The sequence below is a fragment of the Mesorhizobium sp. B2-3-6 genome (assembly GCF_006442305.1).
In the GTDB taxonomy this organism is placed as follows: Bacteria; Pseudomonadota; Alphaproteobacteria; order Rhizobiales; family Rhizobiaceae; genus Mesorhizobium.
On the sequence record NZ_VFVW01000002.1, the window covers coordinates 626,107 to 719,317 of the forward strand.

Consider the following 93,211-nt stretch of genomic DNA (forward strand, 5'->3'; position numbering starts at 1 on the left):
TCAGCGACAGAGGCTGCGATGTCTCGGTGATCCTGAGATTCTCGACGCGCAGGATTTCGCCGCCCCTGTCGCCCGTGCGATCTGGGAACAGGTCCTGGAGTTCGCGCCCGACCATCATGGCGATGAGTTCGTCTGCGGTGATCTCGGACACCGTTCTGGTGCCGACCAGTGCGCCGTCCTTCAGCACCGTCACAGTGTCGCACAGCTCGAAGATTTCCTCCATGCGATGCGAAATGTAGACGATTGCCTTTCCCCTATCGCGCAGGCGGCGGATATTGCGGTTGAGCACATCGACATCGGCCGCGTTGAGCGCCGCTGTCGGCTCGTCGAGAATAAGCACGCCGGCGTCGGCCTGGATGCAATGCGCGATCTCGACGAATTGCCGCTCGGCAATGGTCAGGTTGGAAACGAGTTGCGAGGAGTCTAGCGTGAGACCGAGTTCGCCGAGTGCCTTGGCGGTTCGGCTGTTCATCGCGGAATAGTCGATCGAGCCGAACCGGTTCGTCGGCTCCCGGCCGAGAAACATGTTCTCGGCGATCGACAGATTAGGCAGCAGCGAGTGTTCCTGGAAAACGGTCGAGATGCCGGCATCGAGCGCGGCGCGCGGTGACTTCAGATCGAGCTTTTCCCCATTCATGAAGATCCCGCCGGAATCGGGCTGATACACGCCCGCCAGGATCTTCATCAAGGTCGATTTTCCGGCGCCGTTCTCGCCCATCAGGGCGTGAACGCTGCCGGCCTTCAGATCGAGGGAAACGGAGTGGAGCGCCTTGCTTCCCCCGAATGCCTTCGAAATGTGCGACATCTCGATAAGATTGGCCACTAAACCCTCGCTTCACCACTGGAAGGGCCCGCGGGGACGCTTGTCCACTCCCCGCCGGCCACGGCGTGTCACTTCTTGCCGTAATATTCCTTGAGCTTTTCTTCGGGGAGTTCGCTCGGCCACCAGACATTGGCCGTCAGGTCGTCGCGATAGTATTTCGCGGCCTTGTCCTTGTCCCAGCCATCAGGGTTGTAGACATAGCGCTTATAGAGTTGCTTGCCCTCGAGCAGGGCTACAGCGGCGCGCACGCCGGCAGCACCCTGGGCCGGGCTGTATTCCGGAGAGATCGACTTGAATCCATCCGTGATCCACTGGCCGAAATAGCCATTGTTGCCCTCGCCCGAAATCGGCGGGATCGGCGTGCCGAACTGCTTGAAGACATCGACGCAGGCGCGCGTCATGTCGGCGCCGGACGACCAGATGCCGTCGACCTGCGGATTGTTCAGATAGAGCGTCTCGCACAGCTTCTTGGCCTTGTCATACTGCCAGTCGCCATGCTCCTCGGCGATGATCTGCACATGCGTGCCCTTGAGTGATTCCAGTAGCCCGTTGTAGCGGTTGGTGTCTTCCGGGTGGCCGGCAAGGCCGCGCAGGACCCAGATCTTGCCGTTGTCGCCAACGGTCTTCACCAGCCAGTCGCCCATCACCTTGCCGAAGTGCTCGGCTCCACCTTGGATTTCGGTGGTGTAGGCATCGGAATCGATGCGGCCGGTGTGAAGGATGACGGGGATGCCGGCGGCGACCGCCTTGGCGATGCTGGCGTTGGCCGACGTGCTGGTCACCGGCTGAACGATGATCGCGTCGACATGCTGGGCGATCAGATCCTCGATATCGGCTACCTGCTTCTTCTGGTCGAAGCCGGCATCGAGCAGGATGAACTTGGAGATGCGCTTGTCCTTCGCCGCGGCATTTTCCGCCTCATGCGCGACCTGCACGGTCCAGGTGTTGGCGTTGACGCCGAAGTCGCTCATTCCGATGACCCAGGGGGGATCCTTCTTGAATGCGCCGGCCGCGGTCATGCGCGTGTCGTCGGGGCGCGGCGCGACGCCGTCCATCAGCTTGATATCTTCCGCGTGCGCCAGGGACGTTACGGCAAGCGCTGATACAACGAGCATCCCCAGCCCGACGGTTTTCAGCAATCCTAACATTGAACTCCTCCTTGTGGTTGCTCCAGCCGTACGGACGCGCACGGGCCGCGAGACGCTCTCCCCATGCATGCTTGTCGTCGCGAACCGACCTATGCACGCAATTCTCCCGCCCCCGAACACATGTGTGTCGAGGCCCAATTTCGGCTGGACAATGATGACGGTCGAGAACTCCTCCGGGCACTTTAGAAGCATAGTGGGTTTGACCTGTCAATAGTTAGTCATGTTGAATGACTATTCCGTTGCTTGCCTTTCGCCACTCCGCTATTCATGATGAAGAGCGCTCGTCCTGCACCGGCGCGCGGTCAGTCCCGGCGGGAAAATCATGCGATCAGTCTTGTGCTACGGCGACTCCAACACGCACGGCCAGATCCCCGGCAAGGGGCCGCTCGAGCGCTATGGCCCGGCTGAGCGCTGGCCGGGGATACTGCGCGCTCAGCTAGGCCCCGACTGGTATGTCATCGAGGAAGGATTGAGCGGTCGAACCACCGTCCACGACGATCCGATCGAGGGGGCACACAAGAACGGTAGAACCTATCTCCGCCCCTGTCTGCAGAGCCATGCGACGCTCGACCTCGTCATCATCATGCTCGGCACCAATGACCTCAAGATCCGCTTCAACAAACCGCCGTCGGAAGTGGCTATGGGCATCGGCTGCCTTGTCTACGACATCAAGGAACTGGCGCCCGGTCCGGGCGGCACCACACCCGAAATCATGATCGTCGCACCGCCGCCGATGCAGGACGACGTCAAGGAGTGGAAGTCCATCTTCGCCGGCGCACCGGAGAAATCGCGGCTGCTGGCGCTCGAGTTCGAGGTGCTGGCGGATTCGCTCGAACTGCACTTTTTCGATGCTGGCTCGGTGGTGTCCTGCAGCGAAGCGGACGGATTTCACATCGATGCCGAAGCGCACAGACTGCTTGGCATCGCACTCGCCCGCGCGGTCGATGCGATCGGCTGGAGCCGCTCGACATGAGCAACCATACCGCCGCCCGGCAATGCGCTCTTACCGATGGGGCGACCCTTGCCTGACATGAGGTTTGCACCACCCAATCCCTTGCGCATCGCCGATCGTGCGAGCGGGCTGAACGCGTTGAGCGTGCGCAGCTACAACGAGCGTCTGGTGCTGTCGCTGCTGCTTCAGAACGAGGGCATATCGCGGATGGAAATCGGCGAGAAGACCGGTCTGTCGGCGCAGACGGCCTCGGTCATCGTCCGCTCCCTCGAACAGGAAGGGCTGGTCTCGCAGGGCGAGGCGCAGCGCGGCCGTGTCGGGCCCCCCACCATCCCGCTTTCACTCAACCCGGAAGGTGCCTACGCGGTCGGCGTCGGCTTCAGCCGGCGCAGGATCGACATCGCGCTCATCGACTTCATCGGCACCGTGCGCTTCCACACGCAGTTGCCCGCGGATGAAGCCAATCCGTTTCCGCAAAACAACGATTTGCTTGCGACGATCAGGCAAGCCATGACGAGCCTGCCGGTCGAGGCGCGCAGCCGGGTCGCGGGTATCGGGCTGGCCGTTCCCGATGAGGTCGACGCCATGGCTGCAACCGGCAACGGATCGAGCACGTCCCTGAAGGCTTTGCAAAGCGAGATCGAAGAGCAGATCAAGCTGCCGGTCTTCGTCCAGAACGACATCACCGCGGCGGCCGGCGGCGAGAGCATGTTCGGCGTCGCAAAGCCGCTGAACGACTATTTGTTCTTCTATCTCGGAGCTAGGCTGCAGAGCAGGCTCATCCTCAACCACCAGATCTATAAGGGAAACTCCAGTGCCAGCTTCGATCATGGCCTCATGCGCCTGGAAAGCGAACTGGCCATGCGCGGACGTTCGTCCGAAATCATCTGGAGCAGCAGCCCTGAGTGGCCTGATCTTGGAGAGGCCTACACCGAATGGCTGGGGGAATGCTCAAACCGCCTGAAAGCATCGATCTCGGCGCTGACCCAGTTTGTCGAGTTCAGGACGGTCCTCCTGTCCAGCTATGCGCCGCAGAAAATCGCCAAGGCCTTGTGCGCCGATATCGGCCGGGAATTTGCCGCTGTCCAAGCGTTGCCAGCGCGGGTGACCATCAGCCCGAAAGCCGTCGGCGCAGCCAGCCTGCCGTTCAGCTCGCGGTTTATGATTCAATGATCGGAACGCTGATAACAGAAGGGTTGCAAAGCCCCATCTGAGACGTGGATGCACGCGGTTTGAATGTCGGCTAACTCCGGTGCGAGAAGCTGTCCCTCACGCCATCTTCTGTGACCTCGCGCATCAGGAACGGGATGCCGACGACCGTCATCGGCAATTCCGCGCGGAAGCGGATGTGCGTGGGACCTCGTAATGCACGATCTGGCCTGGGGTGATGGCCCGTCACCCTGTCGGAGCACCGCGACGCCGGCGTAGTGGCTTCCCAATTGCCAGAAGGGCAGCGGGAACCGCCCGCGCTCCTCTTCAACGATGCGGAAGCCCGCCTCTCGGATCAAGTGCAGCGGTTGGCGGTTGAGATGACAGCCGCCGGCGATCTGTCCCCACGGCTTGTTCAGCCGCTCCTGCCATCTGCGGCCGCGCGGCCCCTCGGCCTGGCCGTGCTCGATGAAGATCAGCCGGCCCATAGGTTTCAATATGCGGCGGATCTCGGTCAGCGCCGCGTCAGGGTCGGGAATGGTGCAGAAGGCATAGGTGACGACGACCGTGTCGGCGAGGCCGTCGATCAAGGGCAGCCTTTCGCCGCTGGCCCGGATGCAGTCGACGTCGAACGGCAGGGAACGGATCTTCGGTTCGGCCAGGCCAAGCATCGTGCCGTCGGGATCGATGCCGACCAGCCGCTCCACCCTGGCGGCGTCGTAATAGGGAAGGTTCAGGCCGGACCCGAAGCCGACTTCGACGACAATGCCCTGCGCCCGCGGGATCAGGCGCCTTCGCATGCGCGCGAACACGTTTGCCGAACAGCCGGCGTGGACGAGGTAGGGAGCAATGCAGCGTGCGTACCAGGAGAGACAGGATTGGCACATGTCTCAGCCTCCTTTCCCTGCGTTCTTGACGCCGATGGGAACGCCACCCCCGGCAATGGCCTCGGACGTGCAATGCTGGCTGAGAGTATTGACCGGTGACATTTCTCGCTCCAAGGAGTCTCCTGATCGGGCCCGATCGGCCCGCCGTCGTGGGATGGATAGAAGGCCGGCGTCCCCTGAACGTCTCCGCTCGGCCGCGTACGGGTCGATGGAAAGATTGGAGTTCCGACTTCTGGGGTTTCCGGAGTTCCGTCTGAACGGGCAGCCCGTGGAGCTCGCCTTGCGCAAGGCGGCCGCGCTCCTCATCTATGTCGCCGAGGCCGGCGGGCCCGTGGCGCGCGAGGTCGCCGCCACGCTTCTGTGGCCCGAAGCCGACGAAGAAGCCGCACGAGCACGCCTTCGGCGCACACTGCATAAAATTCGCATCGCGTTCGGCACGGAGGTCATCGCCGCCACGGGGGCATCCCTCAGCCTACACTCGGCGCTTTTCGTCGAGCTCGACTCCAAGGTTTTCGAGCATGCCTGCAATGTCGGCCCTCTCGATGAGGCGTCCGACATCTATAAGGGCGACTATCTCGGCGGCTTCTCCCTTCGGGATTGTTCGGAATTCGACGAGTGGGTCTTTTTCAGGCGCGAGGCCTTGCGTAGCCGACTGGTGCAGACGCTGGAGCGTACCATCGAAGCGAAGATCGCCGGCGGCGAACCACGCAGCGCGGTCGTGCATGCGACGCGCCTGGCGGCACTCGACCCCTTGAGCGAAAGTGCGCACCGTCACCTGATCCGCGCCCACCTGGCGGCCGGGGACAGGGCGGCAGCCGAGCGCCAGGCCGAAAGCTGTGTCCGGCTGTTACGAGACGAACTCGGCGTAGCGCCGGACCCGGCCACGCTTGCCCTGGTGCGGGAGCCAACTCAAGATGTCACTTTGGACGTGCCCAGGACGCGCTACGTCGAAGTGGACGGCATCCATCTCGCCTATCAGATCGCCGGCAGCGGACCGACGGACATCGTGCTTGTTCCGGGCTTCATTTCGCATGTCGAGCGTATCTGGGAAGACAGACGCTGCCGCGCCTGGATATCAGCGGTTTCGCGCTTGGGCCGCCTGATCCTGTTCGACCGGCGCGGCATGGGACTTTCCGACCGTGTCGGTGTCCGTGCCACAGTCGAAACGACAGCGCAGGATATTCTGGCAGTCATGAACGCGGCCGGCAGCAGCCGGGCCTTGCTCATCGGCGCCTCGGAAGGCGGGCCGGGTTGTGTCCGTTTCGCCATCGATCATCCGGATCGGCTCATCGGCCTTGTCCTGTGGGGCTCGCTCGCGAAAGGCAGCCGCGCGTCGGACTATCCCTTCGCCTTGACCGCCGCGCAATACGATCTGTGGAAGCAGCGGCTGATCGCCGGCTGGGGCGGCCCGGCGGAAATCGAGACCTTCGCCCCCAGCCTCTCCGGAGACCGCCAGGCGGAGACCTGGTGGGCGGGATTGCTCAGGGCAGCCTCCAGCCCCGGCGCGGTCGCGGGTCTGCTCGAAGCGCTGCGTGATACCGATGTCCGTTCCCTGCTCGCAAAGGTCTCCGTCCCGACGGTTGTCCTGCACCGGTCCGGCGACCGCGCCGTGCGCGTCGAGGCGGGGCGGCTCCTGGCCGCCGGGATCCCGGGCGCGCGGTTCATCGAGGTCGCCGGTGACGACCACTGGTTTTGGGTCGGCGACCAACAGCCGCTGCTCGACAGCATCAGCGCGCTTGCACGAAGCAGCTGATGCGCGATTGCGGCGTCAGCCGCCGTCAGTTCCGCGTGTGGAAATGGCTGTGGGACTGACCGCGAATGGCGAGGCCGGCGCGGATGCCATTTTGGCCATGCTCCGGGACGACGCCGGGCGGCGTCGAGCACGACGTCCGGTGGAAGGCCGGTTTTCGGCCTATTTCGGTGCAGCGGCAGCGGTTCCGCCCGGCGGTATGATCCGCATCATGGATCTCGACACCGTGTCGCCAGGCTTGAACGGGACCGGGACCTTGTTGCTTACCGGCTTCACGCTTTGCAGGAACGCCGCGATCGCCATGGCATCGTCCGCTGTGAGATGCGCAAAAGCAGGCCAGGGCATAATCGGCGCCAGGGTGCGGCCGTCCGGCCGCTGGCCCGTCTGGATCGCAGCGACGATCTGCTCCGGGGTCCAGCTGCCGATGCCGGTCTCCTTGTCGGGTGTGATGTTTCGACCGGGAAAGACACCGACGCCAGGTATCTCAAAGCCCACATCCGAGCCGCCAAGAAAACGCGACATATCGGGTTTGCCGAAGAAGTAGCCGGGCGTGTGGCAGTCGTTGCAGCCGGCGATCGTGACCAGGTACTCGCCACGCGCGACCTGCGCGTCGTCGGCCATGGCGGCGTATGATGGAAGGGCGACGACCGAGGCCGTGAGCAATGCGAGACGAACTGACGCTGGAAACATGGTTTTCTCCCTTGGTTTGTTCTTGGCTTCTCCTATGACCTTTGTCGTGCTCCCGTCGGGGGCTGCCGTTACGCAGCCCGGCCAGCCGATTGCGGCGCACCTGATCCGCTCTACGTTGCGCCTTACGGTTTGCGGCCGATCACGGCGCCGTTCGCGGCGGGAGCATCGAACCAGACCGTCTCGACGTGCCTGAATCCGGCTTCCTCGAGCCACGCCGAATACTCGGCCGGGGTGTAGTTTCGTCCTTCCGTCTCGATCAGCATGTTGAGGCTCATCAGCGCGGCCGGCGCCGGGCCGGTCTTTTCATCATTGACGAGAAGCTCGCTGATGACGACCGCGCCGCCGCTTGGCAAAGCCTCGAAGGATCGGCGCAGCAGGGCGCGGTTCTTCGCCTCGTCCCAATCGTGCATGATCATCGACAGGAGATGCACGTCGTGATCCCCGGGAAGCTGTTCGAAGAAATTGCCGTCCGCGGTCTCGATGCGGTCGGTCAAGCCGGCCTCGGCGATCTTTCCCGCGGCGATCGCGGCGACATGCGGCAAGTCGAACACGGTCGCACGCAGCGCCCCATATTGTTTGCAAAGCTCGATGTCGTACGCGCCCGATCCGCCGCCGATGTCCAGGAGGCGGCGGAAATGACTGAGATCCACGGCTTCGCCGAGCTTGCGCGCGGTCATCGTGGAAAGCGAATGCATCGCCTCCCAGAAAAGCGCCAGCATCGTAGGATCCTCGCCCTCGAACATCGAGGATTGCACTGCCGGATCCCATGTGGTTGGCCGGTTCGTGCGCAGCGCCTCTGCAAGCCTTCCCCAGCCCGCATAGAGTCGCTTGTCGGCCATCTGCACGAAGCCGCCGAAGTAATACGGCTTACCCTTCACGAGATAAGTTTCGCTTAAGGGCGTGTTGCGATAGCGGCCGTCCGTTTTCTCCAGGAGCCCAAGTGCAGCGCAGCCGGTCAACAGCATCTCGGCCGGTCGTTGATGCAGGCCGAGCGCTTCCGCCAAACCGGCAACCGTGGTGGCGGCGCCGCTCGCAAGGCGGCTGAAGAGGTCCAACTCGTGCGCGGCGGCCAGAGTCTTGAAGGCCCAGAAACCGGTCGAAAGCGCCATCAGTGGGACAGCGGAAGGAAGCTCTTGCTTGGTGACGATTGGTCGGTCGGCCGCGCGCAGCCCTGTCTCGCCCGGGATCGAACCGGGCTGGTGGGCAAGCGTTGTCGTGCGCGTAGCAGAGCGCTGATGGTTGGGCATGGCACTCTCCCCAAAATGTTGACGGTTGGTTCGCAGCTTCGAGCCGCGCGGTGGTCTCGACGGCGCGGGTTCGAAAATGCCGCCGATCGAATGGTCCACCAGCAAGCGGCGGCGGCCTTGTGCTCGCAAGGCCGCGCCGATGGCGCGAATAGGGTCAGCCGTGGCGACCGGCGTAGGATCGGCCCCGTGGTCCGGCAGATCGATGGCATGGGCCCGAATGTCCCTCAACAGCCCAGGGGACAAATCCGCGATTTCCCGACCTCTTGAGACGGATAATTGCCAAGTCTTGAGGGCCGCGACTGTGGTTTTCGGCACAGACCAAGGTAGTCGCACGCTCGACGGGTGATGGATTCGAGTCTCCGCTCGAGGCATTTCAGCCTCCCATAGCCAGCCATCCGCTTCTTCCCTTGCCGCCGAAGCAATGGTAAGGAGGCTAGAGGACCGATAGAAGTGCCAATTCATGGATTCTTGGCCAGTCCAATTCCAATTGGCATGACGACACTTGCAAGGCGCTGCCGCTAAGCCGGCAGGACGCAGGAGGACTGGTGGCAGGCTGAATTCCAGTGCCTGCGTCAGACCAATTCCAGTTGCTGAACAATGACCACCTTTCACATAAGCCTGGTCGGGCGCAAGAATCTCAGCGGCGAGATTTATCGTCAGATACGGCGCGCCGTTCTGGATCGACGGCTGCGGCCCGGCGACCCTCTGCCGCCTGGCCGCGAACTGGCGCGGACGCTTGCCGTGTCGCGTGCCACCGTGACCGTGGTTTATGAACGGCTCGCCGCGGAAGGGTTCGTGACATCCCGGCAGGGGTCTGGGACGTTCATCAGCGAATTGGTCGTGCCGGCCGGGCGAGAAAAGACCGGACGCCGATCTACCGGCGTGCTCCAGCCACGCCAGATCTGGGAGGCGATAGCCCCACCACCCGCATTCGAGCCGGTTCGGTTCGACTTTCACGCCGGGTTTTGCGATGCTTCGCTGTTTCCGCACGGGGCGTGGCGGCGGTCGGTGGTTTGGGCGCTGCGTTCGGGCGAAGCGACCGCCGGCACTTACGAGCATCCCGCCGGACATCACGATCTCAGGGTCGCAATCGCCAGGCACATAGGCATCTCCCGAGGGATCGGGGCGGCTGCGGACGACATCATTGTCACAAACGGTACGCAGCAGGCACTGGATGTCCTGGCCCGCGTCCTGCTGGCACCGGGCGATGCAATTGCCATTGAAGATCCGGGCTACGGTCCTCCGAGGCATTTGTTCAAGGCCTTGGGTATTCGTGTGGTCGGTGTACCGGTGGATCGCCAGGGCCTGGTCGTTGATGCGCTACCGCGCGGAGTCCGAGCGGTGTATGTCACGCCGTCTCATCAATTTCCGCTTTCGGTGACGATGACGCTGCCGCGCCGGCAGGCGCTGCTGGCCTGGGCCGAGCGAAATAACACGGCCATCATCGAAGACGACTACGACAGCGAGTTCCGTTTCGGGGGCCGTCCCCTCGAGCCGTTGCAGACGCTCGACGCAAAAGGCCGGGTCATCTACGTCGGCTCCTTCTCGAAGACAATGCTGCCGACGCTTCGGCTGGGCTTCATATTGACGCCGCCATCGCTGCGAGCGGCCGTGCACAAAGCGAAATTCGTCAGCGACTGGCATTCATCGACCCCGGCGCAAGCAGCGCTCGCGCGCTTCATCGATGAGGGCGCCTTTGCGCGTCACATCCGTCGGGTGAACGCAATCTACCGGGAACGGCACCAGATCATCGCGAACGCCATCGCCAATGATTTTGCCGATCATCTCGAACTCATTCCATCGACAACGGGGCTCCATCTCACCGCTCTTGCCCGGAAAATGTCGGCGGACCAGATCGCCGAGGTCGCGCGCCGTGCAGCCGATCGCAGCGTCGCCGTCCAGATCCTGTCACGGTTCGCCGTGAACGCCATACCGCGAGCCGGCATCATGCTGGGGTATGGCGCCATTCCGACGCCCCGCATCGAAGAAGGGTTGCATTTGCTGCGCGCCTGTTTCGACAGTGAACCGTCCTGACCTTCGATTTATCTACGCCACGCGTGGTTGAGCTGGCCTGGGTTTGACCACGGTGGCGAGTACGATGCCGGTGAGGATGAAGGCCGCGCCGACCAGATCGTAATCGTGCAAGCCCTCGCCGAGCAGCAGATAGGCTAACACAGCGACGAACACCGTCTGCAGGTAGAGCAGCATGCTCGCTCGGCTCGCACCGAGCGTTTCCACGCTTTTGTTGTAGAGATAGTACATCAAGGCGCCGCCCGGACCGGCCAGATAGGCGAGCGCGAGAATGCTGTGGACGTCCATGGCGGAGCGTTCGTCGTTGAACAATTCCCACACATGGAACGGCAAGGCGACCAGCGCACCGGCGCCGAGCAGCAGCACGACCATCGGCAGGAGTTCGATGCCGAATTTGGCACGGCGCAAAAGCACGGTGTACAGGCCCCAGCAGAACGCGCTGCCGACGATCCACAGCTCGCCGGCGTTGAACTTGAGTTGCAGCAGCGCCGTCAGGTTCCCGTGGGCAACGATGAAAATCATCCCGGCGAGCGCAACCAGCGCGCCTAGCGACTTCCACAGCCCGAGCGGCTCGCCAAGCACGAAACGGGCGAGCACCATCGTCATGACAGGCGACAGCGCCATGATGATGCCGGCCGTGGTGGCGTCGGTGTCGTTGAGGCCATGGTAGATCATACCTTGGCACAGGGTGAGGCCGATCGCCCCCACCGCGACGACCTCCACGACGCGCGTTCGCAACAGTCCGATCATCGCGTCGTGATGACGGTGCACGATCGGCAGCAGGATGGCGCAGGCAAGCGTCAGCCGCCAGAAGCAGAGGCCCCAGGGTGGCATTTCAGGCGCCACCCATTTGGCCGCGATATAGACGCCAGCCGAAAGCAGCCAGCACAGGACGGCGGCCGGATAGCCGGTCACGGAGGGCACGACCTCGGGTTGCGCGACGTGATGCGCTATCGGCATTGCCTGCATGTCATGCCCTCCCCTTCGATGACGTCGGCCCGATGCGACAATATAGCCTGCGCGGTTGGGTCGTGCATCCGTTTTGAAAGGCGAAAGAAACTGCACTTGGCCGCGGCGCCTGATACAGGCCCCCTGTTCCGATCGTGCGGCGCTCGGTGGCTCGCTCGCGATCCAGGCGCGAGCGTAGCCGGGTTTGGAAATGTGAGCGACAGATAGAACCAGTGCACAATTGCGATAAGATGTTTCACCATTTTCGGTTTTCGAGGTCCAATGTCTGAAGTGGACTGGCTCAGCCATCTCTTGCAAATCATCACCGTTACCGGCCAGCTCGAGGTCCGCTGCGCCTACGGTGCGCCGTGGCGCATTGCCTGGAGCAAGGCTGCCGCAAACGAAATTCCCTACCATGTCATCGTCAGGGGCCGGGCCATTTTGGAGGATCCGGACACGAGAGCAGCAAGGGAGCTGGTGAGTGGAGATATTGTGCTGCTGCCTCACGGCGCGGCGCATGTGCTGCACGACGGCAGCGGGCAAATACCAATCCCTACCCAGCAACGGCGGGGGGCTGCCGGATGGATGCTGAGCGAGAATGATGGCCGGGGCGAGCAGCTGGATCTGCTGTGTGGGCGATTTTTTATCGCACCGCCCCATGATCGGCTGGTCCGCAACTACCTGCCTGCGAATCTGGTGGCGCGGTCCATGGACGGCGATGAAGAAAACGGCATCGGCTCCGCCTCCAGCCAACTGGCCGGCCTGGTGACGCTGATGCGAATGGAGTCCGCCGGTGACAGAGCCGGAGGACGCGCCATTCTCAACGCGCTTTCTTCGGCCCTGTTCACACTGGTACTGCGCGCGGCGAGCCAATCCGGGAAAGCCCCCGAAGGCTTGTTGGCCCTGGCCGGCAATCCACGGCTTGCTCCAGCCATTTCCGCGATGTTCGCCGATACGGCACGGCCTTGGAAACTACCCGATCTGGCCGATTTGTGCGGGATGTCGCGCGCTACGTTCATGCGCCAGTTCCAGGACAAGCTGGGTCGCTCCGCGCTCGATTTGTTGACCGATCTCCGCATGAGCCTGGCCGCCAACGAGTTGAAGAAGCCGGCGATCAGCACCGAGGCCGTGGCCGAGACCGTCGGGTATCAATCCGTTTCGGCGTTCCGGCGTGTTTTCGCCGAAAGGACGGGGATGACGCCGGGGGAGTGGCGGCGACTGGCGCACAAGGGCGAGTAAGACGCGCGGTCCGGAATCGAGAAAGCGCAATTTGATCCTTTCGCGCATCATATTGAGCTAATTCAGCCTCGAAATAATCACTCTTCCCCGTAGATTAGGCTCCGCAATCACTTGATAAGGGAGCCATCCAATGAACTGCCTCGCCACCACCGGACCCGCAACCCGCGTAGGCGCCCAGATCTTCGCGCAAACCGGGAAGAGCGAAAACGCTTTCGCGACGAATGCCGTCATCGAAACGATCCTGAGCCGCAGCGCCGCCAAGTACTACGATCCCGCTGCCACCCTGAGCGACGACCAAATCCGCGACCTGGTGCGTATCGGCACGTCCGCGCCAACCTCCTTCCACCTGCAGAACTGGCGCTTCATCGCCGTACGCTCGCCGGAAGCCAAGGCACGGCTGCGCCCGATCGCCTGGAATCAGCCGGCGATCACCGATGCGGCCGTGACCTTCATCATCATCGGCAGGCTGGCCGATGCCAGCACCGTCCCAGCCTGCCTGGCGCCCGTGGTGGAAGCCGGCATCATGCCGGCGCACCTGGTGCCGGAGTGGGAGATCCCCGCTCGCGGTCTGTATGACGATCAGCCGCAGCGCCAGCGCGACGAGGCGGTACGCTCCGCGACCTTCGGCACCGCGGCGATCATCTACACGGCCCGGTCGCTGGGCATGGGTTCGACACCGATGATCGGTTTCGACGCCGAGGCGGTGCACCGCGAGTTCGGCCTGGCCGAAGACGAAGTGCCGGTCATGCTGCTGACCGTCGGGCCGGAGCGAGCCGGCAACTGGCCGCAGAAGCCGCGCATGCCGGTGGCCGATGTCCTGGACTTTGCATAATCCCCAGCAACTCCAGATCTTACGGAGACAAGGATGGCAAGAACTGCCGCTCTCGCGGAAGGCGCCGCGCCAATGGCTGATTGCGTGAGAGATCGAAGACCTTCCACGCCCGTAAATTACCCCGAACCAACAAATGTCTGAGGAGACAATTCCCATGAAAGCGATCGTAGTGACGGACCAGGCTGCAGGAACGGCCGGGATGAAGGTGGTGCAGCGGCCCGAGCCGCAGGCGGCGATAAACGATGTCGTCGTCGAGATCCATGCGTCGGGGTTCGTCCCGACCGAGCTGACGTGGCCCTCGACCTGGACCGATCGCGTCGATCGCGACCGGACGCCATCGATCCCCGGGCACGAGCTGGCCGGGGTGGTCACCGCCCTGGGCTACGGTACGACGGGACTGTCGGTGGGCCAGCGGGTGTTCGGCCTCGCCGACTGGTATCGCGACGGCACCCTGGCGGAGTATATCGCCATCGAGGCCCGCAACCTCGCGCCATTGCCGGGCGATGTCGACTTCACGGTGGGCGCTAGCCTGCCGATCTCGGGCCTGACCGCGTGGCAGGGACTGTTTCAGCACGGCCGCCTTCAGGCGGGGCAGAGCGTCCTTGCGCATGGCGCGGCCGGCGCCGTCGGGTCGATGGTGACGCAGCTCGCACGAGAGGCCGGCGCCTACGTCATTGGCACCGGACGCTCTGCCGACCGCCAGAAGGCGCTCGACTTCGGCGCAAACGAATTCGTCGACCTCGAGAACGACGCCCTCGAAGACGTGCGCGGCGTCGATCTGGTGTTCGATGTCATCGGCGGCGACATCCAGAAGCGGTCCGCGGCGCTGATCCGAGCCGGAGGCACGATGGTGACTGTCGTCGGCCCGGCCGAGGCGAGGCCCGTGGATGGCCTGGCGGTCGACTTCGTCGTCGAAGCCGATCGTGCCCAGCTGAGCGAGATCGTCCAGCGGGTGCGGGACGGACGGCTGCGGACGAACATCGGCAAAGTCGCGCCCCTCAACGAGGCGATCGCCGCCTTCAACTCGATCGAGCGACGCGCGGGGAAAACGGTCATCCGAGTTCGTCCGTGAGGACTTGGGGGAGAGAGGGCGGTTCCTCTCTCCTCGATTTCGTCCAGACGGGCGGCCCCGGATAGGTTGCGAGCAGCGATATCTCATGTCGGCCCCGCCGGTTTCGGTGTCGCATTCTGTTGGCCCGCCGACCGCCGACCGGCAGACATACCCAGAATGTTGATTTCGAGGCGGGACGAACATGTTCGTCCCGCTATTCGAGATACGGCGCCAGTACATCTTCGATCCATTTCATGAATGCGCGGACGCGGCGCGAGAGATTGCCGCGATGCGCTACGACGAAGGACACGGGAATCGCCCGGCGACGCAAATCGGGCATGATCTCCACCAGCGCTCCACTCTTCAAGTATTGGCCAATCCCCAGAAGCGGCGCTTGAATCAGGCCAAGGCCGGCGACGGCAGCAGCGTCGTAGGTCTGCGCGCTGTTGACGTGTAGCGCGCCTGGCAACTGAAGCGTCGCGTAGCCGTCGCCGTCCGGATATTCCCATCCATGCGGTCTCGCGCCCAGCATCGTCGAAAAATGAATTGTCCGATGTTCCTGGCGCTGGAGGTCGTCCAGCGACCGAGGGACGCCATAGCGCGCCAGATAAGCGGGACTGGCGGCGTTGACCATGCGCAACAGGCCCAACGGGCGGGCAATCAGCGTCTCGTCTCCGATGGGACCAAGTCGCAAGACGCAGTCAAACCCCTCTTGAACCAGATCGACTTGCCGGTCGGTACTCGACACCTCCAGCTCCAACTCGGGGTGAGCCGCCATGAACTCCGGCAAGGCCGGCACGATCGTCGTGCGCGCCACTTCGGTCGGAAGATCGACCCGTAAGCGCCCGCGAAGCGCCACGCGATCGCCGGCGAACATCGAGTGCAGATCATCGACTTCAGCCAGCAGATCGCGGGCACGGGCATGAAACGCGCGCCCGTCCTCCGTCAGGCGCACGCTGCGCGTCGTGCGGTGCAGGAGCCTGGCACCGACGTCTTCTTCCAGCTTCCGGACCGCCGTCGAGGCCCTCCCCTTCTGGATGCCCAGGCTATCGGCCGCGCGGGTGAAGCTGCCCATTTCCGCTACCGTTATGAAAATGAGGACGTGCTCGAGATTCTGCATTTTCGTACCTCTATTGTTTTTTATAAAGAGAACAGTTGGTTCATTTTCTCAGTGTTTATCACACTCAGGAGGCACAGTAAGTTTCGGATATGGGATCTCCCCATCGGAGAACGAGAAGTGTCCGAAACCATGAACCCGCGTCAGGCAGCAGAAACCGTGACCTTGCATCGCGCCCTGTGGGCCGGCCGGATCATGAGCGCGCTTGTCGTTATCGCTCTGGTGGCAGACGGCACCATCCAGCTTCTCGCGCCGGCACAAATCGCGAGCATGTTGCAGGAAACCGGGTTCACGATGGACCTGACCCGTGTCGTGGGGCCGATCATACTCGCCTGCGCCATTCTTTACGCCATTCCGGCCACCGCCGTCCTCGGCGCGATCCTGGTGACGGGCTTTCTGGGCGGTGCCATCTGCGCCCACGTCCGCATTGGTGAGTTGGGATCGCCGCCGGAGATCATTTCCCTGTTTCTGGGCGCGCTGGCGTGGGGCGGCCTCTATCTGCGCGATCCCCGAGTCCGGGCCATTCTACCGCTCATCCATTGAACCAACCGGGGCAGTGCCCTGTCCCTCGACATCAGGAGAAAACACATGTTTCTAGTACTGGGAATCACGGGAAAAGTTGGCGGCGCAACGGCAGAACATCTGTTGGCGCACCGCAAGGATGTACGCGCGCTCGTCCGCAATCGCGAGAAGGCGGCCAACTGGGCGAACAAGGGCGTGGAGCTGGTGGAGGGCGATTGGAATGATCCGGCAGCCATCGAGCAAGCGCTCGGAGGCGTCGAAGGCGCGTTCGTCATGTTGCCCCCTGTCTGGGCGCCCTCGCCCGATTACAAGGAAGCAAAGGGCGTGATTGCAAACTATGTCGAGGCGCTTACCAAGGCAGCGCCGCCGCGCGTGGTTGCGCTTTCGTCGATGGGCGCGAACCGAACCAGCGGGCACGGGGTGATCACGGCCCTGTCGCTTCTGGAGCAAGGTCTTCGCGACCTGAAATCGCCAATCGCATTTGTGCGCGCCGGCGGGTTCTTCGAAAACTTCCTCTACGGCTTGCAGGTCGCGCAGGGCGGAACGCTACCGGTCTACTACAATCCGACAAACCGGACATCGACCATGGTCGCGACGAACGACATCGGCGCGGAGGTCGCAACCCTTTTGACCGGGCCGGCGTGGTCAGGGCAGCGCGTCATCGAGGTTGGTTCGATGGTCACCGCCGATGACGTCGCGGGGCAGTTGGGTGAGGTCCTCAATCGCGACGTGAAAGCCTTTGCAATCCCGCGTGCAGGGTGGGCGGAAGCCTTCGAGCAATTCGGCATCCCCAAGGGCCGCTCCGGACCTGCCGAAGAAATGTTCGAGGCCGTGAACGCGGGATGGATGGACCTCGGCGCCGCGAGTACGGAGCACGTAGCCGGTACGACGTCCGCACGAGATGTGTTCGAGGCTGCACAGAACGCCGCCAAGGCGTAAGTCCGGGAGAGACGGAGACTTCCCGCTTCTGCGTTAGACAACGCGCGGGAAGTGCTCAACTGTGAAAAGAAACGCGAAGCAGCTCGGAAGCGGATGTGGCAGGCGAAAACAAGACATGCCGGTTGGCGCGCTTACGAGCGCCCGAACGTCTATGAATGGCAGGCGCGCTGATCGATCCGCTGCCGGTGCTCTATTATTCTTCCTCGAGCCCCCTCTACGGGGGGGCGGTGAAGGAGTGAGGGCTGAGGTCGGTGCCCTCCAGGCTTGAGGTCGGCGCAAGGCGAATGCGCGTTTGTTGGACGGCTGCTATGCGCCTCTTTCCCGCCATTCAGCAAACTTCAAACGTTCCCGAAAGTGGTCGTTTTCGTCTGCGTTCATGGCGGCAGAGATGTGAGCCGGATCCGAGCGGATCATCGATCTTCATTGCCTTCCCGATTGGCGCTTGGTTTGAGTGGCACGGGAAGACGCTATCTCGCAAGACCCTGAATGCCGGAACTCCGAGCCGAGATAGGTAAGTCGACAGCCAATTGACGTAAATATCTTGCCCTGCGACTCTAGAAACGACTGAGCATGTTCTCTGATGGCGTATTCGCCGTTCTCATCACCGTGCTGGTGCTGGAGTTGAGACCACCCGGTCAGCCGACTTTCGTTGCATTGCTATCCCTGTGGCGACGTGGCTGAGTTACGCCGTGAGTTACATCTTAATCGCCATCGTCTGGGCCAATCACCACTACCTCATGCGCTACGCTCGCGAGACGACACCGCACCTCATGTGGTTCAATTTCGCGCATTTGTTTTCGATCTCACTGCTCCGCTATCCACTGCTTGGATGGCGGTGAGCGAACTCGAGCCGCAGCCCGTAGCCTTTTACGCAGCCGCCTTCTCTCTGGTGAATGCAACCTACATCGGGCTAATCTGGGAGCTGCTCGATCGGCGAAGCAGCGTCAAGATTTCGCCCAAAGTACGCAGGCTCATGCGCGTCCGATCCTTTACGACCTTGGCCCTCTTCGGCGTGGCTGCAATGATTGCGCTGAAGTACCCCCTTGCGGGCTTGGGTCTCTGCATCTGCTGTCTGCTCGGCTATTTGAATCCCGAACCGCCAATGGCTGAAACGCGGCGAAACTGACAAAAGTAGGCCTAACTCCGCAGCGTTTTTGCGATTTCACAGCGCTGCTCGCGCATCACACATCAGGGTGTCCCCGTTCCTGCAGCACCCAAGTGTTGCCATCTGGATCCGAGAAGCCCGCGAAGCTGGCATAGTCTCGGTGGTTGGGGTCGAAACCTGGGGCGAACGCCCCACCCCAGCCGTCGATCGGAGCCTTGTGCTTGAGTTCGCTGACTTCCACTCCGCGTTCGAGCAACCGGCTTCGCGCAGTCTCAATATCCGTAACGACAAGATAGATGTTGCGAAGCGACCCTGCGGGCGCGTCCGTAACGCCTTTGCCGAATTGTATTGAGCAGTGGGAGCCAGGCGGCGTGAGCTGGACCACACGGAAGGTGGTGTTCGGCGCATAGTCGACATCGAGCGCAAAGCCGACCCGGTCCACATAAAACCGGAGCGCACGATCGATATCGCTTATCGGCAGTGTGACAACCTCAAGCGATAATGTTCCGAACGCGGCTGTGCCAGACTTCATAGTCCGTCCCCTTCGATTAGCTTACAAATCGATGACTAGATCACGGGTCGGTTGCGAGCAGCAAATGAGAAGGTTGCCGTCGGCCGGCCTTTCAAGCGGTTCAGGCTCATAGGCGATCGCGCCTGATATCAACCCACTTTCGCAGTTGTGACAAACACCGGTTCGGCATGACCACCGGGAGGGAACGTCACAGGCCTCTGCCAGCTCCAGAATGCTCCGGTACACTGAAGGGTTCCAATGGGCGGCTACACCACTTCGAGCGAAGGAGACCAGCGGACCGGCATCGGTGTCGCCTTCCGGCAGATGTGGCGCGCGCCGCTCGCTGGCAACAACACCGGGGTTCAGCGGCTCGCTCCCGTTGAAGATCTCGATACGAACGCGATCCGGGGCGACGCCCGATGCAGCTAGCGCCTCTTTCATGTCTGCCATGAAGTCGACAGGTCCGCAGAGATAGACGTCGGCGTCCTGCGGGATACTGACACTATTGAAGACCAATGATGATAGGTGGCCGGTTGCATCAAAATCGACGCCGAGTCTGTCGACCGGGTCTGGCCTGCTATAGCAGACATAACTGCGACCATGGGGGAGACTGGCCATCAGACGGCGGACTTCGGCTGCAAAAGGATGGTGCCGTCTGTCGCGAGCCGCGTATAGCCAGAGGACCTGCCGCGTGTCCCGGGCTGCCGCCAGCGCGTATAGTATTGCCAGAAGAGGTGTCGCGCCGATGCCTGCGCTGAGCAGTACCACGGGACTCTGCCCAGGCTGCAATGTAAAGCTTCCGCGCGGCGAGCTTACGTCGACAAGATCGCCTATCCGCACATGATCCCGCAGAAAAAGGCCGGCCGTCCCGTGCGGTTCGATCTTGACGCTGATTCTGTAGCGCTCTTCCGAGAGTGGGCCCGAGAGCGAGTAGCTGCGAAATAGCGCAGCACTGGAACGGGTCGGGCGAAGGCGCAGCACGATATATTGACCAGGTAGAGCGGGCGGGAGCGGCTTTCCATCGGGATGCCGCATCGACAGAGAGACGACGTCCACGGACTCCTGCTCTAGATCAGCCACCGCGAGCGGCTGAAATCCGGGAGCAGCAGGGTGTAACGCGGCTGGCGGAGCGAGCCCGGCATTGCCGCTCTCTACGCCGGTCGATTGGCTGCGCAGCAAAGCCTCAAAAGAACCCCGCCATCCTGGCGAAAGCGCTTTGATCCGCGCCGCGCGCTCCAATTCGACGCGGGGATGTTCCGGTGAATAAAGCAGTGCATTCAGCTCAGCGACGGTTACCCGTTCATTCGCTTCGCCCACCTTGAGGATTTCGTCGCCCGCTCCTACCTCGCCTTCTTGCAGAACTCGGAAGTAGAATCCTGGCCGGCCGCTGGAAGTCAGCAATGCCGGCATTCGGGGCTCGTCCATGCGGATGCCAACCCGGTAGCATGTGACGCGAGGTTGAGTGACCTCGAAAAGCGCGCCTCCAATACGAAATCGATCTCCGATGCAAACTGCATCGTCTGGCAAGCCCTCGACCGTGAAGTTTTCGCCGAACTGACCATAGACGAAGTCGGTCCTGTTCAGGTGCTTCTGCCAGTAGCGATATGATGCGATTTGATAGACGAAGACGGCCCGCTGCTCGCCCCCGTGCCCGGCGAGGTCGCCCTGACCGTCACCGTCCAAATTCAATCGGCCAACGCGACAACGTCCGGCTACCGGGTTTTTGAAAATGCCGGTGTATACGGTGCGGTCATTCCAAGAGATGTTGCGCGGAAGCCCCACGTTCACGGACAATAGTCGCGCCATGCTCCGCTCCGTTTAATCGCGACCGGTAGCTAGCCGCCGGCAATCATTTCGGGGCCTCCACCAGGTGCCCGCTCCAACTCGGCCACATCGAGATTTCGATCAGGACCGTGAGGGACGACCGTCTGGCCAGGCTCGAGATGAAGCTGAACGTCGTCGAGGAAGACCGAAACTATGTCCGGCTCAAACGACACAAGGTTGGCAATGCGGCGGACTTCGGGATAGGCGTCGGTGTAGGACCATGCCGCCTGACGAGCGTCGCCAATAGAATAATAGCTGCAGAGCCCTTTGTAGGGACAGAACGTCTGAAGCTTTACCGCTGTGAGGGAGGACTCGTAGATGTCATCACGAGGGACATACCAGCGTGGAGCGAACCCGGATTCGTACAGGCCCAATGGATGCCTGGTATCCGCAACGACGCGGTCGTTGTAGCGGACCACGAGGTGACGAGAACTCTGTCGAATATCTATGCGATGGTATGGGTCGGCAGCATGACCCAGGATTCGTTCGTCTTCTTCATAGAAGGCATCCATGGCGCGCCATGCGAACGCCAATCGTCCCTGGAGTTCTGTTGCATGGGCAGGGAGGTTCGTGTGTTGCCACGCTCCTCTGGCCGCCACGTGTTGCTCGCCTACCCGGACAGTGTACCATGAAGTAGACCCAAGATCAGGATGTTGGGTGATCTGCTCTGTCCGCTCCAACACATGTGCTGAAATGTCGGACTCCGGAAAATAAGCTACCGGGTAGCGGGCGGGTTCAAACAGTAGGAGAACGTCGTCGCTTTCGGCAACCCAAACCCCGCCAAACAATACGCGCATGCGCCGGCGCAGCCGTTCCACATATAACATTCTCTTGGGCAACGCTTCGGGGACGAGAAACCGACCGATGGCTCCCGTCGAGAGAGGACCTTGTTGCCAAGACAGTCCCACTGCTCAGTTCCCGATATCGCGGCAGAGCCGCAAATAGCTATTTGCAACGTAAGTCCGAGAAATTGGTTCCACCACCGATCGCAAACTTCCAGAGCGGCTCGCGCGCTCGGAAATTCGCACCCACTTCGCGGAAGACGGCTAGGCGACTGCAAGCCGGCTGAGGGACGGCCGTTCGCACGCTATATGGGTCGATCAAATCGGCGCGGCGCAGCAGCAATCGGCCATTCAACCACCCCAGCGATTGTCCACTTTGGCAGGCGCATTGCCTATAACCTGCCAGTCCGCTTTCGGCCCCGAAATGCGACATTCACACTCGTCTCGGCAACCGCACCTTCCCGCCCCGCGCTCCCCTCACGCGGTCTTCTGCGTCACCAGCCCCAGTTCCTCGACCATCGCCTGGCGCATCAGGAATTTCTGCGGCTTGCCGGTCACCGTCATCGGCAATTCGGCGCGGAAGCGGATGTGGCGCGGAACCTTGTAATGCGCGATCTGGCCGGCGCAGAAGGCCTTGATCTCCTGCTCGGTGGCGATCTGGCCGGGCTTGAGCACAATCCAGGCGCAGAGCTCCTCGCCGTATTTGGCGTCGGGAATGCCGAACACCTGCACCTCCCTGATCTTGGGGTGCCGGTAGAGGAACTCCTCGACCTCGCGCGGATAGACGTTCTCGCCGCCGCGGATGACCATGTCCTTGACCCGGCCGACGATGTTGCAATAGCCCTCGGCATCGATCGTGGCGAGGTCGCCCGTATGCATCCAGCCGTCGGCATCGATCGCCTCGCGGGTCTTGTCCTCGTCGTCCCAATAGCCCTTCATCACGGAATAGCCGCGTGTGCAGAGTTCGCCCGGCGCACCGACGGCAACGGTTGCGCCATCGGCATCGACGGCCTTGACCTCGACATGGGGATGAACGCGCCCGACAGTCGAGACGCGTTTTTCCAAGGGGTCGTCGACGCTGCTCTGGAAGGAGACCGGGCTGGTCTCGGTCATGCCGTAGGCGATGGTCACTTCGGACATATGCATCAGCGACACCACCTTCTTCATCACCTCGATCGGGCATGGCGAGCCGGCCATGATGCCGGTGCGCAGGCTGGACAGGTCGAAGGCGGCGAAATCGGGATGGTCGAGCAGGCCGACGAACATGGTCGGCACGCCGTAGAGGCCGGTGCAGCGTTCCTGCGCCACGGCGTTCAGTGTCGCGCCGGCATCGAAGCCCTCGCCGGGAAAGACCATGGTCGCGCCCTTGGTGACGCAGCCCATCGTGCCCATCGACATGCCAAAGCAATGGTAGAGCGGCACGGGAATGCAGAGCCGGTCGTCCACCGTCAACTTGATCGCCGAGGTGACGAAATTGCCGTTGTTGACGATGTTCAGGTGGGTCAGCGTCGCGCCCTTGGGTGCGCCCGTGGTGCCGCTGGTGAACTGGATGTTGATGGCGTCGTCCGGCTTCAGCCCCTCGGAGATGCGGTCGAGGCTGTCATGCTCGTCGCGCCCCGCCATCGCCAGCACATCGGCGAAATTGAACATGCCGGGCGAGTTCTCCTCGCCCATGCGGATGACGATCCGGAGCGCGGGCAGTTTCTGTGCCCTGAGCTTGCCGGGTGTCGCCATCGCGATCTCCGGCGCCAGCGTCTCGATCATGCCGAGATAATCCGAGGTCTTGAAGCTGGCCGCGGTGACCAGAGCCTTGCAGCCGACCTTGTTCAGCGCATAGTCCAGCTCGGTGAGCCGGTAGGCGGGGTTAATGTTGACCAGGATCAGGCCGATGCGGGCGGTGGCGAATTGCGTCACCAGCCATTCCCAGCGGTTGGGTGACCAGATGCCGACGCGATCGCCCTTTTCGAGCCCCAGCGCCAGGAAACCGGCGGCCAGCGCATCCACCGTGTCGGAAAGCTCGCTCCAGGTGAAGCGCTTATCCTGGCCGACGAAGACGGCGGCATCGAGCGTGCCGTATTTGCCGGCCGTGTCGGAGAACAGTGCGGGAATGGTCTTGTCGAGCAGCGGCACGCCACGCTCGCCCGAGACATGCGCCCTGCCGTCGACGGGCGCGACAAAGACGCTGCCGGCGTACGCGCCGCGTCCGCGCAGATTGGTGGCGTTCTTCAGCTCGTCGAGATTGACCGGCATCGCTCTCTCCTCCCAGGACATCCGAGCCTATCAGCCTGCCGCGATGGTGGAAATCCCGCCGAAGGTAGGGCCAAGGCTTCGAAGACGGGCCGCACCGCCTTCCACGGTCATAAGAATGGCAGGGTCGTGAGAATGGCGCAGAAACGAAAAACCCGCCTCGAAGGGCGGGGGCACAAATCATCACCATAGCGATATTTGTAGCATAGTGGCCGGCACAAAGCAAGAACAAAATTGTCCGCCGCTAGGCACGACGATCGCCGAGGCATGCTGGACAGGCTATCCCTTCACCGAGGCCATGCTGGCCGCTATGTCGCGCAGCATCGCCTCGTCGGCCGTGGAACGCGTCTTTCGCGACGCGACGAGACACGCTTGCGACCGCAGCACGACGCCGTCGGCCAGCACCTTGAGATGGTTGGCGCGCAGCGTCGAGCCGGTGGTGGTGATGTCGACGATGACATCGGCAAGGCCGGCCGCCGGCGCGCCTTCGGTGGCGCCCAGGCTCTCGACGATGCGATAGACCTGGATGCCGTGCTTCTGCGAGAAGAATTGCTGGGTCAGCCGCCAGTATTTGGTGGCGATCCTGAGCCGCCTTCCGTGACGCTGGCGGAAATCGGCGGCGACATCATCGAGGTCGGCCATGGTCTCGACGTCGAGCCAGATGTCGGGCACGGCCACCACGACATCGGCATGGCCGAAGCCGAGACGGGCGACGATTTCGGCGCGCGCCTCCCAGTCGGCGAGGTTCTCGCGCACGAGGTCCTCGCCGGTGATGCCGAGATCGACGGCACCTTGCCCGATCTCGCCCGATATTTCGGAGGCGGACAGAAAAACGACCTCGACATTGTCCATGCCTTCGACGCGGGCGTGATATTTGCGCTCGTCACCGGGCAGGCTGATGGCGAGGCCGGCTTTCGCCAGCACCTCCAGCGCCTGCTCCTTCAACCGGCCCTTGGACGGGATCGCCAGCGTGATCATGGCGCGCGCTCCCGCAATGCCTCGATGCGGTCGAGCCAGACCGAGAAGCCGACGCCGGGGATCGGCGTCTTGGCGCCGAGCAGCGTCAGCAGCCGGTCGTAGCGGCCGCCGCCGGCCAGCGGCCTTTCACCATCTTGCGCCGCGATCTCGAAGACGAGGCCGGTGTAATAATCGAGCGGGCGGCCGAAGGCCGCGTCATAGCGGATCTTTTGCGCCGGCAGGCCATTCGCCTCGACGGCCTTGGCGCGCGCCGCGAACTTTTCCAGCGCGGCTCCCAGCGAAAGCCCGGCGGCACCGGCAAAACTCTCGAGCGCCTGGGCCGCGCCATCGAGCGGCACGTCGATCGCCAGAAAGGTCTTCAGCGCCGCGAAGGCTTCGTTGGACAGCCGCACGCTGCGCAGTTCTGCCTTTTCGATCAGCCGCCGCGCGATATCGGCCGGCGCGCGTCCGGCCGAAGCCGACAGGCCGGCCTGTTCCATGCCGCCGGCTATATGCGCGGAGAGACCGTCCAGATCGCCGTCGAGCACGAGTGCCGCGACCGGGCCGGAGAGCTGGCTGTTGCGCGGCGGATTGGCGAGATCGGCAAGGGCTGCCTCCAGCATCGTCGCCGAGCCGAAGGCGCGGGCGAGCCGCATGCGCCAGCCGCGCGGCAGGCCGAGAGCCGCCAGCACCGCCTCGAAGATGGCCTGGTCGCCGAGCGTGATCGCCAGCGGCTGGCCCGGCAGCGCCAGCGACAGCAGTGCATGCGCGTCGGCCACCGAACGGGCATCGGCAGCGGCCGTGTCGCGGTCGCCGAGATCCTCGATGCCGGCCTGGAAGAACTCGTTGCCGCCTTCGCGGCGCTGGCGGAACACTTCGCCCAGATAGGAGTAGCGACGCGGCGTACCGGCCTGGCTGGCGATATGATCGAGGCAGACGGGAATGGTGAATTCCGGCCGTAGGCAGAGCGTCTGCCCGGTCTCGCTCTCGGTCAGGAAAATGCGGCGGCGCAAATCCTCGCCGGCCATGTCGAGGAAGGGATCGGCCGGCTGCAGCACGGCGACCTCCACCGCATGCGTGTCGCGGGTCGCGAACAGGCCGGCGATGTCGGCCGCGATGGCGGGATAGCGGGAGGTCACAGAGCGCATGGGCGCGAGGCACCCCCCTCTGTCCTGCCGGACATCTCCCCCGCAAGGGGGGAGATCGGCAGCTTCGAGCGCAGCGCCTTTTCTGCCACGACGGAGATTGGCGAAAGCATACGCGACATCCAATCTCCCCCCTTGCGGGGGAGATGGCCGGCAGGCCAGAGGGGGGTGCTCAAGCGCCACCCTTCGCGCGGTCGGCTGCCTGCGCCGCCAGGATCTTCTTCACCTGCGCCACCAGCTCGCTTTCCGCCACCGTGACCTGTGCCGGGCGGGCGGCGCGCCATTCGGCATTATCCGTGATCTCGGCCGACAGGCGCGCGCCTTCGATCAGGTCCTTGATCTGCAATTCGCCCTTGGCGCGCTCGTCGCCGCCCTGGATGATCGCGACCGGACAGCCGCGACGGTCGGCATATTTGAGCTGCGCCTTCATGCCTGCGCCGCCGAGATACATTTCCGAGCGGATGCCTGCGGCGCGCAGTTCGCTGACCATCTTCTGGTAGCGGCCGAGGCTTTCGGTGTCCCTGTCCATGACCAGCACGACGACCGGCGCAATCACGTCGGTGCTGTCGAGCTTGCCGAGGTTCTTCAGCGCCGTCATCAGCCTGGAAACGCCGATGGAAAAACCGGTCGCCGGCACCGGCTCGCCGCGGAAGCGCGACACCAGCCCGTCATAGCGCCCGCCGCCGCCGACCGAACCGAAGCGCACGATCTGGCCATCCTCGTTGGGAATCTCGGCCAGGAGCTCGGCCTCGAAGACCGGGCCGGTGTAATATTCGAGACCACGCACGACGGAGCGGTCCATGGCGACGCGATCTTCGCCGTATCCCGCCGCCCTGACCAGGGCCTCGATGGTCGCGAGTTCGCCAACGCCCTCCTGGTAGACGGCGTTCGCACCGACGCTGGCATCCTGGCCGGCCTGCGCGTTTCGCGCCGTCGCCAGAAGAACCGCCTCGGCTTGCGTATCATTCAGCCCGGCGCCTTTGGCGAAGTCGCCCTCGCCTTCCTTGCCGCCGTCCCAGCGCCCTGGTCCCAAGAGAAGCCGCACGCCTTCCGGCCCGAGCTTGTCGAGCTTGTCGATCGCCCGCAGCACGGTCAGCCGACGACTCGTATTCCCTTCACCTCCGAGGCCGATCGCCTCGAGCACGCCGTCCAGCACCTTGCGGTTGTTGACGCGGATGACGTAGTCGCCGCGCTTGATACCGAGCGCTTCCATCACATCGGCCATCATCATCGCCATCTCGGCGTCGGCCGCGACGCCCGGCGTGCCGATCGTGTCGGCGTCGAACTGCATGAACTGGCGGAAGCGGCCGGGACCGGGCTTCTCGTTGCGGAACACCCAGCCGGAACGGTAGCTGCGATAGGGTTTTGGCAGGCGCTCGAAATTCTCGGCGACGAAACGCGCCGTCGGCGCGGTCAGGTCGTAGCGCAGCGACAGCCACTGGTCGTCGTCGTCCTGGAAGGAGAACACGCCTTCGTTCGGCCGGTCCTGGTCGGGCAGGAATTTTCCGAGCGCATCGGTGTATTCGATCAGGGGCTGGTCGGCGGGCTCGAAACCGTAGAGTTCGTAGACCGAGCGGATCGTCGCCATCATCTTCTCGACGGCGCGGATATCTTCGGCGCTGCGGTCGGCAAAACCGCGCGGCAGCCGCGCTTTCGTCTTTTCCGATTTGTCGGCCATGGATTCGCCCGGTGTTTCGTGTTGCTGAAAACTCAACAGCGTTGCGATTTTCGCAACGGGCGTGTCCTAACCGAACAGGTCCTACCGGGCAAGGCCGGCGGCAGGCGCTGTCTCCATGCATGCGAGAAGGCACGCGGGCGTTCGCCGAAACAAAAACGCACCGAAAATGAAACAATCCCGCCATCGGCGCGGCATCGTGCCGACATAATCGAGGCCGATACAGCGCACCGCAATGGAGGGGTTCGGGACATGATGAGCGCGGTGGAATTTCACGACAACAGGGATGCGGGCGACATGCCGGCACGCCTGCGCGCCGCAGATGTCCATGCTCCCAGCATGATCGGCCAGCCGGCCGGACCGTTCGAGGTACACGCCGATACCGGACCTTCCCTGCGCGACGCATTGGTGACCGGCCTGCTGGTGATCTATCCAACCGTCGCCACCGTGGTCGCGATCGTCGCCGGCCTGTTCCTGGGTAGTGCCAACGGCGCCTGAGGCTATTTCGGCCGTTTGAAAGCCTTCCGCTCCTTCTCGACCTCCTTGCGGCACACACACCCCTGGAGATGATCGTTGACCAGACCCATCGCCTGCATGAAGGCGTAGACCGTGGTCGGGCCGACGAAGGTCCAGCCGCGCTTCTTCAGATCCTTGGAAATGCGGATCGAGACCGCCGTGGTCGGATTGGCGCGCAGATGGGCGAGGTCGACGACCTGCGGCCGTTCCTCCCTGCCGGGTTCGAACTTCCAGAACCAGGCAGCGAGCGAGCCGAATTCATCGGCCATTTCGCGGGCGCGTTTGGCGTTGTTGATGGTCGAGACGATCTTGCCGCGATGGCGGATGATGCCGGCATCGCCGAGCAGGCGCTCGACGTCCTTGTCGGTGAAGGCGGCGACCTTGTCGAAATCGAATCCGGCGAAAGCGGCGCGAAAATTCTCGCGCTTGCGCAGGATGGTCAGCCAGGACAGGCCCGACTGGAAGCCTTCGAGACAGATCTTCTCGAACAGCCGGCGGTCGTCCGCCACCGGGCGGCCCCATTCATGGTCATGATAATGCAGGTAGTCGGGCAGATTGCCGTGCCAGAAGCAGCGCGCGACACCGTCGGGTCCGGCGAGAAGGCCGGTTTTTTCCTTGTCCATGGCGAGAATTCCATTCGTTAACGCGCTGGTTGCGCTGCTTTACCTTGGCTTTACCAGATTCCTGAACGCGGCGGTAACCACACCGAAAGGTTTACCGACAGTTCCGCATTTTACACATTCCGATTCATGTTTCGGTTGCTGTTCCCGCGCCAATGATCGCTGAACCGGGAGGTCGTTTCCACCCGGTTTGTCAGACGATCAAGGTGCTTTCCCGATGAAGAGAGTTTTGTTTCCCGTGCTCGGCGCCGTGGCTGCGTTTGCCGCAGGCGTCACACCTTCCACGGCCGGAGACCGCTATGCCGACAGACCGCCGGTGATGGTGAGCCCCGACCTTTCGGCCCCCTGGGTGCTGCAGCTTGGCCAAGCGCCGGGGATCGTGCGGCAGAACCGGCAGGTCGCGCAGCAGCCGCGCCCGCGTTATGCGCAGCCCGACCGCGTGCAGACGGCAGCCGTGCCGGCCCCGGCCAAGCGCATGGTCGCGCGCCCGCAGATCAATCCGATCTACCTGCCGCAGGAAGTCGCCTATGACGGCTCCCAGAAGCCGGGCACCATCGTCATCGATACGACCCAGAACTTCCTCTATCTGGTCGAAAAGAACGGCAAGGCGCGGCGCTATGGCGTCGGCACCGGCAAGCCGGGCTTCGAATGGTCGGGCACGCACAAGATCACCAACAAGCGGGTCTGGCCGGACTGGCGCCCGCCGGCCGCGATGATCAAGCGCGAGGCCGCCAAGGGGCGCTACCTGCCAACCTACCTGGCCGGCGGCATGGAGAACCCGCTCGGTGCGCGCGCGCTCTATCTCGGCAGTACGGAATATCGCATCCACGGCACCAACCAGCCCTGGACCATCGGCGGCGCCGTGTCGTCGGGCTGCATCCGCATGCGCAACGAGGATGTCGTCGACCTTTATGAACGGGTCGATGTCGGAACCACTGTCGAGGTGATATAATAGTTGCTGCGAATCACCCGATCCGGAAGCGCAGCGCTTCCCGGGATCGGAAGGAATAACGGGGGACGGGCCGTATGGGGATGCGGCCGGTCAGAAAGGGCGGCACGGGAAACCGTGCTGCCCTTTCCGTTTCGGACGAAGCACTGCCGCGCCCGCACGTCGCGCAAAAGGCATGACGGTTCGCATTCGTGCTGCCATTGCCGCTGTTCTTTTGCTATGGCAAGGCAACGCTTACGCCAGAAGAGTCCGATCATGTCACTGTCCGACGACAGCCGCTATCTCAAGGGCGGCCCGGTTGCCCGGCGCATCATCGCCGCCGTGCGCGAGGATGCGGCGATCGCAAGGGCCGAAGGGTTCCCGCCCAAACTGGTGTCGATCACCGTCGGCGATACGGCGGCGGTGGATGTCTATGTACGAAACCAGCGCGCCAAGGCAGAGCTGGCGGACATCGATTTCGACGAACGGCGCTTTCCCGCCACCATCACCGCGGGCGAACTGGAAGCGGCGATCCACGGCCTGAACGCCGATCCGCGCGTTACCGGCATCATCATCCAGCGGCCGGTGCCGGCACATATCCCGATCAGGACGTTGCAGGCGGCGGTGCATCCGCTGAAGGACGTCGAAGGCATGCATCCGGCCTCGATCGGCAACATCGTCTACAACCAGCTCGATCTGGCGCCCTGCACGGCGGCCGCCTCGGTCGAGTTGCTCAAGGAAACCGGCCTCGACCTCAAGGGCCTGGAAGTGGTGATGGTCGGCCACTCCGAGATCGTCGGCAAGCCGATCGCCTTCCTCTTGATGAGCGAAGGCGCGACGGTCACGGTCTGCCACCACATGACGCGCTCGGTCGCCGCGCACGCGCGCCGCGCCGATGCGCTGTTCGTCGCCGTCGGCAAGCCGCGCCTGATCAAGGCCGACATGGTAAAGCCGGGTGCGGCCGTCATCGACATCGGCATCAATTCCGAGACGCTGCCGGACGGTTCCACCCGTATCGTCGGCGACGTCGACACCGACAGCGTGAAGGACGTGGCCTCCTGGATCACTCCGGTGCCGGGCGGCGTCGGTCCGATCACCGTTGCGATCCTGCTGCGCAACACGATGGTGGCGCTCAGCCGCCAGCGCGCGCTCTACGAGGCGACCTACGGCACGATCGACAGGCTGGCGGCCGAATAACGCCGGGGCGGCCCCTACTCAGCGGCGATCAGGCCGGGTTCGGCGACACCTTCCGGCCTCGGCCCGCCATAGGCCCAGTCGAGCAGCTTGATCGTATGCACCACCGGCAGCTTCGCGGCGGATGCGATCTGCGTTATGCAGCCGATATTGCCGGTGGCGACGACCGAAGCGCCGGTAGCCTCGATGTTTTTCACCTTGCGGTCGCGCAGCCCGGCCGAAATCTCCGGCTGCAGGATGTTGTATGTGCCGGCCGAACCGCAGCACAAATGCCCTTCGCGCGGCTCGCGCACGATGAAACCGGCTTTGGCCAGCAATTCCCTAGGCTGGCGGGTGATCTTCTGGCCGTGCTGCATCGAACAGGCCGAATGATAGGCGACGACCGTGCCCGGCTTGCGCACCGGTTCGGGCAGGTCGATGGCGGTCAGGTATTCGGTAATGTCCTTGGCCAGCGCGGAGACACGTGCAGCCTTTTCGGCGTAGGCCGGATCAAGCCGCAGCATGAAACCGTAATCCTTGATGGTCGTGCCGCAGCCCGACGCGGTGATGATGATGGCATCGATCCCGCCTTGTTCAATCGCGCGGGTCCAGGCATCAACATTTTGCCTTGCAGAAGCAAGGGCGGCTTGCTCGCGGCCCATGTGATGGACGAGCGCGCCGCAACAGCCCTCGCCCGGCGGCACCACGACCTCGACGCCAAGCCGCGTCAGCAGTGAAATGGTCGTGTCGTTGATGGCGGGATCGAGCACCGATTGCGCGCAACCGGTGAGGATGGCGACGCGGCCCCTCTTCGCCCCCTGCCCGGTATGGGTGCCCGGCGAAGCCATCGGCGATGCTCCCGGGATCGATTCCGGCGCGAGCTTGAGCATTGCGCCAAGCGGCTTCAATGCCGGGATCTTCTCGAACAGGCCGATGAACGGCTTGCCCAGTTTCGCCAATTTGAGCGCGGCGCGAAAACGCGGGGGATAGGGCAGGACGAAGGCCAGCATGGCGCGGGTCAGGCGATCGAGCAGCGGCCGCCTATAGGTCTGCTGGATATGGGCGCGGGCATGGTCGACCAGATGCATGTAGTTGACGCCAGACGGGCAGGTGGTCATGCAGGCGAGGCAGGACAGGCAGCGATCGATATGGGTGACGATCTCTTTGTCGGCCGGGCGGCCGTTTTCCAGCATGTCCTTGATCAGGTAGATGCGCCCGCGCGGTGAATCGAGCTCGTTGCCCAGCGTCACATAGGTTGGACAGGTGGCGGTGCAGAAGCCGCAATGCACGCATTTGCGCAGAATCTTTTCCGACTCGGCGACATGCGGGTCGGCAAGCTGTGCGGGCGAGAAATTGGTCTGCATCTCTTGATGTCCTAGGCCATGCGGCCGGGATTGAGGATGTTCTTGGGGTCGAATTCGTGCTTCAGCCGCTGGCTGAGCGCTGCCAGTGAGGGAGCCTGCGGCTCGAACACCGGCAGGGCGGCGCGGTGCGAAGGAGCCGCGCGCACCAATGTCGCATGGCCGCCGCCATGTTTTCTCAGAAGTCCGCGCAGCAGCGTCGCTTCCGGGTCACCCTCCTCCATGCGCAGCCACACCAGTCCGCCCTGCCAATCATAGAAGGCGCTGACGGCAGCCTGCATGCGCAGCGTGAAAACCATCTGGTGCGCCTGGGCAGGCGCCATCGATACGCGCCAGACCGGTTTGTCGCTGTTGTCCGCGAAAGGCCTGCAATCGCGCACGTCACGCCACAGGGCAGCCGACGCTTCGCTGGAAATCTCTTCGAGTGGTCCGGCATTTCCGAGCAACGTCTTCAGCGCGGCGATGCGATAGACGACGGAGGGGCCAAAACCTTCCACCCGCAGCAGCGTGGCCGCATCGTTGCCGAGCACGCCTGCGGCAACCCGTGCGGCAATCCGCTCCGGCAGGTGCGCGGCGCTCGATACTTCCGCGCTGGAGCCGAGCGCCAGCGCCATCGCCGCGGCGGCCGCATCGTCGAGCAGGCCGCGGACAGCGAGCGTGACCTCGGTCTCGGCCGATGGCAGCACCTTGAAGGTGACGTCGGTGAACACCGCCAGCGTGCCCCAGCTGTTGGCCATCAGCTTGGACAAATCGTACCCGGTGACATTCTTGACCACGCGGCCGCCGGATTTGAATGCCTCGCCGCGGCCGGACACCACGTTGATGCCCAGGATATGGTCGCGCGCCGCCCCCGCCTTCAGCCGGCGCGGGCCGGAGAGGTTCGCTGCAAGCGCACCACCAAGCGTGCCCTTGCCCGGCTCGCCGCCGAGCAGCGGGCCGTAATCCATCGGCTCGAAAGCGAGTTGCTGGCCGTTTTGCGCCAGCAGCGTCTCGATTTCGGCCAGCGGCGTGCCGGCCTTTGCCGACAGCACCAGTTCGGCTGGTTCATAGAGCGTGACCCCGGCGAGCCTCGACAGGTCGAGCGTGTGCTCGGTCTGCAGCGGACGGCCGATGCCGCGCTTGGAGCCGTGACCGAGGATTTCGAGCGGCGAGCCTTCCGCCGCCGCCCAGGCGACGGTGGAGAGAACTTCGGAAGGGGTGATGGGAGTGAAGGTGGTCATGGCGCCGATGCGCAATATGCGGGAATGCCGCGTTCCTTCGCGCCCCCCTCTGTCCTGCCGGACAACTCCCCCTCAAGGGGGGAGATTGGATGCCGCGCCGGGTTTCGCCAATCTCCAGCGTTGGCGGAAGGGCGAAGCGACGAAGCTGCCAATCTCCCCCCGTGAGGGGGAGATGTCCGGCAGGACAGAGGGGGGCGTTCAGGCGCTGACATAACCCTCAAAACCTCGGAATGTCCGGAAACGCTAACTCTCCGCGATGCACATGCATGCGCCCCAGCTCCGCGCAGCGGCGCAGCTGCGGGAACACCTTTCCCGGGTTGAGCAGATGATTGGGATCGAAGGCGCATTTGACGCGCATCTGCTGGTCGAGGTCGATCCCGTTAAACATTTCCGGCATCAGGTCGCGTTTCTCGACGCCCACCCCATGCTCGCCGGTCAAGACGCCGCCGACCTTGACGCACAGCCGCAATATGTCGGCGCCGAAACTCTCGGCCTTGTCGAGTTCGCCCGGCACGTTGGCGTCATAGAGGATCAGCGGATGCAAATTGCCGTCGCCGGCATGGAAGACATTGGCGACGCCGAGCCCGTATTTTTCGGAGAGCTCGCGCATGCCGGCCAGCACGCGCGGCAGTTCCTTGCGCGGGATGGTGCCGTCCATGCAATAATAGTCGGGCGAGATACGGCCGACCGCGGGGAAGGCTGCCTTGCGCCCTGCCCAGAAGCTCAGCCGCTCCTGCTCCGACTGCGAAATGCGGCAGGTGGTCGAACCGTTGCGGATGGCGATCGCCTCGACCGCGGTGATGAGATGATCGACCTCGACGCCCGGCCCGTCGAGCTCGACGATCAGCAGCGCCTCGACATCCAGGGGATATCCGGCATGGACGAAATCCTCCGCCGCGTGGATCGCCGGGCGGTCCATCATCTCCATGCCGCCCGGAATGATGCCGGCGCCGATGATGTCGGCGACGCATTGGCCACCCTGCTCGCTGGTCGGGAAGCCGATCAGCAGCGCACGTGCCGTCTCCGGCTTCTTCAAAATGCGCACGGTGACTTCGGTGACGACGCCCAGCAGGCCTTCGGAGCCGGTCATGACGCCGAGCAGGTCGTAGCCCTCCGCGTCCAGATGCCTGCCGCCGAGCCGCACCACCTCGCCGCTCATCAGCACCATCTCGATGCCGAGCACATTGTTGGCGGTCAGGCCGTATTTGAGGCAGTGCACGCCGCCGGAATTTTCGGCGACATTGCCGCCGATCGAGCAGGCGATCTGGGAAGATGGGTCGGGGGCGTAGTAAAAACCCTCCTGCTCGACGGCGGTGGTGATGCCGAGATTGGTGACGCCCGGCTGGGCGACGACGATGCGATTGGGGAAATCGATCTCGATAATGCGGTTGAAGCGGCTCATGACCAGGAGCACCGCGTCCTCCAGCGGCAGCGCGCCGCCCGACAGCGAGGTGCCGGAGCCGCGCGGCACGACGCGGATGTTGCGGTCATTGCAGTATTTCAGCACGCGCGAAACCTGTGCCACCGTTTCGGGAAGCACCACGACCAATGGCAATTGCCGGTAGGCGGTCAGGCCATCGCTTTCGAAGGCGCGCATTTCGTTGGCCGCGTCGACCACACCCTCGCCCGGCACGATAATGCGCATGTCGGCGACGATCTCGCCGCGCCGGCGCATCGTGGCGTCGTCTGGCTTGGGCATGGCAAGGCCGGACATCGGCAGCCTCATCTCGCGTGACTGGTCAAAATCTTTTACCAGTGAAGGGCGTCGGTTGCAAACCCCGCTTTGACCGAGAGCGGACACGGACGCAACGGACGCCTTCCGTAGCGGCAATCTGCCGCTGGCGCGCTTTACCCTGTGGGAAGTAAAGGCGCGCCTACTCGCCCGGATGTTTCGTCGGCTCGGAATGCATGCGCCGCACCCGCCGCACGCCCCACCAGACCAGCAGGATGGCGAGCGGCACACACGCCGCCGTGACCACTTCGGGCGCGAAGGCATGGCCGAAGATCGAGGCGCCCTTGGCGACATAGCCGACGAGGCCGACGACATAGTAGGAAACGGCCGCGACCGACAGGCCTTCGACGGTCTGCTGCAGGCGCAGTTGCAACCGGGCGCGATTGTTCATCGAGGCGAGCAGGTCGCGGTTCTGCTTCTCGACCTCGACATCGACCCAGGTGCGCAGCAGCGTGGTGGCGCGCGTCAGCTTGCGCGACAGATTGGCCTGACGCTCCTCGACCGAACGGCAGGTGCGCATGGCAGGCGCCATGCGCCGCCGCAGGAACCCCGCCCAGGTGTCATATCCCTGTACGGCCTCTTCCTCCAGCGCTTCCAGCCTTTCGCCGACGATGCCGTCATAGGCACGGCTGGCCCCGAACCGGTAGAGGCTCGACGCCGCGTCAGCTTCCAACTCAGCCGCGAGTTCGGTCAGGTCGGCAAGCAATTTCTGGCTGTCGCGGGTCTCGGCGAGTTTCATCTCCAGCGTGATCTGGGCCAGCCTGTCCTCGATACGGCGGGCGCGGCCGGACAAGGCCAGCGCCAGCGGCAGGCCGAGCATGGCCAGCGTGCGATAGGTCTCGATGTCGATCAGCCGCTGCGACAAGGCGCCGGTGCTGGCCGGCGTCAGGCCGCGGTCAAGGATCAGCATACGGGTCAGGCCGTCGCCATCCTGGCGGAAATCGGTGACGATTGCAGCATTGCCGCGTTCGACCAGCGAATAGCAGAGGCTGGTCGGATCGAAGCCGGCGATCGACCGCTCGCCCGCCTGCGTCCATTTGCGGATCTCGAGCCGGATGCCTGAAATAACGGTTCCGGGTGGAGAAAATCCGTTGCCGAACGGCGAATCCTCCTGGCCCTTGCCGCCTTCGGCAAGCGGCCCTTCCCACAGATAGGTGGAGAATTCGGTATGCCGCTCCCAGCGCAACGAGCCCTGGCCCCATCTCATGGCGTGATGGCGGGCCTGACGGTCGGGCGCGGCTATGCCGAGCCGGCGCGACAACTCGGAAAGCACCGAATGATCGACGCCGGCGCCACCCTCGGTCATGAAGGCGAGCTGGATCAGCACACGCGGCTTCTCGATCAGCGGGTGCGGACGGGCATGGACTTCGCCCAGCGCGCCGGGCCGTCCCTCATGCGCCGGAAATCCGAGCACGCTGCCCTTGGCGCGCGGCTGAAATTCGAGATTGGACGGGTCGTGCGACACGGCTTGTTCCCCGGGTTTCTTTGAACCCTCTTGCAGTTGCGTCCTCTAGAGCCAATAGGCTCCTGACGCAAACAGCAAAGTTTAGCCGAAGAGGATAGGGGCGCGAGCGGGGAAGCCGACACGCTTCGGCCAATTGGATAAATAATTTGACCAGTTGGCGACGCTGGCTTTATCTTGCGCGACACCGGTTCAACACTCCCAGGCATGCCGTTGAGCGACATTTTTTCCAGGATCGAGCACTCGCGAACCGCCGACGAGGTGGTGCAGCAGATCGAAAGCCTCGTCCTCGAAGGCGTGCTGCGCACCGGCGACCGGCTGCCTGGCGAGCGCGAGCTGGCACGCCAGTTCGATGTGTCCCGGCCGATCCTGCGCGACGCGCTGAAGGCGCTCGAGGGACGCGGCCTTTTGACGACGCGGCCGGGCGGCGGCACATATGTCGCCGACATCATCGGCCAGCTGTTCACCAAGCCGGTGGCGGACCTGATCTCGACGCACCGCAAGGCGGTGGCCGATTACCTGGAGTATCGCCGCGAGGTGGAGGGGATCGCCGCCGAATATGCGGCGCGGCGCGCCACGCCGGAGGACCTGGCCCTGCTCGACCGCATCATGGCACGCATGGACGAAGCGCACCGCACCGGGGATTTCGACGACGAAGCCGAGATCGACGTCGAATTCCATCATGCGATCTGCGAATGCGCGCACAACATCCTGCTCCTGCATACGCTGCGCTCCTGCTACAGGCTGCTGTCGGAAGGCGTGTTCCAGAACCGGTTGCTGGTGTTCACGGTGCCCGGCGCGCGCGATGCGCTGCTGGCCCAGCACCGGGCGATCCACATCGCGGTCAAGGCCGGCGACCCGGCCGGCGCGCGGCAGGCGGCGATGGACCACATGATCTATGTCGAGCGGTCGATGGCGCAAGCCGAGCGCAGCGGCGACTGGCAGCGCGTATCGCGGCTCAGGCTCAGGCAACGCTCTGAAGCCGGCGATGCCGAACCGGCGCGCAAACGCTCCTGAACGATATCGATCAAGCGGGGACACGATGAGCGACATTCTCACCATTGCCGACCTCAAGGACCTGGCGCGACGGCGCGTGCCCAGGATGTTCTTCGAGTATGCCGATTCCGGCGCATGGACCGAGAGCACCTACCGGGCCAACGAGGAGGACTTCCAGAAGATCAAGTTCCGCCAGCGCGTGCTGGTCGACATGAGCAACCGCTCACTGGAATCGACCATGATCGGCGAGAAGGTGGCCATGCCGGTGGCGCTGGCCCCAACCGGCCTGACCGGCATGCAGCATGCCGACGGCGAGATGCTGGCGGCGCAGGCGGCCGAGGAATTCGGCGTGCCGTTCACGCTGTCGACGATGAGCATCTGCTCGATCGAGGATGTCGCGTCGGTGACGAAGAAGCCGTTCTGGTTCCAGCTTTACGTGCTGCGCGATAAGGACTTCGTGCTTGACCTGATCGACCGGGCAAAAGCGGCGAAATGCTCGGCGTTGGTGCTGACGCTCGACCTGCAGATCCTCGGCCAACGGCACAAGGATGTCCGCAACGGACTTTCGGCGCCGCCCAAGATGACGCTGGCCAACATGGCCAACATCGCGGTCCGTCCGCGCTGGTGGATGGGCATGGCCGGCACGAAGCGCCGCACGTTCCGCAACATCGTCGGCCACGCCAAGGGCGTCGGCGACGTGGCTTCGCTGGCGTCATGGACGACGGAGCAGTTCGACCCGCATCTGTCGTGGAAGGATGTCGCCTGGATCAAGGAACGCTGGGGCGGCAAGCTGATCCTGAAAGGCATTCTCGACAAGGAAGACGCGTTGATGGCCGCTGAAACGGGCGCCGATGCGATCGTGGTTTCCAACCATGGGGGGCGTCAGTTGGACGGCGCATCCTCGTCGATCATGGCGCTGGAGGAAATCGCGGACGCGGTCGGCGACAGGATCGAGGTGCACATGGATGGCGGCATCCGCTCCGGCCAGGACGTGCTGAAGGCACTGTGCCTCGGCGCCAGGGGCACCTATATCGGCCGGCCGTTTCTCTACGGCCTGGGCGCGCTCGGCAAGGAAGGCGTTACCAAGGCGCTGGAAATCATCCGTAAGGAGATGGACATCACACTGGCGCTGTGCGGAAAACGTCTGGTGACCGACATGGGCAAGGACCAGATCCGGCGCTAGCCAGGTCGGCGACGGCCTGATCACGGAGACAGCGATACGTTGGCAGAACCCGACATTCATTTCCTGGACGCGCGCGGACCGGACGGCATGCGGCTCTACGCAATCGGCGATGTCCATGGCCGGCTCGATTTGCTGGCCGCCATGCATCAGCGGATCGAGAGCGAGCTCGAATGGAAGCCGGCTCGCGACTGGCGCGTCATCCACCTCGGCGACTATGTCGACCGTGGGCCGGACTCCAAGGACGTCGTCGATTTCCTGATCAAGGCGCGCAAACGCGATCCGCGAAACGTGATGCTCGCCGGCAATCACGATCTCGGCTTTCTCGATTTTCTCGATACCCCTGACCCGGACGGGCTTTTCATGCGCTATGGCGGCGTCCAGACGGCGCTATCCTACGGTGTGCCCCTCGCTGCCGACGCCGGCTGGTTCGGCAGGATGGAGACGATGAGACGGGGACATCAGGCTCTGCTCGAAGCCGTACCGCAACGCCATATCGACTTCCTGCGTTCGCTACCCTTCTCAATCAGCTTCGGCGACTTCTTTTTCTGCCATGCCGGCATCAGGCCAGGCGTTGCCCTGGAGAACCAAAATCCGCAGGATCTGATCTGGATCCGCGACGTTTTCCACGATCACGCCGGCCTTTTCCCGAAGATCGTGGTGCACGGCCACACGCCCGTTCCCGAGGCGGAAGTCATGGCCAACCGCGTCAATGTCGATACGCTCGCCTGGCAATCAGGCATGCTGAGCGCGCTCGTTGTCGAGGGCGCCGACAAACGCATTCTGACAATGACAATAAGGGAAGCTTGAGTGGCGCGCGTCGCGGAAACGACGCGAACGGTCCGGCTATTCAGCGCAGCGAAGCGGTGACGCCGTAGCCGTCGACGGCGTTGTGGTTGTTGGCGGCATCGGCCGCATAGATGCCGAGACCGCAAATCACGATGGCGGACATCATGGCAAAGGACAGAAGCGCTGCTTTCACGGACGTCATCTCTTGTTGAGCTTCCTGCATCTGTGCACGAGGCGGTTACCAATGCGTTGAAACCGAAAATACGTCTCAAAGTTTCGACGATTTCGCGCTTCTAGGCACGTTCTGTATCGGCGGTGTGTCGCACGGGCCACACAATGGTCCGTCGCGGTTGCACCGGTGATGCAGAGCGCGCGCCTTCTAGGATGGCGGGCGTACACAAGCCAAGGACGAAACCGGTTTTCCCCAGGCGGATTCACCGCCGCGTGCCAATTATGCCACGCCCTGGTCCGCAGAGATGATGCTCAGATCGTCGCCACCCATGCGCGGGCGATGGCAAGGCCGGCAGCATCGGCATCCGGTCCGTTACGGGCCATTTCGCCCTCGAGCTTGCCGGCCCAGTCGGGGTGGCGCGCTGCAATGATCGGCGCGAAAGAGGTGCTCCAGTCCTTCACCAGCGGCCGATCGGCCTCGAAATGGAACTGGAAGCCGTAGACGGCGCGGCCGACGCGGAACGCCTGGTTCTCGGCGACATCATTGCCGGCGAGCCGCACGGCGTCTTCAGGCAGCACGAAGGTGTCGTCGTGCCACTGGAAGATCGGGAACTTTTCCGGAAGCTCGGCCAGCACCGGATCGGCCTTGGCGTCCGGCGTCAGCGACACGCCGCGCCAGCCGAATTCGTTGGCGCCGCCGATGCGGTTCTCGCCGCCGAAGGCGCGGGCAACCAGCTGGCTGCCGAGGCAGATGCCGAGCACCGCGCGGTCCTGGCCGGCGAAATCGCTGATAAGTTCGAGCAGCGCCGGAAAATAGGGATATTCATCGTCGGCCAGCGCGTTCTGGCCGCCGCCGAGCACCACCATGGCGTCGTGGCCGTTCGCATCATCCGGCAGCGGATCGCCCTTGTAAGGAAGGCGGATGTCGAGATCGGCACCGGCTTCCGCAAGTGCCGCGCCGACCTGGCCGAGGCCGGTGTTGTCGTAGTTCTGGACCACCAGCACCCGCATCGCAAAACCCTGCTGACGTGAAAACGATGCGACGAGCGATATCATGGCGCCGGCATTTCAGCCAAGATGCGGGCGCGCGGAGAAAACTATGCCACTGCAAAACCGGGTCGATCCGTTCGGCGCTATCCACGCCGTGCCCGAGCGCGGCCTGTTCATGGGCAATCGCGGCATCATCCACGATCCCGAGACCAGGACGCTGTTGAAAAAACGCTGGGCGCTTCACGCCTGGATCATCTGCGTCTGCGACTTCGGCGACGTGCGGCGCGAGCCGATGGGCCGCAACCGGCGACGTGATGATCTATCGGGACCCAAGGCGGGCTGGACGGAACTGTTCTTCCTCGACGAGGTGACGGCGCTGGCGGCGGGCCATCGGCCCTGCTTCTTCTGCCGGCGCGAACGGGCCAGGGATTTTGTGGGTCGCTTCGGCGAAGCCTTCGGCATAACGGAGCCGCGCGCGCCGCAGGTCGACAAGCGGCTGCACAAGGAGCGGCTGGCCGCGGGCGGCAAGCCGCCGGTGGTGGCGGCTGACGAGCTTGCAGGCCTGCCCGACGGCACGATGGTCGAGGGTGGAGGCAATGCCTACGCCTTGCGTCGCGGCAAGGCGCTGCGCTGGTCGTTCGCAGGATATTGCGGAGCGCAGGATTTCAACGACCTCGCTCATCGGCCGCTACGGCTGCTGACGCCGCCGACCACGATCGGGGTGCTGAGGCGAGGCTACGAACCCGTCTGGCATCCTTCCGCCAAGGCTTGACGCCAACCGCCGGCTCGCCCATTCCTCGGCCATGCGCGCCAATTACAAGATGCAACGCCTGTTCGTGCCCGACGATCTCGGGCCGGAGATCGAGTTCGACGCCGGCCACCAGCAGAGCCATTATCTTCTGCATGTGCTGCGGCTTGGCGAGGGCGCCGAGGTCCTGTTGTTCAACGGCCGCGACGGCGAATGGTCGGCGGCCATCGCGGCCAGGTCCAAGAAGGCGGTGAAGCTGAGGGTGCTGGCGCGGCAACGGCCGCAGCCGCCGCTGCCCGATCTCGTCTACTGCTTCGCACCGCTGAAGCAAGGCCGGCTCGACTATCTGGTGCAAAAGGCGGTCGAAATGGGTGCCGGCGTGCTGCAGCCGGTCATCACCCAGCACACGCAAGTGGCCAAACCCTCCATCGACCGGTTGCGCGCCAATGTCGTCGAGGCGGCCGAGCAGTGCGGCATACTTGCGGTGCCGCAGGTGCGGGAAGCGGAAAAGTTCGAACGCCTGCTGACCGGCTGGGACAAGGAGCGGCGGCTGATCTTCTGCGACGAGGACGCTTCGACCAACAATCCCCTGCCCACGCTGCAAGCGTTGAGCGAAAGGAAGCTCGGCCTGCTGGTCGGGCCGGAAGGCGGATTTTCCGACGAAGAGCGCAAGCTGTTGCGCGCTCTGCCTTTCGTTACCGCCATTCCGCTCGGCCCGCGCATCCTGCGCGCCGACACGGCCGCCGTGGCCGCACTGGCGGTGATGCAGGCCACAATCGGCGATTGGTGAGGGTTTCTTCCTTCTCACACAAGGGAGACGGGAAGAGCCGCATCGTTCAATTCCTGTTGACCTCTGGCTCAGGATTTTTCGCTTGATCGGCTACTGACATTTCGTCCATCTAGCGCCGGCGGTCGTCCGGCCGCCCTGCAGTGCCGCGCGTCGACGCGCAAAGGCCGCTGTAGTACTTTGATTTAGGCGCATATCCCGAAAATCGAGGTCGATTTCGGGATCATAGCGCCGCAGGGGCTTGATGATGGCGCGCGACACAACCGATTTCCGGCCGATCGAAGGCATGGACGAACTCGTCGCGCATCTGGCCGAGGGCAACAAGCCGCGGGACAAGTGGCGCATCGGCACCGAGCACGAGAAATTCCCGTTCTACGTCGACGGCAACGGGCCCGTGCCCTATGGCGGCGAGCGCGGCATACGCGCCATCCTCGAAGGCATGCAGTCAAAGCTCGGCTGGGACCCCATCATCGATGACGGCCGCATCATCGGCCTGGTCGAGCCGACCGGCCAGGGCGCGATTTCGCTGGAGCCCGGCGGCCAGTTCGAACTCTCCGGCGCGCCGCTGGAGACGATCCACCAGACCTGCCGCGAGGGCAATGCCCACCTGGCGCAGGTGCGCGAGATCGCCGAGCCGATGGGCATCCGCTTCCTTGGCCTTGGCGGCAGCCCGAAATGGTCGCTGGCCGAGACGCCGAAAATGCCGAAGTCGCGCTACGAGATCATGACGCGCTACATGCCCAAGGTCGGCACCAAGGGCCTCGACATGATGTACCGCACCTGCACGATCCAGGTTAATCTCGACTTCGAGAGCGAGGTGGACATGCGGCGCAAGATGCAGGTGTCGCTGAAGCTGCAGCCGCTGTCGACGGCGCTGTTCGCCAATTCGCCCTTCACGGAAAGCCGGCCGAACGGCTTGCAGAGCTGGCGCGGCGACATCTGGCGCGACACCGACAACCAACGCTCGGGCCTGCTCGAATTCTGCTTCTCGCCCGATTTCGGTTTTGCCGACTATGTCGAATGGGCACTCGACGTGCCGATGTATTTCGTCATCCGCGACGGCCAGTACCACGACATGACGCACGTCACCTTCCGTCAGTTCATGGCCGGGGCCGTCCGCAATGAAATCCCGGACGGATTGCCGACGATGGGCGACTGGGCTAACCATCTGTCGACGCTCTTCCCCGACGTGCGGCTGAAGCGCTTTCTCGAGATGCGCGGCGCCGATGGCGGGCCGTGGCGGCGCATCTGCGCCCTTCCGGCCTTCTGGGTCGGGCTGCTTTATGACGAGGCAGCGCTCGATGCGGCGGAGGCGCTGACCTCGAGCTGGACCTACGGGGAAGTGCTGGCGATGCGCAACGCCGTGCCCGAACAAGGCATTTCGGCGCCGTTCCGCAACGCCACGTTGCGCGACATCGCTCGCGACGTGCTCACCATCTCGCGCATGGGGCTGAAGAACCGCGGCAAGAAGAACCGCGACGGCTATGACGAGACCTCGTTCCTCAACACGCTCGACGAGGTCGTGGCGCGCGGCACCACCAGCGCCGAGGAGATGCTGTCGGCCTACCACACGCGCTGGGGCGGCTCGATCGAGCCGGTGTTCATGGAATACGCCTATTAACCCTCGGCTTCGAGGCGGCCAGGCTCCTGCAAAAGCCGCTTCAATCGGCGGTGGAAACGAATTAGGCTTCTCCGGCGAGGATTTCCGGAGGAGAGACCAATGCCTTCCTTGTTCGACATGCTGGCACAAGCCCAGAACGGCAGCGGCATGCAGGCGCTTGCCCAACAATACGGGCTCTCGATGCAGCAGACGCAATCTGCGGTGGAGGCGTTGCTGCCTGCCTTTTCGCAAGGACTGAGGCGCAACACCGCCGATCCCTATGGGCTCGGCGCCTTCATGACGGCGATGGCGAGCGGCCAGCACGCCAAGTATTTCGAGGACGCGACCCGGGCCTTCTCGCCGCAAGGCATCAATGAGGGCAACGGCATTCTGGGGCATCTGTTCGGCTCGAAGGATCTGTCGCGCGCGGTTGCCGGCCAGGCGGCGCAAGCGACCGGTATCAGCCAGCAGGTGCTGCAACAGATGCTGCCGGCCCTGGCCTCGATGATGATGGGCGGGCTGTTCAAGCAGACCACCAATCAGTTGGCCGGGGGGCAGATGCAGGCGGCCAGCGGCTTCGGCGCCGCCGGCAGCAATCCGCTGGGCGAGATCATCGAGCAGATGATGCGCCAAGGCGGCGGCCTGGGCGGCGCCCAGGCGCCGGCGCCGCAGCCGAGCCCGCCATCGCAAGACCCGATGGACAACCCGCTTGGCAAGGTGCTGCAGGACATGTTCGGCGGCGGCGTGCCACAGCCGCAAAGCCGATCCCAGCCGCAACCGCAGCAGACACAGAACCCCTTTGGCGACAATCCGCTCGGCAAGGTGCTGCAGGACATGTTCGGCGGTGGCGCGCAGCCGCCGCAAGACCAGCCTCAGCCGCAGCAGACCCAGAGCCCCTATGGCGACAGTCCGCTGGGCAAGATCTTCGAGGAGATGCTGCGGCAAGGCGGGGTATCCGGCGGCGGGCAGCCGGCGCCGCAGCCCCAAGCTCGGCGGCAGCCCCAGGCGCCGCAGCCGCAGGCCAATCCGAGCGGCAGGCCGACGAACTCGTTCGACGATCTGTTCGGCAAGATGTTCGAGACCGGAGCGCAGCAGCGCGACGACTACCAGAAAGGCATGGAGTCGATTTTCGACCAGTTCAAGCGCGGCATGGATCGGCGGTAGCCGTCGCCCAGGTTTTGGCTTTTGCCTAGCGCAAAAAGAAAGCCCGGTCCTTGGGAGGACCGGGCAGCGTGCAGGCAGGCCGGCGGGGGACCGGCAGGGAGTGGGAAGCCTGCATGAACCTTGGTCGCGCTGACTGATGAAAAGGTTCAGCGGGACCGAAATTCAACCGATCAGGCCACCCTGCGGGCGATGTCCTCGATGGTTTCGACGCGATCGCTGGCGATTTCGCGCAGCATCGCCGTCGGATCGCGGCCAAACGGCACGTCGATGGCGACGTGCAGGTCGGCGCGCGTCAGGCCGATATCGGCAAGCTCGGCGTCCGACATCTCGCCGAGGCGATAGAAGGCACGGCGGTTTTTCCAGGCCTGGTAGACATTGGAGACCGCATTGATCGCGCGCGTCGCAACGGCCGGACGCGTGGTGATGCGCGAGGTCTCGGTGGCGAAATCAAACGTAACCATGTCGGTCTCCTTCAGACTCGAACGGGCAAAACCAGGCGATCGGCGCTGGCGACAGCGGCCGTTCCGGCTTCGATTCACATGCCTTCATGTGGACATCAGTAATTTGCCATTGCTCGATTGATTAATCCAACGAATGTTTCTAATCTTAAGCATCAACACTAGTGATGGATCATGCCGATGAAAGCGCCGCTCGATCTCGATCAGTTGCAGACCTTCATCTCGATCGCCGACACTGGCAGTTTCACCCGGGCGGCCGAAGAGGTGCACCGCACCCAGTCGGCGGTGTCGATGCAGATGCGCCGGCTAGAGGAGCGGATCGGCAAGCCGCTGTTCGAAAAGGAAGGGCGCAGCAACAGACTGACGGAGGAAGGCGACAAGCTGCTTTCCTACGCAAGACGGCTGCTCTATCTCAACCGCGAAACGCTGGCCGCCTTCGACGACCGGCGGCTCGAAGGCACGATCCGGATCGGTACGCCGGACGACTACGCCGACCGTTTCCTGCCCGAGATCATGGCGCGCTTCACGCGTTCCAATCCACGCGTCGAACTGACCGTCGTCTGCGAACCGACGCCGGGGCTGGTCGAACACATCAAGCGCGGCAATCTCGACCTGGCGTTGGTGACGCATAACGACGTGCGGGGCCAGTCCGAGGTGGTGCGGCGCGAACCGCTGCTGTGGGTCACCTCGGCCAACCACGCCACGCACGAGCAGGAGACGCTGCCTATGGCCTTTGGCCGGCCAAACTGTATCTGGCGACGCGCCGCCGTCGACGTGCTTGACCAGCAGAACCGCGACTATCGTATCCTGTTCACCAGCTTTTCCGCAACGGTCATCACCGCCGCGGTGTTGTCGGGCCTGGCGATCTCAGTGCTGCCGGAATGCGCGCTCAGGCCCGGCATGCGGGTGCTGGGCGAGGCCGACGGCTTCGGCGCCCTGCCCGACTGCCGTATCGGCATCATGCGCGGCCAAACCTCGCGGCCGGAGATCGTCGATGCACTGGCCCGGCACATTTCCGAAAGCCTGGACAACATCTCGGTGCCGCTTGGCGAAGAGGCGGGAACGTTCGATTTCGCGGCACTCGCCTTCAGCAAGATGCGGCGAACCAAGCCGAACCAGATCCTGCCGGGCTGGTAAGCGATCAGACGCACCTGAACGCCGACCTGAAAACAGCCAGCTTGACGCCGGCGCGCAACCACCCCCCAATCGGCCGATGAGCGAAGCAGCATCCGAATCACGCAGCAACGCCACCGAATATACGGTGAGCGAAATATCAGGCGCCCTGAAGCGCACGGTCGAGGATGCCTTCGGCAATGTGCGGGTGCGCGGTGAAATCTCGGGTTATCGCGGGCCGCACTCCTCCGGCCATGCCTATTTCACGCTGAAGGACGACCGCGCGCGGCTCGACGCCGTGGTGTGGAAGGGCACGATGGGCCGGCTGAAATTCCGCCCCGAAGAAGGAATGGAGGTGATCGCCACCGGCAGGCTCACCACCTATCCCGGCAAATCCAACTACCAGATCGTCATCGACAATCTGGAACCGGCGGGCGCCGGAGCCTTGATGGCGCTGCTGGAGGAGCGCAAGCGCCGGCTGCAGGCCGAAGGACTGTTCGAGGGGGGCCGCAAGCGGTTGCTGCCCTTCATGCCGCGCGTCATCGGCGTCGTCACCTCGCCGACGGGTGCCGTCATCCGCGACATCATCCACCGGATCAAGGATCGTTTTCCGCTGCATGTGCTCGTCTGGCCGGTGCGGGTGCAAGGCGAAACCGCGGGCGCCGAGGTGACCGCCGCAGTCGCCGGTTTCAACGCGCTGGCACGGGATGGCACTATCGAGCGCCCGGACCTGCTGATCGTGGCGCGGGGCGGCGGCAGCCTCGAGGACTTGTGGGGCTTCAACGACGAGGCCCTGGCCCGTGCCGTCGCCGCCTCCGCCATTCCGGTGATCTCGGCCGTCGGCCACGAAACCGACTGGACGCTGATCGACCTCGTCGCGGATGTGAGGGCGCCGACGCCGACGGGGGCGGCCGAAATCGCCGTTCCGGTGAAGGCTGACCTCGAAGCGACGCTCGCCAGTCTCGGCGCGCGGCTCAAGGCTGCGGTTTCGCGCAATTTCGAGCGCAAGCGCCAGTCCGTGCGCGGGGCAGCGCGTGCGCTGCCCTCGCCCGATCAGTTGCTGGCGCTGCCACGTCGTCGCCTCGACGAGGCGGCGAGCCGGCTCGGGCGCGGCCTCATGGTTTCGACCGAACGCAAGCGGGGACGCTTCCTCGCCCTGAAACTGACGCCGGCAATGCTGTCGCAGCGAATTGCCGAGGCGCGGCGGACCAACGAGCGCAATCTCCTGCGGGCACAGGGTGCGTTGCGCGCGCTGACGAGGGCCCGGCGCGCGGAACTCAATCGCGCCGCCGATCAGTTGCCGAAATGCGCCCGGGCGTCGCTGCAGCGGCTCCGGCAGCAATTGGCGGCGCTGCAGGGCCGCATCACCATAGAGCCCACGGCGCGGCGGCAGCGGACCCAAAGGGATTTCCTGACCGCGCTGACGCGGCGCAGCACGCATGCGGCATCGCTGAGGCTGGAGCGGCTGCGCAGTCGCGTCGCCCAGGCCGACCGCTTGCTGGCGACGCTGTCGCACAAGGCGGTGCTGGCACGCGGCTTCGCCCTGGTGAAGGATGCCGACGGCGCCGTCGTCAAGCGTGCGGCGGAATTGACGGCGGGGATGGCGCTGTCCCTGGAGTTCGCCGACGGCACGGCGGATGCGGTCGCGACCAGCGGCTCGGCGCGGCCACGACCGGCCGCCAAAACCGCGACCAAGGCCAAGGAGCCCGGCAGCCAGGGCTCCCTATTCTGAACCGTGACATGACAGACAATCCGCATCATCACAAAACGCCCTCCGGCAAGCCGCGCGCGCGAAGCTTCGGCATCGGCTTCGACGGCACGCCCGGCCCGTTCAACGCGATCACCGACGTGGCTGGAGTGTCGGTCGGCTATTCCACGCTGATTTCAGGCGACGGCCCGCTCGTCGTGGGCCAGGGACCGGTGCGCACCGGCGTGACCGCGATCCTGCCCAGGCCGCGGGCCGACCTTGCCACACCGGTCTTCGCCGGCATCTTCAGCCAGAACGGCAATGGCGAACTGACCGGCTCGCATATCGTCGAGGAGACCGGCGCCTTCAACTTCCCCATCACCGTCACCAACACGCATTCCTGCGGCGTTTCGCGCGACGGTACGCTGCGCTGGATGAGCAAGGTGCTGCCAGCCGCACTCGACAGCGGCTGGGGACTGCCGGTGGCAGCGGAAACCTATGACGGCTTCCTCAACGACATCAACGGCCACCACGTGACATCAGGGCATGTTGCCGAGGCGCTCGACGGTGCCGCCAGCGGACCGATCGAGGAAGGCAGCGTCGGCGGCGGCACCGGCATGATCGCCTTCGGCTTCAAGGCCGGTTCGGGCACCGCGTCGCGCATCACCGAATGGCAAGGGCGTGCCTATACTGTCGGCGCCTTCGTGCAGGCGAATTTCGGCAAGCGGCGCAATTTCACGCTTCGAGGCCTGCGCGCCGGGCCGGAGCTCGTCGAACCCGCGATCCGCGAAGGCACGCCACGTGCCGAAAAAGGCTCGATCATCGCCGTTATTGCCACCGACGCACCGTTCCTGCCGCATCAGATGAAGCGGCTGGCCCGCCGTGTGCCGCTCGGCGTCGCCATGACCGGCGGCTTCGGCTATCACAGTTCCGGCGACATCTTCCTCGCCTTCTCTACCGCCAATCCCGACGCGGCCCTGGCGCCGCCGGGCCGGATCGCTCGCGCCGAGTTCATCCCCGACAGCGACATCGATCCGTTCTTCGATGCCGTGGTCCAGGGCGTCGAGGAAGCCGTCCTCAATGCGATGGTCGCCAACGAGGACATGACCGGCCGCGACGGCAATTTCGTGCCGGCGCTGCCGAAGGCGTGGCTGAAGGAGAAATTCGGCTGAGACAAATACGCGGACCGAATGGTCCGCGTATTCATACAGGATTGCTCCTGAATTATTCCGCAGCCTTGCTCGCGGCCTGCTGGTGCTCGTCGGCCTCGGCCGCTTCCTCGAGCCGGGAGGCGATGAGTTCCTGGATATCGCCGACTTCTTCCTGGATATCCTCCAGCGGTATGCCGACCTCGGCCGCCTTGGCAGCGCATTCCCTGGCCAGCGTCTCGGCCTGCTTCTCGATCCTGGCGTGGGACTGGCAATGGACTTTTTCGCCAATCCATCCCTGCAAGAATTCGATGGCGTGCTCACTCATATTGCTTTTCCCTGGCGGCGAAGCCGGTTGGTAATCATAAACGTCGGCATCCGGTGAAGGATGCATGTCCCCATTCCAGCCGAGTCGCCACCGGACGGCAAGCCGATGTCGTCCAAGGTCCACAGAGCCAAAGGAAATAGAGGATTGAAGAACATTTTCTGTTTCTGGGGGGCGGGTATCGTTTGGCGGGAATCCTGTCCCGCCTCGAGAGGCTGCTTCTACTTGCTTCTTACGGTTTTCAGGTCCGTTTGCATCTCAATGGCTGTCACAACAGCTGCCCGATGACGTTGCCGTTTCCAGGCACAAGCCATCGAAGCCGCCGCTATATAGTGACATCCCCATGCAATGTCGACTCTCTCCGCCGCCTTGCATGGAAGCCCCGCGAAAGCCGCATAGGTCACCGTGCCGATCAGAAGGTCTCGACCCAGGGCCTGAGCTCGAGTTCCCAGGTCCAGGCGCTGCGGTTCTGGCGATGGATGCCGAGATAGGCCTCGGCGATCGCGTCCGGCGATAGCCGTCGATCCTGCGGGTCGGGAGCCTCTCCCGGCACGGTCGAGGCAATGGCACCATCGATGACGAAATGCGCGACATGGATGTTCTTGGGGGCCAGTTCGCGAGCCATGGATTGCGCCAGTCCACGCAAGCCGAATTTGGGCATCGCGAAACCGGCCGAGCCGGCGAATCCCTTGGCGCTTGCCGTCGCGCCGGTGAAGAAGATCGAGCCCGAGCCTTGCAAAAGCAGCCGGTTGGCTGCTTGCTGGCCAACCAGGAAGCCGCCATAGGCCCCCACCAGCAAGGCCTGCCTGACAGCCTCTGGATCGAGTTCGGCTATCGGGCCACGGGCGCGTCCGCTGGCATTGAAGACCACGAGCGACAGCGGGCCGGCCTTGTCAGCGACCTCGAACAGGCGCTGCACCGACGCGGCATCGGAGACATCAGTTGCCACGGCTTGGGCGCCGGTCTGCGCCAGCAACGGGTCGAGCTTCTCGACGTTGCGGGCGGCCAGCACGACACGAAAACCTTCCCTTGCGAGAAGGCGCGCAAGCGAGGCGCTCAATCCGGATCCCGCTCCGGCAATGACGGCGACATTGGATGTCATGAGCATCTCTCTTTCGCGGTGGTGACTGGATTGGACAGGGTTGCGCCTTCCCAAGTGGAACGCAAGAGAAAGCATTTCCAAGAAAATGGGGTGTCGTCGTGGCGCGCTCCCAGGCCGCAAAAACTGTTCCCGGCAAAGAAAAATGGCCGGGCGCGAAGACGGCCCGGCCAGAAAGAAGGTCATAACCTTCAGAGGGGAACACCGTTCGGAGGAATGGGAGGAAACCTCGAACGATAATTTTATCTTGAGCCCATTTTCGCGCGCTGACGACGAATAGAATTCTAAAATTTTGCCGCCCTACAAAAATTTCTGCCTGCCGAATGGCTCAGCCTGCCCGGGTCTCGGGCTCAAACAGATCGGCATAATGACGCCGCGCAACGTCGGGATGGGAGCGCAGCCTGCTCTTCAGCACATTGGTTCCGACATCGCGAAACAGCGGATTGTCGGGATCGCTGGCCGGCCCGCGCGCCTGCGCCGCCAGTTCCTCGGGAAGCTCGAGCAGCGGTATCGTGGCATCGAGCTTGGCGCTGAAGAAGAACGGCACCGAGATGCGTTCGACGCCGGCGGGCGGCGTCACGACGCGATGCACGGTGGCTCTCAAATAGCCGTTCGAGGCGAGCTCCAGCAGCTCGCCGATGTTGACGACGAGCGTTCCGGGAATCGGATCCACGTCCACCCAGCTTCCGTCATAGTCTACCTGCAGGCCCTTGTTGTCGTCCTGGAGCAGCAGCGTCAGGAAGCCGCCATCCTTATGCGCGCCGACGCCCTGGTCGCCGCCGGTCGCTTCGCGGCCGGGGTAGCGCACGATCTTCATGCGATGATTGGGTTCGCCGCCATAGATCGGATCGAAAGCGTCCTCGGCCTGGTCGAGCGACAGCGCGAAGGCCTTGAGCAGACGAATGGCCACGGCCGTCGCCTTCGCCTGCCAGGCCAGCAGCGCCGGCTTCAGCTCCGGCAACGCCGACGGCCACTGGTTCGGCCCCTGCAGCCGCGTCCAGGCAGGAATTCCCGGGCCTTGCGCGATGGGCGGGCGCTCGACGCCGATGTCGAGCTGCTCGCGCCAGTCGGCCTTGCCCTTGGTCAGTTCGCCGCCAGCGCGGGTATAACCGCGGAACTGCGAGGAATTGACCATCTCTATCGACAGCTTGTCGGCTTCCGGCAAGGCAAAGAAACGCCGCGAAGCGGCGAGCGTCTCGCTGATGTCGGCCCATGGGATGCCGTGGCCCGCCAAATAGAAAAAACCGATATCGCGCGAGGCGGAGCGCAGATCCGCCAGAAACGTCCGGCGCTCCGATGCGCCTTGTTCGAGACGGCTCAGATCGAGCACGGGCACTATTCTGGGCATGTCAGCTCCTTTTCGGGTTCTTTCCGGGTGCTGCTTGAAAACTTCGCCCGGAAACCCGGGCCCGTGGATGTGCTGCTCCTTTTCCAGCGGCCGAAGCCGCCATCGATGCCCCAAATCTCACGGAGTTCAGTGCGCCGGGAAAGGAACGATCGGCTTTTCGATGCCGCCGGGACGAACAATTTTTCTATTTGGGCGGGCAGCCTGACGATGAGCGCGATCATTGCGCGAAACAGCGGCGTGTCATTTCAGGCACAGCGCGAAGCTGTCATTGGCCCTTGAACGGCCGCGCGGGAGGCGCGTAACATCGTGGCACTTGAATTTGAATCTGTTTCATTCGTCCGGGCTAAAGTCCGGATCGGTTTGGATAGGTCCTTGAACACGCAAGCAATCGGCAGCGCGGCGGGGCGCGGCAAATCGTTTGCCCATGTGGCGCAAGCCTCCTGGGGCAAGGGCCCTGGCACCTTGCTACGTATCATGCGCATGACGCTGCGCCACCCTTGGCAGGTCGCCATCACCATCGTCTCGACCTTCATCGCCGCGACGCTGCAGCTTTTCATTCCGCGCCTGCTGGGACACGCCATCGACCAGGCGCAGGGCGTGGTGGCTGCCGGTGCAAATACCGGGCCGAGCCGGCGCTGTGGAATACGGCGCTGACGCTGCTCGTCGTCAGCATCCTGCGCGGCCAAGGCTGAGCGCTCCTACGGTCAGTTCCGTTCGATGGGGCGGGAAGGGTTCCGGCTGTTCCGGATCACCCTGGCATGAAACAGTCGGTTCCTGACGCATCAGCATCCCGATCCGCAAGGCAGTGAAACTGGGCGAGGACAAACCCACGCTTGTTGCGGCGGAGCAATCCTCTTTGTCTCGGTCCTCAAACGATCAGATCGTCAATTCTGATCGGCAAGTCGCGGATCCGCTTGCCGGTCGCGTGGTAGACAGCGCTGGCGACGGCAGCGGCGGTGCCGACATTGCCGAGTTCGCCCAGGCCCTTCACACCAGCCGGATTGACCTCATGGTCGATCTCCGGAACCAGTATGACGTCAAGGTCCCTGACATCGGCATTCACCGGGACCAGATAATCCTGCAGGTCGCGGTTCACATAGCGGGCATAGCGGGTATCGATCTCGGTCGCCTCATGCAGGGCCTGGCCAATGCCCCAGATCATGCCTCCCATCAGCTGGCTGCGCGCGGTGCGCGTGTTCATGATGCGCCCGGCGGCGAACGCCCCGACGATGCGCGGCACACGGATTTCGCGCGTGTAGCTGTTGATGTGCACCTCCACGAATTCGGCCCCGAACGCATATTTCACCGAATCCGCGTCGGACTCGCCGCCGTGGAATTCCGACTGGCCGGCATAGAGCTTCTTGAGCGCTTCGGGGGTCGAGCCCTTCGGCGCGAATTCGGCATATTCCTCGATGGCGCCTACCTGCATGGCCTTGAATATATCGGCGGTGCTTGCCGACGCCCCGCCCTTGGTGAGGATCCGTCCCCCGTGGAGGTCCAGTTCCTCATTGTGCGAGCCTGCAAGAGGGCCACCCTCCGCGACCGCTGCGGCGAACAATTTCGTGCGCACAGCATCACACGCCTTGAGCACGGCCGAACAGACGCTGGCAGTGGAAATCGAACCTCCCGATACCGGCGCCGGCGGCAAGGCACTGTCGCCCATCTCGACGGCGACCTTGCCGATGTCGACACCGAGACGTTCCGCCGCCATCTGGCCGGCAACGGTTCGCACACCTGTGCCGATTTCATGCGAGCCGCACTGCACGCGCACGTCTCCTTCGGCGGTCAGGCGCACGCGGGCCGCGCATGGCGCGGCAGCGGTCGGGTAGACTGCCGTCGCACAGCCCATGCCGACGAGCCAGTCGCCGTCGCGCATCGAGCCGACTTTCGCATCCCGTCTCGTCCAGCCGAAGGCATCAGCGGCCTGATCGTAGCATTTCATTAGCGACCGGCTGGAGAACGGCTTGCCGCCGATCGGCTCCTTCTGGGGCTCGTTGATCCGGCGAAATTCGATCGGGTCCATGCCGAGTGCGACGGCCATTTCGTCCATGGCGCTCTCGAGGGCATAGACGTAGGGCGTCTCGGGCGGCGAGCGCATATAACCGGGCGTGTTGCGATCCGCCTGCACCAGCGAGACATGCGTCAGCACCGAGCCATAAGCATACATGCGACCGGTGGCCGAAGTCCCGCCGACGACATAGGAATCGGGTCTCGAGGTCACCTCCCAGCCTTCATGGCCGAAAGCAGTGATGCGGCCGTCCTTGCCGGCGCCGATGCGGATGCGGTGCCGGGTTTCGGCCCGATAGGTCTGGGTGCCGAACGCCTGCATGCGGCTGACCACACAGCGCACCGGCCGGCCAAGCCGCCTGGCGGCCACAGCCACGATGGCCGTTCGCGCCGTCATCGGCCCCTTCGAGCCGAATGCGCCGCCTACGTTAGGGCAGACGATGCGCACATTCGCTGGGTCGAGCCTCAATTGCCGCGCCAACTCGACTTTCCAGCCGGTCACGTTCTGGGAGGGCTCGTAAACGGTGAGTTGGTCGCCTTGCCAAACAGCGGTGGTCGAGAACAGCTCTATCGGGTTGTGATGCTGGGTCGGCGTCGAATACCGCGCATCGATCTTCATCGGGGCCGATTCATACGCGGCATCGAAATCGCCGGCCTTGACGTCCTCCTTAAACAACGGGCTTTTGCCGGCGGCGTCGATGGTCTTTGTCCCCGGCATGTCGAAACTGGCGGTCGGCTTTTCCTCGGCATAGTCCGCGCGGATCCTTTGCGCCGCCTCCTCGGCTGCTTCGAAGGTCTCGGCGACCACCAGCGCAATGATCTGACCGTCATGGAAGATCGCCTTGTCATGCAGCGGCCCGATAGAACTCGCGCCGGTATTTCCGAATTTCGGCGTCTCGACCTTGTCGAGGTCGCCATAGGTGACGATGTCGAGGACGCCGGGCACCGAGCGCGCGTCATCCAGGTAAAGCCTGGCGACCTTGCCCTTGGCGATGCTGCTCGTCGCGAGCACGGCGTGCGCAATGTTGGCGGCCGGGAGATCCGCCGCGTATTCGGCCTGGCCGGTCACTTTCAGCCGCGCATCGATACGCGGCAGCGGCTGTCCCATGTTTTCCTTCGGCTGTGGAGCGGCGACGTTCATGATCACACCTTCATGTCACGGGTTTCGAGCAGCCCCCTGATCAAGGTTCGCTTGCCGAGTTCTATCTTGAATGCGTTGTGCCGACGCGGCTGGGCCTCGGCGAACGCGGCTTCGGCGGCCTCGGCCGCCGCTGCCTCGTCGAGCACCTTGCCGCGCAGGATCTCCTCCGCCGCTCTTGCCCGCCAGGGTACGGTCGCCACGCCGCCAAGCGCGATGCGCGCCTCGTTCACGGTCTCGCCGTCGAGGTCGAGGGCGACCGCGGCCGATGCAAGGGCAAACGCATAGGATTGCCGATCGCGGATCTTGAGATAGCGCGAACGCCTGGTCCATGCGCCGGCGGGCACCTCTATGGCGGTGACGATCTCGTCGGGTGCCAGGTCGGTCTCGATGTGAGGGCTGTCCTCGGGCAGGCGATGCAGGCTGGCAAACGGAATCTTTCGCCGCCCGTTGTGGCCTTGGACATGAACCGTGGCGTCAAGCGCGATCAGGGCCTGGGCAAAGTCACCGTGATAGGTCGCGATGCAGTTCTCACTGGTCCCCAGCACGGCATGCTGGCGGTTGAACCCGTCCATCGCGGCGCAGCCCGAGCCTGGCTCGCGCTTGTTGCATGGCCATGAGGTTTCGCGGAAATATTCGCAGCGGGTGCGCTGCAGGATGTTGCCGGCAAGACTTGCCATGTTGCGCAGCTGGCCGCTTGCCGCCAGTTGCAGGCTCTCCGCGATCACCGGATACCGACGCTTGATCTCGGCATTCTCGGCCGCGTCGCCCATCCGCACAAGAGCGCCAAGGCGCAGACCCTCACCACCGGTCTCGATCCGCCGCAATGCCGGTTCGGAGAGACCGTTCAAATCGAGCAAGCGTTCCGGCCGGGCGACGCCGAGTTTCATATAGTCGGCGAGATTGGTGCCACCGGCAATGAACTGCGCGGGGGCTTGCGTCGGCGGATGCCTGGTGGCCGAGCGCGAGGCGACGGCGACCGCCGCGGAGAGGCTGGCGGGCCTCTCATAGACGAAAGGATGCATCTCAGGCCCTCCTGATCTGGTCGCGGGCCTGGACGATTGCCGCGACGATGTTCGGGTATGCCGCGCATCGGCAAAGGTTGCCGCTCATATATTCGCGAATGTCGTCCTCTGAACCGGCATGTCCTTCGTGGACGCAGCCGATCGCGGACATGATCTGGCCGGGCGTGCAATAGCCGCACTGGAACGCATCGTGATCGATGAAGGCCTGCTGCATCGGATGCAGGCCGCCATCCGTCGACGCCAACCCTTCGACGGTGGTTACCGCCTTGCCCTCGTTCATCACCGCGAAGCTGAGGCAGGAGAGCACGCGATGGCCATCGACCAGCACCGTACAGGCACCGCATTGGCCATGATCGCAACCTTTCTTCGTGCCCGTCAGGCCGACATGGTCGCGCAAGGCGTCGAGCAGGCTGGTTCGGCTGTCGAGCGCCAGATTGTATGGCTGCTTGTTGATGGTCAGTGTTGTCATGACAGGCTCGGTTGGCTTGGCGGCAGCAGCCGGAGGCTCCTCGGACCTGGCTGTCGAGGCCAGAAGCGGAGTCACCGCAGCCGCGGAGACGGTCGCGGTCATAAAGCTTCGTCTGCTGAGACTGGAGGAGTTTGGGGGAACATGCTCGGACATCGCTGGCTCCGTCGCTCGCTATGTCGCGACCAAACCCCTCATCGGGGCCATTGTTCCGGGCCATCCGCGATAAAACGCACAAGGAAGACGGCTCGCAAGGCAAGCCGCCCGATTTGGATGCAAGGATATGACGGGTCCGTTCGAGACCGTGCCCGTCCTACCCTGGCGAATTTGCAGGCGCGCGGCCGATCCCCTAACAAGGCGCGCGGGCCCTCACTGCTGGCGGGCAATTCCGAGAATATCAAGCGCCTGCGCGGCAGAAGCAATCGGGCGCCCCGTGCGGCCAGCGGCTTCGACGATTGCCGCGACCCGTTCGGCATTGTCGCGGGCGAGGCTGCCATCGGCGTGCCAGAGAGAGTTCTCGAAGCCGACCCGCACGTGCCCTCCCGCCGCGATCGCCGCCGCCAGCGCCAAGGTCTCGCCCCGTCCGAAGGCGCAGACCGACCATACGGCGCCTTCAAGACCATGCGCATCGAGCCCTTCAAGGAAGACATCGAGGTCTTCGGGCCGGCTTTCCTGATCGGCGGCATAGCGTCCAAGGACGAACAGCAGCCGGGGGCTTGTGGGCTCCGCCAGAATGCCTCGCCGCCGCAGATCGATGAAACGGTCGAGATCGGCCCGATCATAGAGAATGTGCTGGACCGCGATGCCTTCCCGACCGGCCCACGCGAAGAAGCGGGCCGGCTCCGCCTCGCCATCGCTGATTATCTCACGCAAGCCGATCGAGACGGAAACCGGATGAAGCGCCCGAACAAGGTCCATCTGTTCGCGTGGCGAATAGAGCCCGATCGCTTCAGTCGTGATCTGGATCGCCATGACGCCCTGCGTCCGCTCCCGGATCGCCGCGATGGCATCCCGGTAAAGCGCGGCGTCAAGCGTGTGCCGGCCTGAAGCATCGCGGACATGCACATGGATGGCGGCGGCGCCGGCAGCGAGACACTGCCTCGCCGTTTCGGCAAGTTCGTCGGCGGTCATCGGCAGAGCCGGATGATCGGCCTTCGTTCTGCGCGCTCCGTTCGGCGCAACCATGATCAGCAACGGCTTCAATTTCATCTCCGGGCCCAATTGGCTCTCCCGCAACGTGGTTTTCCATGCTTCATTTCACCGACTCGCACAGGTAGGACAGCATGAACGCCACCGCCCAAGGGATTTCCGCCTTCGCCACCGCCGCCGAACTCAGCCGCGCGCTCGCCGATGGCAACACATCCTCGACCGAGATCGTCCGGCGCGCGCTGGATCGTGTCGACGTTCATGACAATTCGCTGCATGCGTTCGTCCGGCTGTTTCCTGAGGCTGCGCTCCAGGCCGCCGGCGAAGCCGACGAGCGTCGCAGTCGCGGCGTCTCGAAAGGGCCGCTGGACGGTATCCCTTTCGCGGCCAAGGACCTGCTTGACGTCGAAGGCTATCCGACCCTGGCAGGCTCGAAAGCGCTTGCGGGCGAACTCGCAACCGCCACGGCAACGGCAATCGAACGCCTTGTCGCGGCCGGGATGATCCTGCTGGGCAAGGTGCACACCGTGGAATTTGCTTTTGGCAGTTGGGGGACCAACCCGGTCGCCGGCACGCCCCTGAACCCGCGTGACAGCGCCATCCCGCGCGCGCCGGGCGGATCGTCGAGCGGTTCGGGCGTGGCCGTCGCCGCCGGACTGGTGCCGGTCGCGCTCGGCACCGACACTACGGGCTCCATCCGCAATCCGTCCGCCATGTGCGGAATCGTGGGCCTGAAGACGTCCTTCGGCCTTATCGGGCGCGGCGGCTTGCTGCCGCTTGCCATGTCCTTCGACAGCATCGGTCCCATGACCCGGTCGGTGGAGGATGCAGCCCTTCTGCTGGCCGCGCTCGAGGGTCCCGATCCCGGCGATCCGGCCACCTTTGGCGTGGCGCCGACCTCGCCGCTCGACGGGCTCGAGCGGAGCATATCGGGCCTTCGCCTGCGCATCCCCTCGGCCGTGGACCTTGCCGGCGTAGACCCCGGCATCCTGGTCCGCTTCGACTCCACCGTCGCTGAACTGGAGGCGCTCGGTGCCAATGTCGATCGGATGCCGATGCCGCAATCTTACGACACCTACAAGGCCTTGGCCGGCGACATCATGGCCGTCGAAGCCTGGCATCATCTCGGCCGTTACGTGGAACCCGCGGACAGCGGCGTCGGCACGGCGATCCGCATGCGGGTTCTCAAGGGCAGGGAAATCGGCCTCGCCGCTTATCACGAGTTGATTGCAAGGCGCCGAGCCGCGCAGATCGAGTTTCATCGCGATCTCGAAGGCGCCGATGCGTTCCTGACGCCAACGGCGCCGATTACCGCGCCGCCATTGGCCGACATCGATGAGACAACGACGCCGCTTGGGACGTTTACCCGCATGGTGAACCTCCTCGACATGGCAGCGCTCAGCGTCCCCATCGGTCTCGTCAATGGTCTGCCCGCAGGATTGCAGATCGCGGTTCGCCGCTTCCAGGATCCGCTGGCGCTGAGGATCGGGCGGGCGCTCGAGATTCGGCGCGACAGCCTGTTCGAACAGCCGCCGGGCTACGCCACGCCGTAAGCTGCCCGTTCATTCACCGCTCGCATACAGCCAACGTGCGACAAGAGCGTCGGTGTCGGCACCGAAATCCGCGCGCGCGCCTTCGGAAAAAACCGTGCCGTTCTTGACCACATAGACGTAGTCGGTGATGGCAAGCGCGGCGCGAATATCCTGGTCGACCAGCAGCACGGCCTTGCCGAGTTCGCGGGCAAGATCGCGGACGATGTCGTAGATCGTCTCGCTGGTCTGCGGATCGACGCCGGCGGTCGGTTCGTCGATCAGGTAGACCGACGGATCGGCCATCAGGCTGCGTGCGATCTCGACCTGTCGCTGCTGGCCTCCCGAGAGCTGGCCGGCAGGCTGCGTGCGTTTCTCCCGAACGACGGGAAACCGCTCATAGACATGTTCCAGTTTCTCGGTCAGCACCGTCTTCTTCGGCCTGGCATGCCAGAGACCGAGTTTCAGGTTCGATTCGACCGAGAGATGAGGAAAGAGGCTCGGCCGCTGCGGCAGGTAGGCCAGGCCAAGGCCCAGCATCCGGAAGGGCGGGTTTCCGGTGATGTCCACGTCTCGCAGAAGCACCCGGCCAGCACTCGGTTTCAGAAAGCCGAACAACGCCTTGAGAAGCGTCGACTTGCCCGTGCCGTTCGGGCCGACCACACAGGAAATGCTGCCAGACCAGGCTCTGACCGAAACGTCGCGCAATATGTCGATGTCGCGCGTATAGCCGGCGACAAGGTTCTCGCAGGCGATCAGCGGCGGGGTCGATGGCAGGGAAGCGGTTTCCATCATCGTGCTTCCCGATGCGTTGCGCGGGATCCCGTATAGGCGTGCACGACCTCGGGATTGCGCAGCACCTCGGCGACCGCGCCGTCGGCGATCTTGCGCCCTCGCGCCATCACCATGACGCGCGTTACGACCGACTGGATAGCCTCGAGGTTGTGATCGACAACGACGATGGTGTGACCGTCGCGATTGAGGCTCCTTATGTGCTCGATGATCTCCTCCAGCAGGCGCGGGTGGACGCCGGCGAAGGGCTCGTCCAGAAGCAGCAATCTCGGTTTGAGCATCAGCGCCCGGCCGAGTTCCAGCAGCTTCTGCTGGCCGCCGGAAAGCGCTCTTGCATAACTGTCGGCGAGATGGTCGAGCCTCAGGAAAGCAAGGACCCCACGGGCGCGCTCCTCTGCCGCGGCGCGCCGCTCAGCCGGGTCGGAAAGTGCCGGCACGATCAGGTTTTCCAGCACGGTCATGCGGCGGAACAGGCGGGGAACCTGAAAAGTACGGGCAACACCGCGGCGCGCGAAAAGATTAGCCGGCGAGCGCGCCATGTCGATGCCCTCGACGAGGATGGCACCGCCGTCGGGTTTGAGCGCGCCCGTCACCATGTTGATGGTGGTCGTCTTTCCCGAGCCGTTGGGACCGATCAACCCGACAATTTCGCCGCGGGCCAGGGCAAAGGATAAGCCTTCGACGGCATGGATGCCGCCGAAATGCTTGGCAAGACCACTGACCGAGAAAAAAGCGGTGTCCTTCTCAACCGGCATGGGGTTCCTCGGTGGTAGCAGTTGGAACAGGCGCTTGTTCCCGTGGCCGCGCGCGGAAGCGCGCCCAGTTTTCGACCATCGGATACAGGCCGTTCTGCGCGAAGCGTTGCACCAGGATAAGCGCCAGACCCATCAGCACGAAACGCCATTCGCCGTAGGACCGCAGCGTCTCGGAAAGCAGGAAGACGACGACTGCGCCGACCACGGCGCCGGGCAGGCTTTCGATGCCGCCGATCACCGCCATCGCGATGACCAGACCCATCTCCGGCAGGATAGCCATGTTGGGCGTCAGGATGCCGATGAAATGGCCGTAATAAATGCCGGCTATCGCCGCGATCACGCTGGTTACCACGAAGACGAGGATCTTGTAGCGCGTGGTATCCACCCCGCTGGCGCGCGCGGCGCCCTCGTCTTCCCGGATGGCACGTAGAAAAAGACCGACGCGGGTCGCCAACAAGGCATTCATTCCCAATACCGCCAGGACGACGAGCGCAAGGCCGAGATAGTAATAAGGCAGGTCCGATCGACCGGAAAAGAGGCCGGGCACCGGCAAGCCCAGCATGCCGCGTGTGATGTCTTCCTCCGCGACCAGCACGAGGCGGAAGATTTCCGAAATGGCAAGCGTGAAGAGGGCCAGATAAGGCCCGGAAAGCCTCAGGACGAGCGCGCCGATCAGGGCGCCCGCCACAATGGCAAGAGCGATGGCGGCAAGAATGGCAAGCGGCAGGGGCATGCCGATCTGGCCAACGAACAAGGCCGAGGCATATCCGCCCAGCGCGGCAAAAGCCACATGGGCGAAGGAGAACTGACCCGCGAAACCGGCAAGCAGCGCCCAACTCGCGGCAAGCAGTGCATAGTACCAGGCGATGGCGCCGACGTGGGTCCAGTATGGTCCGACGCCGAGCGGCACCAGCAACGCCACCACGAGCAGAATCGCCTGGGCCGATTGCGAGAATGTTGGACGGACCATTGCCGTGATCCTATTCCAGCCGCAGATGCGAGCGGCCGAACAGGCCGGTCGGCCTGAAGAGCAATGCAATGACGAGCAGCAGCGCTCCGAACGCCTGCGTATAGGCAAGCGCGCGATTGGGGTCCGGCAGATAGCCGACACCCAGCCCTTGCACCAGGCCGAGCAGGATGCCGCCGGTAATGCTTCCGCCGACGGAACCCATGCCGCCGAGCACGATGATGATGAAGGCCTGCACGGCCGGCAACTCACCCATCGACGGCGACAGGGCGAAGATCGGCGCGATCAACGCCCCTGCCCCGCCGGCAAGCGCCGAGCCGATGCCGAAGGCGATGGTGTACATGCGGCGTGGATCGATACCGATGACCGCGGCGGACTCGCGGCTCTGGCTCACCGCATCGAGTGCCTGGCCAAGCGAGGTGCGCTTCAGGAAAAGCGTCAGACCGACAAGCAGGACGACGGCAGCGACCGCAGCGATCAGCCGGTCGTAAGGCAGGATCAACGGACCGAGGATCAGCGCTCCCGTCATGAAGGACGGCGGCGCCTTGGCGAAGGGGCCGAAGACGACAAGGCCGAGATTGGTGATCAGAATGGTGAGGCCGAAGGTGACGATAATGGCGTATTCGTCCTTGCGCTCGACCTTGTCGGTATACATCGGCGCTATGACGAGCCTCTCGAAGAGCACGCCGAAGATGAACAGGGCCACCATCGCGCCGGCGACACCGACAAGCGGCGGCGCATGGAACCAGGCGATGATGTAGTAGGACGCATAGCCGCCCAGCATATAGAGCGATCCATGGCCGAAATTGACGACCTTCAACACCGAGAAGACCAAAGTGAGCCCCGCCGCCGTCAGCGCGAAAATGAGGCCGATGACCAGGCCGTTGACGGCCAGGAGGAGGAAATAGCTCATGGGTTCACATCACCTTGTTGTCGGCCGCCTGTCCAGCGAAGCGGCCGCCGGCGGCCATGGAGCCGCCGGCGTGCCGTTCATTTGCCGGGCATGACCTTGTCGGTGGTGGCCCACTTCTTCGGATAGACGATCGCAGCATCCTCCGGCGCCTGGTTCACGGCCGTGTATTGGATGATCGTGAACGGCACGTCGACGAACTGATGGAAAGCCCAGTCGGGAGATTTGGTGGTCGGGAAGGTGTAGGTGGCGTTCACCCCTTCATATTTGATCTCTTCCAGTGCCTTCACGATCGCCGCGCGGTCAGCCGAGCCTGCCTTCTTGATCGCTTCGACGACGACACCGAACGTGTCATAGGCCTCCATGGCCACGCCGGTCGGTGCCCTATTGTAGCGTTCGGTGAACGCCTTCACGAATGCTTTGGCCTTGTCGTTCCATTGCGACTTGGGCTGCGCGACGTTGACGATGAGAAGATTGTTGGCGCATTCGCCGTCGACTTCCCACACTTCCTTCTGCAGCAGACCCGAGGAGCCGATGAGGGCCGTTTCGGCAGTCGGTGCGAGGCCGAGCTGGCAGGCCTGCTTGACGAGTTGATACTGCGCCTGTCCGGCGATCACCATCTGGATCGCATCGGGCCTCGGGCTCTGATTCATCAGCCGCAGCAGCGCGGGCGTGAAATCCTGCTGATTGAGGTCGATCGTCGCCAGCGTATAGGGGACGTTCTTGGCCTTCAGCTCATCGGCGATGACCTTGGCCCCGCCCTGGCCGAAGTCCGTGTTTTCGGCGATGATGGCGATGTTCTTGAAACCTTGCTCGACCGTCCAGTCGGCTGCCTTAACGTAAACGAGCGAGTTGGCCGGAGCGAGACGATAGACTTCCGGATACTGCTTGGCCGTGATGGCATCCGCCCATACGTCTGTACCGACCCAGGCGACGCCGTATTTGTGCGCCTCCTCGATTTCTGCGAGGGCGACCGAAGAATGGAATTCGCCGAAGATCGCGGCGACGTTGTCCTTGGTGATGAGTCGAACCGCTGCCGCGCTGCCGTCGGCCGGCTGCCCTTTGGTGTCCTCGTAACTCACCTTCAGCTGACGGCCGAGCACGCCGCCGGCCTTGTTGACCTCGTCAACACCGAGCTGCACCGCCCATTGCATTTCCTGGCCGCCGGAATAGTTGCCGGGCGGCGACAGCGGCCCCACCCAGCCTAGCGCGATTGGATCCTCGGCCAGAGCCGGTGCGGCTGCGAACGGCAAGGAAGCCAGCGCGAGTGCCGCCAGCGCTCCCAAATGACTGGATATGGTCTGTTTCATGCGAATTTCCCCTGTTCTTGTTTTCTGATTGAATGAAACACTACGCTCATTTCTGGCAGATTGAAATATTCATTGCAGCTCGTCAACGGCCGGCGTAAATTCGCGCCATGTTGGAACCCGCCTTCCGCTCGCGCCTGCTCGAGAGTTTCGAGACGATGCCGCGCCAGCTTCGCGCGGCGGCGCAATGGGTGCTCGACAATCCGCGTGACGTTGCCCTCCTGTCGATGCGCGTCCAGGCGCAGCGCGCCGGGGTGACCCCGGCATCGATGACGCGGCTTGCCCAGCGCATGGGCTTCGACGGCTACGATAGCCTGCGCGACCTCTACGCCGAGCAACTTCGCCGCGGCGACAAGGAGTTCTTGGGCAAGGCCGAAGCATTGATGGCGCGGCGCAAGCGCGGAGGAGACGGCGCGCTGGCCTTCGAGCTGGCCGAAACGCTCGAGCGCCATATGGCGAAGCTTTGCGATCCGGCGACGCTGGAGGCGGTGACCCGGGCAGCCTCGGTGCTGGCAGGCGCCAAGCGCATCTATGCGCTGGGCTATCGGTCGAGCTACCCCGTCGCCTGCCATTTCGCCTACGTCTATGGCCTCGCCGGCGGCGCGGTGCGTCTGCTTGACGGCGTCGGCGGAACCGGACCTGATCCTTTGTGGGAAGCGGGAGCGGGCGACGTGCTTTTGGCGATCAGCGTCAAGCCCTATACGCGCGCCGCCGTCGAACTCGTCGATTATGCACGCAGCCGCGCGCTCGAAATCGTGGCGATTACCGACAGCGTGGTCTCGCCGCTCGTCAACCGGGCGGGCGCCGTCATCATCGTGCCGACCGAGAGCCCGTCCTTTTTCCACACGATGGCACCGGCCTTTGCCATCGCCGAAACGCTGGCCGCGATCCTGGCGGCCGCCGCCGGCGATCGCGCGCTGGCCGCCATGCGCGACGTCGAACGTCAGTTCGACACCCTTTCCACCCATATCTACGAAACCAGGCAACGGTCATGACGCATATCCTCCATCGCCAGATCCACCACGATTATCCCGTTGCCGTCGGCGGCGATGGCGTCACCGTCATCGACAGCAAGGGACGCCGCTATATCGACGCCTCGGGCGGCGCGGCCGTCTCATGCCTTGGCCATCAGCATCCGGCTGTTCTTGCCGCGATGCATGCCGAACTCGACCGGCTCGCCTATGCGCATAGCAGTTTCTTCACCACCCGGCCGGCGGAGGAACTGGCGGACGAACTTGCCGCTCACGCGCCGGGCGATCTTCATCACGTCTATTTCGTCTCCGGCGGATCGGAAGGCATCGAGACCGCCCTGAAGATGGCGCGGCAATATTTCGTCGAGCGCGGCGAGCCGCAGCGCCGCCGCTTCGTGGCCCGTCAGCAGAGCTATCACGGCAATACGCTGGGCGCGCTTTCGGTGGGAGGCAACGCCTGGCGCAAGGCGCCGTTCGAGCCCATGCTGATCGAAAACCATCATATCGAACCATGCTATGCCTATCGGCATCAGCGGCCGGATGAAGGCAGCGAGGCCTACGGCCTGCGGGCCGCCGATGCGCTTGAAACGAAGCTGCAGGAACTCGGGCCGGAAACGGTCATTGCTTTTGTCGCAGAGACCGTGGTTGGAGCGACTCTCGGCGCCGTGCCACCCGCACCCGGTTATTTCAGGCGCATCCGCGAGATTTGCGATCGCCACGGCGTGCTGCTCATCCTCGACGAAGTCATGTGCGGCATGGGTCGCACCGGAACACTGCATGCCTGCGAGCAGGAGGGCGTCGCTCCCGACATCATGGTGGTCGCCAAAGGACTCGGCGGCGGCTACGCCCCGCTCGGCGCGGTGCTGGCGTCCGAGCGGATATTCGATGCCTTTTCGCAAGGCAGCGACTTCCAGCACGGTCACACCTATATCGGCCATCCGCTCGCCTGTGGGGCCGGCCTCGCCGTCCAGCGGGTTATCGAGCGTGATGGTCTGCTTGCCAATGTCGCGGCGCGAGGCACCACGCTCGAACGGCGGCTGCGTGAGCGCTTCGGCAACCATCACCATGTCGGGGACATTCGCGGGCGCGGCCTTTTCCAGGGCATCGAGCTCGTCGCGGATCGCTCGGCCAAGGCCCCGTTCGATCCACGCCTGAAGGTCCATGCCCGGATAAAATCTGAAGCGATGCAACGGGGGTTGATGGTTTATCCGATGGGCGGCACCGTCGATGGGCGGGCTGGCGATCACGTCCTGCTTGCACCGCCATTCATCGTCGACGACGGCACGGTCGATATTATCGTCGACCGTTTGGGCGACGCCGTCGATGCCGCGATCGGCAGCATTGCGATCTAGCGCATGAGACGCTCACCGACCGGACTCTGGTCCAATCGGCATCAGCCCCGACCTGGCCTCACAGTGCCGCGCCAGACCATCGGCGCGTGGCAGGTCAGGCGACTGCCGGCGCCTGCTTCCTCGCGCGAACCGGCGGCCAGTCGCACGGCGTGCGTGGCGATCTCCTCAATCGGCGGCGCAAAGGTCGTCAGCCGGTAGGAAGCCCAGTCAGCCTGCTCGATGTCGTCGAAGCCGGCGACGCAGAGATCGCGCGGGACGTCGACGCCGAACTCGTGGCGCGCCGCGTCCAGAAAACCGCAGGCGATCAGGTCGGTCACGCAGAATGCCGCATCCGGTCGCTGCCGGCCCGAAAGCAGGCGCCTTGCGCCTTCTGCCCCGGTCGCATAACCCGTGCGGCCCTCGCGCCACTGGATCACCTCCAGTCCTTCCTTGCGCGCTGCGGCAAGAAAGGCCGTCTCGCGCGCCACCAGACTGGGCGTGCCGGCTGCCGACGTCACCAGGGCAGGCCTGGTGCAACCGGCACGAAGAAAGGCGTGAAGTGCCGCCTCGGCGGCGGCGGCGTTGTCCACGCCGATGTTATGCGGTCCGTCGAACCGGTCGTCGCGATTGATCAGGATCAGGCGCTGCCCGTTCTCGAGGCAGGTTCGGATCAGCTCCTGCGGCGGCGTGCCGGACAGCACGATCGTCGCATCGGCACGGTAGTTCAGCGTGTTGCGCAGCGCCTGGTCGACATGGTGGCTGGGGCCCGACGTGTTGAATACCATGGCCACTTTGCCGGCATCCCTCAAATGCTGTGTCAGCGCCCGCAGGATACGAGCCTGATAGGGCGTGTCGCCATCGGCGACGACAAGGCAGACGATGCCCGTCGATGCCCGCATCAGGCCGCGCGCCAGATGGTTGACGTGATAGCCGAGCTGCTCGGCCGCCAGCAGCACCCGCTCCCGGGTTTCTTCCGAAACGCTGGCGCCGGGCGTAAAGGTGCGCGACACGGCCGAGCGCGAAACGCCGGCAAGCTCCGCGACCTGCTGGGCACTGGAAAAGCCAATACGGCCTCTTGGCGTCGTCATGCACACTCCCACTGGCGTTCGCCGATTCGTTGCACGCACGTGCAGCATAGCGCAAGCCAGTCACAGGTGTCACCGCCGGCCTTGACACACATGCGTAAATGAAACAGCTTTGCACAGCCGTGCATGAAGCCGGCGCCGGAGGCTACCTTGTCCATTTCTTCGCGGACCGCATCGAAGCTGCCATCGCCTGGACGGACAGCATGAACAGCGTGGCGGTGCGGCCGAAACCGAGCCGGATGTCCGAAGCCGAACTCGACAGGCGCGCCGATGTTTGCCGGCAACTGCTCTTGTCATCGGGAAACATGGCGATGCAGGGCTACAGCCAAATCGACGCCGCGCAGCCTGTGGAGATGAAGGGCCCGCAGGATTTCCTGACCGAGACCGACGGGAAGGTCGAGCATCACATCCGCACGACGTTGGCCGCGGCCTTTCCCGAGGACGGGTTTTTGGGCGAGGAAACCGGTGGCAGCGGCGGCTCTGATCGCATGTGGGTCGTCGACCCGATCGACGGTACGGCGAATTTCATGCGCGGCATTCCGCATTTCTGCGTTTCGATCGCCTTCGTCCAGGACGGCCGCAGCGAGATCGGCGGCATCGCCAATCCGGCCATCGGGGAGGTCTATTTTGCCCGCCGCGGGCACGGTGCGACGCGCAACGGCGCGGCGATCCATGTTTCGCGCACCCAGGCCTTCGACCGCGCCTCCGTGGAGTTCGGCTGGTCGCCGCGGATTCCCAACCGCGACTATCTGGACAAGGTGGCCCTGGTCTGGTCGCTGGGCGCCAATGTGCGCCGCTCCGGTTCGGGGGCGCTCGGCCTTGCCTATGTGGCCGACGGCCGCTCGGATGCCTATGCCGAGCTTCATATCAATGCATGGGACTGCCTGGCCGGATTGCTGCTGGTCGAGGAAGCCGGCGGGCGCGTCAACCGCTTTCTCGACGGCGACGGCATGGCGAAGGGCAATCCGGTGCTTGCTGCGGCGCCGGGTGTGGCGGCGAGATTGTCCCAGGTGATCGGAGTGCCGCTCGACGACGAATAACCAATTCCAGAGAGCATGAAAGGGAGGAATTATCGATGAAAGGTCCATTTGATCGCAGGCAAGGCAGGACGTGGCTTGGCCTTGCGGTGCTGGCCATTTTCGGTCTGGCCGGCGGCGCCCATGCGGCGGATCGCAACCTCGTGATGTATTGCGGCGTCGACGAAGCCTGGTGCCGGGCCATGGCCACGACCTACCAGAAGGAAACCGGCGTCAGCGTCGACATGACCCGCATGAGCGCCGGCGAGATCTATGCGCGCCTGCGGGCCGAGAAGGACAATCCGCAAGCCGACATCTGGTGGGGCGGCACCGGCGACCCGCATCTTCAGGCGGCGGAAGAAGGTCTCACCCAGGAATACAAGTCGCCGCAGCTGGCGAACCTGCGCGACTGGGCTTTGAGGCAGGCTGAACGCGCCAAGAACCGCACCGTCGGCATCTATCTCGGCGCGCTTGGCTACGGCTACAACGAGGAAGACCTGAAACAGCGCGGCCTGACGGCGCCGGCCTGCTGGGCGGATCTGGTCAAGCCCGATTTCCAGGGCGAGATCGAGATGGCCGACCCCAATTCCTCGGGTACCGCCTGGACGATGCTGGCGACAATCGTGCAACTGATGGGCGAGGACAAGGCTTTCGACTATCTCAAGCAGCTCAACAAGAACATCGCCGAATACACCAAGGCGGGCGCCGCACCCGCGCTCGCCGTGGGCAAGGGCGAGACGCTGGTCGGCATTTCCTTCCAGCACGACGTCATCAACGCCGCCAAGCAGAACCCGGCCGTCAAGGTGGTCTCGCCCTGTGAAGGCACCGGTTTCGAGATCGGGTCGATGAGCATTGTTGCCGGGGCCAAGCACATCGACGAGGCGCGGAAATTCTACGACTGGGCGCTGACGCCAGACGCGCAGAAACTGGCGGCTCCGAACGGCAGCTACCAGATCCCGTCGAACACCGGCACCCCGGTGCCGCCCGAGGCGCCGGACCTCAGCAAGATCAAGCTGATCGACTACGACTTCGCCAAATACGGATCGTCAGCGGAGCGCAAGCGGCTGTTGAAGAAGTTCACCGATGAGGTCCGCAACGGCGGCTGATCTGGTCCGTACGGCCGATCCGCCGGCTGCCTGCGGGGCAGCCGGCGCAACCCCGACCATACCGAAGGAAGATGTCGAATGGCACGGGCTTCGCCCTATCCCATGGCCAATGACCTCCCGGGGCGCAGTGCCGCCGGATGGCTGGCGCTGGCATGGGCGAGCTTCATTGTGCTGCCATGGTACAAAGTCGAAGGCGGCTTGCTTTCCTTTGACTGGCTGGCGCGTCCGGCGGAGGCGGCACCAGCCATCCTGCTGTCGCTGAACGGCCGGCTGTGGCTGCTTCCCTTAATCCTGCCACTTCTTCTGGCAAGCTGGCTCGTCGCGCGCCGGAACCTCCCCGCCCTGGCGGTGGCGGGCGCAGCCGGCCTCGCCTGGCTAGCGGTCGAGGGTTTTTCCATCATCCATTCGGGTTGGGGATTTGCCTGGCTCGGGCATCTCGCCAGTACGCCGGGACCGGTGCAGCCGGGGCTCGGCTGGGGTGCGGTGCTGTACGCGCTGGCGATGCTGATGTTCATCGCCGAGGCGCTGGCCGCGCGTGGCTGGTGCAAGGGCGACCGTTTTGTCGTCGGCTCGCTGCTGATCGTGATCGCTTCGCTGATCCTGTTCGTGGCTTATCCGCTGTTGTCGATCCTCGCTTCCGCCATCGAGGACAATGACGGCAATATCGTGCCGGCTCTGTTTGCCGAAAAGCTGTTCAGTGCCAACATCTGGAGCCTGCGCTGCCTCTACGGCGACGGTTCCTGCGGCGTGGCGTGGAATACGGTGGCGATCGCGGTGCTGGTCGGATTCTTCTGCACGGCGCTAGGCCTGGCGCTGGCGCTGATTGCGTTGCGCACCAGGCTGCCTGCCAAATGGCTGCTGCGCGGCCTCTCCATCCTGCCGATCATCACGCCCCCTTTCGTCATCGGCCTGGCGCTGATCCTGTTGTTCGGCCGGGCCGGCATCGTCACCAATCTTTTGTCCGAACATCTCGGTATTCCGCGCAGCCGCTGGATCTACGGCATGGCCGGCATCACCATCGCGCAAGTGCTGGCCTTCACGCCGATCGCTTTCCTGGTCCTGGCCGGCGTGCTGCAGGGCGTCAGCCCGAGCATGGAGGAGGCCTCGCAGACCTTGCGCGCCAGCCGTTGGCGCACTTTCAGCACAATCACCTGGCCGCTGATCCGCCCGGGGCTGGCCAGCGCCTTCCTGATCTCGTTCATCGAGAGCATGGCCGACTTTGCCAACCCGCTGGTGCTGGGCGGCAACTTCAACGTGCTGTCGACGGACATCTTCTTTGCGGTGGTGGGCGCTGCGCATGATCAAGGCCGTGCGGCGGTGCTGGCGATCGTGCTTCTGGGATTCACGCTCGCCGCTTTCGTCATCCAGCGCCGCTGGATCGGCAGCCGCAGCTACGTCACCGTCGCGGGCAAGGGCGATGGCGGTGTGCCGGCCACGCTGCCCAAGGGCTTGCGCATCGGCTGCTACGCCGCCGTCGTTCCCTGGCTGCTTCTGACCGTCGTGGTCTATGGCATCATCCTGGGCGGCGGCTTCGTGCAATCGATCGGCCGCGACAACACGCCGACGCTCGAATATTTCCTCACCGCTTTCTCCGTCGAGAAAGGCGTCAATGGCTGGTTCCTGAGCGGGTCGGCCTGGCCGTCGCTGCTGATGACCATCGGCCTTGCGCTGGTGGCGATGCCGTTCACCGCCGCGCTCGGCATCCTGACCGCCTATCTGCTCGACCGGCAGCATTTCGCCGGGCGCACGATGTTCGAATTCCTCGCCATGATGAGCTTTGCCATTCCCGGCACGGTCGTCGGCGTCAGCTATATCCTCGCCTTCAACGTGCCGCCGGTGCAACTGACCGGCACCGGACTGATCATCGTCATCTCGTTCATCTTCCGCAACATGCCGGTTGCGATCCGTGCGGGCCTCGCCAATCTTGGGCAGATCGACAAGAGCCTGGACGAGGCATCGCTGACACTGGGGGCGCGTTCCTTCGCCACCTTGCGGCGGGTGATCCTGCCGATCCTGAAGCCGGCTATCGTGACCGCGATGATCTACAGTTTCGTGCGTGCGGTCACAGCGGTCAGCGCCGTCATCTTCCTGGCGACCGGCCGCTTCAATCTCGCCACCGTCTATATTGTCGGGCGAGCCGATGTCGGCGAATACGGGATCGCCATCGTCTATTCGGCGGTGCTGATCGTCGTCATGATGATCATTCTGATCGGCATCCAGCTGCTGGTCGGGGAACGCCGGCTCGGCCGGCGCCGGGCCGAAGCGCAAGCCGTCGTGGCACCAATCTGATCGGGAGATGCGTATGGATCAAACGGCGAAGAACGCTGCCCCCGGCGTGGTCGACAGACCGGCAGTGCGCTTCGAGGGCGTCACCAAGAAATACGGCGCCGTCACTGCCGTCGACAATGTCAGCTTCGACATCGCACCGGCCAGCCTGGTGACGCTGCTTGGACCCTCCGGCTGCGGCAAGACGACGACGCTCAGGCTGATTGCCGGGCTGGAGCACGCAAGCCACGGGCGCATCGTAATCGACGGCAAGGACGTCACCTTGCTGTCAGCCGCAGAGCGCGACGTCAGCATGGTCTTCCAGTCCTATGCGCTGTTCCCGCACATGAACGTCATGGAAAATGTCGGCTACGGCCTGCGGGCGACGGGGCTCGGCAAGGTTGAGGCCGCAGGGCGCGCCGCCGAGAAGCTGGCACAGGTCGGCCTGTCCGGCTACGAGAAGCGCCAGCCGAGCGAACTTTCGGGCGGCCAGCAGCAGCGCGTGGCCGTGGCGCGCGCCATCGTGCTGGAGCCGAAGGTGCTTTTGTTCGACGAGCCGCTGTCCAATCTCGATGCCAAGCTGCGCCGGCGCGTGCGCGATGAGATCCGCGGTCTTCAGCAGGACCTCGCGCTGACCGTGGTCTATGTGACGCATGACCAGGAGGAGGCGCTGGCCGTGTCCGATCGCATCATCGTCATGAACGCTGCCCGCGTCGCCCAGGACGGAACCCCGCGCGACCTCTACAACGAACCCAGGAACTCTTTCATCGCCGATTTTATGGGCGACGCCAACCTGCTCGATGTCGAGGTTCTCGCCAGCAATGGGACGAATGCCGAGGTAAAGGTCGGGCCGCTGCGGCTCGACATGCGGCATCGCGGCATCGCGGCGGGGCCGGCGGTGCTGGCCGTCCGGCCGAATGCCGTGCGCCTCGTCGCCGGCCAGCCGGCAGCCGGCGGGATGAGAGGGCGCGTGGTCAAGAGTTCTTATCTCGGCGACCACATGGAATACCGCGTCGCGATAAACGATCCGGCGGTCGAGCTGTTTGCGACGTCGCCGGTCGTCACACCCGCCCTGCCGGAAGGCAGCGTCGTCGCGGTCGATTTCGATCCGGCAAAGATCGTGCTGATAGCGCGCGACAAGTCCTAGCCAGCAGCGGACACCGCTACCGGTGCGCCTGATACGAAAATAGTGGTTCTCGACGTTCCATGTCGATGTTACGAATCTCTGTGCATTCCGAATGTGCGCTTGTGACCATGTGTCCGGGCACTTTGGAACTGTGGCGAGCACAGGACGTATTCTTCACGCGGGACCAGACGGTACACTCGAAGCCGTCACAGGGCCGCAATGGGCGTTTTCGACAGTGGCCACAAGGGAGGAAATACCAGTGAAAGCATCCTATCTCATCTCAGCCGCGCTGCTTGTGGGTACCGCGATGCCAGCGGCGGCAGCCGAAATTTCCGACGGCAAGGTCAAGATCGGCATCCTCAACGACCAGTCGGGTGTCTATGCCGATTTCGGCGGCAAATGGTCCGTCGAGGCGGCCAAGATGGCTGTCGAGGATTTCGGCGGCAAGGTCCAGAATGCGCCTATCGAGGTCATCAGCGCCGACCACCAGAACAAGCCGGACATCGCCTCCAACATAGCGCGCCAGTGGTACGACACCGAGCAGGTCGATGCCATAATGGAACTGACCACCTCCTCGGTGGCGCTCGCCGTGCAGGGACTTTCCAAGGAAAAGAAGAAGATCGACATCGTCACCGGCGCGGCTGCGACCGACCTGACCGGTAAGCAGTGCTCGCCCTATGGTTTCCATTGGGCCTACGACACCCATTCCCAGGCCGTCGGCACAGGCGGTGCCCTGGTGCAGCAAGGCGGCGACAGCTGGTATTTCATCACCGTCGACTACGCCTTCGGCTATTCGCTCGAGGAGCAGACCGCCAAGCTCGTCAAGGATCGCGGCGGCAAGGTGCTTGGTGAAGTGCGCTATCCGCTCGGCTCGACCGACTACTCATCCTTCCTGCTGCAGGCGCAATCCTCCGGCGCCAAAATCGTTGGCCTTGCCAATGCCGGTCTCGACACTTCCAACTCGATCAAGCAGGCGGCCGAATTCGGCATCGTCGCTGGCGGCCAGCGGCTCGCGGCACTTCTGTTCACGCTGGCCGAAGTGCATGGCCTTGGCTTGCAGGCGGCCCAGGGCGTCGTGCTGACCGAAGGCTTTTACTGGGATCGCGACGACAAGAGCCGCGAGTTCGCCAACCGCTTCTTCAAACGCACCGGCAGGATGCCGAACATGATCCAGGCCGGGACGTATTCGGCGGTGTCGCAGTATCTCAAGGCCATCGACAAGGCCGGCACCGACGAAACCGAAGCGGTGGCCAAGGAAATGCATTCGATGCCGGTCAATGACGTCTTTACCGCCAACGGCAAGGTGCAGGCCGACGGCTCCATGGTGCACGACATGTACCTCTATCAGGTCAAGAAGCCCGAGGAGAGCAAGAAGGATTGGGACTACTACACCTATCTTGCAACCATTCCGGGCGACCAGGCCTTCATGAAGGCCACGGATAGCGGCTGCCCGCTCGTCAGCAAGTGACGACGGCAACCGCCGCGGCCGTCAGGCCTGACGGCGATGGAGCCGTGCCGCGGGTGGTGCTTTCCGCCCGCGGCCTCAGGCGCGACTTCGCCGGGTTCGTTGCGGTGAAGGATGTCGATCTCGACGTTCATCACGGCAGGATTCACGCCTTGATCGGACCCAACGGCGCCGGCAAGACCACGATCTTCAATCTTTTGACCAAGTTCCTGCAGCCGACCAGCGGCACGATTGAACTGCTCGGCACCGACATAACCCGGACACCGCCGGCCAAGGTGGCGCGGATGGGCCTCGTGCGCTCGTTCCAGATATCGGCGATCTTTCCGCATCTGAGCGTGCTCGACAATGTGCGCGTCGCGCTGCAGCGGCCAGGCGGGCTGGGTTTCCAGTTCTGGCGCCCGCTTTCGGCGCTCGACCAACTGACGCCGCGGGCGCGCGAGCTTCTCGGCACGGTCGGCCTCGACGACGCGGCGCACCGGCTCGCCGGCGATCTCTCCTATGGCCGCAAGCGCGTGCTCGAGATCGCCACCACGCTGGCGCTCGATCCAAAGGTGCTGCTGCTCGACGAGCCGATGGCCGGCATGGGGCACGAGGATGTCAGCATGATCTCCGGGATCATCCGCGCCTTGGCCCGCGATCGGGCCGTGCTCATGGTGGAGCACAATCTGACCGTCGTTGCCGATCTTTGCGACTGGATCACCGTGATGCAGCGCGGCAAGGTGCTCGCCGCGGGCGACTATCCGACGGTCAGCCAGGATGAACGCGTCCGGATAGCCTATATGGGAACCGAGCATGAGTGAGCCGCTGCTTGCCGTGCGCGATCTCCATGCCTGGTACGGCGAGGGCCACGCGCTGCACGGCGTCGACCTCGATGTGTTCCGCGGCGAAACTGTGACGCTGCTTGGCCGCAACGGCGTCGGCAAGACCACGACGCTGCGCGCCATCATGGGGCTGATCCGCAAGCGCACCGGCAGTGTCGTCTTCAACAGCAACGACTTGATCGGCCTGCCCTTGCACCGTGTCGCCCACCAAGGCATCGGTTTCGTTCCCGAGGAGCGCGGCATTTTCGCCACGCTGACAGTCGACGAGAACCTGATCCTGCCGCCGGTGGTGGCCAAGGGCGGCATGAGCGTCGAGGAGATCTTCGAGCTCTTTCCCAACCTGAAGGAGCGCCGCAACAGCCCGGGCACCAGGCTATCCGGCGGCGAGCAGCAGATGCTGGCGATCGCCCGCATCCTGAGGACGGGTGTCCGGATGCTGCTCCTCGACGAGCCGACCGAAGGCCTGGCGCCGGTCATCGTCCAGCGCATCGGCGAATTGCTTGCGACGTTGAAAAAGCGCGGCATGACGATCCTGCTCGTGGAGCAGAATTTCCGTTTCGCCGCCCGCATTGCCGACCGCTTCTACCTGATGGAGCACGGCAAGGTGCTGAGCGGGTTTCCGGTCGGCGAACTGGCCGCCCACGACGCTCAACTTCACGAGGTGCTCGGAGTATGATCGCGCCATGACGATGATCTTCGGCATCCCCATCCAGGCCTTTCTCGGGCAGTTGCTGGTCGGGCTGATCAACGGTTCCTTCTATGCGATGCTGAGCCTTGGCCTCGCCGTCATCTTCGGCCTGCTGCGCATCATCAATTTCGCCCACGGCGCGCTCTACATGCTGGGCGCCTTCATCGGTTATCTGCTGCTTGTCCATCTCGGCATCGGCTATTGGCCGGCGCTGATCCTGGTGCCGCTCGCCGTCGGGCTGTTCGGCATTGCGGTCGAGCGTGCAGCGCTCTCGCGGCTCTACCAGCTCGACCCTCTCTACGGCCTGCTCTTCACTTTCGGCCTGGCCTTGGTCATCGAGGGCGTCTTCCGTTATTATTACGGCGTCTCGGGAAATCCCTATGCGGTGCCGGCGCTACTTGCGGGCGGCACCAATCTCGGCTTCATGTTCCTGCCCAACTATCGCGGCTGGGTGGTGCTGGCATCGCTTCTCGTCTGCCTGGGCACATGGCTTTTGATCGAGAAGACCAGGCTTGGCTCCTATCTGCGCGCCGCGACCGAAAATCCAGAACTGGTCCAGGCTTTCGGCGTCAACGTGCCACTGCTTTTGACACTCACCTATGGACTGGGTGCGGCACTTGCCGGTCTTGCCGGGATCCTAGCGGCTCCCGTCTACCAGGTCAGTCCGCTGATGGGGTCGGATCTGATCATCGTCGTCTTCGCCGTCGTCGTGGTCGGCGGCATGGGCTCGATCCTGGGCGCCATCGTCACCGGCTACATGCTCGGCCTCGCCGAGGGCCTAACCAAGGTGTTCTATCCCGAGGCGTCGAACCTTGTCGTCTTCGTCATCATGGCGATCGTGCTTCTACTGCGGCCGGCCGGCCTGTTCGGAAGGGACGCCTGAGATGAGCGAGCTGACGCTTCACGAAAAGCGCGCCGCGGCCTCCGTGCGGCTGGAACGCGCGCTGGTGGCGCTGGCGGTATTGGCGCTCATCGCCGCGCCGTTCTTCGTCTACCCGTTCTTCCTTATGAAGATGCTGTGCTTTGCGCTGTTTGCCTGCGCCTTCAACCTGTTGCTCGGCTACACCGGCCTGTTGTCCTTCGGCCACGCGACCTTCTTCGGTGGCGCCGCCTATTTCTGCGCGCATGCCGTCAAGGTATGGGGCTGGCCGCCAGAGGCAGGCATTCTGCTGGGTACCGCCGGCGCGGGCCTGCTCGGGCTGGTCATGGGCTTCTTCGCTATCCGCCGGCAAGGCATCTATTTCGCCATGATCACGCTGGCGCTGGCGCAGATGTTCTTCTTCTTCTGCGTGCAGGCACCGTTCACGCAAGGCGAGGACGGCATCCAGGGCGTTCCGCGCGGCAACCTCTTCGGCATCATCGATTTGAACGCCACGGTCAACATGTACTATGTCGTGCTGGCCATCTTCCTGATCGGCGTCTTCGCCATTTGGCGGATCGTCAACTCGCCCTTCGGCATGATCCTGCGCTCGATCCGCGAGAACGAGAACCGCGCCATCTCGCTCGGCTATTCCGTCGCCAGGTATAAGCTCGCCGCTTTCGTCATGTCGGCCGCACTTGCGGGGCTTGCCGGCGCGGTCAAGGCAATCGTGTTCCAGTTCGCGACGCTCACCGACGTGACATGGCAGATGTCGGGCGAGGTGATCCTGATGTCGCTGCTTGGCGGCATCGGTACCATGGTCGGGCCGGTCGTCGGCGCCGGCTTCGTCGTCGGCCTTGAAAACACACTCGCCACCTCAGGCTTTCCGGTGACCATCGCCACCGGCCTGATATTCATGGTCTGCGTGCTCGTCTTCCGGCGCGGCATCGTCGGCGAATTCCATGCGCGGTTGCCCAGGCCGGCGGACGGTGCAAGTGGTTGATATTCATCCCGTGGCCGATCTCCCTGCTGTCTCCAGCCATGTGGTGGGCAGTCCAGTGAGCAACCGGGAATGCAGCCTGGATGTTTATCGAAGCGCCTGCTTTACAGGCAGGTTTGGTAGCGCTACCGTCTCCGTATCGCGTGACCACATGAAGGTTGGAGGGCCGTCGCCGGGAGAGGTCAGCGGTTCCTTCGAAGAGACGTCGCGGGAATCGTTCGGGAGGAGGATCGATGGCGTCTGTCGCGATTAGCGAGGTTCACAAATCATTCGGGACCGTCGAGGTTCTGCACGGCGTCAGCGTGAACATCGACGATGGCGAATTCGTCACGCTGGTCGGGCCGTCGGGTTGCGGGAAATCAACCCTGCTCAGGATGATCGCGGGCCTGGAAAAGATTTCGCGGGGCGAGATTGCGATTGGCGAACGTGTCGTCAACAACGTTGCGCCGAAGGAACGCGACGTCGCTATGGTCTTCCAGAACTATGCGCTCTACCCGCATATGACCGTCGCCGAGAACATGGCATTCTCGCTCATGCTCAAGGGCGTTTCGAAGGCTGAGAGCGGCGCCGGTGTTCAGCGCGCTGCGGAAATTCTGGGGCTGGTGCCGCTGTTGGCGCGCTATCCCCGCCAGCTTTCCGGCGGACAGCGCCAGCGGGTTGCCATGGGGCGGGCGATCGTGCGCGATCCGGCGGTTTTCCTGTTCGACGAACCGCTGTCCAATCTTGACGCCAAGCTCAGGGTGCAGATGCGCGCCGAGATCAAGGAACTGCACCAGCGCCTGAAAACCACGACGGTCTATGTTACCCACGACCAGATCGAAGCCATGACCATGGCGGACAAGATCGTGGTCATGCATGACGGCATCGTCGAGCAGATCGGGCCGCCGCTGGAACTCTACGACAGGCCGGACAATCTCTTCGTCGCCAGTTTCATCGGCTCGCCCGCCATGAATTTGCTGCGGGGCGAAATCGCGACGAACGGGTCGCCGTCCTTTCGGGGCGCGGGCGGAATTTCCGTGCCGTTGGACGCAGCATCGTCCGTCAAAGGCGGCGAGCCGGTGGTGCTGGGCATACGGCCCGAGCATTTGCGGCTGTCCGATCAGGGCATTGCGGTCACCATCGCGGTGATCGAGCCGACCGGGTCGGAGGTACAGCTCATCGGCCGGACAGCCGGCGGTGAAGAGATCGTGGCCAACTTTCGGGAACGTCATTCCTTCACGCCGGGCGAAACCATCCGGCTCACCGCCGAACCCGGGCTCATTCATCTCTTCCACGGCGAAACCGGGCAGCGGCTTCAAACGCGCAGCAAGCTGTAGAGACCAAAGGGCAAGAGAAACAAACAGGAGGAACGAGCATGAAATTCACCAGACGTGACGTGATCCGCACGACGGCCGGCGCTGCTGCCGGCGTTTTGGGAAGCCGCTTCGCCGGCTCCCCGGCATTCGCCCAGGAGGGGCTGAAGTACAAGCCGGAGGACGGTGCGAAGCTCAGGCTGCTGCGCTGGTCGCCTTTCGTGCAGGGCGACGAGGACCAGTGGCTGAAAAACACCAAGCGGTTCACCGAAGCGACGGGCGTGGAGGTACGTGTCGACAAGGAAAGCTGGGAAGACATTCGCCCCAAGGCAGCGGTCGCCGCCAATGTCGGTTCAGGTCCGGATCTGATGTTCGTCTGGTTCGACGACCCGCATCAGTATCCCGACAAGCTGCACGACGTGACGGAACTGGGCGAGTATCTGGGCTCGAAATACGGCGGCTGGCACGACGGACCAAAGCAATATGCGACCCGGGAAGGCAAATTCATCGGCCTGCCGCTCGCCACCATCGGAAATGCCATCGTCTATCGGGAAAGCTGGGTGAAAGAGGCCGGCTTTTCGGAGTTCCCCAAGGACACGAAAGGCTTCCTCGAACTTTGCAAGGCCCTGCAGGCGAAGGGGCATCCGGCCGGCTTCACGCACGGCCATGGTGTCGGCGACGGCAACAACTACGCGCACTGGCTGCTGTGGAGCCATGGCGGCCAGATGGTCGACGAGAGCGGCAAGGTGACGATCAACAGCCCCGAGACCCTCAAGGCGATCGAATACGCGCAGGAACTCTACAAGACTTTTATTCCAGGCACCGAAAGCTGGCTCGACGTCAACAACAATCGCGCCTTCCTGGCCGGCGAACTCAGTGTGATCGCCAATGGCATTTCCGCCTACAACACGGCCAAGATCAACAAGGACAATGATCCGAAGCTGGCGGAAATGGCCAAAGACATACGCACCACCAACCTGCCGATCGGTCCTGTCGGCAAATCCGTCGAACTGTTCCAGGTGACCACAGCCGTCATCTTCGACTACACGCCCTACCCCAACGCGGCCAAAGCCTATCTGCAATTCATGTTCGAGGACCCGCAAATGCCAGATTGGATCACCTCCTCGGCGGGCTACTGCTGCCAGACGCTCAAGGCGTTCGACAACAATCCGGTGTGGACAGCCGATCCGAACAATGCCGCTTACGCCAAGGCTTCGGCGACGCTGCGGCCCAACGGCTATGCCGGGCCGCTCGGCTATGCCTCGGCGGCGACCATGGCCGACTATGTCCTGGTCGACATGTTCGCCAAGGCCGTCACGGGGCAGGCCACGCCCCAGGAGGCAATGGAAGAGGCGGAGAAGCGCGCAAACCGGTATTATCGCGTTTGATCCATGCCAGCTGAGCCTGGCGGCTCTGCCCCGCGCTATCCGACCCTCCGGAAGCGCAGGGCGGCCGCCAGGCCGATCAACGAGACCCTTGCAGGGAGCCCGCCCCATGGCCGTGCCGTCCGTCGCCGCTCAGCCGCGTTCCTCGATGCTGTCGCGCCTGGCCGAGAGCAGGAACGCGCTTGGCTTCGGCTTCATGCTGCCGGCGGCGGCATTGCTGCTTGTCTTCCTGACCTATCCGCTTGGGCTCGGCGTCTGGCTCGGCTTCACCGATGCCCGCATCGGCCGTCCCGGCATCTTCATCGGCATCGAGAACTATGAATATCTGTGGAGCGACGCCGTCTTCTGGCTCTCCGTCTTCAACACCCTGCTCTACACCGTCAGCGCCTCGATCCTGAAATTCGCGCTCGGCCTCTGGCTGGCGCTCATCCTCAACCAGAACCTTCCCTTCAAATCGTTCTTCCGCGCGATTGTCCTGTTGCCGTGGGTGGTGCCGACGGTGCTGTCGGCCATCGCCTTCTGGTGGATTTACGATTCGCAGTTCTCGATCCTGTCCTGGGCACTCCAGCAGATGGGGCTGATCGACCATCGCATCAATTTCCTCGGCGATCCGGAGAACGCGCGTGCTTCGGTGATCGCGGCCAATGTCTGGCGCGGCATCCCTTTCGTAGCCATCACGCTGCTTGCCGGCTTGCAGACAATCCCCCAATCGCTTTACGAGGCCGCCACGCTCGACGGCGCCAGCCGCTGGCAATTGTTTCGCCATGTGACGCTGCCGCTGCTCACCCCCATCATCGCGATCACGATGACGTTCTCGGTGCTGTTCACCTTCACGGATTTCCAGCTGATCTATGTGCTGACCCGCGGCGGACCGGTAAATGCCACCCATCTGATGGCGACGCTGTCGTTCCAGCGCGGCATTTCGGGCGGCCAGCTCGGCGAGGGCGCCGCGATCGCGGTCGCCATGATCCCATTCCTCCTTGCCGCGATCCTGTTCAGTTATTTCGGCTTGCAGCGCCGCAAATGGCAGCAGGGGGGCGGAGACTGACATGGCTGCCACCAGGAAGACAAAACAGCCGCAGCTCGACGAAGGCGGCATGGGCTATTTGCAGAGCGTGCCGCGCCGTGTGGTGACGGTCTATCTCCCCCTGCTCGTGTTCGTCATCGTGCTCTTGTTCCCGTTCTACTGGATGACGATCACAGCGGTTAAGCCCAATGTCGAAATGACCGACTATGCCAATTTCAACCCGCTCTGGGTCGTGCATCCGACATTGGAGCACATCCGCTATCTTCTCTTCGAGACGTCCTATCCGGGCTGGCTGCTCAACACGATCATCATTTCGACCGCCGCCACTTTCCTGTCGCTGGTGGCGTCGGTTTTCGCGGCCTATGCGATCGAGCGGCTGCGGTTCTCCGGGGCACGGCAGGTCGGCCTCGCGGTGTTCCTCGCCTATCTCGTGCCGCCCTCGATACTGTTCATCCCCTTGTCGGTGATGGTGTTCAACCTCGGGCTTTACGACACACCCTTCGCGCTCATCCTCACCTACCCGACCTTCCTGATCCCCTTCTGCACCTGGCTGCTGATGGGTTACTTCCGCTCCATCCCGTTCGAACTGGAAGAATGTGCGCTCATAGACGGGGCAAGCCGCTGGCAGATCCTGAGCAAGATCGTGCTGCCCCTGTCGGTGCCAGGCCTGATCTCGGCGGGCATATTCGCATTCACCCTGTCATGGAACGAGTTCATCTATGCCTTGACGTTCATCCAGTCGTCCGAAAACAAGACCGTGCCGGTCGGGGTGCTCACCGAACTCGTCCGCTCCGACGTCTATGAGTGGGGTGCCCTGATGGCGGGCGCGCTGATCGGATCCCTGCCGGTCGTCGTGCTTTATTCGTTCTTCGTCGAGCACTATGTCTCCTCGATGACCGGCGCGGTGAAGGAATAGCGCCGCCCCGATGCCGCGGGCGCTTTTCCTGGAATGCCCTAGCCCAGGCTTTTGCCGTAGCGGGCAAAGCTTTCGGCCAGGACGGTCGTGCTCGCACCGGCCCGTTCGGGCCGTTTGTAGATGCCGCCTTCGACGCGGATCGGCTCCTCGAAGTGATCCTTGATCCAGGGGATGTATTCGAGGATCGTCGATGCAGGATGCCAGTAGCTCAGATGCACATGCACCTGGCTCATCTCCCCTGCATGCGGAACGACGGGAAGCCGATGCGCCAGTGCCAGGTCCGCGACCTGGATGTATTCGGTTATTCCTCCGAGCCGCGTGACGTCCGGCTGGACGTAGGCGACGGCTCCTGCATCGACAAAGGAGCGGAACGCGTCGATCGTGTAGAGCTGCTCGCCGAGCGCGATCGGGATCGATGTATTGCGCGCGAGCGTGGCGTGGCTGGCGACATCGTCATACCAGAGCGGCTCCTCGAACCAGTAGATATCGAGGTCGCGCGCCAGCGCGCAGAACCGCTGGCAGGTCGGAAGATCCCACTTGCCGTTGCCGTCGATTGCGATCCGGATCCTTGGTCCGACACGTTTGCGCACAGCCGCCAGGCGCTCGACGTCGACATTTGGGTCGTCATGGCCGACCTTGATCTTGATGCGTGTGAATCCATCCTCCTCGACGGCTTTCGCGGAGCCGCGCAGCAACGTGTCCAGATCGAACGAAATCCAGCCGATATCGGTATTGTAGGCCTCCAGGGCATCGGTGCGCGCGCCGCCGAGATAACTCCACAGCGGCAGGCCCGCCCGTTTCGCCTTCATATCCCACAACGCGATATCGATTGCGGCCAGCGCCAGATGCGTGATGCCGGCCCGACCGACCCATTGAAGCGAAGGATGGCGCGCAAGCCTGGTCCATAGACGCTGATGATCCGAGGCGTCTTCGCCTACCAGAAGCGGCGCGTAACACTCGCCGATGCAGGACGTTATCAGCCGGTCGGCGGCCAGATGGGCATGCGTGCCGGTGAAGCCATAACCTTCCAGCCCGTCCGTGGTGACGATCTTCGTACCTACGACACCCCAATGGGTGATGCTGTGGGTCGAGTCCGAAATGGAGTCCGAGGTGAGTGGAAGATGGAGAATAAACGGGCGGACGGAGGCGATTTTCATCTATGACCCTTGGCGGATATGAATTTGTCAATGAAGGAGCTGCGAGAGGAATTCGCGTGCACGCTGATGCTTCGGGGCTGCGAAGAACTCCTTCGGCGTGGCCTCCTCGAGTATCCGGCCCTTGTCCATGAAGACGACCCGATCGGCCACCTGGCTGGCGAAACCCATTTCGTGCGTCACGCAGATCATCGTCATGCCTTCGGATGCCAGCGAGACCATGGTGTCTAGCACTTCCTTGACCATTTCCGGATCGAGAGCCGAGGTCGGTTCATCGAAGAGCATGATCTTGGGCTGCATGCAGAGCGCGCGGGCGATCGCGACGCGCTGCTGCTGGCCGCCGGAAAGCTGGGACGGATACTTGTCCGCCTGATCTGCGATCCGTACCTTGTGCAACATCTCCAGCGCTCTCTCCGAAGCGTCCTTGCGGGATTTTCCGAGCACGCGGACGGGCGCCAGCGTACAGTTCTCGATCACCTTGAGATGCGGGAAGAGGTTGAACTGCTGGAACACCATGCCGATGTCCCGGCGCGGAACCATACGTCCGTGGGACTTCTCGACCAGCGGTTTGCCGTCGATTTCCACCGAGCCTTGCTGCAGGTCTTCCAAGCCGTTGATGCAGCGGATCAAGGTCGACTTGCCTGAGCCCGACGGCCCGCAGACGACAATCTTTTCGCCCTTCGCCACCTCAAGGCTGACGTGATCGAGCGCCTGAAACCCGCCGAACATCTTCACCGCGTCGCGCAGTTTCACAAAGGCGCTGCCGTTGGCGTCCATGAATTCCTCCTTGTTGCGAGGTTGACTTGTAACCCGAAAGATCGAAATCAGAAAATAAAAAATTTTCTATTTTTAATTTTTCTGTTGCACCGAGCCGGAACCTGACCGATGCTTGGGCCATGAGCATGATCAAGACAACATTGGCCGAGCAGGCCTACCAGGAGCTGCGGTCGCGGATCGTCGGCGGCAGGCTGGCAGGCGGGCAACGCCTGTTGCCAAACGAATTGGCGGCGGAACTGGGCATCAGTCCCACGCCTGTCAAGGAAGCCTGCCTGCGGCTGGAGGCGGACGGGCTTCTCGTCAATTCCTCGCGGCGCGGCATGGTGGTCCGCAGCTTCAACGAGGAAGCCGTCGAGGAATTATACGCGGCCAGGACACTGCTCGAGAAAGGGGCCGTGGAAGCAGCCTTCGACGCAGGACGGCTCGATGAGGCGCTGCGGGTGAAGCTCCAGGACAGCCTCGAAAACCACAGGCGCTTCGCCAAAGGGTCGTCGCTCGACGATCTGGCGAAGGCGCTCTCCCATGACCGGGCCTTCCACAGTTCGCTCGTCGGCGCCGCGGGGATACCGATGATCTCCGAGGTCCACTCCCGCATTGTCGGCCAGACGCATACGGTCTTCGTCTCGATTCCAGGCGATTACAGCCGCTCGGTCGAGGAGCACCAAAATATTCTCGATGCCATCATCGCCGGCAAGAAGAGCCAGATCCTCGCGGCGCTGCAGCGACATCTCGAGAGAAGCCGGCAGAACACCTTGCGCCAGGTGAAAGTCCTTGCGCGAGCGATCGAACCGAACCTTGTTTAAAGACCGGGGACGAGTGTGGAGTACCTAGATTTTTCCGGGACATTCGCGCGCGGCGACCTGTTCGTGCACGCCGCCATGCTGACCGTCGGCCTGTCGGCCGCCGCGCTGGTTCTGGGCATGTGCGTCGGCATCGTCGGCGCCCTGATGAGACTTTCGAGCTCGAAAGTCCTCTCCTCAATCGCGGCCGCCTATGTGGAGATCATCCGCAACACGCCGTTTCTGGTGCAGATCTACATCGTCTATTTCGGCCTGCCCTCGGTCGGCATCCGCATTTCCGAAGTGACGGCGGCCATCCTCTCCCTGACGCTCTACGCGGGCGCCTATATCACCGAGATCGTCCGTGCCGGCATCCAGACGATCGGCAAGGGACAGCGGGAGGCGGCGCACACGCTTGGCATGTCACCGTATCTCACCTTCCGCTATGTCGTTCTGCTGCCGGCGATTTCAGCGATCTTCCCGGCACTGACCAGCCAGTTCATCCTGATCATGCTGGCGTCCAGCGTCGTTTCCGTCATCTCCGTCCCGGAACTGACCGGCGTCGCCAATGATGTGCAGGGCCTGACCTTCCGAAGCCTGGAAGCCTATCTCGTGGTCGCGGCCATCTACCTTGTCCTGACGGCTGTATTCAAAGGCGTCTTCGCACTGATTGACCGTGCCCTCTTCTCCTTCCGCTTTGCAGGGCGATGACGATGTTCCAGACATTCAACCTCCATCATGTCGGGTTTCTGCTGCAATGTGCGACGTGGACGGTCGTCCTCTCGGGAATTGCGCTTGCAGGCGGCGCCATCGGCGGATCGATTATCGCCCTCATGCGCCTCTCCCGCTTCGCCTGGATGCGCTGGATCGCACAGGCCTATATCTATGTCATCCAGGGAACGCCCCTGCTCGTCATTCTCTTCATCGCCTATTTCGGCGTCGCCAATCTCGGCTATGACCTTCCGGCGATCTACGCGGCCGGCCTTGGATTTACGCTCTACAGCAGCGCGTTCCTCGGCGAGATCTGGCGCGGGTCGATCCAGTCGATCAACAAGGGGCAATGGGAAGCGTCGTTCGTGCTGGCGCTTGGCTGGCGGCACACGATGACCGACGTCATCATCCCGCAGGCGCTTCGCGTCGCCATTCCTCCGACGGTCGGCTTCTCCGTTCAGGTCGTCAAGAACACCGCGCTTGCTTCGGTCGTCGGCTTTATCGAACTGACGAGAGCAGGACAGATCGTCTCCAGCGCCACGTTCCAGCCGCTGCCCGTCTATCTGACGGTCGCGGCCATCTACTTCGGCATCTGCTCCATACTGTCCCATGCCAGCCGCCGCCTGGAGCGCCGCCTGCAGCAGGCAGCCAACTGAAGATCCGGTTCATCACACCAGGGAGGAAAGTATCATGCTATTGAAGAGACTTGCTGTCGGGCTCGCCGCCATGCTGGCGATGATATTGCCCGCGAAGGCCGAGAGCACGCTGGACGCCATCGTACAGCGCGGCACCATCAATGTCGGCGTCGGCCTTGGAACGCCGCCTTATGGCCTGATGGACAGCAGCATGCAGCCCGACGGCTATGACGTGTCCGTGGCAAAGGCAATCGCCCGCGATCTCGGCGTCAAGGTCAACATCGTCGACACGACGGCAGCCAACCGCATCCCGAACCTGACTTCGGGCAAGCTCGACATCGTGATCTATTCGTTCTCGATCACGGCCGAGCGCGCCAAGGCCATCGCGTTCACCAACACGTACTATGTCGACCAGCAGGTCTATGTCGGTCCCGCCGACCAGCCGATCACCAAGATCGAGGATCTGGCCGGCAGGAAGATCGGCGTGACGCGGGCCAGCACGAACGACATCGTCATGACCAAAAAGGCCGTCGAAGGCGCACAGATCCAGCGCTATGACGATGACGCGTCGACATCCCAGGCGCTGTTCGCAGGTCAGGTCGAAGGCATCGTGACCAGCGGCGCGCTTGCCCGCGCCGTCGAGGAGCACGACCCGAACCTCAAGAAGCAGTTCGTCGTGGCGCAGGCGCCGATGGGCATAGGCCTGCGCCGCAACGACCCGGACTTCCTGCACTGGCTGAACACGGAGCTCTTCATGCTCCAGTCTACAGGTGAGCTGCAGGCCCTGCAGAAAAAATGGATGGGTGTCGAAGTCGACCTGCCCCGCTTCTGAGAATGACTGGATCCGGGACTTCCCCGGATCCACACATGCCGCTGCGATCGTTTTATCGAAGGTTTTTCCATGAAAATCACGGATGTGAAGGTGCGCTGCTGCCAGCGCAAACCAGGCGATTTTGCCGCCAGCGCGTTTCGAACCGGGGATTTCGCGAAGTTCGAATTTCTCACCGTCACCATGGCGACGGATACCGGGCTCGAGGCAACCGCCTTCGGGTTCGCCGGTCGTTCGGCGGCGGGCGCCGGCAGGCTGATTGCCGACACGCTGCGTCCGTTCTTCATCGGCCGTGACCCGCTCGACCGGGAAAAGGCATGGCACGATTTCCGGGTGGCCGACCGCTGGTGGGGCCACTTGCCGATCTATGCCTACGGACCATTCGACACCTGCCTCTGGCTGCTGTCGGCCACCGCCGCCGGGCAGCCTCTCTACAAATATCTCGGCGCCTTCCGCGAACGCGTGCCGGTCTATGGCAGCTCGATGATCCTGTCGGGGCCGCAGGACTATGTGAAAGAGGCGCTGCGCGCCAAAGCCGAAGGGTTGCGGGCCTACAAGCTCCATACACCGGGACTCGACCTCGACTACGACATCGACGTCCATCGCCAGGTCCGCGCCGCCGTCGGGCCGGATTTCACGCTGATGTCGGACCCGGTCTCGATGTTCAATCTCGAGCAGTCGATCCGCTTCGGCCGCGAGCTGGAAAGGCTCGACTTCTACTGGCTGGAAGAGCCTTTATACGACGAGGACGTGCATTCGCTGCGGGAGCTCGCCCGCACCCTCGAAATCCCGCTCGTCGGGACAGAAGTCCTTGCGAAGCACCCTTACAGCATCGCCGAATGCATCTCGACGCGTGTCGTCGATCGCGTCCGGGCAGACGTTTCCTGGACGGGCGGCGTCACGGGCGTCATGAAGACGGCCCGCCTCGCCGAAGCCTTCGGCGTCAATTGCGAGATCCATACCGCCATCTTCCACCCGATGGAGATCGTCAACCTGCATTGCGCCGCGGCGATCAAGAACTGCGACTTCTTCGAAGTGCTCTATCCAATGGAGAACTTCGCCTTCGGCCTCAAGCAGCCGCTGCCGATCAAGGACGGCTACGCCGCGCCGCCGTCAGCCCCCGGCCTCGGGGTCGAGATCGACTGGGATGCCATCGACAACAGCACGATCTGTGAGGCCTGAGCGCCATGATGAAAGCTGTCTGCCTCGAGGAACCCGGCAAGATCTCGCTGGTCGAATTGCCCGAACCAAAACCGGGCCCGGGCGAAGTCGCGGTGCGGATGGAGTATGTGGGGTATTGCGGTTCCGACCTGACGTCGTTTCGCGGCCTCAATCCGCTGATCTCCTACCCGCGCGTCCTGGGCCATGAAATCTCCGGCACCATCTCGGCGCTCGGCGACGGCGTCAGCGCGCTTGCGGTCGGCCAGTCCGTGACTATTCTTCCCTATTTCAATTGCGGCAGGTGCCATGCCTGCCGCCTTGGCAGGCCGAACGCCTGCAAGGACAACCGGACGATGGGCGTCCAGCGCGAGGGCGCGATGGCCTCGATCATCGTCGTTCCCGCGGGCAAGATCATTCCGGTCGAGGGCATGCGCCAGCGGGACCTCGCGCTGATCGAGCCGCTTGCCGTCGGCTTCCATGCCGTCCGCCGCTCCGAGCTTTCGGCTGGAGAAACCGTCGTCATCCTTGGCTGCGGCGTCATTGGGCTCGGCGCCTTGCTCGGCGCTGTCAGGCGGGGCTCACGCGTGATCGCAGTGGACCTTAGCGCCGACAAACTCGCCGTTGCCAAGGTGCTCGGCGCCACTGACACCATCGATGCGTCGCGCGAAGATGTCCTGGCGCATGTCCTGGAACTGACCAGTGGGGACGGTCCGCAGGTCGTCATCGAGGCGGTCGGCGCGGATGCGACCTTTCGGCAGGCGATCGATCTCGTGGCGTCCTGCGGCCGGGTCGTCTATGTCGGCTACGCCAAGAACAAGATCGCTTACGACACCAAGTTCTTCCTGCTCAAGGAGATGGATATCCGCGGGTCGCGCGGCTCCGAGATCGCCGATTTCCACGATGTTATCGGCTATCTGAAGCAACATCGGGACGCCGGCGACCGCATCGTCTCACGCGTCGTGCCAATCGAGGAAGCCGGTGCGGCCATGCAAGCCTGGGACAAGAACCCCGGAGGCTTCACCAAGATCGTCGTCCGGATCGAAGCGAAGGAAGACGCATGAGCATCAACGATATCTTCGGGCTGGAGGGGCAGCATGCGGTGGTGACCGGCGGCGGAAGCGGCCTCGGCCTTGCGATCGCCACCTGTTTCGTCGAAGCCGGCGCCAAGGTGACGATCGTCGGCACCAACGCCACGAAGCTCGCTTCCGCCTGCGAGACGCTGGGGCCTTCCGCCACGAGCCATGTCTTCGACGTGACCGACACTGCCGGTGCCACGGGTTTCGCCAGCGACGTGGCAAAAAAATCCGGACGCGTCTCGATCCTCGTCAACAATGCCGGCAACACGGTCAAGAAGCCGCTCGGCGAGATGAGCGTAGAGGCCTTCAATTCGGTGCTGAACGTCCATGTCGGCGGCGCCTTCGCCCTCTCGCGCGCCTTCCTGCCGCAGGTGACGGACGCAAAGGGCAGCATCCTTTTCACCGCCTCGATGAGCTCCTTCCTCGGCATTCCCAACGTGATTGGCTATTCGGCGGCGAAATCCGCCTATGTCGGCATGGTGAGGGCGCTGGCGACCGAACTTGCGCCTAGCGGGGTACGCGTCAACGGTGTGGCACCAGGCTGGATCGACACCGCGCTTCTACGCCAGGCCACCGCAGCCGATCCGGAAAGGGCGCGCAAGATCAACAGCCGCATTCCCATGGGTCGTTTCGGCGAGGGCGCCGATATCGGCTGGGCCATGACCTACCTCGCCTCACGCGCCTCAGCCTATGTGACCGGCCATATACTGGTGGTCGACGGCGGCGCGCTGCACGGCTTCTGACCACTATAGTTTTTCGAGGGAGAAAACAGATGACGACCGATACTGACAAGGCGATCTTCGAAGTCATCCGCAAGGAACTCTTCACGGCCGTCGTCGGCGACGTGCTTGATGTAATGGGTCACCGCCGGCAGTTCCTGCCGGCCGGGATCGCGCCGTTGCAGCCGGAGATGAAAGTCATCGGCCGCGCGATGCCGGTGCTGGAGGCGGACGTGTTTTCCGGCGGTTCGCCGGATGCGCACGGTCCGCTCGCGAACAAACCGTTCGGCCTCATGATGGAAGCGCTGGACAGCCTGACGGAGAACGATGTCTATATCGCCAGCGGCTCCTCCTTCCGCTACGCGCTGTGGGGCGGGCTGATGTCCACCAGGGCCCAGAAGCTGAAGGCTGCCGGCGCCGTCCTCAACGGCTATATCCGCGACTCCTGGGAAATCGAAGAGCTCGGCTTTTCGGTCTTCTCGCGCGGCATCTATGCCCAGGACCAGGGCCCGCGAGGGAAGGTGATCGACCATGGCTGCCCAATCGAGATCGAAGGCATCCTGGTATCGCCCGGCGACCTGATCTTCGGCGACCGCGAGGGCGTGCTTGTGATCCCGCGCGAGGCGGAAAAGGAAGCGATCGAGCGCGCGCTCGAGAAGGTCAGCACAGAGAACAAGGTCGCAACCGCGATCCGCGACGGCATGAGCGCCTGCGAAGCCTTCCGTACCTTCGGCGTCATGTGAGCCGACGATGGACGATCCTCGTCTGCTCCTGCTCTGCGATCACGACAATGTGCTGGTCGCCTGCCGGCGCATCGAAGCCGGTGAGACCATCATCGTCGGCGGCGAGCCGCGCATTCTGGTCAAGGCCGTGGAGCTCGGCCACAAGCTGGCGCGGCTGCCGATCGCCCCGGGGATGAAGGTCATCAAATACGGCGTCCCGATCGGCTCGGCGACGCGGTCGATCGGACCCGGCGAGCACGTCCATATTCACAATCTGAAGAGCGACTACACCAAAACGCACGTAATAGCGGAGACCGGATCATGACCGGCGAACAGTCCACCATCCTCGGCTATCTCAGGCCGGACGGTCGCAAGGGCATCCGCAACATTGTGGTCGTGGCCTATCTGGTAGAGTGCGCGCATCATGTCGGTCGCGAAATTGTCTCCCATTTCCGCGGCAGGGACGTGCATCTGATCGGCTTTCCAGGCTGCTTTCCCAATCCCTATGCGCAGCGGATGATGGAGCGTCTGTGTACGCATCCCAATGTCGCCGCGGTACTGCTGCTGTCACTGGGATGCGAAAGCTTCAACAAATTCTCGCTCGCCCGCACCGTCGAGGCAAGCGGACGGCCGGTGGCCACGCTGACGATCCAGGAAAACGGCGGTACTTTGTCGACGATTTCCGACGGCATCGAATGGGTCGGGCAACGCCTGCAAGAGCTGGGCGCGGTCGCGAGAGTGCCAATGGATGCGAGTGAACTTATCGTCGGCACGATCTGCGGCGGGTCGGACGGCACCAGCGGCATGACCGGCAACCCCGCCGCCGGCCTTGCCTTCGATCGGCTGGTCCGTGCGGGAGCAGCCTGTATTTTCGAGGAGACCGGCGAGCTGATCGGCTGCGAAGAGATCATGGCGAGCCGTGCCGTGACGCCTGAACTCGGCGTCGAGCTGCGCGCCTCCGTGGCAAAGGCAGCGCAATACTACGCGACGCTAGGCTATGGCAGTTTCGCTCCGGGCAATGCCGAGGGCGGCCTATCCACCATCGAGGAGAAATCGATGGGTGCCTATGCCAAATCGGGCTCGTCGCCGATTTCGGGCCTCATCAAGCCGGGCGACATTCCCCCTGGCGGCGGACTCTACCTGATGGATGTCGTGCCGGACGGGGACGTGCGTTTTGGCTTCCCCAACATCTCGGACAATGCCGAGATCGTGGAGCTCATCGCTTCCGGTTGTCACCTCACGCTCTTCGTCACCGGCCGCGGTTCGGTCTCGGGGTCGGCGGTCGCACCGGTCATAAAGATCTGCGCCAATCCCGAAACATACCGTCGCCTGTCGGGCGACATGGACGTCGATGCCGGACGTATCCTCGAAGGGGCCGCCACCTTGTCGGATGTCGGCGACGAAATCTTCAATCTGGTTCTTGCCGTCGCCAATGGCCATGCGACGAAATCCGAACAACTCGGGCACCGCGAATTCATCCTGACCTACAAGACTTTCGAACCGATCGGTCCCGCATGTCTGCCGGGCGCACAGCCAAAGGCTGGTCACCGAAGCTGAAGCTGCCGGCGTTTGCCGCATGCTTGCGAGCGTAGCTTGCGTCTGTGCTGAAGCTGCGCGATCCCCTTGACCCTGAGTAAGAGCAAATGCATGGCGGGCCGAACAATCTGGCGACAAGCTCACTCGTTTTGTTTGAAGCGCGGCACGCCGAAACGGATTCATGCGAGCCGCTTAGGTCTTGTTTTGCATGTCGCTACACTTGAACCGAGGTTGCTTGGGCAACGTGCATTGGAAACGAGGTGCGCAAAAAAGGGTCGCGGCAAACCAGCATTGGGCTGGCGGCTCGCAACCGCCTCACCCCCATGCGGACAATTCAAATCAGCGGGCCTGCGTAAGCCATACGCCGCTTCCTGATATCTGGGGGAAGCGTCTTCTCGTTTTGGCGAGGGTTCTGTTCCGCCGGCGCGAATGAGCTGCCTGCCTGGTCCGAAAAAAACAGCTTCCAGCGGCCCGGGCGGAACGCTACCCGGCTCTTCTGCGCCGCGGGATGGTCGACGGGCAGCTCGATCT

88 protein-coding genes and 2 pseudogenes (1 of these 90 cut by a window edge) are annotated in these 93,211 nt (G+C 63.7%); 52 read left to right on the plus strand and 38 right to left on the minus strand.

The genetic code is table 11. The features are described 5' to 3' along the window. Positions 1–823 carry the 5' portion of a sugar ABC transporter ATP-binding protein gene (locus FJ953_RS08680; protein WP_140623948.1) on the minus strand. Its footprint begins 689 nt before the window's first position, so only the first 823 of its 1,512 coding nucleotides appear in the window; it begins with the start codon at positions 821–823; its stop codon lies beyond the left edge, outside the window. Between the two features lie 68 nt (positions 824–891). Then, positions 892–1,971, minus strand: a complete 1,080-nt coding sequence (locus FJ953_RS08685; RefSeq protein ID WP_140498345.1) for a substrate-binding domain-containing protein — start codon at positions 1,969–1,971, stop codon at positions 892–894. A gap of 322 nt (positions 1,972–2,293) precedes the next feature. Between FJ953_RS08685 and FJ953_RS08690 the strand changes: the two genes are divergently transcribed. Together FJ953_RS08690 and FJ953_RS08695 are read left to right on the plus strand one after the other, a co-directional pair. Beyond that, complete coding sequence (locus tag FJ953_RS08690) at positions 2,294–2,944, plus strand: SGNH/GDSL hydrolase family protein (protein WP_140498346.1); 651 nt, start codon at positions 2,294–2,296, stop codon at positions 2,942–2,944. Positions 2,945–3,025: 81 nt separating this feature from the next. Continuing rightward, positions 3,026–4,096, plus strand: a complete 1,071-nt coding sequence (locus FJ953_RS08695; RefSeq protein ID WP_224646902.1) for an ROK family transcriptional regulator — start codon at positions 3,026–3,028, stop codon at positions 4,094–4,096. Here the strand turns inward: FJ953_RS08695 and FJ953_RS08700 are convergent. Beyond that, positions 4,090–4,884 carry a class I SAM-dependent methyltransferase gene (locus FJ953_RS08700; RefSeq protein WP_224655864.1) on the minus strand — a complete coding sequence of 265 codons (795 nt, stop codon included), beginning with the start codon at positions 4,882–4,884 and terminating at the stop codon, positions 4,090–4,092. The two genes, FJ953_RS08695 and FJ953_RS08700, sit on opposite strands and share 7 nt — an antisense overlap. A 283-nt stretch (positions 4,885–5,167) precedes the next feature. Between FJ953_RS08700 and FJ953_RS08705 the strand changes: the two genes are divergently transcribed. Beyond that, positions 5,168–6,712, plus strand: a complete 1,545-nt coding sequence (locus tag FJ953_RS08705; RefSeq protein WP_140623950.1) for an alpha/beta hydrolase — start codon at positions 5,168–5,170, stop codon at positions 6,710–6,712. 159 nt (positions 6,713–6,871) lie between these two features. Here the strand turns inward: FJ953_RS08705 and FJ953_RS08710 are convergent, their stop codons facing one another. Together FJ953_RS08710 and FJ953_RS30805 are read right to left on the minus strand one after the other, a co-directional pair. Next, positions 6,872–7,330 (minus strand): cytochrome c, encoded by a 459-nt coding sequence (locus FJ953_RS08710; RefSeq protein WP_224619145.1) that lies wholly within the window; start codon positions 7,328–7,330, stop codon positions 6,872–6,874. 191 nt (positions 7,331–7,521) lie between these two features. Next, complete coding sequence (locus tag FJ953_RS30805; protein ID WP_246674752.1) at positions 7,522–9,258, minus strand: acetylserotonin O-methyltransferase; 1,737 nt, start codon at positions 9,256–9,258, stop codon at positions 7,522–7,524. On the opposite strand from FJ953_RS30805, the gene FJ953_RS08720 reads away from it, so the two are divergent. Continuing rightward, complete coding sequence (locus tag FJ953_RS08720; RefSeq protein ID WP_140623952.1) at positions 9,244–10,680, plus strand: PLP-dependent aminotransferase family protein; 1,437 nt, start codon at positions 9,244–9,246, stop codon at positions 10,678–10,680. The genes FJ953_RS30805 and FJ953_RS08720 overlap by 15 nt on opposite strands. Positions 10,681–10,692: 12 nt before the next feature. Here the strand turns inward: FJ953_RS08720 and FJ953_RS08725 are convergent, their stop codons facing one another. Then, the gene (locus FJ953_RS08725) at positions 10,693–11,646 is read right to left on the minus strand and encodes an EamA family transporter (RefSeq protein WP_140623954.1); all 954 of its coding nucleotides are present in this window, start codon (positions 11,644–11,646) and stop codon (positions 10,693–10,695) included. Positions 11,647–11,907: 261 nt separating this feature from the next. Between FJ953_RS08725 and FJ953_RS08730 the strand changes: the two genes are divergently transcribed. The 3 genes from FJ953_RS08730 to FJ953_RS08740 all read left to right on the plus strand — a co-directional run bounded on the left by FJ953_RS08730 (position 11,908) and on the right by FJ953_RS08740 (position 14,768). Further along, complete coding sequence (locus FJ953_RS08730) at positions 11,908–12,864, plus strand: AraC family transcriptional regulator (RefSeq protein WP_140623956.1); 957 nt, start codon at positions 11,908–11,910, stop codon at positions 12,862–12,864. Between the two features lie 130 nt (positions 12,865–12,994). Then, positions 12,995–13,696, plus strand: coding sequence for a nitroreductase family protein (locus tag FJ953_RS08735; protein WP_246674753.1), 702 nt, complete (start codon positions 12,995–12,997; stop codon positions 13,694–13,696). Positions 13,697–13,850: 154 nt separating this feature from the next. Further along, positions 13,851–14,768: an NADP-dependent oxidoreductase gene (locus FJ953_RS08740; protein WP_140623958.1), complete on the plus strand. Its 918-nt coding sequence runs from the start codon at positions 13,851–13,853 to the stop codon at positions 14,766–14,768. 193 nt (positions 14,769–14,961) lie between these two features. Here the strand turns inward: FJ953_RS08740 and FJ953_RS08745 are convergent, their stop codons facing one another. Then, the gene (locus tag FJ953_RS08745) at positions 14,962–15,867 is read right to left on the minus strand and encodes a LysR family transcriptional regulator (RefSeq protein WP_140623960.1); all 906 of its coding nucleotides are present in this window, start codon (positions 15,865–15,867) and stop codon (positions 14,962–14,964) included. A 117-nt stretch (positions 15,868–15,984) separates the two neighbouring features. On the opposite strand from FJ953_RS08745, the gene FJ953_RS08750 reads away from it, so the two are divergent. The 4 genes and pseudogenes from FJ953_RS08750 to FJ953_RS30815 all read left to right on the plus strand — a co-directional run bounded on the left by FJ953_RS08750 (position 15,985) and on the right by FJ953_RS30815 (position 18,451). Beyond that, positions 15,985–16,407: a DoxX family protein gene (locus FJ953_RS08750; RefSeq protein WP_140623962.1), complete on the plus strand. Its 423-nt coding sequence runs from the start codon at positions 15,985–15,987 to the stop codon at positions 16,405–16,407. Positions 16,408–16,452: 45 nt separating this feature from the next. After that, complete coding sequence (locus FJ953_RS08755) at positions 16,453–17,325, plus strand: NmrA family NAD(P)-binding protein (protein WP_140623964.1); 873 nt, start codon at positions 16,453–16,455, stop codon at positions 17,323–17,325. A gap of 570 nt (positions 17,326–17,895) precedes the next feature. Then, positions 17,896–18,164: pseudogene (locus FJ953_RS30810) on the plus strand (TMEM175 family protein). Further along, positions 18,161–18,451: a hypothetical protein gene (locus FJ953_RS30815; RefSeq protein WP_224684699.1), complete on the plus strand. Its 291-nt coding sequence runs from the start codon at positions 18,161–18,163 to the stop codon at positions 18,449–18,451. The pseudogene FJ953_RS30810 and the gene FJ953_RS30815 overlap by 4 nt, the downstream one beginning before the upstream one ends. A 55-nt stretch (positions 18,452–18,506) precedes the next feature. On the opposite strand, the gene FJ953_RS08765 is transcribed toward FJ953_RS30815, so the two are convergent. The 7 genes from FJ953_RS08765 to hisS form a co-directional block, all read right to left on the minus strand. Beyond that, positions 18,507–18,962, minus strand: coding sequence for a VOC family protein (locus FJ953_RS08765; RefSeq protein WP_140623965.1), 456 nt, complete (start codon positions 18,960–18,962; stop codon positions 18,507–18,509). Between the two features lie 21 nt (positions 18,963–18,983). After that, complete coding sequence (locus tag FJ953_RS08770; RefSeq protein ID WP_140498357.1) at positions 18,984–20,747, minus strand: MOSC and FAD-binding oxidoreductase domain-containing protein; 1,764 nt, start codon at positions 20,745–20,747, stop codon at positions 18,984–18,986. Between the two features lie 29 nt (positions 20,748–20,776). Further along, a complete protein-coding gene (locus tag FJ953_RS08775; protein WP_246672715.1) occupies positions 20,777–21,592 on the minus strand; it encodes a DUF427 domain-containing protein in 816 nt (271 codons plus the stop codon). A 432-nt stretch (positions 21,593–22,024) separates the two neighbouring features. Next, the gene (locus tag FJ953_RS08780) at positions 22,025–23,797 is read right to left on the minus strand and encodes an AMP-binding protein (RefSeq protein WP_140623969.1); all 1,773 of its coding nucleotides are present in this window, start codon (positions 23,795–23,797) and stop codon (positions 22,025–22,027) included. Positions 23,798–24,073: 276 nt separating this feature from the next. Next, positions 24,074–24,772 carry an ATP phosphoribosyltransferase gene (gene hisG, locus FJ953_RS08785; protein ID WP_140560410.1) on the minus strand — a complete coding sequence of 233 codons (699 nt, stop codon included), beginning with the start codon at positions 24,770–24,772 and terminating at the stop codon, positions 24,074–24,076. Then, positions 24,769–25,890, minus strand: a complete 1,122-nt coding sequence (locus tag FJ953_RS08790; protein WP_140560501.1) for an ATP phosphoribosyltransferase regulatory subunit — start codon at positions 25,888–25,890, stop codon at positions 24,769–24,771. The genes hisG and FJ953_RS08790 overlap by 4 nt, the downstream gene beginning before the upstream one ends. Before the next feature lie 178 nt (positions 25,891–26,068). Further along, positions 26,069–27,574 carry a histidine--tRNA ligase gene (gene hisS / locus FJ953_RS08795; RefSeq protein ID WP_140560409.1) on the minus strand — a complete coding sequence of 502 codons (1,506 nt, stop codon included), beginning with the start codon at positions 27,572–27,574 and terminating at the stop codon, positions 26,069–26,071. Positions 27,575–27,823: 249 nt separating this feature from the next. Here hisS and FJ953_RS08800 point away from each other — a divergent pair, with 249 nt between their 5' ends. Further along, positions 27,824–28,069 carry a hypothetical protein gene (locus FJ953_RS08800; protein WP_140560408.1) on the plus strand — a complete coding sequence of 82 codons (246 nt, stop codon included), beginning with the start codon at positions 27,824–27,826 and terminating at the stop codon, positions 28,067–28,069. Between the two features lie 2 nt (positions 28,070–28,071). Here FJ953_RS08800 and FJ953_RS08805 read toward each other — a convergent pair whose 3' ends face one another. Beyond that, positions 28,072–28,710, minus strand: a complete 639-nt coding sequence (locus FJ953_RS08805; RefSeq protein WP_140560407.1) for a DNA-3-methyladenine glycosylase I — start codon at positions 28,708–28,710, stop codon at positions 28,072–28,074. Positions 28,711–28,924: 214 nt separating this feature from the next. Between FJ953_RS08805 and FJ953_RS08810 the strand changes: the two genes are divergently transcribed. Further along, positions 28,925–29,659 (plus strand): L,D-transpeptidase, encoded by a 735-nt coding sequence (locus FJ953_RS08810; RefSeq protein WP_140560406.1) that lies wholly within the window; start codon positions 28,925–28,927, stop codon positions 29,657–29,659. Positions 29,660–29,911: 252 nt separating this feature from the next. Next, positions 29,912–30,832 carry a bifunctional 5,10-methylenetetrahydrofolate dehydrogenase/5,10-methenyltetrahydrofolate cyclohydrolase gene (locus FJ953_RS08815; RefSeq protein ID WP_140498366.1) on the plus strand — a complete coding sequence of 307 codons (921 nt, stop codon included), beginning with the start codon at positions 29,912–29,914 and terminating at the stop codon, positions 30,830–30,832. Between the two features lie 14 nt (positions 30,833–30,846). Here FJ953_RS08815 and glcF read toward each other — a convergent pair whose 3' ends face one another. From glcF to FJ953_RS08840, 4 genes are all read right to left on the minus strand, one after another. Beyond that, complete coding sequence (gene glcF, locus FJ953_RS08820; RefSeq protein WP_140623971.1) at positions 30,847–32,172, minus strand: glycolate oxidase subunit GlcF; 1,326 nt, start codon at positions 32,170–32,172, stop codon at positions 30,847–30,849. Positions 32,173–32,183: 11 nt separating this feature from the next. After that, the gene (gene glcE, locus FJ953_RS08825) at positions 32,184–33,389 is read right to left on the minus strand and encodes a glycolate oxidase subunit GlcE (RefSeq protein ID WP_140623973.1); all 1,206 of its coding nucleotides are present in this window, start codon (positions 33,387–33,389) and stop codon (positions 32,184–32,186) included. 217 nt (positions 33,390–33,606) lie between these two features. Further along, positions 33,607–35,103 (minus strand): FAD-linked oxidase C-terminal domain-containing protein, encoded by a 1,497-nt coding sequence (locus FJ953_RS08835; protein WP_140623975.1) that lies wholly within the window; start codon positions 35,101–35,103, stop codon positions 33,607–33,609. Positions 35,104–35,263: 160 nt separating this feature from the next. After that, positions 35,264–36,586, minus strand: coding sequence for a DUF3422 family protein (locus tag FJ953_RS08840; protein WP_140581214.1), 1,323 nt, complete (start codon positions 36,584–36,586; stop codon positions 35,264–35,266). Positions 36,587–36,796: 210 nt separating this feature from the next. On the opposite strand from FJ953_RS08840, the gene FJ953_RS08845 reads away from it, so the two are divergent. The 3 genes from FJ953_RS08845 to FJ953_RS08855 are packed head-to-tail and all read left to right on the plus strand — an operon-like array spanning position 36,797 to position 39,569. Beyond that, entirely contained in the window at positions 36,797–37,600 is an 804-nt protein-coding gene (locus FJ953_RS08845) for an FCD domain-containing protein (RefSeq protein WP_140515030.1), read from the plus strand. A 25-nt stretch (positions 37,601–37,625) separates the two neighbouring features. Next, positions 37,626–38,762, plus strand: a complete 1,137-nt coding sequence (locus FJ953_RS08850) for an alpha-hydroxy acid oxidase (RefSeq protein WP_140623977.1) — start codon at positions 37,626–37,628, stop codon at positions 38,760–38,762. A gap of 39 nt (positions 38,763–38,801) precedes the next feature. After that, entirely contained in the window at positions 38,802–39,569 is a 768-nt protein-coding gene (locus FJ953_RS08855) for a metallophosphoesterase family protein (RefSeq protein ID WP_140623979.1), read from the plus strand. Between the two features lie 40 nt (positions 39,570–39,609). Here FJ953_RS08855 and FJ953_RS08860 read toward each other — a convergent pair whose 3' ends face one another. Both FJ953_RS08860 and FJ953_RS08865 read right to left on the minus strand, forming a co-directional pair. Then, positions 39,610–39,750 (minus strand): hypothetical protein, encoded by a 141-nt coding sequence (locus FJ953_RS08860; protein WP_181165325.1) that lies wholly within the window; start codon positions 39,748–39,750, stop codon positions 39,610–39,612. Between the two features lie 281 nt (positions 39,751–40,031). Then, on the minus strand, positions 40,032–40,730 hold the full coding sequence (locus tag FJ953_RS08865; RefSeq protein WP_140624050.1) for a type 1 glutamine amidotransferase: 699 nt from the start codon (positions 40,728–40,730) through the stop codon (positions 40,032–40,034). 88 nt (positions 40,731–40,818) lie between these two features. Between FJ953_RS08865 and FJ953_RS08870 the strand changes: the two genes are divergently transcribed. From FJ953_RS08870 to FJ953_RS08885, 4 genes are all read left to right on the plus strand, one after another. Then, on the plus strand, positions 40,819–41,481 hold the full coding sequence (locus FJ953_RS08870) for a hypothetical protein (RefSeq protein ID WP_140515026.1): 663 nt from the start codon (positions 40,819–40,821) through the stop codon (positions 41,479–41,481). A 31-nt stretch (positions 41,482–41,512) separates the two neighbouring features. Next, on the plus strand, positions 41,513–42,247 hold the full coding sequence (locus FJ953_RS08875; protein WP_140623981.1) for a 16S rRNA (uracil(1498)-N(3))-methyltransferase: 735 nt from the start codon (positions 41,513–41,515) through the stop codon (positions 42,245–42,247). 244 nt (positions 42,248–42,491) lie between these two features. After that, positions 42,492–43,865 carry a glutamate--cysteine ligase gene (locus FJ953_RS08880; protein ID WP_140515023.1) on the plus strand — a complete coding sequence of 458 codons (1,374 nt, stop codon included), beginning with the start codon at positions 42,492–42,494 and terminating at the stop codon, positions 43,863–43,865. A gap of 99 nt (positions 43,866–43,964) precedes the next feature. After that, positions 43,965–45,008 (plus strand): DUF937 domain-containing protein, encoded by a 1,044-nt coding sequence (locus FJ953_RS08885; RefSeq protein ID WP_140623982.1) that lies wholly within the window; start codon positions 43,965–43,967, stop codon positions 45,006–45,008. A gap of 170 nt (positions 45,009–45,178) precedes the next feature. Here the strand turns inward: FJ953_RS08885 and FJ953_RS08890 are convergent, their stop codons facing one another. After that, on the minus strand, positions 45,179–45,469 hold the full coding sequence (locus FJ953_RS08890; RefSeq protein ID WP_140498379.1) for a DUF1127 domain-containing protein: 291 nt from the start codon (positions 45,467–45,469) through the stop codon (positions 45,179–45,181). Between the two features lie 177 nt (positions 45,470–45,646). Here FJ953_RS08890 and FJ953_RS08895 point away from each other — a divergent pair, with 177 nt between their 5' ends. From FJ953_RS08895 to FJ953_RS08905, 3 genes are all read left to right on the plus strand, one after another. Continuing rightward, positions 45,647–46,603, plus strand: a complete 957-nt coding sequence (locus FJ953_RS08895; RefSeq protein ID WP_140498380.1) for a LysR substrate-binding domain-containing protein — start codon at positions 45,647–45,649, stop codon at positions 46,601–46,603. A 76-nt stretch (positions 46,604–46,679) separates the two neighbouring features. Then, positions 46,680–48,311 (plus strand): exodeoxyribonuclease VII large subunit, encoded by a 1,632-nt coding sequence (gene xseA, locus FJ953_RS08900; protein ID WP_140524804.1) that lies wholly within the window; start codon positions 46,680–46,682, stop codon positions 48,309–48,311. An 8-nt stretch (positions 48,312–48,319) separates the two neighbouring features. Then, on the plus strand, positions 48,320–49,438 hold the full coding sequence (locus tag FJ953_RS08905) for a P1 family peptidase (protein WP_140558658.1): 1,119 nt from the start codon (positions 48,320–48,322) through the stop codon (positions 49,436–49,438). 52 nt (positions 49,439–49,490) lie between these two features. Here FJ953_RS08905 and FJ953_RS08910 read toward each other — a convergent pair whose 3' ends face one another. The 3 genes from FJ953_RS08910 to FJ953_RS08920 all read right to left on the minus strand — a co-directional run bounded on the left by FJ953_RS08910 (position 49,491) and on the right by FJ953_RS08920 (position 52,186). After that, the gene (locus tag FJ953_RS08910) at positions 49,491–49,742 is read right to left on the minus strand and encodes a DUF768 domain-containing protein (protein ID WP_140498383.1); all 252 of its coding nucleotides are present in this window, start codon (positions 49,740–49,742) and stop codon (positions 49,491–49,493) included. 409 nt (positions 49,743–50,151) lie between these two features. Further along, complete coding sequence (locus FJ953_RS08915) at positions 50,152–50,841, minus strand: SDR family NAD(P)-dependent oxidoreductase (RefSeq protein WP_140623984.1); 690 nt, start codon at positions 50,839–50,841, stop codon at positions 50,152–50,154. A gap of 325 nt (positions 50,842–51,166) precedes the next feature. Next, positions 51,167–52,186, minus strand: a complete 1,020-nt coding sequence (locus tag FJ953_RS08920) for an isopenicillin N synthase family oxygenase (RefSeq protein ID WP_140515014.1) — start codon at positions 52,184–52,186, stop codon at positions 51,167–51,169. A 63-nt stretch (positions 52,187–52,249) separates the two neighbouring features. Between FJ953_RS08920 and FJ953_RS08925 the strand changes: the two genes are divergently transcribed. Next, positions 52,250–52,465 carry a hypothetical protein gene (locus FJ953_RS08925; RefSeq protein ID WP_140498386.1) on the plus strand — a complete coding sequence of 72 codons (216 nt, stop codon included), beginning with the start codon at positions 52,250–52,252 and terminating at the stop codon, positions 52,463–52,465. 93 nt (positions 52,466–52,558) lie between these two features. Further along, positions 52,559–52,840 (plus strand): hypothetical protein, encoded by a 282-nt coding sequence (locus FJ953_RS08930; protein WP_224619155.1) that lies wholly within the window; start codon positions 52,559–52,561, stop codon positions 52,838–52,840. 214 nt (positions 52,841–53,054) lie between these two features. On the opposite strand, the gene FJ953_RS08935 is transcribed toward FJ953_RS08930, so the two are convergent. The 4 genes from FJ953_RS08935 to FJ953_RS08950 form a co-directional block, all read right to left on the minus strand. Beyond that, positions 53,055–55,334, minus strand: a complete 2,280-nt coding sequence (locus FJ953_RS08935) for a xanthine dehydrogenase family protein molybdopterin-binding subunit (protein ID WP_140558655.1) — start codon at positions 55,332–55,334, stop codon at positions 53,055–53,057. 2 nt (positions 55,335–55,336) lie between these two features. Then, positions 55,337–56,356, minus strand: coding sequence for a xanthine dehydrogenase family protein subunit M (locus FJ953_RS08940; protein ID WP_140623986.1), 1,020 nt, complete (start codon positions 56,354–56,356; stop codon positions 55,337–55,339). A 1-nt stretch (position 56,357) separates the two neighbouring features. After that, a complete protein-coding gene (locus FJ953_RS08945; protein ID WP_140524809.1) occupies positions 56,358–56,978 on the minus strand; it encodes a (2Fe-2S)-binding protein in 621 nt (206 codons plus the stop codon). 213 nt (positions 56,979–57,191) lie between these two features. Further along, positions 57,192–58,025: a 3-keto-5-aminohexanoate cleavage protein gene (locus FJ953_RS08950; protein ID WP_246674756.1), complete on the minus strand. Its 834-nt coding sequence runs from the start codon at positions 58,023–58,025 to the stop codon at positions 57,192–57,194. An 80-nt stretch (positions 58,026–58,105) separates the two neighbouring features. Here FJ953_RS08950 and FJ953_RS08955 point away from each other — a divergent pair, with 80 nt between their 5' ends. Continuing rightward, positions 58,106–59,521 carry an amidase gene (locus FJ953_RS08955; protein WP_140623990.1) on the plus strand — a complete coding sequence of 472 codons (1,416 nt, stop codon included), beginning with the start codon at positions 58,106–58,108 and terminating at the stop codon, positions 59,519–59,521. 9 nt (positions 59,522–59,530) lie between these two features. Here FJ953_RS08955 and FJ953_RS08960 read toward each other — a convergent pair whose 3' ends face one another. From FJ953_RS08960 to FJ953_RS08980, 5 genes are all read right to left on the minus strand, one after another. After that, positions 59,531–60,289: an ABC transporter ATP-binding protein gene (locus tag FJ953_RS08960; protein WP_181168460.1), complete on the minus strand. Its 759-nt coding sequence runs from the start codon at positions 60,287–60,289 to the stop codon at positions 59,531–59,533. After that, positions 60,289–61,044, minus strand: coding sequence for an ATP-binding cassette domain-containing protein (locus FJ953_RS08965; protein ID WP_140498393.1), 756 nt, complete (start codon positions 61,042–61,044; stop codon positions 60,289–60,291). The genes FJ953_RS08960 and FJ953_RS08965 overlap by 1 nt, the downstream gene beginning before the upstream one ends. After that, the gene (locus tag FJ953_RS08970) at positions 61,034–62,014 is read right to left on the minus strand and encodes a branched-chain amino acid ABC transporter permease (protein WP_140623994.1); all 981 of its coding nucleotides are present in this window, start codon (positions 62,012–62,014) and stop codon (positions 61,034–61,036) included. The genes FJ953_RS08965 and FJ953_RS08970 overlap by 11 nt, the downstream gene beginning before the upstream one ends. A 10-nt stretch (positions 62,015–62,024) precedes the next feature. Continuing rightward, the gene (locus tag FJ953_RS08975; protein WP_140524813.1) at positions 62,025–62,924 is read right to left on the minus strand and encodes a branched-chain amino acid ABC transporter permease; all 900 of its coding nucleotides are present in this window, start codon (positions 62,922–62,924) and stop codon (positions 62,025–62,027) included. Between the two features lie 77 nt (positions 62,925–63,001). After that, the gene (locus FJ953_RS08980) at positions 63,002–64,231 is read right to left on the minus strand and encodes an ABC transporter substrate-binding protein (RefSeq protein ID WP_140498396.1); all 1,230 of its coding nucleotides are present in this window, start codon (positions 64,229–64,231) and stop codon (positions 63,002–63,004) included. 107 nt (positions 64,232–64,338) lie between these two features. Between FJ953_RS08980 and FJ953_RS08985 the strand changes: the two genes are divergently transcribed. Beyond that, entirely contained in the window at positions 64,339–65,223 is an 885-nt protein-coding gene (locus FJ953_RS08985) for a MurR/RpiR family transcriptional regulator (protein WP_140498397.1), read from the plus strand. Further along, entirely contained in the window at positions 65,220–66,551 is a 1,332-nt protein-coding gene (locus FJ953_RS08990; RefSeq protein WP_140498398.1) for an aspartate aminotransferase family protein, read from the plus strand. Before FJ953_RS08985 ends, FJ953_RS08990 begins: the two co-directional genes overlap by 4 nt. Positions 66,552–66,592: 41 nt before the next feature. Here the strand turns inward: FJ953_RS08990 and FJ953_RS08995 are convergent, their stop codons facing one another. Then, positions 66,593–67,618, minus strand: coding sequence for a substrate-binding domain-containing protein (locus FJ953_RS08995; protein WP_140498399.1), 1,026 nt, complete (start codon positions 67,616–67,618; stop codon positions 66,593–66,595). A 236-nt stretch (positions 67,619–67,854) separates the two neighbouring features. Between FJ953_RS08995 and FJ953_RS09000 the strand changes: the two genes are divergently transcribed. From FJ953_RS09000 to FJ953_RS09060, 13 genes are all read left to right on the plus strand, one after another. Continuing rightward, positions 67,855–68,655 carry an inositol monophosphatase family protein gene (locus FJ953_RS09000; RefSeq protein ID WP_181168461.1) on the plus strand — a complete coding sequence of 267 codons (801 nt, stop codon included), beginning with the start codon at positions 67,855–67,857 and terminating at the stop codon, positions 68,653–68,655. A gap of 35 nt (positions 68,656–68,690) precedes the next feature. Next, entirely contained in the window at positions 68,691–69,737 is a 1,047-nt protein-coding gene (locus tag FJ953_RS09005) for an ABC transporter substrate-binding protein (protein ID WP_140498400.1), read from the plus strand. 78 nt (positions 69,738–69,815) lie between these two features. Beyond that, a complete protein-coding gene (locus FJ953_RS09010) occupies positions 69,816–72,026 on the plus strand; it encodes an iron ABC transporter permease (protein WP_224646887.1) in 2,211 nt (736 codons plus the stop codon). Between the two features lie 13 nt (positions 72,027–72,039). Then, a complete protein-coding gene (locus FJ953_RS09015) occupies positions 72,040–73,149 on the plus strand; it encodes an ABC transporter ATP-binding protein (RefSeq protein WP_140498401.1) in 1,110 nt (369 codons plus the stop codon). A gap of 238 nt (positions 73,150–73,387) precedes the next feature. Beyond that, the gene (locus FJ953_RS09020) at positions 73,388–74,596 is read left to right on the plus strand and encodes an ABC transporter substrate-binding protein (RefSeq protein ID WP_140514995.1); all 1,209 of its coding nucleotides are present in this window, start codon (positions 73,388–73,390) and stop codon (positions 74,594–74,596) included. Next, complete coding sequence (locus tag FJ953_RS09025) at positions 74,593–75,393, plus strand: ABC transporter ATP-binding protein (RefSeq protein WP_181167435.1); 801 nt, start codon at positions 74,593–74,595, stop codon at positions 75,391–75,393. Before FJ953_RS09020 ends, FJ953_RS09025 begins: the two co-directional genes overlap by 4 nt. After that, positions 75,386–76,090 carry an ABC transporter ATP-binding protein gene (locus FJ953_RS09030; RefSeq protein WP_140498404.1) on the plus strand — a complete coding sequence of 235 codons (705 nt, stop codon included), beginning with the start codon at positions 75,386–75,388 and terminating at the stop codon, positions 76,088–76,090. Before FJ953_RS09025 ends, FJ953_RS09030 begins: the two co-directional genes overlap by 8 nt. Before the next feature lie 7 nt (positions 76,091–76,097). Next, positions 76,098–76,985 (plus strand): branched-chain amino acid ABC transporter permease, encoded by an 888-nt coding sequence (locus FJ953_RS09035; RefSeq protein WP_140514993.1) that lies wholly within the window; start codon positions 76,098–76,100, stop codon positions 76,983–76,985. A 1-nt stretch (position 76,986) separates the two neighbouring features. Continuing rightward, on the plus strand, positions 76,987–77,964 hold the full coding sequence (locus tag FJ953_RS09040; RefSeq protein ID WP_140623995.1) for a branched-chain amino acid ABC transporter permease: 978 nt from the start codon (positions 76,987–76,989) through the stop codon (positions 77,962–77,964). 230 nt (positions 77,965–78,194) lie between these two features. Further along, positions 78,195–79,277 carry a sn-glycerol-3-phosphate ABC transporter ATP-binding protein UgpC gene (ugpC, locus tag FJ953_RS09045; RefSeq protein WP_140524817.1) on the plus strand — a complete coding sequence of 361 codons (1,083 nt, stop codon included), beginning with the start codon at positions 78,195–78,197 and terminating at the stop codon, positions 79,275–79,277. A gap of 38 nt (positions 79,278–79,315) precedes the next feature. Continuing rightward, positions 79,316–80,641 carry an ABC transporter substrate-binding protein gene (locus FJ953_RS09050; protein ID WP_140498408.1) on the plus strand — a complete coding sequence of 442 codons (1,326 nt, stop codon included), beginning with the start codon at positions 79,316–79,318 and terminating at the stop codon, positions 80,639–80,641. Positions 80,642–80,747: 106 nt separating this feature from the next. After that, positions 80,748–81,686 (plus strand): sugar ABC transporter permease, encoded by a 939-nt coding sequence (locus FJ953_RS09055; RefSeq protein WP_140498409.1) that lies wholly within the window; start codon positions 80,748–80,750, stop codon positions 81,684–81,686. Between the two features lies 1 nt (position 81,687). Then, positions 81,688–82,581: a carbohydrate ABC transporter permease gene (locus FJ953_RS09060; RefSeq protein ID WP_140498410.1), complete on the plus strand. Its 894-nt coding sequence runs from the start codon at positions 81,688–81,690 to the stop codon at positions 82,579–82,581. Positions 82,582–82,619: 38 nt separating this feature from the next. Here FJ953_RS09060 and FJ953_RS09065 read toward each other — a convergent pair whose 3' ends face one another. Beyond that, complete coding sequence (locus FJ953_RS09065; protein WP_140498411.1) at positions 82,620–83,738, minus strand: mandelate racemase/muconate lactonizing enzyme family protein; 1,119 nt, start codon at positions 83,736–83,738, stop codon at positions 82,620–82,622. Positions 83,739–83,765: 27 nt separating this feature from the next. Then, complete coding sequence (locus tag FJ953_RS09070) at positions 83,766–84,512, minus strand: amino acid ABC transporter ATP-binding protein (protein WP_140498412.1); 747 nt, start codon at positions 84,510–84,512, stop codon at positions 83,766–83,768. A gap of 119 nt (positions 84,513–84,631) precedes the next feature. Between FJ953_RS09070 and FJ953_RS09075 the strand changes: the two genes are divergently transcribed. The 10 genes from FJ953_RS09075 (at position 84,632) to FJ953_RS09120 (ending at position 92,701) form a co-directional block, all read left to right on the plus strand. Further along, positions 84,632–85,315 carry a GntR family transcriptional regulator gene (locus FJ953_RS09075; protein ID WP_140498413.1) on the plus strand — a complete coding sequence of 228 codons (684 nt, stop codon included), beginning with the start codon at positions 84,632–84,634 and terminating at the stop codon, positions 85,313–85,315. A gap of 15 nt (positions 85,316–85,330) precedes the next feature. Continuing rightward, positions 85,331–86,002, plus strand: a complete 672-nt coding sequence (locus tag FJ953_RS09080; protein ID WP_140623997.1) for an amino acid ABC transporter permease — start codon at positions 85,331–85,333, stop codon at positions 86,000–86,002. Between the two features lie 2 nt (positions 86,003–86,004). Beyond that, positions 86,005–86,658: an amino acid ABC transporter permease gene (locus FJ953_RS09085; RefSeq protein ID WP_140623999.1), complete on the plus strand. Its 654-nt coding sequence runs from the start codon at positions 86,005–86,007 to the stop codon at positions 86,656–86,658. Positions 86,659–86,692: 34 nt separating this feature from the next. Next, on the plus strand, positions 86,693–87,469 hold the full coding sequence (locus FJ953_RS09090) for a transporter substrate-binding domain-containing protein (RefSeq protein ID WP_181171620.1): 777 nt from the start codon (positions 86,693–86,695) through the stop codon (positions 87,467–87,469). 69 nt (positions 87,470–87,538) lie between these two features. Then, a complete protein-coding gene (locus FJ953_RS09095) occupies positions 87,539–88,648 on the plus strand; it encodes an enolase C-terminal domain-like protein (protein WP_140498417.1) in 1,110 nt (369 codons plus the stop codon). Positions 88,649–88,653: 5 nt separating this feature from the next. Further along, the gene (locus FJ953_RS09100; protein ID WP_140498418.1) at positions 88,654–89,688 is read left to right on the plus strand and encodes a zinc-binding alcohol dehydrogenase family protein; all 1,035 of its coding nucleotides are present in this window, start codon (positions 88,654–88,656) and stop codon (positions 89,686–89,688) included. Then, complete coding sequence (locus tag FJ953_RS09105; protein ID WP_140624002.1) at positions 89,685–90,446, plus strand: SDR family oxidoreductase; 762 nt, start codon at positions 89,685–89,687, stop codon at positions 90,444–90,446. The genes FJ953_RS09100 and FJ953_RS09105 overlap by 4 nt, the downstream gene beginning before the upstream one ends. Before the next feature lie 29 nt (positions 90,447–90,475). After that, positions 90,476–91,165, plus strand: coding sequence for an RraA family protein (locus FJ953_RS09110; RefSeq protein WP_140624004.1), 690 nt, complete (start codon positions 90,476–90,478; stop codon positions 91,163–91,165). Positions 91,166–91,172: 7 nt separating this feature from the next. Continuing rightward, complete coding sequence (locus FJ953_RS09115) at positions 91,173–91,469, plus strand: UxaA family hydrolase (protein ID WP_140560379.1); 297 nt, start codon at positions 91,173–91,175, stop codon at positions 91,467–91,469. Continuing rightward, complete coding sequence (locus FJ953_RS09120) at positions 91,466–92,701, plus strand: UxaA family hydrolase (protein ID WP_140624007.1); 1,236 nt, start codon at positions 91,466–91,468, stop codon at positions 92,699–92,701. The genes FJ953_RS09115 and FJ953_RS09120 overlap by 4 nt, the downstream gene beginning before the upstream one ends. Before the next feature lie 313 nt (positions 92,702–93,014). On the opposite strand, the pseudogene FJ953_RS30665 reads toward FJ953_RS09120, so the two are convergent. After that, positions 93,015–93,211: pseudogene (locus FJ953_RS30665) on the minus strand (hypothetical protein); the annotation flags it as partial.

What these genes read in the sequence shown, in the direction of transcription:
- FJ953_RS08685 (WP_140498345.1), bottom strand. Translation starts at nt 1,971, where the DNA reads ATGTTAGGATTGCTGAAAACCGTCGGGCTGGGGATGCTCGTTGTATCA.
- FJ953_RS08690 (WP_140498346.1), top strand. Translation starts at nt 2,294, where the DNA reads ATGCGATCAGTCTTGTGCTACGGCGACTCCAACACGCACGGCCAGATC.
- FJ953_RS08705 (WP_140623950.1), top strand. Translation starts at nt 5,168, where the DNA reads ATGGAAAGATTGGAGTTCCGACTTCTGGGGTTTCCGGAGTTCCGTCTG.
- FJ953_RS08710 (WP_224619145.1), bottom strand. Translation starts at nt 7,330, where the DNA reads ATGGCCGACGACGCGCAGGTCGCGCGTGGCGAGTACCTGGTCACGATC.
- FJ953_RS08720 (WP_140623952.1), top strand. Translation starts at nt 9,244, where the DNA reads ATGACCACCTTTCACATAAGCCTGGTCGGGCGCAAGAATCTCAGCGGC.
- FJ953_RS08725 (WP_140623954.1), bottom strand. Translation starts at nt 11,646, where the DNA reads ATGCAGGCAATGCCGATAGCGCATCACGTCGCGCAACCCGAGGTCGTG.
- FJ953_RS08730 (WP_140623956.1), top strand. Translation starts at nt 11,908, where the DNA reads ATGTCTGAAGTGGACTGGCTCAGCCATCTCTTGCAAATCATCACCGTT.
- FJ953_RS08735 (WP_246674753.1), top strand. Translation starts at nt 12,995, where the DNA reads ATGAACTGCCTCGCCACCACCGGACCCGCAACCCGCGTAGGCGCCCAG.
- FJ953_RS08740 (WP_140623958.1), top strand. Translation starts at nt 13,851, where the DNA reads ATGAAAGCGATCGTAGTGACGGACCAGGCTGCAGGAACGGCCGGGATG.
- FJ953_RS08745 (WP_140623960.1), bottom strand. Translation starts at nt 15,867, where the DNA reads ATGCAGAATCTCGAGCACGTCCTCATTTTCATAACGGTAGCGGAAATG.
- FJ953_RS08755 (WP_140623964.1), top strand. Translation starts at nt 16,453, where the DNA reads ATGTTTCTAGTACTGGGAATCACGGGAAAAGTTGGCGGCGCAACGGCA.
- FJ953_RS08765 (WP_140623965.1), bottom strand. Translation starts at nt 18,962, where the DNA reads ATGAAGTCTGGCACAGCCGCGTTCGGAACATTATCGCTTGAGGTTGTC.
- FJ953_RS08770 (WP_140498357.1), bottom strand. Translation starts at nt 20,747, where the DNA reads ATGGCGCGACTATTGTCCGTGAACGTGGGGCTTCCGCGCAACATCTCT.
- FJ953_RS08775 (WP_246672715.1), bottom strand. Translation starts at nt 21,592, where the DNA reads ATGTTATATGTGGAACGGCTGCGCCGGCGCATGCGCGTATTGTTTGGC.
- FJ953_RS08780 (WP_140623969.1), bottom strand. Translation starts at nt 23,797, where the DNA reads ATGCCGGTCAATCTCGACGAGCTGAAGAACGCCACCAATCTGCGCGGA.
- hisG (WP_140560410.1), bottom strand. Translation starts at nt 24,772, where the DNA reads ATGATCACGCTGGCGATCCCGTCCAAGGGCCGGTTGAAGGAGCAGGCG.
- hisS (WP_140560409.1), bottom strand. Translation starts at nt 27,574, where the DNA reads ATGGCCGACAAATCGGAAAAGACGAAAGCGCGGCTGCCGCGCGGTTTT.
- FJ953_RS08800 (WP_140560408.1), top strand. Translation starts at nt 27,824, where the DNA reads ATGATGAGCGCGGTGGAATTTCACGACAACAGGGATGCGGGCGACATG.
- FJ953_RS08805 (WP_140560407.1), bottom strand. Translation starts at nt 28,710, where the DNA reads ATGGACAAGGAAAAAACCGGCCTTCTCGCCGGACCCGACGGTGTCGCG.
- FJ953_RS08810 (WP_140560406.1), top strand. Translation starts at nt 28,925, where the DNA reads ATGAAGAGAGTTTTGTTTCCCGTGCTCGGCGCCGTGGCTGCGTTTGCC.
- FJ953_RS08815 (WP_140498366.1), top strand. Translation starts at nt 29,912, where the DNA reads ATGTCACTGTCCGACGACAGCCGCTATCTCAAGGGCGGCCCGGTTGCC.
- glcF (WP_140623971.1), bottom strand. Translation starts at nt 32,172, where the DNA reads ATGCAGACCAATTTCTCGCCCGCACAGCTTGCCGACCCGCATGTCGCC.
- glcE (WP_140623973.1), bottom strand. Translation starts at nt 33,389, where the DNA reads ATGACCACCTTCACTCCCATCACCCCTTCCGAAGTTCTCTCCACCGTC.
- FJ953_RS08835 (WP_140623975.1), bottom strand. Translation starts at nt 35,103, where the DNA reads ATGTCCGGCCTTGCCATGCCCAAGCCAGACGACGCCACGATGCGCCGG.
- FJ953_RS08850 (WP_140623977.1), top strand. Translation starts at nt 37,626, where the DNA reads ATGAGCGACATTCTCACCATTGCCGACCTCAAGGACCTGGCGCGACGG.
- FJ953_RS08860 (WP_181165325.1), bottom strand. Translation starts at nt 39,750, where the DNA reads ATGACGTCCGTGAAAGCAGCGCTTCTGTCCTTTGCCATGATGTCCGCC.
- FJ953_RS08865 (WP_140624050.1), bottom strand. Translation starts at nt 40,730, where the DNA reads ATGCGGGTGCTGGTGGTCCAGAACTACGACAACACCGGCCTCGGCCAG.
- FJ953_RS08870 (WP_140515026.1), top strand. Translation starts at nt 40,819, where the DNA reads ATGCCACTGCAAAACCGGGTCGATCCGTTCGGCGCTATCCACGCCGTG.
- FJ953_RS08875 (WP_140623981.1), top strand. Translation starts at nt 41,513, where the DNA reads ATGCGCGCCAATTACAAGATGCAACGCCTGTTCGTGCCCGACGATCTC.
- FJ953_RS08880 (WP_140515023.1), top strand. Translation starts at nt 42,492, where the DNA reads ATGGCGCGCGACACAACCGATTTCCGGCCGATCGAAGGCATGGACGAA.
- FJ953_RS08885 (WP_140623982.1), top strand. Translation starts at nt 43,965, where the DNA reads ATGCCTTCCTTGTTCGACATGCTGGCACAAGCCCAGAACGGCAGCGGC.
- FJ953_RS08890 (WP_140498379.1), bottom strand. Translation starts at nt 45,469, where the DNA reads ATGGTTACGTTTGATTTCGCCACCGAGACCTCGCGCATCACCACGCGT.
- FJ953_RS08895 (WP_140498380.1), top strand. Translation starts at nt 45,647, where the DNA reads ATGAAAGCGCCGCTCGATCTCGATCAGTTGCAGACCTTCATCTCGATC.
- xseA (WP_140524804.1), top strand. Translation starts at nt 46,680, where the DNA reads ATGAGCGAAGCAGCATCCGAATCACGCAGCAACGCCACCGAATATACG.
- FJ953_RS08905 (WP_140558658.1), top strand. Translation starts at nt 48,320, where the DNA reads ATGACAGACAATCCGCATCATCACAAAACGCCCTCCGGCAAGCCGCGC.
- FJ953_RS08910 (WP_140498383.1), bottom strand. Translation starts at nt 49,742, where the DNA reads ATGAGTGAGCACGCCATCGAATTCTTGCAGGGATGGATTGGCGAAAAA.
- FJ953_RS08915 (WP_140623984.1), bottom strand. Translation starts at nt 50,841, where the DNA reads ATGACATCCAATGTCGCCGTCATTGCCGGAGCGGGATCCGGATTGAGC.
- FJ953_RS08920 (WP_140515014.1), bottom strand. Translation starts at nt 52,186, where the DNA reads ATGCCCAGAATAGTGCCCGTGCTCGATCTGAGCCGTCTCGAACAAGGC.
- FJ953_RS08935 (WP_140558655.1), bottom strand. Translation starts at nt 55,334, where the DNA reads ATGAACGTCGCCGCTCCACAGCCGAAGGAAAACATGGGACAGCCGCTG.
- FJ953_RS08940 (WP_140623986.1), bottom strand. Translation starts at nt 56,356, where the DNA reads ATGCATCCTTTCGTCTATGAGAGGCCCGCCAGCCTCTCCGCGGCGGTC.
- FJ953_RS08945 (WP_140524809.1), bottom strand. Translation starts at nt 56,978, where the DNA reads ATGTCCGAGCATGTTCCCCCAAACTCCTCCAGTCTCAGCAGACGAAGC.
- FJ953_RS08955 (WP_140623990.1), top strand. Translation starts at nt 58,106, where the DNA reads ATGAACGCCACCGCCCAAGGGATTTCCGCCTTCGCCACCGCCGCCGAA.
- FJ953_RS08960 (WP_181168460.1), bottom strand. Translation starts at nt 60,289, where the DNA reads ATGGAAACCGCTTCCCTGCCATCGACCCCGCCGCTGATCGCCTGCGAG.
- FJ953_RS08965 (WP_140498393.1), bottom strand. Translation starts at nt 61,044, where the DNA reads ATGCCGGTTGAGAAGGACACCGCTTTTTTCTCGGTCAGTGGTCTTGCC.
- FJ953_RS08970 (WP_140623994.1), bottom strand. Translation starts at nt 62,014, where the DNA reads ATGGTCCGTCCAACATTCTCGCAATCGGCCCAGGCGATTCTGCTCGTG.
- FJ953_RS08975 (WP_140524813.1), bottom strand. Translation starts at nt 62,924, where the DNA reads ATGAGCTATTTCCTCCTCCTGGCCGTCAACGGCCTGGTCATCGGCCTC.
- FJ953_RS08980 (WP_140498396.1), bottom strand. Translation starts at nt 64,231, where the DNA reads ATGAAACAGACCATATCCAGTCATTTGGGAGCGCTGGCGGCACTCGCG.
- FJ953_RS08985 (WP_140498397.1), top strand. Translation starts at nt 64,339, where the DNA reads ATGTTGGAACCCGCCTTCCGCTCGCGCCTGCTCGAGAGTTTCGAGACG.
- FJ953_RS08990 (WP_140498398.1), top strand. Translation starts at nt 65,220, where the DNA reads ATGACGCATATCCTCCATCGCCAGATCCACCACGATTATCCCGTTGCC.
- FJ953_RS08995 (WP_140498399.1), bottom strand. Translation starts at nt 67,618, where the DNA reads ATGACGACGCCAAGAGGCCGTATTGGCTTTTCCAGTGCCCAGCAGGTC.
- FJ953_RS09000 (WP_181168461.1), top strand. Translation starts at nt 67,855, where the DNA reads ATGTCCGAAGCCGAACTCGACAGGCGCGCCGATGTTTGCCGGCAACTG.
- FJ953_RS09005 (WP_140498400.1), top strand. Translation starts at nt 68,691, where the DNA reads ATGAAAGGTCCATTTGATCGCAGGCAAGGCAGGACGTGGCTTGGCCTT.
- FJ953_RS09010 (WP_224646887.1), top strand. Translation starts at nt 69,816, where the DNA reads ATGGCACGGGCTTCGCCCTATCCCATGGCCAATGACCTCCCGGGGCGC.
- FJ953_RS09015 (WP_140498401.1), top strand. Translation starts at nt 72,040, where the DNA reads ATGGATCAAACGGCGAAGAACGCTGCCCCCGGCGTGGTCGACAGACCG.
- FJ953_RS09030 (WP_140498404.1), top strand. Translation starts at nt 75,386, where the DNA reads ATGAGTGAGCCGCTGCTTGCCGTGCGCGATCTCCATGCCTGGTACGGC.
- FJ953_RS09035 (WP_140514993.1), top strand. Translation starts at nt 76,098, where the DNA reads ATGACGATGATCTTCGGCATCCCCATCCAGGCCTTTCTCGGGCAGTTG.
- FJ953_RS09040 (WP_140623995.1), top strand. Translation starts at nt 76,987, where the DNA reads ATGAGCGAGCTGACGCTTCACGAAAAGCGCGCCGCGGCCTCCGTGCGG.
- ugpC (WP_140524817.1), top strand. Translation starts at nt 78,195, where the DNA reads ATGGCGTCTGTCGCGATTAGCGAGGTTCACAAATCATTCGGGACCGTC.
- FJ953_RS09050 (WP_140498408.1), top strand. Translation starts at nt 79,316, where the DNA reads ATGAAATTCACCAGACGTGACGTGATCCGCACGACGGCCGGCGCTGCT.
- FJ953_RS09055 (WP_140498409.1), top strand. Translation starts at nt 80,748, where the DNA reads ATGGCCGTGCCGTCCGTCGCCGCTCAGCCGCGTTCCTCGATGCTGTCG.
- FJ953_RS09060 (WP_140498410.1), top strand. Translation starts at nt 81,688, where the DNA reads ATGGCTGCCACCAGGAAGACAAAACAGCCGCAGCTCGACGAAGGCGGC.
- FJ953_RS09065 (WP_140498411.1), bottom strand. Translation starts at nt 83,738, where the DNA reads ATGAAAATCGCCTCCGTCCGCCCGTTTATTCTCCATCTTCCACTCACC.
- FJ953_RS09070 (WP_140498412.1), bottom strand. Translation starts at nt 84,512, where the DNA reads ATGGACGCCAACGGCAGCGCCTTTGTGAAACTGCGCGACGCGGTGAAG.
- FJ953_RS09075 (WP_140498413.1), top strand. Translation starts at nt 84,632, where the DNA reads ATGAGCATGATCAAGACAACATTGGCCGAGCAGGCCTACCAGGAGCTG.
- FJ953_RS09085 (WP_140623999.1), top strand. Translation starts at nt 86,005, where the DNA reads ATGTTCCAGACATTCAACCTCCATCATGTCGGGTTTCTGCTGCAATGT.
- FJ953_RS09090 (WP_181171620.1), top strand. Translation starts at nt 86,693, where the DNA reads ATGCTATTGAAGAGACTTGCTGTCGGGCTCGCCGCCATGCTGGCGATG.
- FJ953_RS09095 (WP_140498417.1), top strand. Translation starts at nt 87,539, where the DNA reads ATGAAAATCACGGATGTGAAGGTGCGCTGCTGCCAGCGCAAACCAGGC.
- FJ953_RS09100 (WP_140498418.1), top strand. Translation starts at nt 88,654, where the DNA reads ATGATGAAAGCTGTCTGCCTCGAGGAACCCGGCAAGATCTCGCTGGTC.
- FJ953_RS09105 (WP_140624002.1), top strand. Translation starts at nt 89,685, where the DNA reads ATGAGCATCAACGATATCTTCGGGCTGGAGGGGCAGCATGCGGTGGTG.
- FJ953_RS09110 (WP_140624004.1), top strand. Translation starts at nt 90,476, where the DNA reads ATGACGACCGATACTGACAAGGCGATCTTCGAAGTCATCCGCAAGGAA.
- FJ953_RS09115 (WP_140560379.1), top strand. Translation starts at nt 91,173, where the DNA reads ATGGACGATCCTCGTCTGCTCCTGCTCTGCGATCACGACAATGTGCTG.
- FJ953_RS09120 (WP_140624007.1), top strand. Translation starts at nt 91,466, where the DNA reads ATGACCGGCGAACAGTCCACCATCCTCGGCTATCTCAGGCCGGACGGT.